Origin of the sequence: Vibrio sp. G-C-1 (assembly GCF_021728015.1) — a bacterium.
GTDB lineage: Bacteria > Pseudomonadota > Gammaproteobacteria > Enterobacterales > Vibrionaceae > Vibrio > Vibrio splendidus.
Genome location: NZ_JAKKCR010000005.1, coordinates 143,348 through 258,690, shown reverse-complemented (window position 1 = coordinate 258,690; position 115,343 = coordinate 143,348). Strand labels below are relative to the sequence as shown.

Sequence of the window (115,343 nt, the reverse complement as noted above, 5' to 3'; positions counted from 1 at the left end):
ACCTTGATGCCCAGGTTGAACCAACTCTCGGTTCATGTCCCACTTAAGGTAAGTGATGTTGTATCGAGTCAAAAGCGCATTGAGGCGTTCATACAAATAGTTAAAACACGCTTCATTTTGTAGGTCTAACACGTACTGCCAACGGCCAGATGGTTGATGATACCCTTGTAAACCAAGCACCCAATCAGGGTGGTTACGGTATAGGTTTGAGTCTTGGCTGACCATCTCAGGTTCAACCCACAACCCGAACTCCATACCCTGTTGATTAACATGTTCAATCACAGGTTCTAAGCCATTTGGGTATTTCACTTCATCCAAATACCAGTCGCCCAGTGCCGTGCGTTCACCATCACGCCCCACAAACCAACCATCATCAATAATGAAACGTTCAACACCCATTACGCCCGCTTCCGTTGCCATCTTCATGATGTAGTCAGGCTTGTGATCAAAATAGATCCCTTCCCATGTATTCAAGTGAACGGGACGAGGTTTATCGGTTGGAAATTGAATAATGTTGTCGCGAACAAATTGCTGAAAACGCTGAGCAATACCGTTCAAGCCAGAATTGCTGTAACAGCCATAGAGCCAAGGTGTCTGATAAGTAGCCTCTGGTTCTAGAATCGATTCACCCGCTAGCAATAACTCTCCCGCTTGAACAAAGCGGCGGCCATCACTACGAACATCCGCGCGCATTTGGTGGTTACCGCTCCAGCCCAAATGAAATCCCCACACCAAGCCATGTTGCTCTGAGAACCCTTGAGTCCCTGTAAACATCCCCGGAAAATTCTCGTGAGATGTGCGACCGCGACGGTTCTCTTGCATGAAACCGCCGTGTTCAAAACGCTGACGTTGCGTTTGAAATTCATGACACCAACGGCCATGGAACGTCATAAGCTCGTTAGCATGATTCGGTAACGGCAGCGTTGAAGACAGCTTATTCAGGTAGTATTTATTGCTGCCTTTATTGGTGACGGTTACACGCTTTTGGACGACGTCAGATTCGAAATCCAGTTTGATCTCAACCTTAAGCTCCAGTAGAGCAACCTTGTCTTCAAGGAAAAAACACGCCTCTTGATCTTGAGCATCGTAACGAACGGTCTTAAAGACAGGAGCCCAATCACGCCCTTCTCTGTGACCTTCAATGCCTGGAGCGTTAAAGTGTCCACTGCCTAACTCAGGGCAAAGAGAAAGTGGCACATCCACATCAAGTCGAGCTTGAGAAATCGGTCTTTCTGTCGAAAGCAGAAGATCTTCATCAATACTTGCGATCTTTGCCCCCCAATGCAAAACCTCTGGAACACGCCCTGATTTAATGATCAAACTATGGTTTTTACTCTTTAAGTGAATAAATTCGTTCATTACTAATCTCTATTGTTTTCGTAAACATAATATAGAAATAATAGTGAACCCATCACGCCAGATTAGTATCCAAAATCCACAAAATCGTGATGTAAATTGGCTTTAATATTCGAAAAATTTGCACAAGATCGACTGTTTCCGGAAACATTTTTAATGTTTTAAAAGACATTTATTTGAGAGTGAGCAGAGTTTAGTTTGGTAAATTTCGGTAGGCTTATTTCACTCTAAAATATTCGATGAGCAGAGCGATGAGTATCACCTTCAAAGACGTAGCAAAACTGGCAGGGGTATCTACCCAGACAGTATCTCGAGTAACCAATGGCTCACAAGACGTCGCGGAATCCACCCGCAACAAGGTTAACGCCGCCATAAAGCAACTGGGTTATGTACCCAATAAAGGTGCTCAAATGCTCAGTCGAGCCAAGTCCACCAGCGTTGGTTTAGTCACGCTCGATATGGCACTGCATGGCGCAGCAATGATCGCCAATGGCGTGCGAATGCAGGCTCATGATATGGGTTATGGCGTCGCTTTCTCTGTTGTTTCCGAGCCTAATCTCGCGAACACCCGTGAGGCTATTCGTGAACTGATGGCTCAACAGGTCGACAGCATTATTCTGAATGTGCCTTTAGAGAGTGCCGATGCAGAATGGTTAGTGGAACAATATCAGCACCTCAACCTAATCTTCATTGATGTCCCCTCTAACAGCCAAGTGAACTATGTTTGCGGTGATCATGCGGAAGGAGCAAAACTGGCGGCTCAACATCTACTTGAGAGCGGACGAACGGACTTCCTGTTAATCACTGGTCCGAACGAATCCAGCGCCTCAAAGATTCGCCATCAAAGTTGGTTAGCCGCGTTATCAGATGCAGAGAGTAAGGTGCAGTATCAATATCAAGGAAACTGGCAAGCAGAAAGTGGTTATCTTGGCGTTCGAGAAGCTGTCGCTAAACAAGCCGTATTTGATGCCGTGTTAGTGGCGAGTGATCAGATGGCATTAGGGGTTTTACGCGCGCTGCAAGAACTGCAGATACCTGTCCCTGATAAAGTTGCTGTCGTCGGCTTTGATGGCATCGAGGACAGTGCATTTTTTAATCCACCACTGACCACCATCAAACAGGACTTCACCACGATTGGCCGACAAGCAGTGGTACTTGCAGAGAAGCTCAACGCCAACTCACAAGATGCTTTACTGCAGCACCATATCGAAACGGCATTACTCCCAAGAGAAAGCAGCCAACCGAAGGTGACGGCTCACTATGAAAAACAAGAGATCGAGCAACTGCTAAAAAGGATTCAGACCCTTTTGCCAGAATCGACATAAAAGAAAAAGCGCTAGGGGGAGCTAGCGCTTCAAGACCAACTAAGTCCGTTTAGCCTGGTAGTTTTTTAAGCTATATCATGAGGATATAACCAATTTTTTTACTTAGGTAAATCAAAAAGCCTATTCTTTACGACTGCTTTGAGTCGTAAATTAAGTATAGTCTGGTTGTGAAAAATGGAAGGATTTATTTCGTTTATTTTTACCCCTGACACAAGGTTGAAAAGTAGAAAACCAGCTCAAATGAACTAACCTTTAAGCATGATAGGAAATCGTGATGAAGGGTTATATGGATTCAGAGGCGACCACCGACAAACCCGCACCTCAAAAAGAACAATCAAACTTGTTATCGTCTTTACTTCATGAATTCAGAAGAAACAAACTGATTCTGTATTATGTTGCATTTACGACACCGTTAACGTTAGTTGTTAATTATTTCGTGCCTCATGAAGTTCGATACAACATATATACCTACTTAGAGATCTTAGCCACTGTCTGTTACGTCACCTTTATTTTATGGGCGACATACTACTACTGCCATTTGTTGTTCAATCGAGAAAAAAGACCCACCAAACAGTTCATCAAGAAAATCAAAACTCTGTTGTTTCCAGTATCAAAGCCGATCTACTTTATTTTATTGATGCTCGTCTTAAACATCTCATTCTCTAGCTATACCTTCTTAAAATCAGTCATTCCTTATCTCAATCCATATTTTCTAGATCTCGATTTTTACCATTTAGATAAATGGTTGCACTTTGGCATTTCACCTTGGGAAATCACCCACTTTTTTTTACCGAATTCAATAGCTTCACTCGCCATCAACATCTTGTACAACTTGTGGTTTTTTATCATGTGGGGAATGCTGCTTTATTTTGTCATTTACCGTAAAGATGACCAACTTCGCAACCAGTTTTTACTCACATTCTTAAGTTCGTGGTTTATCATTGGGAACATAATGGCGACCCTTCTGTCATCAGCCGGCCCTGTTTTTATTAGTCACTTCAATGACCAAGATTTGTATCTTCCTTTGATGCAAAGATTAAACATGCAGAGCGCAGAACTCACTGAACGTGGCTTTATGTCTTTGTGGGCACTCAGTACTCAAGATGCGCTTTGGGCAAGCTACGTTGGAGGTATTGGAGATATTGGGACTGGCATCTCAGCCATGCCTAGCATGCATGTAACCATATCTGTTCTGATTGCGATGACATCATTCAAATTGAATAAGAAACTCGGTTACATAGCGTGGATTTACGCCTTTTTTATTCAGGTTGGTTCGGTGCATTTGGCATGGCATTACGCTGTTGACGGTTATGTCGGCGCACTAATGGTCGTTTTTCTTTGGCACTTGATAGGTTACATGCTTAGAAGATAGGCTAGATACTCAAAAGAAACCCACAATCAATCACTCAACAGCAATGACAATCTCAACCGCATGGGAGATCACTTTTCTCAAGTGAGTATTCTTGTCGTCTAATTGCTTTCCCTTACGATAAACAAGCTGTATATCAAAATCAGGGACGTCTATTGGCGGAGTGACAGCTATCAGTGAACTGTCTACATTAGGGGCGTTTCTAGCGACTAACTTCGGCACAATACACAATAGCTTTCTGCCACTGATCAATCGCTTTACCGTTAAGAAGTTGCTCGATGCGATTGCCACTTTTCTGGTGTAGCCTAACTCAGCCAATTTAGTATCAACTGCGGTTTTTAGGGCGCCATTAGGCGATACTAAGGCGTGCTCCACAGAGACAAACGATTGTAATGACATAGGCAACTCAACATCCAAAACGGATTCATCAAGCAAGCAGACATGTTGCTCAGTATAGAGAAGTTCTGTGCCATACAATTTAGGCACTTCACCAAAACTGCCTATCGCAATATCTAGCTTAGCCTCTTCAAATACCTGCTGATAATTGGTTCGATTAACGTTGAAAAACGCGACTTGAGAGCTTGGCGAAACTTGCTTAATAAAGTCAAAGATCATTGGGCCAAACATCTGTTCAGCGTAATCGGTCAGCCCTATTTTCCAGCTGCCTCTATAACTATCAACTTCAAACCTTTTGGACAACAGAACTTCAGATTGAATAGTATTAAGCAACGCATCGACGGTGCTTGATAATTCAATGGCTCGGTCGGTCGCTTCCATCTTGCTACCGACCCGCTCAAACAAAGGGTCATCAAACAGCTTTCTCAGTCTTTGTAAGCTATGACTCATCGCAGATTGGCTGACATAACAACGCTCAGCAGCCTTACTCACGCTATTCGTCTTATACAAAGCCTGCAGTGCAATCAATAAGTTAAGGTCAATTCCTTTCCAGTTAAAATCAGCCACAAATCAATCCCATTTCATTCATAATTATAATTAAAACAATTAATTTGAATCATAGTTCAACTCCACCTAAATTACGCTAAACATTTATCTGGAATCGATCATGCTTTCAATTTTTAAAACCTTTTTCTGGCTTGGCTGGATTAGCTTCGGTGGACCAGCGGCACACATTGGCTACTTCCGTAAAACCTTTGTTGAGAAACTGAATTGGTTATCCGACGAAGAGTACGGGCAAATTGTCGCCCTCAGTCAATTTCTGCCGGGTCCAGGCTCAAGTCAGGTTGGCTTCGCGGTTGGTTACAAAAAAGGTGGCTTAACCGGTGCGATTGCCGCATTTGTAGGCTTCACCTCCCCTTCTGTCATCCTAATGTTGATATTGGCCTTAGTGAGCAATCAGTTGTTGGAAGCACCGCTTTTCATTTCAATCATCCACGGACTTAAGCTACTCGCGGTCGTGGTTGTGGCTGACGCCACTTTCGGCATGTACAAAAACTTTTGCCAATCAAAGATAGCAACAGCACTGTGTGTGATAACCGCGATTGTTCTGCTTTTAATTCCTGGGATCTGGCCTCAGGTATTAGTTCTATTGTTTGCTGCTATGGTTGGCAGTAAGTTCTTAACCTCACACGAATTGAAAACAGTACCTTCGACGCACAAGATATCGTTAACACCACTCGTGATTTTCGTTGCTTTACTGGTTGGTCTGCCTCTATTCAGTGCTTACTCTCAAGGCATTGAAGTATTTGGCTTGTTCTACCAAGCAGGCAGCTTGGTATTCGGTGGCGGTCACGTGGTTCTTCCGTTGTTACAGAATGGCATTGGTGACCAACTGTCTCAAGATGCCTTCCTAACAGGCTATGCCGCAGCGCAAGCCGTACCGGGCCCGATGTTTACGTTAGCCACTTACCTAGGTTATGTATTAATGCCATCAGCACCGATCACAGGGGCACTGCTCGCAACGATTGCGGTGTTCTTACCGGGCTTCTTGCTGCTACTGGGTGTATTGAAGAACTGGCAGGCAATTGCGAGTAAACCTTTGGTGGCTGGTGCTCTTACCGGTGTGAATGCAGCAGTTGTTGGTCTATTACTTGCGGCTCTATATCAACCGATCTTCACAAGTGCAGTGAGTAGCGGCATAGACTTCGCTCTGATCATTGTTGGCGTGTGGTTATTGAAAGCAATGAAGATGCCGATTGTAGGGTTAGTTGGTACCTTTATCGCAGCTGGTGCGATGCTTAACTATTTATAATTAAGTACTTAGATACCCAACTTTAGATACAAAACTGAGTTACAAATATTAGCCCCTGATAAGGACACTCATCAGGGGCTAATTCATTTTCGTTGTTTACCATAAGAAGAATAACTCTTCATAGAACAACACTATATTGGTGTGCTTGCCTTCATTTCTCTCACCTCGGCTAACGCTCGATTTAGGTTTTCATTGGCGATTTTGTAATACGAAGGTTTTTTGTCGATGGCTTGTTGCAGGTAAGGAATCGCTTCATCAGGTCGACCTTGAATAATTAGAAAGTAACCAACATTATTCAGAGCTTCCGGCGCATCCATATGACGCATAAACACATTTATTGCTTTTTTTACATCACCTGATGCCAAATAAATGAGAGCAAGGTTGTTCTGAGCCTTCTCATTATTAGGTTCGATCTCTAAAGCCGAACGAGTGTATTGATACGCTTCTTTGTAGTTGCCGTACATATAATGGGAATAACCCATATTCAGTAGAGCTTTCACTGAAGTTTTATCGATAGTGAGCGACTTTTTAAAATACTCTTGGGCTATCTGATGTTTGCCTTCTACATCTTCCAAGACTCCGATTCCCATGTAAGCCAAAGCAGGAGACATACTGTCAACCTTCAAGCCTGCCACTTCACTTTGACTTAACGCTTGGTAGTTTTTAATCGTTTCGCTGCTTTTTAAACGAACTTGGTCGGCATTGATCGCTTTAAAGAAGTAGCTTCGACCTTCATCTGTACGGCGTTGTTTGGTATATAAAACACCTAACTGCTCTAATACTTCAGTATGCGCAGGGTTAAAATCTAATGCCGCCAAATACGCTTTTTCAGCGAGTGCGTAATTGCCTCTCGAGGAGTGAATTCGACCTATCGTAAATAGCGTTTTATCGTGAAACTCTTGCTCAGGAAAAGACAGAGATCGGATGTACTCATAGAGAGCTAAATCGATGTTGTTGTCTCTAAGTGCGACATCACCACGCATGATTGCTTCTTTTTCGCTGACGGGTGGATCGTCACTGGTTAAGGTGTCAATTGGCTTACCCGAATACAATTCTGCATCAAACTGATTAGTTGGCTCATCAGAAGAGGCGCACCCGAGAATCAATAGCGGTAGTAAAAGTAAAACCATTCTGTTCATTCGCATCATAAACTCGCTCCTGGAGATGTCAGTGCATCCATTACAATCATCATTCCGGGCCCAAGAGCAACGATAAAGAAGCAAGGCCAAATGAACAACAACATGGGAAATAGCATTTTGGTAGGGATTTTTGCTGCAATTTCTTCCGCAGCTTGTTGGCGTTTGTCTCGAAAATCTTCGGTATAGTCACGTAAGGTTTGAGCTAAACTCCCCCCCATTCTTGAAGCATGCGAGAGCAAAGAAACAAGCCCTTCCAACTCACGAAGCCCAGTTCGTTCAACGAGTTGACTCAAAGCATCTGGCATCGTGACACCCGCTTGAATTTTAGCAAACACAGTATCTAGCTCATCGGCAAGTTCGGGTTGTGAAATGTATAACTCGTTAGCGACACGCCCTAGTGCGGCATTAAAACCAAGACCTGATTCTGTACATACCACCAAAAGGTCTAAAGCATCAGGGACACCGTTTCTGATTTTTCTCTGTCTTTCTTTTTGCATTTTACTCAATACAAAATTGGGGAAGAATGTCCCGACAAAAATACATGTCACAATCAGCAAGTTGTTGTAACTATCACCTATGTCTAAATAAAACACTGTGAATGCACAAACAAACCCTATTAATGTTGAAAGTACTTTAAAGGCGTAAAATACTGAAAGTGCGCTCTTTTCATGATATCCAGCATGCATTAATTTTTCTGAATACGTTTCGTTATCTTTTTTGTTCCCTCGCCCAATAAATGGCGTCAGCGACTCCAAAGTGTTGGTAAAGTCATAAGGTTTGCGACTACCAGTATGATTCCCTCCGGAAATCTGTTTTAACTTTTTATCCAACGGGGAGCGAGTACCGACAAAAAGAAACCCTAAAGTAAGAGTAAGTAGCATAGTGGTCAGCAAAATCATCCCGTAAAGCAGGGTCTGGCTAGTGATACCGAACTCAGAGAGTGTTTGTTTCCATACTTCTAAATCAAAGAATTCCATAATCTATATCTCGATATTTATTATTTTTCTTATCCACAATGCCCCAATCGCCAACAAAATCACGCCCACACTGACCATAGATATTCCTCTAGGATCGCTGTACAAAGGCTCTATGTATTCAGGGTTTACGAATTTAAGACCGAAAAATAGGGCAAACGGAGAAAGCGTCAGTATCCAAGCAGAAAGTCGACTCTCAGCTGAAAGGGTTTTGATTTTTCTTTCTAGCTTAAAGCGCGCTCTTAATACCTCAGATACTTTTTGCAGATTCTCAGAGAGGTTGCCCCCCGTTTCTTTCTGCAACATGACCGCACTTGAAAAAGCCAACATAGAAACCGTCGGTACTCTTTCTGTCATTTGTAAGATGGCGAGCCGTAAATCATAACCATAGTTCAATAAGTTATAGGTGTTCTTAAACTCAACCCCAATAGGCTCTGGCATCTCTTCGCCAACCTCATTAAAAGACTGAACTAATGGCTGACCCGCTTGTAAGGCTCTTCTTATGATGTCCAAGGCGTCTGGTAACTGCTCCTCAAACCTTGCCATTCTGTAGGTCACTCTGTTTTGAACAAACAGATAAGCAACAACCCAAACAAAGACGAAAGAGGCAACACAAATGAACCAAACTTGATTGAGCACCAGAGCAACCAAAGCCAATAGGATTCCGCCCAAGAATACGATCAGCAAAAAGCGGCTTAATGTGATTTTGAGGCCTGCTAATTCCAACATGCGCTTTAAGTCGGCAAAAAAAGGAACAACAATTAATTTACGGTCAAAGGGAGAAAGTTCCTTGTTGTAATGGTCTTTTAAGAGCGACAAACTCTCTTCATCAATATTTCTTTGTGTCTCTTTTAAACGACGAGATAGCTCTTTGTGCTTAGCTTTTTTCCCGGCAGCTGGCAATAACAAAGCTTGCGAAATAAACAATACCGCAACAAACAATAGGGCCAACGATACAGTTACACTATCCATGATCGGCTCCTCAGCTATGTGACTCGGTAAAGATCTCATAAGGCAAATCAAGACCACGTTTAACTAGTTGATCATGAGACTGAGGAACAACACCGGTTGCGGTGTAATAACCTAAGATATTGCCATGCTCATCGATACCTTGACGCTGGAAGTGGAAGATCTCAGACATAGTGATGACCTCTCCTTCCATCCCGTTGATCTCTTGGATACTGACCATGCGACGCTTACCGTCTTCTTGTCTTTCCATTTGAACCACCAAATGAATAGCAGAAGCAATCTGCGATCTTAGATTTTTCGTTGAAATATTCCATCCCGCCATCGAGAACATATTCTCAACTCGGCTTAGTGCGTCACGAGGTGTATTCGCGTGAATCGTGGCAAGTGAACCATCATGGCCCGTGTTCATCGCCGCTAACATATCAACAGCTTCGCTACCACGCACCTCCCCGACAACAATACGGTCAGGTCGCATACGCAAGGTGTTTTTTACTAGCTCTCGCTGACTGATTTCACCTTTACCCTCAAGGTTTGCAGGGCGTGTTTCTAAACGAATCACGTGTGGCTGTTGCAGTTGTAACTCTGCGGAATCTTCTATGGTAATAATCCGTTTATCTCTAGGAATAAACCCAGAAAAAATATTCAGCGTCGTCGTCTTCCCTGAGCCTGTACCACCAGAAATAAGGATATTAAGCTCACCTTTTACGGCAGCTTCAATGAACTTTGCCATTTGTGGAGAGGCTGACTTGTATTCCAGCAGATTATCCATGGTTAGGCTGTCTACAGAAAAACGTCGTATAGAAACGGAAGGGCCATCTAAGGCCAAAGGGGGAATAATGGCATTCACTCGTGAACCATCAACTAATCGAGCATCTACCATTGGCGACGCTTCATCAATCCGGCGTCCAACCTGACTAACGATACGATCAATAATGTTTCTTAAGTGACGATCATCTAAAAACGTATACGGTGTTTTTTCTAATTTGCCTCGGCGTTCGACATAAACACTTTTAGGTCCGTTGACCAAAATATCGGACACCGTTTTATCGGCGAGCAATGGTTCAAGTGGGCCAAGGCCAAATACTTCATCTTCAATTTGCTTGATGACTCGCTTACGCCCCTCGGCACTTAATGCGTGGCTTTGGTCATCCGCCATTAACTGAACGATCGCTTCATGAAGGTCTACTTTGGCGCGCTCTTTATCTAAGCTAGAAAGTAGCCCTAAATCTAATGTTTCGAGTAACTGCTTATGAAAGTAGTGTTTAATCGACAATTCTTGCTCTAAGACTTTTTTCGCCTCATTCATCGACTTTTCTTGCTCTTCACTCGCCTCTAAACTCTTAGCTTCATGGGATACGTTAGCGACTTTCTGAATGAGGGGCGATACAACGCCGTCTTCCTCTAGGGAAAACTGTTCTACTTTCTTTTCAAACTCCGGATTAATATTTTTTCGTTTAAAGAACATAACGATCCCTCATATATGCTGTAACAAACGTGTTATGAAAATATTTTTTTAAGCCAACCTTTCTCTTCTTGTTCTGGCGGAGAAAGGATATGAGACAAATCAATAATCGACCGTGTAATTGAGCTCTTTTTCTTCGATTCAACCAACGGCAAACCTAAATTAGCGCTCTCAAGAGCCACCTTAAAATCATTAGGCATTAAATGGATGTCATGCTTTCCAACGGTTTGTTCTATATCTGTTAGCTTAATTGTTTGTCGCTTTTCATAACGATTCACAATGATCTCGATTGAGTCCTGCTGCAACCCGTACTCAAACTTGAGCGTTCGAATTAATCGATTACTATTTTTAACCGAAACTAAGGTTTGTTGAGCCACAAGTAACACCTTAGTCGCAGGGGAGATAGCCGATGCGAAGATATGATCCAACCCTCGAGAAAAGTCGATAATAATGTAGCGATAGAAGCGACGTAATACGGGCAGTAACTTCCCGATTTTCTGAGCATGTTCATAATCATCTGCGTTATTTTCATGCTTGAAACTTAAAACGTGTAACCCTGATGAGTGCTTATTCACCAAGCTACTCAAAGACATCTCATCCAAATCATTTGAGCTATCGATGGCATCCGAAATACTGTAGGTCGGCGTGATATTCAAATATTCAGGAATAACACCAAACTGGAGGTCAATATCGAGCAACAGCACCTCATTCGGGTGATAACTTGCTATTTCTACGGCGGTATTAAGCGCTAAGGTCGTCGCCCCCATACCCCCTTTAGTGTTGATAAATAAGAACACTTCTCCGTAGCTAGAGTTTTCGATTTTCTCTGCCGCTGTTTTCTTTAGTAAGGGGAGAAGACCAGAAATAGATATATCGTGAGACAGAAAATCCGAAGCACCGAGTCTTAGCGCTATTTTTAATGACCCATTGTCACTTTCATCACCAAACACAACCAAAGATAAATCATGCTCTTCTAACTGAAGATTGTAGCTTTGCAAATCCACCATTTTCTGAGCCCAGCCACCGCTTGCTTCAACAAAGATTAAATCTGGGGCATCAATATTCTTCACATACTCTTCAGTCATACCTAACAAAGAAAAAGACTCAATATGCACGTTTCGACAACGTTTCAATTGCTGTCTCATATGAGCGTGAAAATTCTCATTGTTATAAATCAGCCATACATTCAAGTTAGTTTTAAGGCGAATCGCATCGTCTTCATTAGGTAAAATATCAATTGCTTCGCCCATATTCCCACCTGTCTTCATTGTGGACATCTTGTCCTAATATCATCAAGCCTTAACGGTAAACACTAAGTTCATTACGATGATGGCTAACCTATTCACGACGCTTCCTATTCAATCTCGCACCACTGTTCAAAAAATCTAATTTGCCCTAATGAGATCGTCTAAACAGTACTTGTAACTCGATGCATCTGTACCTAATCATTTGCGCTAATTAAAACTATTTAAAACCTGGCTGCTACTTCCGGAAAGTTCTTCGTCACCTTTACCCACATACTTATCGTAACCAGCTTGCATGCGCTCTCCGGTACCATCAGGCAAAACCTGTAAGTTCTCCTGTGTCGCATTAGGGTTGTACGTTTGTTCCATCTTTAACGTGGCCACAGATTGCCCTAGTGGTGCATCATTGGCACAACCGACGAGTACAACTATGAGAAAGGCCATCATTGTTCTAATCATATCTATCTCCTTATAAATCATGACCAAATGAACCTTCACTGCCACCATCAGTTGGCGCGATTCCTTTGTCTGAACTTGTCTTGCTGCTGTCTTCAGAATCAGAAGGCTCCGCAATGTATGCGCTTCTACCTAACAAGTAATATTCCAGATCATTCGGATCCACAAAGGCATCAGTTGGCAGTGTGACTTTACTTCGGTCCACCGGTTTAGCGAGCCTCGGTGTAACGAGAATGACAAGCTCGGTTTCACCCGATATGTATTCTTGGCTATTGAAAAGCTGACCTAAAATCGGTACATCACCAATCCCCGGCATTTTGTTACTGACATCTCGTACATTCTCACTCAACAACCCTGCAATACCGATAGTTTGGCCATCAGCAAGCTCAAGCGTAGAAGATGCACTTCGACGTGTGATTGGTGGGATAAAATAAGTCGCATTCGTCGAACCAGGATCGATAGTCAATGAACTGCTGTTAGCTATCTCACTCACATCAACCGCTAGGTTAAGATTGATTTTTTTATCGCTGAGTACGGTAGGTATGAATTTCAACCCGACACCGTATTCCTTGTACTCAATGGTAATTCCATCATCGTCGGGAACAGGAATAGGAAATTCACCACCCGCTAGGAACTCAGCTTTTGAGCCACTCAATGCGGTTAAGTTTGGCTCAGCTAATACCTTAGCCACACCATTTTGCTTCGCGACATCAAGAGCAAAAGTAAACAAGGTATTACTATCGATGAAAGAACCTAGAATCCCGTAATCAGTAGAGGTTGGAATATCAAAAATTGGCGTTGCACCCAATACACCAGCAGGGACTGATGAAGCGCCCCACGAAAAGTTAGAACCACTGGTTTGGAAGAAATGGAAGTTAGCATCGAACTTTCTCACTAAGCTTCGCTGAACCTCGGCTACCGTCACTTCAAGCATAACTTGTTGTGCGCCACCAATAGACATCAAGTTGATCACACCCGTTGCGGCAGCTTGCTCACTACCACTCTCTTTAGCATCATCCGCCGCTTGTCCTGCCGCATAAGTTTCGGCAATTCGCATCGCAACATTCATTTTTTGTTGATTACTGATTTGCCCACTTAACAGCAAACGGTTTTGCGCACTATGAACCTCAATCGTCTCATCAGGAAGAAACTCGTATAGCTTTGACTTTAAGCTATTAAGATCATGAGTAACCTCGATGTTAATCGACTCAATCAACTGACCTCGCGAATCCCAAGCCATCAAATTTGTCGCCCCTAATTTTTTACCAATTAAGAACAACTCATTAGATTTCAAAATCACAATATCTAAGACTTCAGGATCACCAAGAGAAACCTTCGCCGCTTTACCCGACAGCACCACATGCGTAGATTTGTGATGTGGAACCGTGACCGTTTTTCCTGTCTGTAGTGCAGCAACACTGGCTGCCGAAAAACAAATCAGGCTAAAAACACACGCTAATAATATTTTCATATCTCACCTCAATCCTTGACGCGCACACTAGATGTTTCTGTACCTTTGATAATGGTGACACTTGGTCTAGGCACATATCGACGAACCACTTTTTTCTCTACTTCATGTGGGTTTCTCAAGGTCAGCTGAATACTACCTTTGCTTTTAGCCGTGAGGAGTTTCTCTGCCTCTTTTGGCGTCATCTCAAGTGTTACCGCACGAACGATAATCGGACTGTTTTCTTTCGTTTTAGCCGTTTGGTCGACGGCCAATACCTTAATGTCTTTCAATACCGTTTGAGTCGCTGCAGAATTTTTTCCGTAAGAAACAGTATTGAGAATATCAACCTTATTCCCCGGTAATAAGAAACCGGCCACACCAATAACATCATCAACACGTATAGTTACCGCACGTTTATTTTCAGGAATAAGAGCAGCAAGTGTTGACCCTTCTCCTGGTACAGTAAAACGTAACTTGTGAAGCACCTCTCCGGCATAAATGGTATTGGCAACTACTTTTCCAATAAGCTCCGCTTCATCCGAATAGTTGTTTTCATTGATCCAATCGACTTCCATCAACTTAGTTGTTAAATATTGCTCTTCAATTATGGTTCCAGCTTCAATTTCTTGAGATGCCACTACAACCGGATGACGCTCAACTTGCTCGACTTCAATCGTCGGTTGAACTTGGTTGTCCATCCATTGTTTAGCGAAAAATACAGCGGCTAAACCGAATACTACGGACAGTAAAAATAATAGGAAAACCTGACTCTTATTCATTATTCTCTTCCTCGTGTCCATCAGAGGTAAAATAGACTTTCCATGCCATGGCTAGAATGTCGAATGTGATAACGGGTGGGAGTTGCTCAAACGAAAGAATGTCTTTGCTAATACCAACAAGGTCTTTCGGTAAACAAGGGAAAAGCGGTACTTTGTGCAGCGTATGCATTTGAGACAAACGCTCAAAGAACCCATCTTGCAGTTCTATCTCTTTATCAACTGTTACGCTCACCCACAGCGCTTCATAATCTTGCTGATTCAGAGGCTTAAATTCTATTTTGTAGCCCAAACGACGCAGAAAGGCAGGGTCACTGATCTTTTCAGGATTCAAATTGGTAGAAAATGCGAGGGTTAAAACGAATGGCATGGTGATCTGTTGCCCATTCGGTAATGACAGGTGATCAAAGAAGTACTCCATTGGGACGATCCAGCGGTTGAGTAAAGCATCCACAGGCATGGGTTGGCGTCCGAGATCATCAATAACAAAAATGCCGTTATTAGCCATCATTTGTAAAGGTGCTAACCAAACGCGATTATGCTCAGAGTGATTCACCTCAAGCATGTCCATGGTTAATTCTCCGCCCACTTGGATATTAGGTCGTTCACAATTGAGCCATCGCTTATCGTATTGATCTCGGAGAGAAACGGTCTGCTCACTACCATTACGATCTAAGGGGGTATGATGTTGCGCTGAGAAAACCTTAATAACATTCCCTAACGCGTAAACGGCATAAGGGATAAAAACTGAAGTATGAAGCGCGTTCACGATACGAGACGCGACAAAAGTTTTACCTGTACCAGCGTGCCCATATAACAACAGCGCCCTACCCGAGTTTATTGCCGGCCCTAACACCGAGATCATTTTTTGTACGCCGTAAACATCACTCAATGCGGCTTCCACATCAGGACGAGTAACAAGCTCCGCCCTTAAATCTTGTTGCTCTACAATTTCAGTATATTGTTTGAGAGAAACAGGAACTGGACCTAAATAAGCATCTCGTTTGAATGCAAGGTCGGCTTCTTCTAAGCCTTTCTCTGACAAGGAATAACGGACGTGACTATGAGAAGACGATTCCAAAGACAAAGCAGAAGTAGGCTGAAATACTTCGATAAGAGATTTATTTCTGAGAGTGGCTAGTCCATTTTCGATGACATGTGTAACAACACATAAATAGTTAGACAAATCTAACACATCAGATTTAGGGTAAGCTGATAGGTGCTTGAGCAATAGGTTCTCAACAACAACCTCAGGAACACCAAGCATTTCGATGGAAGTCGGTACCACAGGAGCTGATATTTGAGGCTTTAAATTGCTCGGGGAAGGTATCCCTCTCATATCCATATGTCCTCTCCAACACATCGACTAGTGATTTAGTTTGATCTATGTAAAATAACTGTACATCGCTAAACCTATTACAACTGAAGGAGCAAATGGCATGGTTACTTTATTTGAGTAACGAGAATGTACAACAGGTTCACCTTTAATATCAGGAGATATCCCGCTAACTAACATTAGTTTTTCTTCAAAGTATCGTCTAACTGTTATCTCACTATTATTGGCTCGATTATAAAGTAAATATAATGTTCCAATTATTCCGGCAGCGATGAGTATGTAATAAGACACATCAAGTAATGAGCCCCACCCAATATACAACCCAATAACACCCAATAATTTCACATCCCCTGCAGACATGGCCCTCAGAAAATACAAAATCAAACCTGAACAGAAAAGAACTACAGCACCTATCAATGAAGCAACTAATGCATCTAAAGAAAACCCACTATTTAACACTGATAAAAAGTACAAAAATAAAAACAAAATCAGTATCTTATTTGGTATACGATGTTTCTCAACATCGTATACCGAAACAATAATAAGCAATGCCCAAAACAATAAAGATTCACTTATCATTAATTTAGATACCCGCCACAATAGAAAGAAACTTACTGATTAGAGCCGTCGCTATGCCAGAAAATATTAACCAAGCGAGAATGACAAGTGAAGCAGCTCCAATAACATACTCGACCGTAGTCAACCCTTTCTGATACCCCACCCTTTTAAGGTTCATTACTGTTAGCTCTTATGAAGTACTAATTTGGTCAACAATAGTACTTAGTTTCGTTGATAGCGCTGTACCAATCCCAGTAAATATTGTGGTTAGCCCAAGAACAAGCATGGCTGCGCCAATAACATATTCAATAACCGTAAGACCTTCTTCATCATTCATGAATTCTTTACAATTTTTCAAAAACTTACTCATGAGAATCTCTCCTTGATTTACATTACAGGTTTATTTACCTGTAAACTAAATCTAGAGCTGAACAATATTTTTGGTTAGGATTTTCTTGCCATTTACTTGCACTTTTTTGTTGTACTTCTAATCTATTTAATAAATGCCATTTTGATATGTATTTCTTACTGTTTATTTTGATATGATACAGGTTCAATACCTATGGAAATAATAACACCACTACTTTCTGATATAGATAGCGATTTCAATTCAGTTATTACCAATAAAATTCGTCATTACTTTCCTATTGAGAATTATAAACAGGATATATCTATAATCAGTAACTTAGATGTAAGATTAGTATTCTATATATTGAATCGAACGGATGAACTTCAACTACTTACAATGGCACTATCTATTTGCGAAAACCTGAACAAGCGAATAGTCATTATTTGTGCAGGTAAGATACCTAATATCGTTCGAAATCATAAGAATATATTCTTTATAATAGAAACGAGCAGTAATCATCTGACCAGTAAGTTCGAAGAACTGCAGCGTAAAACGCAACATATCTTCGAGCCTCACTTTGATCTCGACCGAGATACGAATAACAATAATCAGCTACCTGCAAAGTTGTTTACCTCTGAAGTCGTTAACTTTGTTATGGACAACATTAACAAGGAGATAAGAGAAACGGAGATCGCTGAAAAGTGCCACTGTTCAACAACCTACTTTTCTAAGAAGTTTCATCTACACTTTGGGGTAAGCTTTAGAGATTTTGTATGCGATAAACGAATCCTATTAGCCAAAAAGTTGATCGAAGCCGATACCGAATCAAAAATCGCTGTTATTTCTTATCAATGTGGATACAAGGATGTGTCGTATTTTTCAAGAATCTTTAAGAAAAGGACCGGAGTAACACCCGCAAGCTACAGACGTGCCTGCACGGATAACAGAAAACGCTAATTTTACTCCCTAAAAGAAAAAATCATGGTACATTTAACATGATTTTAACAAAAATAACTTAGCGAAAAACATGGAGTTAGACAATGATTCAGCCTAACGAGTTTAGCCAAGAAAAAGCAACAGCTCTCCCTACACCCAATGACATGATTTTAAAATGGGCAGAAGAACGCCCAGATGAAGTCTATTTAAAACAAATAATTAACCGCCAATTTGTTGAGTTCACTTATAAAGAAGTGGCCGACAAAGCACTAAAACTGGCGTCAGCATTAGAAGGACTCGGAGCCCAACCCGGCGATCGAGTCGCTCTCGTTTCAAAAAACTGTGCAGAGTGGTTTATCTGTGATCTTGCCATGATGTTAGGAGATTTTGTCAGCGTCCCAATCTTTCCAACAGCGGGGGCAGACACCATTCAATACTGTATTGAACACAGTGAAAGTAAAATCGTAATTGCAGGTAAGCTTGATGATCCTGCTGCGACTCAAAAAGTAATCGATGATAATCCGAGCTTAGTTAGTATCTCGTTACCCTACGATACTGCGGCGAAGTGCCAACATACATTTGAGCAGCTCATCGAGACACATGAACCATCAACCAAACGACCTCAACATCACGATGATAAGCTGATGTCGCTTGTGTATACGTCTGGCACCTCTGGGCTGCCAAAAGGCGCAATGCTCACGTACGGTGCCTTTACATGGTCAGTTCAAAGGTTAATTGATCACATTGGTATCCAACCTGGTGACCGTCTGTTTTCTTATCTGCCGCTTGCCCATATCACCGAACGAGTGTACATCTTTGGTTCTTCCGTAATGGGCGGAGTAGTCACAGCTTTCCCTGAATCTTTAGACACGTTTATTGACGATGTGAAAATGCACCGTCCAACCTTGTTTATTTCAGTTCCTCGCTTATGGACTCTATTCCAACAACGAATTCAGGATAAGCTGCCACAGAAAAAACTGAACTTCTTACTTAAAATTCCGTTCGTGAATAACATCATTAAGAAGAAACTGGCTGATGGTCTGGGCTTAGACCAAGCTCGTGTTCTTGGTTGTGGATCAGCGCCTGTATCACCGGCTTTACTCGCATGGTATGAAAGCGTTGGTTTACACATTACCGAAGCTTGGGGGATGACAGAGTCTTTCGCCTACAGCACGATTAACCACCCGTTTAGAGCAGACAAAATTGGTACCGTGGGTAATGCAGGTCCGGGCATCGAACTCAAAATTGCAGAAGACGAAGAAATTTTAGTTCGAAGCAAAGGCATGTTCTCTGGTTATTACAAAAATGACATTGCGACTCAAGAGTCTTTTGACTCAGAGGGTTGGCTACATACGGGTGATATTGGTGATATTGACAGCGAAGGTTACTTAACGATTCGTGGGCGTAAGAAAGACACCTTTAAAACCGCTAAAGGTAAGTTTGTTGCTCCCGTTCCAATCGAGAACAAACTCTTTGAATACAGCCGTGTAGAAATGATGTGTTTGATAGGCTTAGGCTTGCCAGGACCTATCCTGCTTGTTGTACCCCATGACTTCCCTAATTTTGATAGAGCACGTTACGAAAGAACAAGTAAACGAGTCATTGAAAAAATGAACGAACAACTTGCCTCGCACGAGAAGATCAAAGGCGTATTAATGATTAAGAAACCGTGGAGTATTGAGAATGGCGTGTTAACACCAACGCTTAAGATCAAACGACATATCCTTGAGCAAAAATATCACGAAGTCGGTCATAACTGGCCGAAAGATAAATTGGTGGTTTGGGAAGAGTAACAAACTACAAAATATACATAGCATTGAGAGGGAGCTTTTAGCTCCCTCTTTTATTTTGCTCAACCCTCGATTGAGCGTCCCTCAGTTTCAATATATAAAAGTGACAAACCAGAAAAACGTTACAAGGTTAAACGAATAATCACATCCAACATCTTATCGAAACAAGGGCCTAATGCCTCTTCATCGATGGCATGGCAATACACACCTTCGAGTTGAGCAGGGTCATAGTCTGCACTTAAGTCTGGGTCATCCAAAAGCGCACTAGAATTTGCCATTCGTAACAATAAGTCTTCTCCAAACTCACTATCAGGTCCGGTTGCCGATGTTAATGATGAACCTAAACCTAAGGTAAAGACGTAAATGTTTTCTCCTCTTGCAGCCTCAGCAATGTCTTCCACTAAATTACGAGCAACCCTATTCACCCGAGTATATAAGTCACTGGCAGAGTGACTATCTGGATCATACTGTGACACTGGACGTACTGAATGTGTCGGATTTAAAATGTTAAACTCGGTGGCACTTGAATCATGAGTGGTATAGTAATCAGGCATCTCGCTAATATGATCATCAATATCACGGCCCTCATAACCGCCACTTAAAGTCGTTGCAATCGAATCATGCCTCCAAAGCCCTCGGGGCGTACCACTGCTACCATCACTCGATCGAATAGCTCCCGTGTGCGAATCACCGTCCTCAAAATCAAACGTTGTCGCAAAGGTGTTGGGCGCTCCATCCGTGAAGAACACGATCACTTTCAAGTTAGCGGGATCAGTAACCGTTCTAAGCTCATTTAAAGCTCGATAGATCCCTTCTGATGCATTGGTATATTGTGCATTAGACGTACTACCAAAATTAAAACTGTCTATCTCCGATTTAATGGTACTTCGACTATGGCCGCGAGTCGCATTGAACCCCACCGGAACCTCGGCTCCGAAAGCAAATTTAACCAATGAAACCCGATCAAATCCTTCGTGAAAGTTTTCAACGAATGACTTAGACCTGTCGATGACGTCTTGTGTCACGTCACCTATGCTACCGAGCCTCAAAGAAGTGGTGTTATCAATCACTAACACTAAATCTACGGGGCGACGAATAGATTGCGCAGACACTCCAGGATTGAATGTATCTAACCCAATCAAGGGTAAAAAGAGCGTGGGTACTTGTGCCGTTGCTGAAATATCAATCGAGATATTGCCAAATGAATCATATGAGAAGTTGACCGCACCCAAGCTAGGTGTCGCCGAATAAAAATCAGCTGGAATATTCGCTGCAAAATATTTTTGTGCAGCTGCTCGTCCTGCATCTTCACCATTGGCGACCGCTCTTGCAGCCGCAATACTAGCCGCGTCGACCGCCGCAAATAATTTCGACTTAACAATATAAGCTCGTCCAGCATCAACAGAAAGCCCGACAACTAAGAGAATAAAAGGCAGTGCGATAACTGACATTAAAGCCACTAGCCCTCGACTGTAACGATATTTGATTGGGGTTCTCTTATCCATATTGATCTCCCTTACATATATGTTGTGTCGCTCAGAATATATTCTTCATCAAAAACTCGACTAAAAATAGGCGAATAGTCATAGAATACTTCTACGCTGTACACAATCTCCCCATCATCCAGCGCAACCGCTAGATTGTTAACCAGAGGAGGGTTATCTGCATCCACATCAGAACACTCTCCATCACTTGTCCAGTTACTGCAACTCGACCAAATAGCACTATTTTTACTTAGCCCGTGTTGGTTCCATCGGTATTGGCTTTTAATGTACGGAGAAGCATCCTCTTGACCAACCACCTCGGTAATGTAAATGACCCCGTCTTGTGTCAAATCCAATGTTCCCGATGTCGTTGCTATAATGTCCATCACTTCTTGCGGGGTATCAGTATTACTCCGAGAAATAATGTTTCCACCTTCTCGACTTATACTGATAATAATGTGGTTGGCTTGAATGAGGTGCGTGATATCGACGGCCGCAACAATAAGCAGCATAAACAAAGGTGCTATTAACGTCATTTCGATTGCCGCAAACCCTTTCTCAGCGGCTTTTTTTATCTTAAAAAGAAACATCCTGTCCTCCCTAAAACGCTTCGTTTTTCATTGCCGCGCTAACGGTAAATTTAAACTTCCCGTCATCGAGCAAAACATACATATAGGGATTTACAGATGGCCACTCGCAATCAAGATGAATAGAAATAATGTCCCCTGAACCACCAAACCCGGTGACAGCGTTGCCGTAAACATCTTCAACACGTATGTTTTGGACATCCATCACTTTGTCGAGCAAGCCGCTCGACGATTGAGAAATTTTTTCTAAGATTGCCGCTTCGCGATCACTCGATGCATCAGGATCCAGATCAGAACGGCCAGTAATCGCATATCTTGCACCCTCTCTTGCCGAATGTTGCATGGTCAATTTAACAAACCCGTATATACCAAGATCAACAACCGTTAAAAAAAGCGCAAAAAATAGACTCACCACGATCGTAAACTCGATAATAGCGATGCCTTTTATTTTAGATTTAAAGCCGTTTCGATAACGGCTACGCTCCGAACCTCTTGAAATAGATTTCATACAGCCCCCACCCTCTCGTCTTTCTATTCCCTCTATCTGCCCAATAGAAAACCCAAGGAGATATAGAAAGACTCAACACTAAAGATATAGAATTGATAAACGAGTTGTTCAAGTTTTATACACGCAGGGAATTTTAAGTAGTACAACAGAAGGGTGAATCAGACTGAAAGTTAATTAAGTCTTTTATTTTTCTAAAGTTAAATAAATTAAAAATCCAAAAGTACAGTAGAATTCGAACCTTTATTTATTTATCATTCAAATAACTGGTTGTTTTATATCTATTAGAAAAATAAATGAAATATAGAATACGACGTTTATTTCTATATAAATTAGAGTTAAAGTCTCAAAAATAAGACAGAATAATTTCAAAGTAAGCATTTAGTTTAATAATAAATGGAATTATAAAAATACTCGACAATTAATGAGTAAAGTCTGATTGAGCTAAACCAATACAGATGAAAATTATGACTGAGATAAAGCCAGCGAGACCCGACTTCACGTTATTGACTACATAAGTCAGAATTATAAGTATTTCGTATAATCAGAAGCATCGTTGTTCTCATATTCTAACCCTATGTCTTCCTTCACTCGTCGGCTCAGTTGTTCTGTACATAAAACCTGATTCTGTTTCGCCTTAACTTCACCTACTTTTATCTTCTTATTTTTAAATAACTTAGTACCATAAAATCTCGTCCTACTGATCAATGCTTCCATAATTACTCTCTTGTATTTGTCATCGTTCTGTCGTTATTATGAAAACAACCTGTTCGATAAGCGAACAACCATTCCTAACAAGAACTATAAGAAGAAGTTATGGACAATAGACTGCGCCACCTTTCCGGACTCCGTTATTTCGAAGTCGCAGCTCGCTTGAGTAGCTACAGCAAGGCAGCAGAAGAGCTCTTTGTTAGTCAAGCTGCTGTCAGCCAAAAGATCCGCCAGTTAGAAGAACAATTGGAGTGCAAGCTGTTCATTAGGAAAGGGCGTGAAATGGCATTGACTCAAGAGGGGCGAACTCTATTCCAGCATGTGACAGATGGATTTAAACAGCTTGTTGTCGGATTGAATAAGATCCAGTCTGAACCCTTACAAGGCGTTATCGTGGTTCGAAGCCCTCCCTCTTTTGCATCGCGTTGGTTGCTGCCGAGGCTTTGGAAATTCTCAGTCAAGCACCCTGAGATTCCAATCAAGATCCTCACAGGGTGTGACACACCAAATTTGAAGCATGGTGAAATTGATGTGGCTATTCTGCAGGGCGAAGATCTATGCGTTGAAGAAGGCTTGAGTCTTGAGATGCTAATCAACGAACCCATCTATCCTTTTTGTTCACCTGAACTGGCCAACTCTTTGAAGTTCACGTCACCAGAACAATTACTCAAATGTTGGTTAATTCAATTTAATAGCGGATGCTTCCCTTGGGAAGAGTGGTTCAAACAAGCCAACATATCCACTCAAGGCAAAGCGATGCAGTGGATGAAAGTAGGTACCTTTGATATGGGGTTAACGACTGTCATGGCTGGACATGGGGTCTGCCTTGCTACGGATAGCTTGGCTGGTGATTTTATCGAACGCGGTCTACTCGTTAAGCCATTCAATATTGGGATGACGCCCGGTGTTCAGGTCAACCTATGCTTTGATCCTAGCTCTCCAAGAAAAGAGCGAGTGACAGCGTTTACTCATTGGTTACATGAAGAAGTAAACGAGGTATTGGAGAACTAGCTCTGCCTATCAGCTCCTGAAATAAACAGTTCCCCAATAACTAAATACAGAATAGCAACGTAACTCTTCCATACCGACAAAGCTATGTTGGGTAAAAACTGCATTGAGTAAAAGCTACGTTGCCCTGACTCACTCCCAAAACGATTTCTTCAGTTCTTTATCGACTTGATTCTGCGTAATACCAACATCTTCAAGTAAATGATCTGACAGTTCAGCTAGGTGCTTTCTCGTTCTACGGTTCTGAAGATACAGTCTAAATTTAGAATAGAATTTCTTAACTGATAACGATGGTAAGAATGATTGGTTAGTCCTTGATGTCGCTGTTATCGTGTTCATAGCCTTTCTCCTGTTGATCTTTCGCTTTGTTATGGTCAATAATCGACCAACAGAGCAACATCGACAAACGATAGATACTGACATTCAGTTAAGGAAAACTAATGTGAGAGAACGAACCCCACCATTTCAAGGGATCTATTACTTTTACACGGCGGCAGAAACAGGCAGTTTTAAGCTCGCTGCACAAAAGCTATTTGTCACGGCTGCAGCAGTCAGCCAACAAATTCGCCAACTTGAAGAATGGCTAGGCGCAGACTTGTTTATTCGCCAGCACCGAAAAATAGTACTCACTCACGAAGGTGAAGTACTTTACCTGCAAGCGAAGAAAGGCTTTGCCCACATTCAAGATGGTGTGAGGCGAATTAACCAAGACCCAAACCCTACTCAACTTTCTATTTCAACCGTGCCATCATTTGCCCAACACTGGTTGGTGCCTAGAATTGGCGACTTTCGCGATCGCCACCCTGACCTATCCATGCTGATTGAGCCGACCAACAAGCTCGTGACGTTTGAAGATTCTAATGTCGATGTCTGCGTTCGGTATGGTCACGGTAACTACCCAAATATCGAGTCTCGTTGGTTAATGGACGAGGTGGTTTACCCAGTTTGTCACCCGATTTATCAAGAGAAGCATGGGATCCATGACATTGACGATCTGCATAAAGCTGAATTGATTGAAGATCGATGGCCAGATATGGATTGGAATCTATGGCTAGACATTGTTGGAGCGAAGGCAGGACGCTCATCATTGCAATTTGATGGCTCGCATTTTGTTTTAGAAGGTGCATTATCCGTACAAGGCGTTGCTCTTGTGAAGCACAGTTTGGTGTATCGGTATTTGCAGGAAAAGAAACTCGTTCGAATCGGTAACTTAGCACTCAAGCCTAAATACAATTACTTCTTATGTGCCCCCGCAGGCTACTTTCATCGAGAAAAGATAAAGCGTTTTGAGGCTTGGATGCAAAATCAGGTTCGGCTGTTTGGGAATAGAGGTCGAGAAGAGTTAACTATTATCGATACAGATTACCAACTTAAATGGTCTGATAATTCATAAAGCGAAACTGATATACTGAGCTCAAATAAATGGCGAGAACATCTCATGACACAAGACAATAATCCACTTCACGGTATCACTCTACAGAAGCTACTGACTGAATTGGTTGAACATTACGGTTGGGAAGAGTTGAGTTATATGGTGAATATCAACTGCTTTAAAAAAGATCCAAGCATTAAATCTAGCTTAAAGTTTTTGCGTAAAACAGACTGGGCTCGTACAAAGGTAGAGCAGATTTACATCCAACTAAAAACTAGCTAGCTCCCACCTTTAACAAACGCACCATTTACGGTACTAAAGTATGACCCATTGGTGCGCATTTCATTTCATTTAGTTATATATCATTAAAAATCAACACCTTAAAAAAATACCACATCCATTACATTGAATAATGCTCAATCAATACTAATATTGTTTAACCAGAGACCGTGGGATAACTCCCCATTAACCTACCGATTATTAAAGATTTTGTGTATGAGTAAATAGAGAGGTCAATCATGGAAGTTGATTCTGAACTAGCGTTAGACATTCATGTCCTTACCCGAAATAATTCATACTATCGGGTGATAAAAGACCTACTTTCGGTATCTATTCCTAGTGCGCAAATAACTCATTCCCAATGCTTTATGCAAGTACCGAAACTCGAACCTGAAACGGTTGTTTTGTTTGATATTCAAACAATGCCATGTCCCAAAAGATACGGATTTATCCTACATGAACGAAACGAATTTTGGTTAGCTGTCAATGTGAATGACAGTACCTCTACAGTATGGCTAGAGAAAGGCTTTTCGGGGCAAGTAGGTCAGCACTTTGAGTTTATATCGAAAGCAATTTTATCTGTTTATCAAGAAGATATATGGTTCCCAAGGTCAGTGTTAAATAAACTGGTTTCTTCCTACCAAAGTAATGAACCTAACTATGAATCAGCTTGCGAGAATATAATTAATTACAAAGAGTTAACTAAAAAAGAAAGGGATACTTGCACATTGATGCTAAAGGGGCTTTCAAACTCTCAGATAGCATCTCAGCAACACGTAAGTATCAATACAGTGAAAACTCACTCATCAAACTTACTTCGTAAATTAAACTTACGATCGAGATATGAACTTCTTGCTCAGGTAAAACGTTTTAACTAGGTGTCAAAATAATTAAATCACAAGAAATATGAAAACTCATTCTAAACTCACCCTATGTAAGCGATATTTTTCACTCTATGTGATGAGGTTTGGCACTTTGTTCCCTCGTAACCTTTAAAGGTGATGCACGGGTATGCATCTTAAATCAACGAGGGATTGAGTTATGAAAAAGTTACTTCTTGCTACTGCTGTAGCAGCCGCTTCACTTTCTTTTGGCGCTTCTGCGGTTCAATTTAACAATGCGGTGGACTTTACGACACTGAGTAAAACGGACCAAAAAACGATTCGAATCGAAGGGCGAGTTCCGAAACGCTGTCTATTACGAATAGGCAAAAAAGACGTGAAGAATAACGTTCTACGCAAAGCGAACAAAGTACACGAGGATTCATGGTCAAATGGATTCAACAATAAAGAAGTATTAGTGGGTAACTTACGTGCATGGTGTAATTACGGTACTGATTTGGAATTTTCAGTAACGGCTTACCAGCTAAACGGTGTAACCAAGCACAATATGAGTGAGAAAATTGACTACCAAGTGAAAATTGGTTCAGAATCGGTCGCGGATACCGCAAGCGACCACGGCTTGGAAATGACGGCGTCGCCAATACCATCATTGGGCGAACACTTGGTGAACAGCATCAACAAACATCCAATTTATGTTCAACCTGAAGATTCAGGCTTTGCACGAGCAGGTAAATACAAAGGTAAAATTAAAGTGAGTCTTGCTGCGGCAGGTCCAGCAAGCTAAAAGCCGATGACACTTTAAGGATGATGTCTTTTAGACAAATAAAACTTGGCTCGGTTATCGAGCCAAGTTTATTTTATGGAGAAATATCAATGACTAGGATTATAACTCTTCTATTTTCTTTATTTTTCAGCTCAGCCCTTTTCGCGTACGAAGTCAGTCCAATCTATCTAGAACTCGATGATGTTGGTCGAAATGCACAAGGCTTGTACAAAGTGACTAATGTGGAAGAAGAACCAATCCTTCTAGAAGTAAATGTCTACCAAACTGATTTTTCTACTGGCGAAGAAATTTTAACACCAACGGAAGATGAGTTTCTCGTCCTCCCACCTCAAGCTAAAATTGACGGACTAAAGTCTCAGACTTTCCGCGTACGTTACATGCCAACAGGGCCAATAAAACAAACTGTCACTTACCGTATCGTCTTTTCACAAATTGAACTAGAAAATCAAATAGAGGAAGATGAGGACAGTTCTATTTCCATGTTGCTAGAGTTTGCAACTTTGGTTTTTGTCTCTCCCACATCCAGTAAATCGATTCCAACCACGACAGTTCAAAACAGCCAGGTCGCTATCCGCAACGATGGCAAACGAGTACTGAATATGAATGGTATGGAGTTTAGCTTCTCTGGTGGCAAAGCAAACAAAACAGTTGATTGGGAAGTATTAAGTAAAAAGACAAGCGCTTATTTAATGCCAGGAACGACCGTCAAGTACACTTTACCAAGTGAATTAGGGCAGCCAAAGAAAGTTTCTGTTAAAACAATCGATTAACGAGACTCTCGTGAAGAATCTCATTTTATGCCTCACATTAGTCACAGCCATACAAACCGCGTTTGCGCAAAGTTGGTTATTCCCATTTCCCCTAACTTGGGGTGAGAACACTATAGGTGAAGTGAATGCGTATTCTGATGGTATGACTGTTGGCTCTATTAACGTGGAACAGCTTGCTCAGTCAACTCAAAAGCTGATCAACCCTGAGACACTGACAGCGTTACGAAATTTATCCGAAGAATACATTACGATCAAACAACTGAACCATATGGGCATCAGTGCAACCTTCAACTCTTCCGATCAAAATATTAATTTAGTCATTGATGAAAAGGCTGCAGCTGAGTTCTTGCTGTCGTTTGGTAGCAAGTATGAACCGGCTAAATATTCAGAAAGCACTTTTTGGACAATACAGAATACACTGAATGCTAGTACGGACTACTCCTTATTCAGCGACTCTAATACAGAGGACACGCAAACTTGGCTTGGTGAGTGGTTATTAAAAGCCAATATTGGTGGCGTTCGAGGCGCCAATCTTGACATTTCCGGTTTTGTTAGCGGTGGTAACGATATCAACTCTGATGTGTATCGTGGCGAAGCTCGTCTTTTCTTTGATGAACCTAATACCCCTTTTCGACTAACCTTTGGTGATGTAACCCAAGCAAGTGCTGGACACCTTCCTAGTACACCTCTCGGAGGCATTGCTTTTGAACGTTTGTATCAAGACTTACAACCTACCCGAAATATCCAAAATGGAGGAACTCAACCACTGGTATTGAATGAGAGCGCTGATGTCGAAGTCTATATTAACGACGTTTTTCTCACTGAAATTCGCTTACCCCCGGGGCGATATACACTTGACGACTTGCCTCTCGTTTCTGGTACCAATGACGTTCGATTGGATATAAGTTATCAATCAGGTAGGACCGATACCATCGTTTATAGCCAGTTCTTTAACTCACGTTTGTTACGTGAAGGCATTTCTGATTTTGGCTTCTACTCTGGTTTAACGTCGACGATTGAAGATAACAACTTTAAGTATGACGACGAGCAATGGGTAACTTCTGGCTATTACGACTATGGTGTCAGCGATACCTTAACAATTGGCGGAAACGCTCTGTATCACCCCGAAGGGCAACAAGTCGGCATAATTGCAACAATTGGTTCTGATTGGGGGAACTTGGGGGTTCGAGCCTCTGCACAAAACAACAAGCCCAGTAATGATACAGGTAGTATCTACAGCTTAGATTACTCCCACCAATTATGGGGAACAGACAGTTACGGCTCCCCAAACTTTCGTCTTGGAAGTGAGTATCAAGATAATTATTTTGCATTGCCTTGGCAGATTACGGATGCAAATACTGGGCTCCGCGTCTTTTCAAACTACGTTTTCAGTATTACGGATAACCTTAGTTTAATCCTGAGTGGTGACTATCGTGACTTTGAAGAGTCAGAGGTGCAATGGCAGGCTTCTACGGAAATTGCTTGGCAATTTTACAATCTAGCACTTTCTGCAGGTGTAGAAAAAGAAGAGAACCCAAATGAAAACATTGACGAAACTCGGTTTACTTTTTCTGCAGATTGGGATTGGAACTCTGACAATGGAGAATACAATGCAAATATATCCTACTCCAATGAACCAGATACCTATCGAGCTCAATTTCAACGCCCTTCAGAGGACTATACGGGCAGTTACGGCTATGCGGTGACAGCAGAAGGCGATACTGATTCTCAAGCTTACTCAGTCGAAGGTAATTATGTGGCAAACCGTTTTATCACAGATGCTAAGGTCTCTCACCTAGCATTTGATAACTCAGCAAGTTACCAAACCGCTTCTTTACGAGCAAGTACAGCGCTTACGTTGGCTGACGGTAACTTAGCTTGGTCACGACCTCTCAATGGACCAGTGGCAATTATTGCCGTCCATGACTCGTTAGATGCTGATGTAGAAATAAATGCGGTTGCAGACGATCCTGCAGAATCGATATCTACCTATACTGTCAGTAATGCCGTTCAGTTGTCTGGAGGCCACCAACTGTCCACTGTCTACATTGATGCGCCAGATGCACCTATAGGGTATGACTTTGGCGACCACGAGTACAACATTACGCCAGGAACACAAACGGGCCATCTAATAAAAATCGGTTCTGCAGCATCGAAAACCATCATAGGTAAGATTGAGATCGGGCAAAACAAACCATTAAAACTCATCCAAGGTCAGTTGGTTGGACAACAGAAAACGTATGAATTTTTTACTAATCGATCAGGCAGGTTCGTTGTGGAAGGCGTTGCGCCGGGTAACTACACCATCGTCATAGATGGTTTTATCCCAACAAAATTAAACGTCCCAGAAATCAATGATAACCTGATTTACTTACCAACTTTACTCATTAAAGAGGGATAAACCATGAAACACTTACTTAAGCTCTCAGTGTTCGGTTTAGCCATGTTATCTCAACCACTTTGGGCCGAATGCAATGGCAAATGGACACTAAACGTCGACAGAAGCAATATTGAATTTAAGCGAGATTTGGGCGCTTATATTCCTGCTTATCTAGAGTTGTCACGTGATATTCAGAGCTGTCGATTCCCGATGGCCCTAGTATCGATCAACAATAAACAATCTAGCTACTTAAGTTCAATCGGAACGAATTTGCCCCTGACAATTCTGGACAAAAACTTTCGTCAATTGAGTCACTTTCCTAGCAAGGGCTTTCAACTACCTCTGGATAATAGCCAAAGGACGAAGTTTTGGATAAAAGTTCCAGAGGCTAAAGTAGCTGCGTCAGGTAACTACACCGGACTTCTTGAAGCCTCTATTTCCCTAAATAGAAAACGAGAGACAAAAAATGCCAAAGTGAAACTCAACGTCCCTGCGTTTGTAGCTTTCAACTCCGTTCCTAATGCACCAAACCTTCAACGCTCAGGTAGCTCAGGTTATCGCTTCCAGCTTGGTGATCTTGAATCTAACCGCACCTATCGCTCCAATTTTGATCTTCTTTCAAACTCGAATGTAAGGTTAGTCGTAAAGCAGAAATATGGTGAATTAAAGCAGAAGTCGGAACCCAATATCTCGATCCCATATACGTTGCGATTTAATAACGCCTTGGTAAAGCAGAAGTCAATTTTTACCTTCTCAAACAATGATGAAACCAAACGTTGGGGGGTTCCCCTTGAAGTAATGCTAGGTAACATCGACTTCGCGAGAGCTGGCAAATATCAAGATACGATAACAGTTGAAGTTAAAGCTATGCCATAGATACACGTGATGAAGAAACCTACGGTTTAGTCAGTGGACAAAGGAAAACACCTCCAAACTGTAACGAACATCGTATATGGCTTTATCACTATCCTACGAAAAGGAACTGATGCATTTCCAGTAACTTTAAGCGTTTAGATATAAACACTTAAGATATGAGAACAACATTGGTTAAGTTGATACAAAAAGCCCCGCAAGCTTTCACTTGCGGGGCTTTTTTAGTTAATTTAGAAAAGAGCTAATTACTTACCAGCTGCTTTTTCTGCTTTAACTTTAGCGATTACTTCTTCTGCCACGTTAGTTGGACATGGAGAGTACTGTGCGAATTCCATAGAGAATTGGCCACGGCCTGAAGTAATTGTACGTAGGTGACCGATGTAACCAAACATTTCTGAAAGTGGTACGTCAGCTTTAATACGAACGCCAGTTACGCCAGCTTGTTGATCTTTGATCATGCCACGACGACGGTTAAGGTCACCGATAACATCACCAACGTGATCTTCTGGAGTAAATACGTCAACGTTCATGATTGGCTCAAGAAGTTGCGCGCCAGCTTTAGGCATAGATTGACGGAATGCACCTTTCGCTGCGATTTCAAATGCGATTGCAGATGAATCGACTGCGTGGAAACCACCATCGTAAAGTTCAACTTCAACGTCTAGCGTAGGGAAGCCAGCTAATACGCCGTTTTCCATCATGCCAGCAAAGCCTTTCTCAACAGCAGGCCAGAATTCTTTAGGTACGTTACCGCCAACAACTTTTGAAGAGAACGTAAAGCCAGAACCAGGTTCGCCAGGCTTGATACGGTAATCGATCTTACCGAATTGACCAGAACCACCAGACTGTTTCTTATGCGTGTAGCTATCTTCAATTGCTTGAGTGATAGTTTCACGGTAAGCAACTTGAGGAGCACCAACTGTTAGGTCAACGCCGTAAGTACGCTTAAGGATATCTACCTTGATGTCTAGGTGAAGCTCACCCATACCTTTCAGGATAGTTTCGCCAGTTTCTTCGTCAGTTTCAACTTGGAAAGATGGATCTTCTGCAACCATTTTACCGATAGCGATACCCATTTTCTCAGAACCGCCTTTATCTTTTGGAGATACAGCGATAGAGATTACTGGAGTTGGGAATACCATTGGCTCAAGCGTTACTTGATCTTTAGGATCACATAGAGTGTGACCTGTTTGCACGTTCTTCATACCAACGATCGCAATGATGTCACCAGCTTGTGCGCTAGTTAGTTCGTTACGGTCATCAGCTTGCATCTCAACCATACGGCCAACACGCTCAGTTTTACCTGTGAATGAGTTAAGAATCGTGTCGCCTTTGTTCAATTTACCAGAGTAAATACGAACGAAAGTTAGAGCACCGAAACGGTCATCCATGATTTTGAATGCAAGAGCTTTAAACGTTTCTTCAGTAGAAACGATAGCGTGGTTGCCAGTTTCTTCGCCGTTCTCGTCCATTAGAGGTTGAGGATCAACTTCAGTTGGAGAAGGTAGGTAATCTACAACAGCGTCAAGAATGATTTGAACACCCTTGTTCTTGAATGCAGAACCGCAGTAAGTTGGGAAGAACGCTAGGTCACGAGTACCTTTACGGATACAACGCTTGATGTCTTCAATAGAAGGCTCTTCACCTTCCATGTAAGCTTCAAGTAGGTCATCGTCTTGCTCTACAGCAGTTTCGATTAGCTCTTCACGGTATTGCTCAACGTCATCAACCATGTCCGCAGGAACATCTTTGATTTCGAAGTTTTCAGGAAGACCAGTGTCATCCCAAACGTATGCTTTACGGCTTAGAAGGTCTACAACACCCACGAATTCATCTTCGCGGCCAATTGGTAGAACCATAACTAGAGGAGTTGCGCCTAGAACGTTTTTAACTTGGTCAACAACGTTGTAGAAATCTGCACCCATACGGTCTAGTTTGTTAACGAAGATCAGACGAGATACTTCTGATTCGTTAGCGTAGCGCCAGTTAGTTTCTGATTGTGGTTCAACACCACCAGAACCACAGAATACACCGATACCGCCATCAAGTACTTTAAGAGAACGGTATACTTCAACTGTGAAGTCAACGTGTCCAGGAGTATCGATAACGTTTAGACGGTGACCGTTCCAGAAACAGCTTACAGCTGCTGATTGGATAGTAATTCCGCGCTCAGCTTCCTGTTCCATGAAGTCAGTAGTTGATTCGCCATCATGTACTTCACCAGTCTTGTGGATCTGACCAGTTAGCTTAAGGATACGCTCAGTGGTAGTTGTTTTACCCGCATCAACGTGCGCGAAAATACCAATGTTTCTGTATTTCGATAAATCTGCCATTGTCTTACTCTGTTAATAGGATATAAAATGCGCGCAGAGTATATCACAATCTGTGAGGACTGATAGCTTTGCATGCATTTGGGACTAAAAAACTTTGCCTTTTCGTAACAAAAACGAAAAGGCAATCTGTAGAAACAATCTAAATGATTGTTAGGTTTAGTGCTAACTCAAGACGCAATTAACGTTCAAGTTAGACTGATTTTCTGCTGTATAGAGTAGCTGAAGTGAGCTCAATTACAACTCATCAAAAGCATTAATTGCCTCTGATAATTTTTTGACCCCATGGATCTGCATTCCAGGAATGCCGCCCTTAGGCATGTTCGCAGCAGGCACTATCGCTCTCTTGAAACCATGCTTAAACGCCTCATTTAAGCGCTCTTGCCCGCTCGGTACTGGACGAATCTCACCCGCGAGGCCTACTTCCCCAAATACCACCACATCTTTTGGCAAGGCACGGTCTCTGAAACTCGAAAGTAAAGCGATCACTAATGCAAGATCGGCACTGGTTTCGGTTACTTTAACACCACCAACAACATTCACAAACACATCTTGGTCGGCCATTTGTAAGCCACCATGTTTATGCAGCACGGCTAATAACAGTGAAAGCCTATTTTGCTCTAGACCAACAGCAACACGACGTGGATTAGCGAGCTGGGAATAGTCCACCAGCGCTTGGATTTCAACAAGAAGCGGACGTGTCCCTTCCCACACAACCATGACCGAACTGCCCGAGGTTTCTTCTTCGCCGCGAGACAAGAAAATAGCCGATGGGTTGCTGACTTCTTTCAGGCCTTGGCCTGTCATTGCAAACACACCTAACTCATTGACCGCACCAAAACGGTTCTTGTGACTGCGCAGCGTTCTAAAGCGGCTATCGGTTCCGCCATCTAACAGCACGGAACAGTCAATAATGTGTTCCAGTACTTTTGGCCCCGCTAATGTGCCGTCTTTAGTTACGTGTCCCACCAAGAACACCGCAACGTTGTTCTGTTTCGCATAGCGCGTTAATGCTGTTGCCGATTCGCGCACCTGCGCCACACTGCCCGGAGACGATTGAACATCAGCGACATGCATAACTTGGATTGAGTCGATAACCATGATCTTAGGTTGCTCTTTTTCGGCAATCTGACAGATCTTATCAACATTGGTTTCAGAGAGCATTTTGAGATGTTCTTTCGGTAAACCGAGTCGAGAGGCTCGCATCGCGACTTGTTGCAGTGATTCTTCACCTGTGACATAAAGTGTTGGCAACTGAGAAGAGAGCTGACACATGGTCTGCAATAACAGCGTTGATTTACCGGCACCAGGGTTACCACCAATCAGAATTGCAGCGCCAGGTACGACACCACCACCGAGCACGCGGTCGAGTTCTTTGAAACCACTGCTAAAGCGAGGGACTTCTTGCAGGTTAATTTCCGATAATGTCTGAACGCTCGATTCTGTTGCCCCACCTGCGTAACCACCACTGAGTCGTTCATTACGCGCAACTTGAGGTGAAGCAGCTAACCTAACTTCGGTAATCGTGTTCCAAGCACCACATGCATTGCACTGCCCCTGCCAACGTGGAAAGTCAGCACCACAGTCATTACACACATAAGCTCGTTTTGCCTTTGCCATAAAACCTCAATAATTTACTCAGTTACACAATGATGTTGTCAATTTGTGACTTATTTGACCGTACGGGTGAAAATAAAAGTTGCAGTCATACCACTTATACTTAAAGATCGATTTAAACTAGTCGATAACATAAACGTACCGTCCATTCTAACAAGAAAAGTATGCAGCAATCTGAAATTCTATCTGTAGCAGAGCGACTCATCCCAGCCTACCACGCTGAGGATTTCGACTTCCTTCTTTCTCAAATGACAGAAGGTGAATCCCCGTCTCTGAAATTGCTCGTTAAAATGGAACTGAATCGTATCATGGCTCCGTGCACAAAGAGCATTGATTTACGCGGACGTATTGACACTGAATGTCGTCAATTTACGTTAGATGGTCGTAAACACTGGCTTGATGATATTGCTTTGAACGCGTATCAACGTGGTACTAAAAAGTTTAAAGGCTATACAGAGGGCGCGTGGGAGTTAGTGATGACTCCGCGAACTCAGCCACTTCGTAATATCGTTAAAACCTCGTCTCAACATAATCAAGATCTCACTAACGCTAATAGCCCGTATGAAGCGGAAGCCATTAACCTCGGTTACGACTTAAAGCGTCAAGAAAACAGACTCAAGATTAGCTCACAGGTTGAGATCACCACATCTAAAGGCCAAAGCCTACATGGTGTGACGGTTGATATCTCCCCGTCGGGTGCAAAATTCAAGGTACCGAGCGCCTTTAAGTACAACCTCGGTGAGATCATCAGCGTTAAGTTCACAGAGCTTATCGAAAAATCGCAAGAAAACGATGTTTACCAAGCGGTCGAATTCCGCGTTCTAGGCATTGATGAGTCTTACGAGAATAACGCCGTCAAATTCTTAAGAACCATCAAAGTAAGCAACAACAATATTGTAGCCCGCTTGCTTGATGAGTCTTTGAATAGCTCAAGCAAGAAAACCAGCCATGAGAATCAAGATAGAATCATTCGAACTCGTACTCGAGGTATCGAACACACCTATCTCAAACACACCTGTAATCTTCCTCTTTTCTTTAGCGGCAGTGAGCTAAAGCTTGCTCTACTTACGGATAACAACCATCCGCTGTGGCAATACTGGCACGATGAACGAAACCAACAAGCATTGGGTACCCTGTTCAACGAACAACGAATGAACTTGCTGGCTAAACCTGGCGTAAAGGGAACCAGTAACGTTATTTACTCGTTTACTCATGAGCATCAAGACAAGACCTTGTTCTACTCAATGATGCTTCCTGAAGCCTCTCGTGAGCAAAGACAGTTGTTCTGGCACATCGGTGGTAAACGTAAAAGCTGGAAGGCGTTCAAGTTCTCGGTGTTCGAACTTTCAGACACCGAGCGACAAGCCTTAGCCAAGCACTCGGATACGTTAGCTCAAAGCTCAGCACAACTGACGCATTGTGGAATCTTGCAAGAGATTGGCGATCACGAAAGTGCGGCTGACTATCTATTGAGTGAAAAACCGCGCATTCCAAGCAGTGAACTGAACCGCTTCCGTCATCCGCGTTCTGTAGTGGGGAATATTCAAAGTATCTACTTCGACTCTCAAACTCGTCGCAAAGAACCGAGGTATCAATTTAAGTCACCGTTACAGCTCACCTCACAAGATGGCGCCGCGGCTAACGGACATACCTTAGATATCTCAAAACGTGGACTCAGCATTGCTCTTGAGCATCCGATGGTACTCAAGATTAATGACCCGGTATTAGTAAACTTCAATGAACTGCAGCTCTACGACAAAAACCTGCCATTAAGCACCGTGCCTTACCACGTGATTCGAGTCAGCCCGAATGGTCGCAACGTGCAGTTGGTTATCGCCGAGAACACGAAGACAATGCGTACTATCGCCTTTCTCAATGGGCTTATCGATCAAAACCAAAGCAAGTTGATTAAGAAGAAAGAGATACTGCCAACACACTCTCTGCTCGAGTCTCTACACAACATTTTGTTGAGCAAGATGGTCAGCAACCCAATATTCATTGATAAACCGGGCTCAACACTGCGTTGTAAGATCATTGGCGTAAACTTCCCGCTGAATAAACACTTAGCACTGCTCGCTAAGCTTGGCCACAACCAAAAGTTCTCACTCGAACCTATTTTCAAAGGGCACTCTAACTCGCTGTTGGCTGAACCACTGAAAAGAATTGAAGGTGCTGAGCCTAAACACCATGATGTCTATATTGCTGCGGTTAAGTTTGGCGACAAGATCCAATCCGTACACACGAAGTTGGTCAAAGACTTCGCCTCGGCAAAGGAACGCATCTTATTCATCAAGAAAGCTCAGCATTTAGGTGACGTGTATGTACTACGAGTCACTACTGCACCTATTTTTAATCCGCTAACGAGTTTATTCCAGTCTGATTTAGAAGAGCTCTCACGTATCAGCATGCACCAAGCTAAGAAGCTAGAGAATGAGGTCACGGCTTTTATTGGTTATGGTGAGATAGAAGATATTACCGATGAAGTGTTGATTCGATTGGAGCTGACACGCTAACTCAGTTCATCCATATTCCAGAGACACAAATAGAAAAAGCAGGCTGATAGCCTGCTTTTTTTGTATCCGTTATACCGCCCTAAATATGACTAAGGCTTCGCTTGCCAGCTGATTTTTTGCTGCTTAGCTAACACACCCGACAAGATGCAAAGTACCCCGCCTAAGCCGGCATAACGCACAGCAGTTTGAGCTTGTTGCTCTACTTTTGGTTTCGCATGGTAGGCGATGCCTAAACCTGCAGAACCCATCATAACCAAGTCATTAGCACCATCACCAACGGCAACAGTGTTATGCAGTTCCAATTCGTACTCTTCAGCCAACTCTACCAAGATATCCGCTTTAGTCTGCGCCGAAACAACATCGCCTAAGACTTCACCCGTCAATTTACCATTAATGATTTCAAGCGTGTTTGACTGAGCGTGGTCAAGATCAAGCGTATCTTTCAGATAGTCAGAGAAGTAAGTAAAGCCACCTGAAGCAATTGCCGTCTTCCAACCAAGCTTATTCAGAGTATTCACTAGCTCAACCAAGTCTGGCATGAATGGCAATGATTGACGCACTTGCTCCAAAATAGATTCATCCGCACCTTTCAGTGCGCCTACTCGTTGACGTAGGCTCTGTTCAAAGTCGAGCTCACCTTGCATTGCTCGCTCTGTGATTTCAGAGACTAATTCCCCCACTCCAGCTAGCTTTGCAATCTCATCGATACATTCAATTTGAATCGCTGTGGAATCCATATCCATTACAATCAAACCTGGCTTAGATAGGTCTGGGACCTCGCTAAGGCAAGCATAATCAAGCTTTAAGGCCTGTAGGATTTCTTCGTGCGCTGGTGTTAGGTTGCCTGACATCAAAGCCACTTCATAATGCCCTACCTTCCACGTATCAAGAATGGTGTTGTAAGTGCCTGTGAAAAAATCGATGTCATCGAATGATTGTGGTGATAGATACTCACCGAATACAATCCAGTTGGCTTTGGCTTTAGCGAGTTGAGAAGCGAAACGAGTCTCGGGGAGTCGAGTTAATAATGTCGTATGCCTTTTAATCGGCAGATATTTCTGAGCGTCCATGTGTATGATTCCTAATTAACTATGCTAAACGTTAACCTATTGCAATTTGAAAACGCAAGTCTCAATATGTCTTAATCATAACATTTGTTTATTTCAGGCTTCGTGAAACATGAATGAATCATTGTTCTCAATACGTAACGCTTTACGAATGCTAGCCCTCATTTTGTTGGCTACTATGTTCGTTGTAACGATTAAAAATACAGTCGTGATCAGTAAAGGTAACGAGAAGATCCAAGCAAAGCAGCTAGAAACGCTGACTAAGTTGCTTATCTCTCAGGCATCACTTTCTGCCAGTAAAGCGATCACACAACAAGACCAAGAGCGACTGCTTGATCTCACCAATCAACTGTCTCAGGATCGCTTGGTATTCGATACCACGATATACGATGCAGAGGGGATTCGACTGGCTTCGAGTGAAAAAGCACTCTCAGTACGCGAAGTTCTAGGCTTAGACACGCCACTTTCAACAGCAAGTATCGGCAGACAGCAATTAGTTGAACCTATCTACTCTCCAGAGAAAGCGATCATTGGATTCATTCGTGTGACCTTTGAAACGGGTAAGATGACTGCGATTTCTGATCACCATTATCGTAAAAGTGATCGCTACATGATCGGCATGGTGTTGATGGGGTTTGTCAGTGGCGTGCTGTTTGTCATGCTCATTCGTAGAAGAAAAACCAAGTCTGGTGAGAACTTGCTGCTTAAGAATGCAAACTCATAAGCTTTGTTATAAGGTCTTGGGTCTTGGGTCTTGGGTCTTGGGTCTTGGAATCACGGAATAAAAACCTCGGATTAGGCAAGATGAATTATTTCGATTGAAATCACATAGCCTTCAGAATCCAAGAAATAGCGCTCAGTAATACATAATTACCAATAAAAAGCCCCGACGCTCAGGCAGCGACGGGGCTTTTTGTTATCTGTTAATTTGGCTAGCTATATTTATTCGAGAGCTAGAAACAACTTAAACCACAAAGTAACTCTTACTCTTGATCACCAAGAAGCACAGAGTCTAGTGCGATAACCATCATGTCATTGAAGGTCGTTTGACGCTCATCTGATGTGGTTTGCTCACCAGTTTTGATGTGATCAGAAACAGTACAAATAGTCAGAGCTTTTGCGCCGTATTCAGCACACACACCATAAATACCTGCCGCTTCCATCTCGACGCCAACAATGCCGTATTTGTCCATCACTTCGAACATCTCTGGATCTGGCGTGTAGAACAACTCCGCCGAGAACAGGTTACCCACTTTTACGTCTACACCACGCGCTTTTGCTGCATCTTCTGCCGCACGCACCATTTTGTAATCTGCGATAGCCGCGAAGTCATGACCTTTAAAGCGAATACGGTTCACTTTTGAGTCAGTACACGCGCCCATGCCAATCACCACATCACGCACTTTGATATCTTCACTCACTGCACCACAACTGCCGACACGAATGATCTTTTTTACACCAAAGTCTTTGATCAGCTCAGTCGCGTAAATAGAACAAGATGGAATGCCCATACCGTGCCCCATCACCGAAACCTTACGACCTTTGTAAGTACCCGTGTAACCAAACATATTACGAACATCACACACCTGAACCACTTCTTCTAAGAAGGTTTCAGCGATGTATTTAGCGCGTAGCGGATCGCCTGGCATTAGAACTACGTCAGCGAAATCACCCATTTCAGCATTAATATGTGGAGTAGCCATTGAAAATATCCTTAATCTCAAAACAAAAAAGAAGAGAGAGGTTTCCCTCTCTCTTAGTTAACCATTACAGAAAGCTTGTACCGTATCCCATTGGCGATGTGCCAAAGTATGACGCTAAGCTTTGACCGATATCAGCGAAGGTATCACGACGGCCTAGAGAGCCTGCTGGAACCTTGTTACCGTAAACAATCACAGGGATATGTTCACGAGTATGGTCTGAACCCGGCCATGTTGGGTCACAACCGTGGTCTGCTGTTAGGATAAGCACGTCATCTTCTTTCATCATATCGATGATTTCATTGATGCGGCCATCGAAGTACTCTAGCGCAGCTGCGTAACCTGCAACATCACGACGGTGGCCGTATGCTGAGTCGAAATCAACGAAGTTAGTGAACACGATAGTGTTGTCGCCCGCTTCAGTGATCGCTTCTTTGGTTGCTTCAAATAGCGCTGGAATACCTGTTGCTTTGGTTTTCTGAGTGATACCACAACCTGCGTAGATATCAGAGATCTTACCGATTGAGTGAACGTTGCCGCCCTTCTCATCAACCAGCTTCTGAAGTACCGTCGCCGCTGGTGGCTCAACAGAAAGGTCACGACGGTTACCAGTACGTTCGAATTGACCTTTACCTGCGCCAATAAACGGACGAGCGATAACACGACCAATGTTGTAGTCAGCTAGCTCTTCACGAGCAATCTGACAAAGATCTAATAGGTTTTGTAGGCCGAATGTCTCTTCATGACATGCGATCTGGAAAACAGAGTCTGCAGAAGTGTAGAAGATTGGCAGGCCAGTCTTCATGTGTTCTTCACCTAGGTTATCCAGGATTTCTGTACCCGATGAGTGGCAGTTACCTAAGAAGTCAGACAGACCAGCACGCTCAAGGATTCGATCAGTCAGTTCTTTTGGAAAGCTGTTCTCTTTGTCGGTGAAGTAGCCCCAGTCAAACAATACCGGCACACCTGCGATTTCCCAGTGACCTGATGGCGTGTCTTTACCAGAAGACAGCTCAGCCGCGTGACCGTAAGCGCCAATGATCTCAGCGTCTACGTCCATACCAGGAGCAAAACGACCTGTAGACTCTTTGTGAGCCATCGCTAAACCTAGCTTAGACAGGTTTGGCAGCGTTAGTGGACCTTTACGATCCGCGTTGTCTGCAAGGCCTTGATCACAATGGTCAGCAATGTGACCCATTGTATCCGAACCTACATCGCCGAATGTGTCAGCATCCGCTGTTTCACCGATACCGAATGAATCTAAAACTAAAATAAATGCTCTTTTCATTTTCTTCACCAACTTATTGCTCTTTGCACCAGAACTCTGTTTATCGGTATACACGAGGTATACCGATATCTGTTATTTACACGTCTTCAGAACGAATCTGACGGTAAACATCTGGCGTTGCTGTATATTCTCCGCCCACAGTGATTGCATTTTGTAATGCCGTCGCAGCTTCTTGCCACTGTTGTTCATTGCGAGCATGAATCATTGCTAATGGTTTATCATCGCTTGCTACTTCGCCAAGGCGAATGAAGCTATCAAAACCGACTGCGTAATCAATGCTGTCTGTTGCTACGCGGCGACCACCGCCCATACCAACGACAGCCATACCAATTGCACGCGTATCCATCGCTGATACTACACCGCTTTCGAGTGCGTACACTGGTTTAACAATTTCTGCTTTTTCTAGGTAGTTATCGTAGTTCGTTACGAAATCTACTGGACCACCAAGGCCCGCTACCATCTTACCGAAGCACTCTGCTGCTTTACCGTTATCCAGTACTGCCATCAGTTTTTCACGCGCTTCATCTGAATCTTTTACTAGGTTACCCAGCACCAACATTTCCGCACACGACGCTAGCGTGATTTCCAACAAACGTGGATTACGGTATTCGCCTGTTAGGAATTGAACCGCTTCACGGACTTCAACTGCGTTACCCGCTGAAGAAGCCAGAACTTGGTTCATGTCCGTTAGGATTGCTGTTGTTTTAGTTCCTGCACCGTTTGCTACTGCAACGATAGATTTTGCTAACTCTTCAGATGCTTCATACGTTGGCATGAATGCGCCTGAACCGACTTTTACGTCCATTACTAGAGAATCAAGACCAGCGGCCAGTTTCTTAGATAGGATTGAAGCGGTGATCAGTGAGATGTTGTCTACTGTTGCTGTGATATCACGAGTTGCGTAAACACGCTTGTCAGCAGGAGCTAGATCGCCGGTTTGACCGATGATCGCCACGCCAGCTTCTTTGGTTACGGCACCAAACACATCGTTGGTTGGTGTAATGTTGTAACCAGGGATAGATTCTAGCTTGTCTAGCGTACCGCCAGTGTGGCCTAAACCACGACCAGAGATCATTGGAACGAAACCGCCACATGCTGCCACCATAGGGCCAAGCATCAGAGAAGTTACGTCGCCAACACCACCAGTGGAGTGTTTATCAACGATTGGGCCATCAAAGTTCATGTGGCTCCAGTCAATCACCATGCCTGAATCACGCATTGCACATGTTAGTGCGATACGTTCTGGCATCGTCATTTCATTAAAAAAGATAGCCATTGCGAATGCGGCAATTTGGCCTTCAGAAACCGTGTTTTTAGCGACACCTTGGATGAAAAAGTTAATTTCTTCTGTGGTCAGTACTTCGTTATCACGTTTTCTGCGAATAATTTCTTGAGGTAGATACATTAGTGCCTCCCAAACTCTAGTGAGTATGGTGTGTAGGGAAAGAGGTAATATGGAGTGACTTAACGTCACTCCATCAAACAGACTTAATTGTTATATACCCGAATGGGTAAATTAGTATGCTGCTGGATCAGCAGTTTCGTCTGTCACTTCTAATGTATTAAGAAGGTTAGTCAGTAGGCTTGAAGCACCAAAACGGTAGTGCATGTTGTCTGCCCATTCAGCGCCTAGTAGCTCATCAGCCATTGCTAGGTAAGCTTGAGCATCTTCAGCTGTACGTACGCCACCAGCTGGTTTGAAACCAACAGTTTTAGCCACGCCCATGTCACGAATAACTTCAAGCATCATGCGCGCGAACTCAGGAGTCGCGTTTACTGGCACTTTACCTGTTGAAGTTTTGATGAAGTCTGCACCCGCTTCGATACAGATCTGAGAAGCTTTCTTGATAAGTGCTTCTTCTTTTAGCTCACCAGTTTCGATGATCACTTTAAGCGTGATGTCACCACAAGCGGCTTTACATTGCTTAACTAGCTCAAAGCCAACTTCTTCGTTGCCAGCAATAAGAGCACGGTATGGGAATACTACGTCAACTTCGTCTGCGCCGTACGCTACCGCTGCTTTCGTTTCTGCAACAGCAATTTCGATGTCGTCATTACCATGAGGGAAGTTAGTTACAGTCGCGATGCGTACTTCTGGAGTACCTTGCTCACGCAACGCCTTCTTAGCGGCTGGGATGAAGCGAGGGTAAATACAGATTGCAGCGGTGTTACCAACTGCAGTCTTCGCGTCATGACAAAGCGCCACTACTTTTTCAGTAGTATCGTCATCATTTAGCGTCGTTAGGTCCATAAGTTTAAGTGCACGTAGAGCTGCTGCTTTTAAATCGCTCATTTCTATCTCCGATCAATATATTCAAATAGTTAACTACTTCGCCACCCATCCAGTATAGATGGATATTTTAGTAATGCTCAGTAGTCACAAATGAACGGACTTGGTTCCCTGAAGACTTGATAACTTTCGCTATCAATTGCAATCCTTGTCACCGCACAGTACCAGTTTGGTCTATGGCACAACAAATCAGTCATGTTGTGTCTAACATCTATAGCGTATCGCTAAGTTTGGCTTAATCCCAGAAGAATAACCTTTAGATAAATCCAAGCAGTTACTTTCTTGCCAACAAGAGACATCCTGTCCCTTAAGCTTATACATTATAGGTATCCATCAATAAATTGTAGTGCTCCTTAGAACGCAAACGGTTTGTATCTCAAAAAAACATTCTAGACCCATTTTCGACTCCAAGCATTCACTCATGCTAATGCTCAAAATCACTAGGCCCAAAAACAAAAAAGCCCCGCAGCAATTTCTTGCTACGGGGCGATATTATTATGGCGTCTATATATCGATTTCTAACTGATTAGAAAGACAGGAAGAAGCCAGCAATTGTTGCTGCCATCAGGTTAGATAGAGTACCAGCTACAACCGCTTTAACACCCATACGTGCGATGTCGTGGCGACGGCTTGGTGCAATACCACCTAGACCACCTAGAAGAATCGCAATTGAAGAAAGGTTTGCGAAACCACATAGAGCGAACGAGATAATTGCTTGAGTCTTAACAGACATTACTTGGCCAGTCGCTTCAACGATTTGAGCGTTCTCACCGATGTATGGTACGAAGTTTAGGTATGCAACGAATTCGTTAACAACTGTCTTCTGACCAATGAAAGAACCAGCGATAGTTGCTTCTTCCCATGGAACACCAATGATGAATGCTAGCGGTGCGAAGATCCAACCTAGAAGAAGTTCTAGAGTTAGGTTTTCCATACCGAACCAACCACCGATGCCACCTAGGATACCGTTGATAAGAGCGATTAGACCGATGAATGCTAGTAGCATTGCACCAACGTTAAGTGCTAGTTGTAGACCAACTGACGCACCGCCAGCAGCTGCATCGATAACGTTAGCAGGCTTGTCGTCGCCACCGTCGATGTCTGAACCTAGGTTCTCGTCAACTTCATCAGTTTCAGGCTTGATGATTTTAGCGAAGAGTAGACCACCAGGTGCTGCCATGAATGACGCTGCAACTAGGTACTCTAGAGGTACACCCATAGATGCGTAACCTGCTAGTACACCACCAGCTACAGAAGCCAAACCACCACACATTACTGCGAATAGTTCGGAGTTAGTCATTTTAGGAACAAAAGGACGAACAACTAGAGGTGCTTCTGTTTGACCAACGAAAATGTTTGCTGCTGCAGACATAGACTCGGCGCGAGAAGTACCTAGAGCTTTCTGAAGACCACCACCAAGAACTTTGATTACAATTTGCATTACACCAATGTAGTAAAGTACAGAGATAAGTGCAGAGAAGAAAATCAGAGTTGGTAGTACTTGGAAAGCAAAGATGAAACCGATACCGTCAACTGAGAAGTTAACTAGGCTACCGAATAGGAAACCAGTACCGTCTTTACCGTAGTCGATCACGTTTGCTACACCAGCAGAGAAACCTGCAAGTAGATCACGACCCCAAGGGATGTAAAGTACGAATGCACCAAGTGCGAATTGGATAGCGAAAGCGCCACCCACTGTTCTTAGATTAATAGCTTTGCGGTTGTCGGATAGTAGTACTGCGATTGCAATCAGTGCAACCATTCCGACGAGGCTCATAAACAGGCTCATAGTTTATGACTTCCTTATTAGTTATTTATTGGCGTGTTACAAAATGGGGCTATAAAGCGGAGGCAATTATACTCATGCGACCACTAATAAAGTAATGCCGTCCTCACACTTTCGTACAAGATTCATGTACCATTCACACGCAAATGTGAACCAAATCACAAGCTCAGTGCAATTTACGCAAACGATAAACAAAAACCTTCGATTTTATTCACATATACCGAATGCACGATGGCTATTTTGCCAAATTTGCGCTGCAACCGATTGCTTTGGCTCTTTTCTAAGCAAAAATAGTTCATTTAAAATCGTAACTAAATATTTGGAATGATTAACATTTCCTTGGTTTCCATACATGGGCATGTCCGGAGCATCCGTTTCCAATACCAAGCATTCAAGAGGCAGTTTTGCGATGGTTGTGCGTGTTTTTTGTGCTCTTGGGTAAGTAATCGTTCCACCGACACCAATATAGAAACCGAGCTTGGTCCACGCCAAAGCTTGCTGTTCACTCCCTGAAAAACCGTGAATCACCCCGCCAAAAGTGAACTTGTGCTGCTTTAATAATTCAATGAGTCGGTTATAAGACTTCCTCTCATGGATGATCAAAGGCAGCTCAAATGCCTTCGCTAGCTCCATTTGTTGGATGAAAAAGCGTTCTTGTTTCTCCCGCTCGACATCGACAAAAAAGTCGAGACCACACTCTCCTATCGCAACGCATTGACCGGTTCTTGATGAGAGTAATTGGCGAAGCTCTGAGAATTGCTCGTCATTGGCTTGCTCTAAAAAGTAAGGGTGGAAACCTAAGGCGTAGTAAACATTAGGGTAAGATTTGGCGATTTTATCGAGCTTCGACCAGTTACTTTGGCCAATAGAAGGAATAAGAATCTTCTCGACTTGAGCTTGTTTCGCTTCTTTAAGATAGCTATCAATACTTTGATCCGGTGTGTAACCTTGCTCAAAAGCCTCAAAATCCGCATGGCAATGAGTATCAAACAGCGGAAAGTCACTTATTTTCTGTGTCATCTTCCCTACTCTCTGTTTGTTTCCCTTGGGGATCACGACGATAAGCAACACAACTGCGCTTGTTCTCAGGCGTTAAACCAAGCTCTTCACACCACTTGTCGTATTTCTTAACCCAAGCTTTAACCCAACCCAAAATACTCATGCTCAAACCTCAGTATTCATCCTCAAACAGCACGTATTAAAAAACGCCTACTGCAGAACAATAGACGTTTTTGTTTAACTCGAATAGAGCGCGGAGAAATTAGTGCTCGCGCGTCGCTCGGAACTGAACGTCAGGGAAACGCTCAGAAGCTAGGTTCAAGTTCACCATTGTAGGTGCGATGTAAGACAGGTTATCACCACCATCTAACGCTAGGTTAGCTTGGTTCTTACGTTTGAACTCTTCTAGTTTCTTCACGTCATCACATTCAACCCAGCGAGCGGTTGCAACGTTAACACCTTCGTAGATAGCTTCTACGTTGTATTCCGCTTTCAAGCGCGCTACAACTACGTCAAACTGAAGTACACCAACCGCACCAACGATCAAATCGTTGTTCTGCATAGGACGGAATACTTGTACTGCGCCCTCTTCAGAAAGCTGAACCAAACCTTTTAGAAGTTGCTTCTGCTTTAGTGGATCGCGTAGACGAATACGACGGAATAGCTCAGGCGCGAAGTTTGGAATACCAGCGAACTTCAAGCTTTCGCCTTGAGTAAAGGTATCACCAATCTGGATTGTGCCATGGTTATGCAAGCCAATGATGTCACCAGCATACGCTTTTTCAGCTCGCGCACGGTCGCCCGCCATGAAAGTTACCGCATCCGAAATACTTACGTTCTTGCCAGTACGAACATGATTCATCTTCATACCTTGGTTGTAAGTACCCGAAACGATACGCATGAATGCGATACGGTCACGGTGCTTTGGATCCATGTTTGCTTGGATCTTAAAGACGAAGCCAGAGAACTTCTCTTCTGTCGCTTCAACATCACGCTCGTTAGCTTGACGAGTTTGAGGACCCGGAGCCCACTTAGTCAAACCATCTAGCATGTGGTCAACACCAAAGTTACCCAATGCTGTACCAAAGTAAACAGGCGTTAGTTCACCAGCAAGGAACAAATCGAGATCAAACTCAGGACATGCGCCAATAACCAATTCAAGCTCTTCACGAACACTGCTCGCCAGATCTTCGCCAACAGCTTCGTCTAGTTCAGGGTTATCTAAACCTTTAATGATGCGAACTTCTTGGATCTCATGGCCGTGGCCAGATTCGTACAAGATCGTTTCATCACGATGAATGTGATAAACACCTTTAAACTCTTTACCACAACCGATTGGCCATGAGATTGGAGCACAAGCCATACCTAGCTCGCTTTCCACTTCATCAAGCACTTCCATTGGGTCACGAACGTCACGGTCAAGTTTGTTCATAAACGTTACGATTGGAGTATCACGTAGACGCGTTACTTCCATCAGTTTACGAGTACGATCCTCGACACCTTTCGCAGCATCGATAACCATCAAACAAGAGTCAACCGCTGTTAGTGTACGGTACGTATCTTCCGAGAAATCTTCGTGTCCTGGAGTATCGAGTAGGTTTACTAGGCAATCATTATATGGGAATTGCATTACCGACGTGGTTACCGAAATACCACGTTCTTTTTCCATCTCCATCCAGTCAGATTTAGCGTGCTGGTTAGAGCCACGACCTTTTACGGTACCCGCTTTTTGAATTGCGTTTCCGAATAAAAGAACTTTTTCAGTAATCGTGGTTTTACCCGCATCCGGGTGAGAGATAATTGCAAACGTTCTACGTTTGCTCACTTCTTGTTGGAAAGACATAGTCGCCCTTTGCTGATCTAAAGCGTAAAAAGGGCAAGTAGATAATACTTGCCCTTGAATTCTGTGTGCGGATTATACAGAAAGCGAGTCACTTTCTAAAGGGTCAGTTTACACCCTATTTTGTGGCTAATTCTGTGGTTAGTTATCTAGTCGGCTAAAAGACGTAACACGCCCTAACTAAACGACATAAAAAGATAGCTCATAATGATCGCATCTTCGTTGCCTTGCTTGGTTGGGTAATAGTTACGACGACGGTCAACTTCATTAAAGCCAGCCTTCTCGTAAAGATTAAACGCATTCACATTACTTTCGCGAACTTCCAGCCAAGCACTCTCAGCGTCAGCTTGTTCACACATATCGAGAAAGTGCTCAACCAAAGCTTTGCCGTAACCTTTACCTTGCTGCTTAGGGTCAACCGCTATCGTCAGCAAAGTCACTTCACCGACAATGTTCTGAGCATAGAAATAGCCGACAACCTTTCCATCGACTTCTAAAACACGGTGGCTGCCTCCACGGCTATTAAGATCACGAATCATGTTTTCAGACCAAGGATGAGAATGCGCGGTCTGCTCAATTTGCCAAATTGCGTCTAGGTGTTGTTCTGAAGTGGGTAAAAGTTGATTAGTCATAAGCACAAATTTGTTGCCATAAGTCGCGGCGATGTTGGTTATTACCGTTAATGTCAGACAGTAATGGAGATTGAAGTGTTTTTGCCTTCAGTTCATGAGCAGATTCGCAACCAGCAAACCATACCCATTCAACCGAACCTAAATCCACAGCAGACAAGTATTGTGGTTGAAGGTGTAAAGCCTGAGATAAGTCGAGCTTGATACTTTTAAGTACGCGTTCAAACATCACAGCGAGATCTTCCTGAGGTTTTTCAGGCGAAACCAGTAGCAACTTACAGTCGCTCGATAGTGGAATCAATTCAGATTCGTAGCCAACCAAACGCTCTGGGTGACTAAGCTCCCATTGGCTGATGCCCATCTCTTGCAGGTATTGTGCGTGTGTTTGTGACATATCTAGCGGTGTAACCTTAGGTTTGTTGGTATTGCTCTTCTTAGAGCGAACTGAAAAGGAGCTCATTGGGGCTGATACTAACAAAAAATAAAGGAGCATCAAGCTCCTTTATTTAGACTAAATCAGTTTGTATCGGATTACGTGGTAAATCAGCTTATAAGTCGTTGAACTCTGGGCTGTAAGCAATCTCACCAGAATGCCCAGCAAACACACCCTCTACCAACTCAATCGCTTGGAAAGCACCTTCAGGTACATCCCAAACACAACTCAGGCCAAACTCGCTCGCAGCCTTAAAACCAAAGCGGCCGTAGTAAGCAGGATCACCAAGCACAACACAGGCTGGGTAACCGAAATCTACCAATGTAGAAAATGCGTCTTCAACCAGTGATTTGGCAATACCTTGATTGCGGTACTCTTCTTTCACTGCGAGAGGCGCAAGTCCCTGCCAGTTATGATCGTCACCATGGAGAGTAATAGGGCTAAACATCAGGTGACCAACCACCTCGCCCTCATCAGAACAAGCCACCAGCGATAGCGTTAAATGGCTATTCTCACGCAAGCTCATAACCAAATTAGCTTCTGCATCTGTTTCAAAAACAGATTTCAATAAACGATCAATGACAAGTATATCTGCCGGTGCTTCAGTTCGAATAAGCATTCATTACCTCACTTTGTGTATCTGGGGATTGTACTCCCTTCTGCACAAAATCAGCTAATTGATTTAACAAAGTTTTCATAGGAGTCGGCAATACGTCTAAATCTACGCTATCCATCAAGTTTTTGACTTCTAAACCAAGCTCTGTATCGCCCTCAATAGACAGTCTACGTTGAAAGAAAAGCGTATCTGGGTCTTCTTTACGCCCGGCAATCAGCACAAGATCGTTAAGGTTTCCGCTAAAGCTTACATCTTCAACAACCTCGTTATCAGCTACAACTAGTTGCTCATTTTGATAGCTAATACACCAACTTAACCCCATATCTTTTATTGAGACTTTAAGCCACTTGTCTTCTAAGAATTCAAAGTCACCGTCCTCTAAAGCTTCCTTAAAGACATTCTTAAGCGCCTCCAATAAGGCTCTTTTTTGTACTGTTTTAGGCAATAACTGGACTGGAGATCGCAAAATTGATGCGGCATTTTGAACTAGTTGAGTGCGAATCTTGTTTATCACGTGACTTATCCGTAACTTTGTCAATAATATGGAATGCATCATAGATGATGTTGAAATCTCAGTTACTGTTATGTATCAAATTAACTTCGGTTTGATACTCGACCTTTAATATCCTGAAAATCACAGTTATAGTAACTCAGGTCATGAGAATTACAGCGGATCGCTGCACTCACAGGTAAATATCGATAGCCACACAAAAAGTAATAAATATTTATCGATAGTGAATATTCAAGCTCTTGGAGAATTGGTAGTACTTTGATGCCTCCCCAGCAACTACAACATTGGTTTACCCAGCTAACAGCAAACAGTCCGTTCTTTTTTGCGGTACTTGACGCCCAACATAACTATTTTATGGTTAATGAGCGTTACTGCGATATTGCTGGTTTGAGTAAAACCGAGCTTGCTGGCATGAATGACCGCCAAACATTAGGTGAGCAATTCTACCAACACCTTAAGCCTTACTATGAGCGTGCATTCAATGGTGAAACGATTGAGGCCGAAGTCACGCTCAACGAAACTGACCTCGATACCAGCCTTCATTTCAGCCTATCTCCGCTGACGAATGGCAACAAAACCGACTACATTGTCTTTCATGCCTTCGACACATCAGAAAACCAAGTACTTGCCCGTTCTTTAGAAGAATCCGAAGCGAAATTCCACAAGCTATCTCACCTACTCCCTGACGGATTACTGTTAGTTGAAAGTGACTACATCTTGTCATCAAACCCAGCAGCAGCACGCTTGCTCGGCTTTAACTCCACCACCGAGTTAATTGGCGAAGAGTTGGGACGATTATTCATCGATGAACAAACCAAAACAGTCTTCAATAATAACCTCAGTTCTATTATTTCTGAGTCTGGTTTGGTTTGTTTAACGGGTGCCCGATGCGGCTTTGAACGTAAGGTTCAACTCAACATCGACTCCACCACTATTCTTGGAAGTAACACTCAGCTTGTGCTTATCCAAGATGCACAAGAGACCACAAAGCAGTATACGCCTGCAAACAGTGAAGATGCCTACATCGATGCACTGACCAAGCTCTACAACCGAGTTGGGTTTACCAAACGTCTTGAGCAGTTCATTCAAAACGATACGCCAGTTGTGATGCTCTACTTAGATATTGATAACTTTAAGAATATCAATGATTCACTCGGTCATCACATTGGCGATAAAGTGATTAAAGAGGTTGCTTCACGCCTAAAACGTTTACTACCTCGTCAGGCCGTTATTGGTCATTTAGGCGGGGATGAGTTTGGTATTATCCTGCCAGAACCTGAACATCAGCGAACGCCTGAAATGCTCGCTGAAAAGATCATTTCCCTGATCAATCAACCCTTCGATCTTCACCACTTTAGTAAGCGCTTAGCCTGCTCGATTGGCAGCGTGAGCTTTCCTCAAGATGGCACAGACGCACGTATCCTGCTGCAAAACGCCGATACCGCGATGTATGAAGCCAAAGATCGTGGACGTAACCGCCTGATCAAGTTCAACGAACAGATGAACAAAGAAGCGCGTATGCGATTGTGGTTGGAGATAGAGCTACAAAAAGCACTGCAACAGAATGGACTTGAGGTTTGGTATCAACCTAAGGTCAACGCGCGTGATTTCACCATCAACGGTGCAGAAGCGTTAGTGCGCTGGAAGCACCCAGTAGAAGGCTACATCAGCCCTGCCGCATTTATCCCTGTAGCGGAACGAGCTGGCCTTATTGAACAACTTGGCCGAGTGGTGATGCGTGAAGTATTTGCCACGGTTAAGCGCTGGAAGATGCAAGGTATCTTGCCAGGTAGAGTGGCTATCAACTTGTCTCCAGAGCAATTTGGTAACCCGAAACTGATTGATTACGTTGAAAAGTTACTTCGTTCAACAGAGCTTGACCCTAGTGCTATTACGTTTGAGCTGACAGAAAGCGCGGTGATGAGTGATAGTGAACACACACTTCAAATGCTTAACGCTATAAAGAAACTCGGCTTTGCTTTATCTATCGATGATTTTGGTACGGGCTACTCTTCTCTGTCTTATTTGGCTCGCTTCCCAATTGATGAGCTTAAGATTGACCGTGCTTTCATTTCTGATATCGATACGCTACCAAAGCAAATCACTGTGATTGAAAACATCATCAACCTAGGTAAATCTCTCGATTTAACTGTAGTGGCAGAAGGCGTCGAAACCAGTGAACAAGCGACCCTGCTTTCTAACCTCAACTGCAGTTCAATTCAAGGCTTCCACTTCTATCGCCCACAACCGAAACAAGACGTCGAAGAGCTGTTTGCCCAAAATCGTCGCCATAAGAACTAGTACACGATTCAACTATCCCCCAGTCAAAAGCCACACCAAAGCACAAAAGCCTTACTAGTCAGTACCCCAAACGGAGTAAAAGCAGATTTATCCATCTAAACCTGCCTTACATCAATTCCGTCATTCATAATTCTTCATAAAATACTCGCTTCAATTTCATTCTACTGGTAGTGAGCAAATGGAACTCTTATGCCCAGCGGGTAACTTACCTGCTTTGAAAACCGCTATTGATTGTGGTGCGGATGCTGTCTATATCGGATTCAAAGACGATACCAATGCCCGACACTTTGCAGGCCTTAACTTTGCGGGTAAAAAGCTCGATCGTGCTGTGCAGTATGTGCATGACCGGAACAAGAAAATTCACGTTGCCTTAAATACTTTTGCTCACCCAAATGGCTTCGAACGCTGGACAAATGCCGTAGACAACGCCGCAGCACTAGGTGTTGATGCGCTGATCATTGCTGATATCGCAGTGCTTGAGTACGCAGCAAACAAATATCCAGAACTAGAATTGCATCTATCGGTTCAAGCTTCTGCGACCAATGCGGCTGCAATCGACTTCTACCACAAGAACTTCAATGTAAAGCGTGTGGTATTGCCTCGCGTATTGTCGATTCATCAGGTCAAACAGCTTTCTCGTAACATCACCTCTGACGTTGACCTTGAAGTATTCGCTTTTGGTAGCTTGTGCATCATGGCAGAAGGTCGTTGTTACCTCTCTTCATATATGACCGGCGAATCACCCAATACCGTTGGTGCTTGCTCTCCAGCAAAATACGTTCGCTGGCAAGAAACAGAAACAGGCCTAGAGTCACGCTTGAATGAGATTCTTATCGACAAGTACGTAGCTGGCGAAAACGCGGGCTACCCAACGCTGTGTAAAGGCCGCTTTGAAGCAGAGATCGATGGTGAGCGTAAACGCTATCACGCACTTGAAGAGCCAACCAGCCTCAACACGCTGTCTATGCTTCCTGAGCTATTTGCTGCCAACGTTGCCTCAGTGAAAATTGAAGGTCGCCAACGTAGCCCTGCTTATGTCGAGCAAGTGACTCGTACTTGGCGCGCAGCTATCGACCGCTACTTAGCGAACCCAGAACAATACCAAGTGGAACAAGCTTGGAATGCGACACTGGCGAATGTATCTGAAGGTACACAAACCACGCTTGGTGCTTATCACCGTAAATGGCAATAGAGCCAAATGGAGAACTCAATGAAATACGCATTAGGCCCTCTTCTTTATTTTTGGCCAAAACAAGACGTTGAAAGCTTCTATGAACAAGCGAAATCAAGCTCTGCTGATATCATCTATCTAGGTGAAGCCGTGTGTTCAAAGCGTCGTGAGATGAAAGCAAAACACTGGATGGATATTGCCAAAGAGCTGTCGGCTTCAGGTAAGCAAGTCGTACTTTCCACCATGGCATTGCTAGAAGCACCAAGCGAAGTCAACATCATGAAGAAGTACATTGATAACGGTGACTTTGCGATTGAAGCCAACGACGTCTCTGCGATTCAATTAGCAAGCGAAAGCAAAGTGCCTTTTGTGGTTGGCCCGGCGGTTAACACCTACAACGCACGTACTCTGAACCTGTTCTTGAAACAAGGTATGACGCGTTGGTGTATGCCTGTTGAGCTTTCTCGCGAATGGCTAAGCAACGTAATGACACAGTGCGAAGAGCTTAATATCCGTAATAAGTTCGAAGTAGAAGTATTTAGCCACGGCTACCTACCGCTTGCTTACTCAGCACGATGCTTTACCGCTCGCGCAGAAAACAAAGCCAAAGACGATTGCGAAACCTGCTGCATCAAATACCCTACCGGCCTACAGGTCGATAGCCAAGAAGGCCAGTCAGTCTTTAACCTTAACGGTATTCAAACTCAATCCGGTTACTGCTACAACCTAGTCAATGATCTACCGAGCATGCATGACTTGGTTGATGTGGTTCGTTTAAGCCCATTGGGCATCGATACCTTCTCTGAAATCAATAACTTCAGAGCGAACGAACAAGGTCAAAACCCAAAGACCATTGAAAGCCGCCAATGCAACGGTTATTGGCATCAGCTTGCGGGTTTAGACGTTAAGAACATCTAGTACCTCGAATTGAACTAGCCAGCAACAGATACAAAAAAGGTCTAGCAACCGCTAGACCTTTTTTTATTTAGCTCAAGAAAATCGACCTATGCTGTCACTGTTTCTAGCGGCGCATCGTCGAGCTTCTTTACGTCTTTATAGAGCATAATCATAACCACTACGCTTAGCGCGATGTTAGACAGTGGATAGGCAATCCAAATCCCCGGCACACCGTACAATTTAGGCATGATGTACAAGAAAGGTAATTGGATAAGCATATTGCCTATCGTCACAAACATCGCTTTACTGCCTTTGTTCACCGCCTGATAGTAAGCACCCGCTACCACCAAGAAGCCATCAAGCGCCAGTGCAAACATGTGCAGTCGGATACCCAACACTGTGTACTCAACTAGCTGAGGTTCATCCGAACTAAACACAGAAACGAACTCACGTGGGAATGCGTTCAGCAGCAATACAAACACGACACCGATCAATACTGAACTCACCATCGCAATCTTAAGTAACTTACGAATATTGGCTTGATTACGCGCACCATGGTTGTAGCTCACTAATGGCTGCATGCCGTTGGCGATACCTTCCGCTGTGAGATAATAAACCGTCACTATGTAGCCCAAAATAGCGTAAGCACCAATCATCAGCTGGTCGCCATATTGAGAGAACAAGGCATTGTGCAGCGCCACCATCATCGAACCATAAGCGTACATAAAGAAGCTCGATGTACCAATGGCGAAGATTTCAGGAATCACCGAGAACTTCAGTCTCAGTTCATTCCAACGTAAGCGTAAGTTTGCTCGACGTGAGAAAAAGTAAGCCAACCCCAAACCCGTTACTACAAACTGAGCAATTGCGGTTGCCAATGCAGCACCCTTCAACTCCCAACCAAGCTGCGCGATAAATAGGTAATCCAATACAATGTTAATCACCGCACCGACAATCATCAGTATGGTGGCCAAGTTAGGACTGTCATCGTTACGCAGTAAAAACGGCATCGCGATAGAGCCTAAAGTGAAGACACTAGCACCAATCAGAATGTGTAAGTATTGCAGGCCTAGTTCATACACTCGCCCTTCAGCACCCTGCCAAAGCAAGAAGTTATCGGCAAACAGAAACAACAATCCAGAAACAATGGGGGTTATCGCCAACAACAATGTTAGACCGGTTGCTAAGATCTGCTTAGCGCCTTTGGTGTCTTTTTCTCCTTGGCGGATCGAGACAAGCGCACCCGTCCCCACTCCCACGAGCATACCAATACCGAGGATCGACCCAATAACAGGCCACGCGACGTTAATGCCCGCAAGCCCATCGGCCCCTACATAACGGCCAATGAAAATACCATCCACCACTTGGTAAAGGCCATTAACTAACATGGCCGCTACCGTAGGAATTGTGTATCGCCAGAATTGACGACTAATTGAGTTACTCATTTCTTACTCTACTTTCTTCAGTGAGTCGCATATCAATGGGATATGACTCGTAAAACTAGTTAACAAGGCTAACTAAATATCTAAATTATTTATTTCAAAGCCTTGTTTAATAATAGGTTCAGCTGGTGGGATTCTTGCTCAGACAAGCGACTTTCCAGTATCTGTGCCATGACCTGATAGATTTTACTTTCTTCTTCCAAACCGACTTCAGCCTTTTGGGTCAAAATCACCAGCTTTGATCTCGCATCTTCAAGAGACGCTTTGCGCTCAACTAAACCTTTTCTTTCTAGCCTTTGAACCATAGTCGTCGCAGAAGGTTTTGTCACCTGCATCTCAATAGCGAGGTCTGTTAGTCGAATAGGCTCTAACGATGCTTGAATGACCTTCAAATAATCGTACTCATTGAAGCTCAACTGGCAGATAGGATCTTCATTAACTTGAGTTCGCCATATCTTAGAAGCAAAGCGTTCAATTTTTTCTAGATTTTGGTCCAGCATAGATTTCCAACCACAGAATTTACATTTAGTTAGCAAGGCTAACTATTTTAATCTTGTTTAAATAAAATGCAATCAAAAACGAGCCCCCCCCTCCTTGTTTATAAAAAGGAGCATAAAAAAGGAGCATAAAAAAACCGCTGACAGGCAGCGGCTTTTCGGAATCAAAGTGTATCGCTTACTTAGCGTTAGCTTCTTCTTCGGCCTCAGCCAATTTAACTTGCGCTAAATGCTCGGCTTTAAGCGTGGTGAAGATACGGCTTAACTCTAAGAAAGAGTAACGGTGTTCTACGTATTCATACACGTTAAAAGAAACCGCTAACTTGTACAAAGAGATCGCATTCGCGTAATCACCATTCATGTGGTGACGCTTAGCAAGGTAGAAGTACGTTTCAGTCAGACGTTGAGCTAGGAGCGTATTGTCACGAGTCCCGGTTAGAATAGCTTTGAATGCCTGCTCTTCGGTAATATCGTCAAGCATGATGGCAACTAATACCCAGCCCCACTGCTCATCACGACTCTCGTAACGCTTTTGCAAATCAAGCTTTGCTTGTTCTGGTGTGAGTTCATGCTGAATGATGTAAAGCCACAGAGCGCGGAACGGATCGCTAGGATCATCGGCGTAGTGCTTCATCATCTCTTCATTGGCTAAGTCATAGCGCTCGCCATAGTAGAGTGCGATAGAGCGATTTCGTTCTGCATATGAGTTTGCAGGATCAAGCTCTAACGTAGAATCAAAAGATTCATAAGCGGCATCAAACTCCCCTACCTGCGTAAAGTAAACACCCAAAAGGTTGAAGATATCAGGTTGAGCGGGGTTCAATGAAAGAGACTGATTGAAATCAAGACGCGCTAAATCACGCAGGCCAACGCTGTCGTAGTAATTACCACGCTCGAACAACATTTTAGCTCGAACTTCATCGTTCAAGTCTGGGCGCTGTAATAACTGACTAAGGCGCGCTATTTGCACTTCTTGCTGAACACTTGGTTGAAGCGGTACAGCCATTGGTGGATAAACCCAACGTGAGGTGTTATCTGATGTTGTCGCACAACCAGTTAGTACAAGCAGTAAACACATACTCGCGGTTTGAAACCATTTCACAAATAATTACTCCTGTTATGACCGCAATAAAAAAGGGGAGCGATATGCTCCCCTTTATAACATGCTTTTTTACCAATGGGTTAGAAATCACTAAAAAGCGATAGTCCCATTAATAGGCTAAGAATTACTCAGCAGCAGGTGCTTCGCCTTCAGCTGGCGTTTCAACTGCTTCTTTCATGCTTAGACGTACACGGCCTTGACGGTCAATTTCAAGAACCTTAACTGGTACTTCTTGACCTTCAGTTAGGTAGTCAGACACTTTCTCAACACGCTTGTCAGCGATTTGAGAGATGTGTACTAGACCATCTTTACCTGGAAGGATAGTAACGAATGCACCGAAGTCAGCTAGACGAGCAACTTTACCTTGGTAAATGCGGCCAACTTCAACTTCAGCAGTGATTTCTTCGATACGACGGATAGCTTCTTGAGCAGCTGCGCCTTCAGTAGCAGCAATCTTGATTGTGCCATCGTCTTCGATTTCGATTGTAGTACCTGTTTCTTCACAAAGAGCACGGATAACTGCGCCGCCTTTACCGATAACATCTTTGATCTTATCAGAGCTGATTTTCATTGTGTGGATACGTGGAGCGAATTCAGAGATATCTTCACGAGCACCAGAGATAGCTTCATCCATTACAGAAAGGATGTGCTTACGTGCACCTTGCGCTTGGTTAAGAGCAATTTGCATGATCTCTTTAGTGATACCTTCGATCTTGATGTCCATTTGAAGTGCAGTGATACCAGCGTTAGTACCTGCTACTTTAAAGTCCATGTCACCTAGGTGATCTTCGTCGCCAAGGATGTCAGAAAGAACAACGAAATCGTCGCCTTCTTTAACAAGACCCATTGCGATACCCGCAACAGAAGCTTTGATTGGAACACCAGCATCCATAAGTGCTAGAGATGTACCACATACAGAAGCCATTGAAGAAGAACCGTTAGATTCTGTGATTTCCGATACAACACGAACTGTGTATGGGAATTCGTCAACAGAAGGCATTACTGCTTGGATACCACGTTTAGCAAGCTTACCGTGACCAATTTCACGACGCTTAGGAGAACCAACGAAACCAGTTTCACCTACACAGTATGGAGGGAAGTTGTAGTGTAGAAGGAAGTTATCTTTCTTCTCACCCATTAGGCTGTCGATGATTTGAGCATCACGTTGTGTACCAAGCGTTGCAGTAACAAGTGCTTGAGTTTCACCACGAGTGAATAGAGAAGAACCGTGTGTACGTGGAAGAACACCAGTACGTACGTCTAGCGCACGAACCATGTCTTTTTCACGGCCATCGATACGTGGGTTGCCAGCAATGATGCGGCTACGTACTACGTTTTTCTCTAGAGAACCAAGCATGCCACGGATTTCGCGCTCATCTAGGTTTTCGTCTTGTGCAATTAGAGCTTCAACAGTGTCGCTCTTGATTGCGCCAACTTGCTCGTAACGCGCCATTTTCTCAGTGATCTGGTACGCGTCAGATAGACGTGTTTCAGCTTGCTCAGCAACTTTAGCTTTAAGCTCAGTGTTAACTGCTGGCGCTTCCCAGTTCCAAGATGGAGTTGCAACTTCAGCAGCAAACTCGTTGATTGCTTTGATTACAACTTGTTGTTGGTCGTGACCGTAAACAACAGCTGAAAGCATTTCTTCTTCAGATAGGTTATCTGCTTCAGATTCAACCATAAGTACTGCGCCTTCTGTACCAGACACAACTAGGTCTAGTTTAGAGTTTTCAAGCTCAGTATTTGATGGGTTAAGAACAAGTTCGCCGTCGATGTGACCAACACGTGCAGCACCGATAGGACCATTGAATGGTGCACCAGAGATAGCAAGCGCAGCAGACGTTGCGATCATAGTGATCATGTCTGGGTTTACGTCAGGGTTGATAGAAACAACCGTAGCGATAACTTGAACTTCGTTTTTAAACGCACTTGGGAAAAGTGGACGAATTGGACGGTCAATCAGACGAGCTGTTAGCGTTTCGCCTTCAGAAGGACGACCTTCACGCTTGAAGAAACCACCAGGGATTTTACCCGCAGCGTATGTACGCTCTTGGTAGTTAACTGTTAGAGGGAAGAAATCTTGGCCTGCAACAGCTTCTTTCTTAGCAACAACAGAAACGAATACTGATGTATCGTCCATAGTCGCCATTACAGCAGCAGTAGCTTGACGTGCCATTACGCCCGTTTCTAGAGTAACGGTGTGGTTACCGTACTGGAACGATTTTACAACTGGTTTTTCAAACATTGTATATCCTTAGCTCTAAAGTCATGACTTTAGATTAAGTGAAGATTGACTCAAGATATTACCAATCGCGACTAGTGAAAAGAGACTTGGGAATGATGCTTCTTTGTATGAGTTCATACGCCGAATTAAGACCAAATCCGCCTTTGAATAGTCGCGACCTATTGGCCGACATCTGTGACTGTAACGTCTTGAGAGGTTGATTGCCCAGCGTTGAAAACGCATAGGCGGGCGTAGTATAAACTATTTTTATTAGGAGAGATATTTCCTATCAGAAAAAGCCAGATGATATTCTGAGCATCCGGCCAAACATTTTCTTACGGGTACAAAAAAGGAGCATAAATGCTCCTTTTCTTCAAACTGTCTTTGCAGACATCGCTATTAGCGACGTAGGCCTAGACGCTTGATTAGATCTTGGTAACGAGTAAGGTTTTTGCCTTTCAAGTAATCAAGAAGCTTACGACGGCTAGAAACCATACGTAATAGACCACGACGGCTGTGGTGATCGTGTTTGTGCGCTTTGAAGTGACCTTGTAGGTGGTTGATAGAAGCAGTAAGTAGTGCTACTTGTACTTCTGGTGAACCTGTGTCGCCTTCAGATTGTGCGTATTCTGCAACGATTGCTGCTTTAGTTTCTGCATTCAGAGACATAAATCTCTCCTGATAAGAGTAAGTTTATATTTGTAGCAGCCAATCTCTGATTCAGCCGCTACGCGAGCCGAGGATTATAGGGAAGTTTACGAGTTGGTGCAATAACAATCGAACTCATGAAAAACGAAAAAAGCGAACCATTAAAATTAAGGGCTCGCTTTCTATATTATTGATTCGCTTTTCCAGGCTAAGCGCCAATACGTAACTAGGTTTCAGCGTTATGCTTGTGGCTCTTCATCTCTGAAAACAACCAAACGCTTAGGTGCAACTCGGCCATCTTCAGCAATTTGAGCAACGCCAACAAACAGCTTCTCTTCACCGCTTGTCATACGAACGATACCTTCAGCAGGAGCGCCTGCGACTTGAACGGGCATACCGTGCTGAACAAGATCAGTCAGTTCCGCATTCAAGTTAACTTCAGGTAAGTCTTCTACAGCGGTGTCCATTGGCATTAACAATGGATCAAGCAACTCTTTAGGAGCAATCTCTTGCGCTTGTGCTTGCTCTAGAATTTCGTTCAGCTGCTCTAACGTAACCATACGTTCATACGGATACTTTGCAACACCAGTGCGACGAAGCATTGTCACGTGAGCACCACAACCTAGCATTTCACCAAGATCGTCGGTAATTGTGCGGATGTAAGTCCCTTTAGAACAATGCACTTCCATCTCAACTTCATCGCCTTCAAAGCGAAGTAGCTCAATAGAATACACAGTGATCTTGCGAGACTCACGAGGAACCTCGATACCTGCACGTGCGTATTCATACAAAGGCTTACCTTGATACTTCAATGCTGAGAACATTGATGGAATCTGGTCGGTTTCACCCTTGAAGCTTGCAATGCAGCGTTCAAGTTGATCTTGAGTCACGTTGATTTCACGCGTTTCAACCACTTCACCATCAGAATCTGAGGTGTTGGTACGCTCACCAAGCTTCGCGACAACAACGTAGCGCTTATCAGAATCTAGAAGAAACTGAGAGAACTTCGTTGCTTCACCAAGACAAATTGGCAGCATGCCAGTCGCAAGAGGATCCAGAGCACCGGTGTGCCCTGCCTTCTCTGCAAAGTAAATACGCTTTACTTTTTGCAGTGCATCATTAGATGAAATGCCTGTTGGCTTATCTAACAGAATTACCCCATTTATAGGGCGACCTTTACGACGGCGAGCCATTACTCTTCATCCTTAGACTGAGTTTCGTCAGCGCGGCCAGATTCTTCTTGCTTACGCTTGTCATCGTTCAGTACTTCACTTACTAGGTTAGACATACGCATGCCTTCTACCAATGTGTTGTCGTAAGTAAAACGAACTTCAGGTGTTAGACGGTGACGAATACGCTTGCCAAGAGCCATACGAACTGGCACTTCATGCTCTTTAAGAGCAGCAAGACATGATTCAGGTGTTTGCTCACCGATACATAGGAAAGTCACGAACACTTTTGCGTATGCAAGGTCACGAGACACTTCTACATCTGAAATAGTTACCATACCAATGCGTGAGTCACGAACTTCACGTTGGAGGATAAGTGCGAGCTCTTTTTGAAGCTGCTGAGACACACGTTGTGTGCGGCTAAATTCTTTTGACATTTTCTTTTCTCACTTAGAAAGATGGGGGGCTTGGTAATTACCAGCCCCCCATGGTGTATTCAACAACCGATTACTTATTACCTTTACAGGTAATGTTAGTAACCTTAGTCAATATGTCGAGTCGTACTGACTGGTTAGTCTAGAGTACGTTTAACTTCAACAATTTCGAATACTTCGATCTGGTCACCAACGCGAACGTCGTTGTAGTTCTTAACGCCGATACCACACTCGTAACCATTTTTAACTTCTTGAACGTCATCTTTAAAGCGACGAAGTGACTCTAGTTCACCTTCGTAGATAACAACGTTTTCGCGAAGTACGCGGATTGGGCTGCTACGCTTAATCGTACCTTCAGTAACGATACAACCAGCGATTGCACCAAGTTTAGGCGACTTAAATACGTCACGAACTTGAGCAAGACCAATGATCTCTTGACGGAATTCAGGAGCAAGCATACCGCCCATCGCCTGTTTCACTTCGTCGATCAGTTGGTAAATGATTGAGTAGTAACGTAGATCTAGGTTTTCATTCTGAACAGTACCACGCGCAGTTGCGTCAGCACGAACGTTGAAACCAAGGATGATAGCGTTAGAAGCAGCTGCAAGAGTTGCATCAGTTTCCGTAATACCACCAACACCAGAACCTACGATGTTAACTTTAACTTCGTCAGTTGACAGTTTCAGTAGAGAGTCAGCAATTGCTTCTACAGAACCTTGAACGTCAGCTTTAAGTACAACGTTAAGTTCAGCAACTTCACCAGCCGTCATATTCGCGAACATGTTCTCTAGTTTCGCTTTTTGTTGGCGAGCTAGTTTAACATCACGGAATTTACCTTGACGGTAGTTCGCAACTTCACGCGCTTTACGCTCATCACGTACAACCGTTGCTTCATCACCTGAAGCAGGAACGCCAGAAAGACCTAGAATTTCTACAGGGATAGATGGACCTGCAGTTTCGATGTCTTTACCGTTTTCATCGCGCATTGCACGAACACGGCCGTACTCTTGACCACAAAGAACGATATCGCCTTTGTTAAGAGTACCAGACTGTACTAGTACTGTTGCAACTGGACCGCGGCCTTTATCAAGACGAGATTCAACAACAACACCAGATGCCATGCCTTCTTTAACCGCTGTAAGCTCAAGAACTTCAGACTGAAGAAGGATAGCTTCTAGAAGACCATCGATGTTTGTACCCTGTTTTGCAGAGATGTGAACGAAGATGTTCTCACCGCCCCATTCTTCAGGGATAACGTCGTATTGAGCTAGCTCATTCTTAACGTTGTCTGGGTTTGCACCCTCTTTGTCGATCTTGTTCACAGCAACAATCAGAGGAACGCCTGCCGCTTTCGCGTGCTGGATTGCTTCGATTGTTTGTGGCATTACGCCATCATCAGCGGCAACAACAAGTACAACGATATCTGTCGCTTGAGCACCACGAGCACGCATAGCTGTAAACGCCGCGTGTCCAGGAGTATCAAGGAACGTGATCATGCCGTTGTCAGTATCTACGTGGTAAGCACCAATGTGCTGTGTGATACCGCCAGCTTCGCCAGACGCAACGTGTGCTTTACGAATGTAATCAAGTGTAGAAGTTTTACCGTGGTCAACGTGACCCATGATAGTAACAACAGGAGCACGACCTTCTGCGACAGCATCGCTATCACGGTCAGCTAGCACTGCTTCTTCTAGTTCGTTTTCTTTACGTAGGATAACCTTGTGACCCATTTCTTCAGCAACAAGTTGTGCTGTTTCTTGGTCGATCACTTGGTTGATAGTCGCCATAGCGCCCATCTTCATCATTACTTTGATAACTTCAGTTGCTTTAACTGACATTTTGCTAGCCAGTTCAGAAACAACGATAGTTTCGCCAATAGCAACATCAGATTTAGCAACAGTTGCTGACTTATCAAAGCCTTGCTGCATTGAAGTTGGTTTAGCAAGCTTACCTTTACCGCCACGACCACGTTGGTTACGACCACCACGGTTGTTGCCAGGTTGAGCTGCTGGAGCAGGTTTCTTCTTGCGACGACGAGGAGCTTTCTCATCTTTTTTATCAGCCGCATCTTCTGCTTCACGAGCATAAGTAGAAGTAGTCACATGGTAATCCGCAGATTTCTCTTGCTCTTTCTTCTTCTTCTCTTCTTCAGACCAACGTTCTTGGTTCTCTTCTGCTAACTTACGAGCTTCCTCAACAAGCTTAGCTGCTTCAGCTTCGGCTTTACGAGTTGCTTCTTGCTCTTGACGAGTTTTAAGTTCATCCGCTTCTTTTTTCGCTTGTGCGTTAGCGTCTGCATTTTTTGAATTCATGTCTTTTTTAGCCTTTTCAGCTTGTGCGCGTTGAGCCTTCTCTTCAGAATCACGTTTTGCATCCGCTTCACGTGTTACTTTTTCTTCGGCTTCGCGCTGTGCTTTCTCTGCAGCATCACGTTTCGCTTGCTCTTCAGCATCGCGTTGTGCTTTCTCTTCCACTTCACGATTAGCTACTTCCTCAGCTTCACGTTTCGCTTCATCTTCAATAGTGCTGCGCTTCACGTAAGTACGCTTTTTACGTACCTCTACTTGAACATCCTTACTCTTACCGCCTCCAGCAGCAACACTTAGCGTGCTGCGGGTCTTGCGTTGAAGAGTTAAACGAGTCGGTTCTGTTTCGCCAGAAGTATCGCCATGCTCCTTTTTAAGGTGCGTTAGCAATGTTTGCTTCTCTGAATCAGTCACTTGATCCGACCCTGCTTTCTTCATTCCTGCATCAGCAAGTTGTTCAATTAAGCGGTCAACTGGCGTACCAATCTCTTCACTCAGTGCTTTAACTGTTAATTGTGTCATACCGCTTTCTCTCCTTGCTGAATTATTCTTCGTCGCCGAACCAACAGATGTTACGCGCAGCCATAATCAGCTCGCCTGCTCGCTCTGCAGTTAGGTCTTCGATGCCTTCTAGTTCATCAACGCCTTGGTCAGCTAGGTCTTCCAATGTCGCAACGCCTTTTGCTGCTAGCTTGTAAGCCATTTCACGCTCAAGACCTTCAAGTGCAAGTAAGTCTTCAGCTGGCTCAACACCGTCGAAAGTCTCTTCTTTCGCTAGCGCTAGAGTAGTCAGTGCGTCTTTCGCGCGGTTACGTAGTTCTTCAACGATACCTTCGTCTAGACCGTCGACTTCAAGAAGCTCGTTCACAGGAACGTATGCCACTTCTTCAAGTGTAGAGAAGCCTTCTTCAACAAGCATTTGAGCAAAGTCTTCTTCAATGTCTAGGTGCTTCATGAAGTTTTCAATAGAAGCAACTGCTTCTTCTTGGTGCTTCTTCTCTAGATCAGCAACAGTCATTACATTCAGTTCCCAACCCGTTAGTTGAGAAGCTAGACGTACGTTTTGACCGCTACGGCCAATCGCTTGTGCCAGGTTATCGGCTTCAACAGCGATATCCATAGAGTGTGCATCTTCATCAACGATGATTGAAGCAACATCAGCAGGCGCCATTGCGTTAATAACGAACTGAGCTGGGTTATCGTCCCAAAGAACGATATCGATACGCTCACCGCCAAGATCATTAGAAACAGCTTGTACACGTGCACCACGCATACCAACACACGCACCAACAGGGTCAATACGTTTGTCGTTTGTTTTCACGGCGATTTTAGCACGAGAACCAGCGTCACGTGCAGCACCTTTAAGTTCAATTAGCTCTTCACCAATCTCAGGCACTTCAACGCGGAATAGTTCAGCTAGCATTTCTGGCTTCGAACGAGTAACGAAAAGCTGGAAACCACGAGCTTCTGGTTTAACTGCGTAAAGAAGACCACGAACACGGTCACCTGGACGGAAGTTTTCACGAGGAAGTTGGTCGTCGCGAAGGATTACCGCTTCAGCGTTGTTACCGAGGTCTAGAATAACTGTGTCACGGTTAACTTTCTTAACTGCGCCAGTTACGAGCTCGCCTTCGTTGTCAATAAACTGTTCAACGATTTGAGCACGTTCTGCTTCACGTACTTTCTGTACGATAACTTGCTTAGCCGTTTGAGTCGTAATACGGTCAAACGTTACTGATTCGATATCATCTTCAATGAAACCGCCAAGTTCGATCTCTGGATCATCGTACTTTGCAGCTTCAATAGAGATTTCTTTTGTTGGGAATTCAACTTCCTCAACAGCTTCCCAACGGCGGAAAGTTTCGAAATTACCCGTTTTACGGTCAATTTCTACACGAACTTCAATTTCTAATTCGCTTTTCTTTTTTGTTGCCGTTGCAAGCGCGATTTCAAGCGCTTCAAAAATACGCTCACGAGGAACTGCTTTCTCATTTGAAACAGCTTCTACTACCGCCAAAATTTCTTTGTTCATTAATCTAGCCTCTTAAGCTCTTCTCTCTAGGAGAACTAAAATTTAGGGATCAGGTTAGCTTTCGCAATATTGCTCAGGACGAATTCTTCTTCTTGTCCTTCAACCAATACTTTCACTGTCTCGCCTTCGATAGATTGGATATCACCTTTCCATTTACGACGGTTGCCGACAGCCATTTTCAAAACGATGCTTACCTCGTGACCAATAAATTGTTGGTAATGCTCTGCTTTGAACAGTGGTCTCTCTAAACCTGGTGAAGACACTTCAAGGTTATAAGCCACTGAAATTGGATCTTCAACGTCCATTACGGCACTTACTTGGTGACTAACCTCAGAGCAATCATCTACATTGATACCATTTGGTGAATCGATGTAAATACGTAGCGTTGAGTGCTCACCAGCACGAATAAATTCTAATCCAACTAACTCATAACCTGATGCTGCTACTGGAGCGTCAAGCATTTCAGTAAGTTGTCTCTCTAAACCAGTCATTTAACCACTCCAGAAACAAAAAAAGGGCTCAAAGCCCAATTTAAATTCCAAGCAAACATTATCATCTAAAGGCATTTACAAATGCTTAGATAACAAAAAACCCCGTATAAGCCGGGGTTTTTGTTGCTGGACCCTTATATGTTAAGTGTCATCACATTCGATATCACACTTAACTCACAGTGAGGTTCACACTGTGCAAACTTGCTACCAATACAAGCTATATAATAGCATTGAAATTGGTTGCGGGAGCCGGATTTGAACCGACGACCTTCGGGTTATGAGCCCGACGAGCTACCAAACTGCTCCATCCCGCGTCCGACTTGTGAGCATTATACGCCCAACAAGATGTTTTACAAGTTTGTAAACATGGTGCCGAGAGAGGGACTCGAACCCTCACACCCTAAGGCACTAGCACCTCATGCTAGCGTGTCTACCAATTTCACCATCTCGGCATCAAATCTTTGCAGCTTATTGTGGAATTTCGTCGCCTTGCGTCGGAACTTCACTCACTGCATCTTCAGCTTGCTGAATTACCTGACCTTGAGTCGGGTCAATCCATTGTGACTCAGTTTTATGTGTAGACATATTACCAAGCACTAAGCTAAGGATAAAAAATGTAGTTGCAAAAACTGCAGTCATTCGGGTAAGAAAATTTCCTGAGCCACCAGCACCAAACACAGTGTTTGAAGCGCCAGCACCGAAAGAGGCTCCCATATCTGCGCCTTTACCTTGTTGAATCAACACTAGGCCAATTACACCAAGCGCTGCCAACAGGTAAATCACAAGTAGAACTGTAAACATTTTTCCACCTATGTTCCTAATTGTTGAGCCAGCGCCGTTCAAAAAACTATTTTCAAGAACAAGGCTAGCGACCTCCTAACTGAAGGCCGAGCAATACTAGCGAATGCGACGATGGCTGACAAGGGGAATTTGCTAAAAAATAAGCCTTTACCAAGCGAATGGTTAAAAAAAGGTCAAAAGCGACACAAAACTCATTTACGTCTCTTTTGACCGTTATATCTCTTAACCGTTATATCTTTTGACCGTGATATAACTCAATCACTTCTAATCACAGGCGCTATTCGTTTCGCTGGTTAAGTAAAAGGTTAAATTAGCAGTTTGCTTTTACTGCATCAGCGATCTTAAGCGCTGAAGATTGAACAAGCTCAGCATCTTCGCCTTCAACCATGACACGCAGTAGTGGCTCGGTACCAGACTTGCGTAATAGCACACGACCTTTCTCGCCAAGCTCTGCTTCTACTTCAACAACCGCTGCTTTTACCGCTTCGGCTTCTAGTGGGTTTGAATCTCCGCTGAAACGAACGTTTTCTAGAACTTGAGGGTATAACGTCATGCCCTGAGACAGCTCATTCAGTGTCATTTCGCTATCAACAACTGAAGCCAACACTTGCAGAGCAGCAACGATAGCATCACCCGTCGTCACTTTATCCAATAGGATAACGTGACCCGAATTTTCTGCCCCGATCTTCCAGCCTTTAGCAAGAAGTTGCTCCATGACGTAACGGTCACCAACAGCAGCACGTACAAATGGAATACCTAATTGCTTAAGGCCATTTTCCATACCAAGGTTGGTCATTAGTGTACCAACAACGCCACCTTTCAACTCACCGCGACGCAGTGCATCACGAGCAATGATGTAAGCAATTTGGTCACCATCAACTTTGTTGCCTAGCTCGTCAACCATGATGATACGGTCACCGTCACCATCAAAGCCTAGGCCTAACGCTGCTTGTTCTTCAAGTACTTTAGCTTGCAGAGCACGCACATCTGTCGCACCCACTTCGTGGTTGATGTTAGTACCATTTGGCTCAACACCCATTGCAATCACTTCAGCGCCCAACTCTTTAAATACCGCTGGCGCAATGTGGTAAGTCGCACCATGTGCGCAATCCACCACAATTTTCATGCCCGCTAACGTCATTTTGTGTGGGAATGTACTTTTACAAAATTCAATATAACGGCCAGCTGCATCATTTAAGCGTACAGCTTTACCCAATGCAGAAGATTCCACGCACTCGATATCTTTATCTAGTTCAGCTTCGATAGCCAACTCAATGTCATCCGACAATTTAGTGCCTTCAGAAGAGAAGAACTTAATGCCGTTGTCATAGAAAGGGTTATGCGATGCAGAGATAACGATACCAGCTTCAGCACGGAAAGTTTGTGTTAAGTAAGCAACAGCAGGTGTTGGCATTGGGCCAGTAAACGTAGCCTGAAGACCCGCAGCAGCAAGGCCAGCTTCTAACGCAGACTCAAGCATATAGCCAGAGATACGAGTATCTTTACCAATGATCACTTTCTTGGTGCCCTGCTTCGCAAGAACACGACCTGCAGCCCAGCCAAGCTTCAGAACAAAATCAGGTGTAATCGGGTATTGGCCAACTTTGCCACGTACACCATCTGTGCCGAAGTAACGTCTTTTATCAGACATATTGATTTTCCTTAATTATTATTAGTGATTGTTATTCATCACTTCGATTATCTTCATCGCTTCCAATGTATCTTCAACATCGTGAACGCGAATAATTTGTGCGCCTTTCATTGCAGCGATAGTCGCGCAAGTGACACTGGCTACCATGCAATCTGCTGGGGCCTTGTCCAGTAGCTTAAAGATCATCGATTTTCTCGACATCCCAGCTAAAACTGGCAACCCAAGCGTATGAAATTTTTCAAGGTGCGCTAATAGGTGGTAATTGTGTTCAATGGTTTTACCAAAACCAAAACCAGGGTCCAGAATCAGCTGTTCTTTTGAGATTCCTACAGCCTCACAAGCTTCCACTCTTTCTTGTAAGAATGCTTCAACATCCATTAGAACATCGTCGTAAACTGGGCTAGCTTGCATGGTTCTTGGTTGGCCTTTCATGTGCATCAGGCAAACAGGAACATTAGCCTCAGCGGCCGCTTGTAGGGCACCTGGTTCTTGTAAAGCGCGTACATCATTGATCAAATCAGCACCCGCTTCAACAGCTTGGCGCATCACTTCGGCTTTGCTGGTATCAATAGAAATCCAAACATCAAACTTGGCACGAATCGCTTTAATTGCAGGAATAACTCGAGCGAGCTCTTCCTCTAAGGAAACGTCCGGAGCTCCAGGGCGAGTCGATTCACCACCAATATCAATAATGCTAACGCCGGCTTGAATCATTCGTTCAGCTTGCAGCAATGCATTGTCTAATGAGTTGAATCTTCCGCCATCAGAGAAAGAATCAGGCGTGACATTGAGGATACCCATTACATGTGGGCGATCTAAAACGAGCGTTTTATTATTTGCTTTTAATATCATGAAAGGCAGGTCTTAAAGAGTAAAAAACACTTTAGGCTATAAACAGAAAAACCCTGAGCGTACTCAGGGTTTTAATTTATAGCTTAGCGATTAAGAATCTTTGTTTTGAGTATCATCTGATTCAGATTTAACTTCTTCAACTTTCGACTCTTCAGCTTCTGGTTCGGCTTTAGCTTGTTCTTCAGATTTAACTTCAGCTTCAGGCTTGGCTTCTTCCTTTTCAGGTTCTGCTTTTACTTGCTCCCCCCAACCAGCAGGCTCACGGATCTCGGTTTTACGATCCATCAAATCATCAATTTGACCCGCATCAATCGTTTCATACTTCATTAATGCATCTTTCATTGAGTGCATTAAATCCATATTGTCTTCGAGTATTTGTTTCGCTCGAGCGTAATTACGATCAATTAGGATACGAATCTCTTCATCGATAAGTCGAGTGGTTTCATCCGAGACGTGTTTCGCTTTGCTCATTCCGCGGCCTAAGAAAACTTCACCTTCTTCTTCTGCATAAAGAAGAGGGCCTAGTTTTTCAGAGAAGCCCCATTGAGTCACCATCTTACGAGCAATATCAGTGGCACGCTCAATATCGTTTGATGCACCTGTCGATACCTTGTCTGAACCGTAAATCAATTCCTCAGCAAGACGACCACCGTATAGGCTAGAAATCATCGATTCTAGGTGTTGACGGTTCATACTTACACGATCTTGTTCTGGTAAATACATAGTAACACCAAGCGCTCGACCACGAGGGATGATAGATACTTTGTACACTGGATCGTGCTCAGGCACTAAACGACCAACAATTGCATGACCAGCTTCATGGTAAGCCGTCGATTCTTTCGTTTCTTCAGTCAGAACCATTGAACGGCGCTCAGCACCCATCATGATTTTGTCTTTCGCTAATTCAAACTCAACCATCGATACATTGCGTTTGTTACCGCGAGCAGCGAATAGAGCCGCTTCGTTCACAAGGTTCGCAAGGTCTGCACCAGAGAAACCGGGTGTACCGCGAGCAATCAGAGATGGTTCAACATCGCCTGATAGTGGAACCTTACGCATGTGTACTTTAAGAATCTGTTCACGACCACGTACATCTGGTAGACCAACCACCACTTGACGGTCAAAACGGCCTGGACGAAGCAATGCTGGGTCAAGTACGTCTGGACGGTTAGTCGCAGCGATAACGATAATACCTTCGTTACCTTCGAAACCATCCATCTCAACCAGCATTTGGTTTAGTGTTTGTTCACGCTCATCGTGACCACCACCAACACCAGCGCCACGCTGACGACCAACAGCATCGATTTCATCGATAAAGATAATACAAGGCGCTGCTTTCTTCGCTTGTTCGAACATGTCACGCACACGAGATGCACCGACACCAACAAACATTTCAACGAAGTCAGAACCTGAGATAGTAAAGAATGGTACTTTCGCTTCACCAGCAATTGCTTTTGCAAGCAATGTCTTACCAGTACCAGGAGGACCGACCAACAGGATACCTGTCGGGATCTTACCACCCAGTTTTTGGAAACGACTTGGGTCACGAAGATAATCAACAAGCTCTTTCACGTCTTCTTTTGCTTCGTCACAACCAGCAACATCAGCAAACATCGTTTTGATTTGTTCTTCGCTCATCATTCGAGCTTTGCTCTTACCAAAAGACATCGCGCCTTTACCGCCGCCGCCGCCTTGCATTTGACGCATGAAGAAAATCCACACACCAATCAGTAAGATCATTGGGAACCATGAGATGAAGATAGTGCCAAGCAGGCTCTGCTCTTCAGGTGGTGTACCCTGAACTTTTACGTTTTGATTAATTAAGTCATCAAGTAGCTTTTGATCATAAACAGGCATGTAAGTTACATACTTAGAGCCACCACCACGACGTGTGAAAGTGATCTCGCTGTTATTGAACTGTGCATCTTGAATCTGGCCTTGGCCAACTTCCTGTACAAATGTGGTGTAATCTACTGCTCTGCCGTTACTTTCCCCAGGGCCGAAGCTCTGGAATACCGACATCAACACTACCGCGATAACAAGCCACAGAATTAAATTTTTTGCCATGTCACTCAAGGTGTAAGCCTCTCGATAACTAATTGTAATTAAAGGTAGGGTACTACAGTTTGTAACCTGTAGCCATGTTGTTAACTCTCACTCTTGGAAGAGAATCGTTAACCTTTGTAACCAGTTGCTACGATAAACACTTCACGAGAGCGAGCTCGAGAAGAGTCGGGTTTTCTCACTTTGACTGTTTTAAACATCTCACGGACGTCCTTAACATATTGGTCAAACCCTTCGCCTTGGAATACTTTTACAACAAAACTACCATTGGTAGCTAGAACTTGTCGACACATATCCAAAGCTAATTCAACTAAATACATAGCTCTCGGCTGATCCACAGAATTGTTGCCTGCTATATTAGGTGCCATATCAGACATCACTACATCAACCATGTTTGGTTGTATACGTTCCAACAAAGCATCTAGCACAGCTTCTTCGCGGAAATCGCCTTGTAAAAAGCTCACTCCAGCAATCGGATCCATAGGTAGCAAGTCACAAGCAATGATTTGACCGTTGTCTCCGATAATCTTAGCAGCATATTGAGACCAACCGCCAGGGGCTGCGCCCAAATCCACAATGGTCATCCCAGGAGTCAGCAATTTATCTTTCGTTTGAATCTCTTCCATTTTGAAATAAGCACGCGAACGATAGCCTCTTTTTCTTGCTTCATTTGCATACTTGTCGTCGAAGTGTTCCTTCAACCAACGGCCTGAACTGGCCGAGTGTTTCTGTTTGCTCATTGGATACCTAAACTGGAGGAAAGTACTAATTGCTGAATAAATTATAGTCTTCAGCTTTAGATGGCGTTAAAATAGGTTTTTTCAACCCTAATACTAAATAAAATTGGCCGCGTAATGAACCTAAGTACCAAACAAAAGCAGCATCTAAAGGGCCTAGCTCACAGTTTAAAACCTGTCGTGCTAATGGGCGCAAATGGACTTACTGAAGCTGTTCTAGCGGAAATCGAATTGGCTCTAGACCACCACGAACTGATCAAGATTAAAGTTGCATCAGAAGACCGTGAGACTAAGCAACTGATTATCGATGCAATTGTACGTGAATCTAAAGCTGAGAAAGTACAGACTATCGGTAAAGTTCTAGTACTGTTCCGTCAGTCAGAAGCACGTAAAATCGAGATTCCACGCAAATAAGCTAGTTTGACATCAAGCTAGCTCCACAATAAGAAAGCCACCGTGCTTATCTTTTAGTGTAGCGTGAGAAACGAAAAAGGTCGCATTAGCGACCTTTTTACTTATTAGAACCAAAGTAAATTCAATTAGATGTATTCTACTTTGTCGATTTCGAAATCTTTATCGCCGCCAGGTGTAGAGATTATAACCTCGTCACCTTCCATCTTACCAATAAGGCCACGAGCGATCGGTGATTTCACCGAAATGCGGCCAGTTTTGATTTCAGCTTCATCTTCAGAAACGATTTGGTAACGGAACTCTTCATCAGTATCTACGTCAATCAAAGTAACCGTAGTACCAAAGATAACCTTGCCTGTGTTATCCATTTGAGTTACGTCGATGATCTGAGCTAGCGATAGCTTGTATTCGATATCTCGAATTTGAGCTTCACAGATACCCTGCTCTTCACGAGCGGCGTGATATTCAGCGTTCTCTTTCAAGTCACCGAGTTCACGTGCTTCACCAATAGCTGCTGAAATAATAGGGCGTAGCTTAAGTAGGCGATCTAATTCGTCACGTAGCTTCTGAGCGCCACGTACTGTCATTGGAACCTTTTCCATTTTTTACCTCTATGCCAAAGCTTTCTTTGGCCAACATAAATCCACCCAACATAGTTATTGGGTGATAGAAACAAAACGATTTGGCTTAGTGTAAACAAACTTGATGGCTAAATCACCTTTATTCCACTTTGCGTTATAAAAGCTTTATCTAAGTCTAAATTACAGACATCACAAAAATGAATAGTAACCCACCCATCAATAAGTCAGCGATCAAATACCTAAAAAAAACAAAAACAAACCAAATAAACACAGATCACACTTTTATAAAAAATAAGTAAAAACAACAAGTTAAACAATAGCAAATATAATAAAACAGTGTTCATAATTTTTATTGATATCATTTTACTAACTGACTATGGAACTTTAGGGGTAAAAAGTACCTCATGAATTGCTCTGGCAAGTTTCACGCTTTTGTTCTAAGCATGATTATGAAGCTTGATTAATACGAGCAATACACAAAAAGGATTCAAATCCTTAATAAATACCTTTATGGACAGTAATTAGGAATTAATAACATGAACAAGACTATGATCGCGCTTGCTGTATCTGCTGCAGCTCTTGCTACTGGCGCTAACGCGGCAGAACTATACAACCAAGACGGTAACTCTGTTGAAATGGGCGGCCGAGCTGAAGCTCGTCTATCTATGAAAGATGGTAAAGCTGAAGATAAAACACGCATCCGTCTTAACTTCCTAGGTAAAGTAGAAATCCAAGACGGCCTATACGGTGTTGGTTTTTACGAAGGCGAATTCACAACTGCTGAAGACGGCGGCTCTACTGATAACAACGACGGTGACATCACAAACCGTTACACGTACGCCGGTCTAGGTGGTACATTCGGTGAAGTAACTTACGGTAAAAACGAAGGTGCTTTAGGCGTAATCACTGACTTCACAGATATCATGGCTTACCACGGTAATTCTGCTGCAGACAAACTAGCAGTAGCTGATCGTTCAGACAACATGATTTCTTACAAAGGTCAATTCCAAGACCTCAACCTTAAAGCTAGCTACCGTTTCGCAGATCGCGAAGACTCAACTCTAAATGGTTCTGGTTACACAGATAACGGTCAAGACGGCTACTCTCTTTCTGGTATCTACGCTATTGGCGATACTGGCGCAAAAGTAGGTGCTGGTTACGCAGATCAAGATAAGAACAATGAATACATGCTTTCTGGTTCTTACACTATGGGTGACCTATACTTCGCTGGTGTATTCACTGACGGTGAAAAAGATTTTGACCGCCAGTACAACTCTTCAAACGCTTCGAGCATTGGTAGCAAGTTCACAGGTGTTCAAGACTACACTGGTTACGAGCTAGCAGCAGCTTATACTCTTGGTCAGACTGTATTATCTACAACATACAACAACGCTGAGACAGGTAGCGACACATCTGCAGACAACATCGCAATTGACGCTACTTACTACTTCAAACCTAACTTCCGTGGCTACGTTTCATACAACTTCAACCTACTTGATGCTAATGATACTCTAGGTACAAGCACTGTTGGTAAGAAAGGCGCTGAAGACGAAGTTGCTCTAGGTATGCGTTACGACTTCTAATTCTGATTATCTAATTGATTAATTAGTTAATTGAGAATCAAAACGCCCGCTATCTAGCGGGCGTTTTTTATATCTGTATACTGAAAACATCAGCCATCCAAGAAATCTTCTATGCGCCTTCTATCCACACTACTTGTATGTAGTTTTTCCATTAGCGCTTTCTCAGTTAACGCTTTCGCTTACCCCCCTCTAGATAAATTGCCTGATGGCAGTAGCACAAGTGTAATTTTGGAATCCCTGAGAGGCGATTCAAACAAAATGAATTCCAACAGTGATGGCTTCTACCCGCCCGCCAGTACTTTAAAGCTGGTGACAGCTTTAGCGGCTAAGTTGGAGTTAGGGGATGACTTTCACTACACGACCAGCATTGCCCGTTCTGGGAATGACTCAATCATTTCATTTAGTGGCGACCCGACCCTACAACGAGAACAGCTTAAAAGCCTTTTGGCTCAATACGCAAAATCTCAATCCAGAACCATCAAGGGCAACTTATACCTAGATAACTCGACTTTTACGGGCTATCAGCGAGCGGTGGGTTGGCCTTGGGACATTCTAGGGGTTTGTTACAGCGCGCCTTCGAGTGCGATGACCTTAGACAGCAACTGCGCACAAGCCTCTATTTATACAAAAGATAACGGCAGCACTCGTGTCTATATTCCCGCTCACTATCCGATAGACGTGACAACCACCGCAGCCACCGTAACTCGATCAGGGCAGAAGGCGACACAATGCGACTTAGAGCTCATTACCACTCCAGACAACGCTTACAAGCTCTCTGGTTGCTTAGTAGAGCGTAAGAAGCCACTACCACTCAAGTTTGCGATTCAAAACCCCGAGCTTTATACCTATCAAGTCGTGACATCGCTTCTTGAAGAGCTGAAAATCCAAGTTAAAGGCGATGTGATTATTGGTAAAAAAACAAAAGCAAACAAAACCACGTTAGTCGCAAGCCATCATTCTGAAAAGCTTCCCGAACTGCTCGATACCATGCTGAAGAAATCAGACAATCTAATAGCAGACAACCTAACCAAAACACTGGGTGCAACGTTTTATGTCCAACCGGGCAGCTTCAATAATGGCACCGAGGCGATAAAACAGATATTACTGACCAAGGCCAACATTGACCTAAGCAAAGCACAGCTCGTCGATGGCTCAGGGTTATCCAGGAATAATCGAATGAGGTCACAGACCATGGCTCAAGTGCTTCGTTATATCTGGGAAAACGATCAACAGCTCAACCTAGTTGGGGCAATGCCAACTTCGGGCACTGATGGGACGCTTAAATACCGTCAAAGCATGAGAAAGGCACCAATCCAAGGTAATATTATTGCGAAAAGTGGGTCTTTGTACGGTAGCTACAACATGGCAGGTTTTGGTTTAGACAAAGCGGGCAATCCAAACTCTCTGTTTGTACAGTTTGTCCGAGATTACTTCCCGGAAGAGCAAGATTCAGAAAAACCTGTAGAAGCACCAATCACCCAGTTTGAACGAGCTTTCTACAAAGATGTGGTCGAGTTCAGTCAAATACAGAGTCAATCTCAATAGCGGCTTACTTGTAAAGTGCTGTTAATTAAACAATAAAAAATCGCGCTGAAGATCGTATGATCTTCAGCGCCATTTTTCTTTCTAAGATATTTTTCTTCGAAAGTGTTTTTTTTTCCAGAATATTTATTTAAGGGCGTTAAGCAATGCCCAAGAATGAATTCACTACCGTGAAGTAAATCCACATCCCCGAAATATCGACTACTGAAGCCAAGACAGGGCTCACCAGCACCGCAGGATCTAACTTGAATAACCGAGCAACAATCGGCAATCCAGCGCCAAGCACGGTTGATATTGTCACTTGAATAAACAGAGCGACAGCAATCGCGTAAGCAATCATATTAATGTCGTAACCCCCCGTTGATTGGTTGTCACTGAACAGTAAGATGCGGCCTATCATCACCAAGGCAATCGCAAGCGCCAAGCAGATGGCAACTCTAAGTTCTTTCCATAAAACGTTCGCCCATTGGCGCTTCTTCAACTCGCCTGTGGCTAAGGCCCGAATGACCAAAGTCGCAGCTTGTGTTCCTGTATTGCCACCCGCAGCAGCGATCACCGGCATATAGATCGCCAGAAGTACTAGCTGACTAAGAATGTCTTCATACTGAGCAATGATAAGCCCAGAGACAATCCCCAACAGCGCTAAGGCAATAATCCAACCGATACGTTGCCTAACGTGGCTAAGCACTCCAGTTGAAAGGTAACCTTGTTGAGGCTCAACCTCTGAGTAGATCAGCCCTAGTTGGTGAGCTAGATGTCGAGAGCGCTTCTCAAAGCCCTGCTCTTCTAGCTCACTAAGTAAAGTCTGAATAATACTGAGAGAGCATTGCCCAAGTACTAACACCGCATCTTCAAGTGGCATTCGGTTTAAAAGGTTAATTTGTTGCTCACGCCCATACTGTTGAAAGGCATTCGATACAGCTTGGATGTCTTGCTCTGTGTACAAAGCTTCGATAGATAAAAAAGTGTTGTTCATTACCGTCATGGCGAATCTCCCGATTGGCAAAGGTAACGACCATCAAAACAAATAGCATAAGTTTATAGATTTATAGATTTATAGATTTATAGATTTATGCGCACCAAGAGCTGAAAGCTACTGGTGTGTCTACTTGTTAGAATCTAGTGTGTGGAAAAGAATGAGGGGGAAAAACAAAGATACCCTACCCGAACGGCAGGACAATAGATCAATACCGAGACGGGTTATTCTTCTCCATTCAAACTAGGAGGATGGTCGGTATTGTTCATAAAAATCTCCAGAATTACTGTCAATATGACAGCGCGCATAGTGTAGCAATAGCCGTTCAAAAACTTCGTCAAATTCCTGTCAATAATTAGGGGCAATAAAAAAGGCATCCGTAGATGCCTTTTCGTTAAATCATTGAGATTCAATATTACTTGATAGTAATACGAGCAAACTTACGCTTACCTACTTGGTAAACTGCAGTACCTACTTCAGGTACGAATTTGCTGTCTTCAACCTTCTCGCCTTCAAGCTTAGCAGCACCTTGCTTGATCATACGCATCGCATCAGAAGTAGAGTTTACAAGACCTGCTTCTTTCAGAACGTTCGCAATTGGCAGACCAGCTTCGAATTCAAATTCAGGCATTTCATCAGGAACTTGGTTCTTAGCAAAGCGGTTAACGAACTCTTGCTCAGCGGCTTCAGCATCTGCTTCACTGTGGAAACGCGCAATGATCTCTTTCGCTAGAAGTACTTTAACGTCACGAGGGTTTTTGCCCGCCTCAACGCCCGCTTTCAGTTCCGCAACTTCTTCAAGTGGACGGAAAGACAGTAGCTCGTAGTAGCTCCACATTAGATCGTCAGAGATAGACATGATCTTACCAAACATCTCGCTTGGTGCTTCGCTAATACCGATGTAGTTGTGCGCAGACTTAGACATCTTCTTAACGCCGTCTAGACCAACAAGTAATGGCATCATCAGTACCGCTTGTGGTTTTTGACCTGCTGCTTTTTGCAGTTCACGACCCATTAGAAGGTTAAACTTCTGGTCAGTACCACCAAGCTCAACATCACTCTCTAGTGCAACAGAGTCGTGACCTTGCAGAAGTGGGTACATGAATTCGTGGATTGCGATCGGTTGACCACCAGCGTAACGCTTTTTAAAGTCATCACGCTCAAGCATACGAGCAACAGTTTGGTTAGAAGCAAGACGAATCATGCCTTCAGCGCCAAGCTCAGATAACCACTCAGAGTTGAAACGAATTTGCGTTTTCGCAGGATCTAGAATCTTGAATACTTGCTCTTTGTAAGTTTCAGCATTCTTCAATACGTCTTCACGGCTTAGCGGTGGACGCGTTGAGTTCTTACCTGATGGATCACCAACCATTGCAGTGAAATCACCAATAAGGAATGTCACTTCATGACCAAGCTCTTGGAAAGCACGAAGCTTGTTAAAGATAACCGTATGGCCTAGGTGGATATCTGGAGCAGTTGGATCGGCACCCAGCTTAATGCGTAAAGGACGACCTTCTTTTAATTTAGCAATCAGTTCGTCTTCTGGAATCAGTTCTTCTACGCCACGTTTGATCTCGGCTAGTGCAGCTTCAATACTCGCCATTCTTGTTCACTCCCACAGATTTGGCAAAAATATAATAATTAGACATCTTACTTGAATAGCGATGTATTTTGAAACCAGTTACACTATTCCGTCGTCGATTTTCATAATATTTACAGAACGAACCGGAACATGTTGTCTATTTTTGCACGCCTTCCTATTTTGCACCGGGCTTTTATCGCATTTTTTAGTGCCGTAATTTTCGTCGCGATTTTCTTACTCCCCGATGTCAGCAGTTTACGTGACGATACGGGCGCTTTAGTGGTGGGGAAACATTACCCACTAACTATCAATGCATCCGCACTTGTTAGCTCAAGTGACGCGCCGCCGACGGCTGTGCTCAATTGGGAGAAATACACTGTTCGTTCTGGCGAAAGCACCTCTGTTTTATTTGAACGCATTGGTCTCTCATACCGCTTGCTGATCACGCTACTCAATACCAATAACGATATTAAGAAGCAGCTGTCTAACCTAAGACCTGGCGATGTATTGCAATTCGGTTTTGACGAAAACAACGACCTTATTCAGTTAAAAAGACAACTTAGTGCGTTTGAAAGCTTCAAGATCACTAAGTCTGGCGATTCGTTTACCTCTAGCATCGACAAGAAAGAAGTTGCCTACCAATACAATTACGCTGAAGCCAACATTACCTCTAACTTCTGGAATGCAGGCGTTAGCGCAGGTTTAACCGCCAACCAAATCATGGAACTGGCGGGCATCTTTGGCTGGGATATCGACTTTGCATTGGATATTCGTAAGAACGACAGCTTCAAAATCTTATACCAAGAGAAAGTGGTTGAAGGTGAGGTGGTTGGTCGCGGTAAGATCATGGCAGCTGTATTCAAAAACCAAGGCGATTCATTTACCGCGGTATTGGATGATAAGAGCGGCAACTACTTCGATGAAAATGGTCGAGCAATGAAGAAAGCGTTCTTGCGCTCACCAATTGATTTTCGTCGCGTAACATCGAACTTTAATCCTACCAGGAGACACCCAGTAACCGGTAAGGTTCGAGCTCACCGCGGTACTGACTACGCAGCTCCTGTTGGCACGCCTATCTGGGCAGCCGGTGACGGTATTGTTCAGAAGTCTGGTTACAACCAATTTAATGGTAACTACGTGTTTATCCGCCACAGCAACACCTACATCACCAAGTACCTGCACATGAAGCGACGTATGGTGAAAACAGGTCAGCGCGTAAAACAAGGCCAAACCATTGGTACTTTGGGCGGTACAGGCCGTGTGACTGGCCCGCACTTACATTATGAATTCTTGGTTAATGGCGTACATAAAAATGCGCGTACCGTGAAATTACCGCAATCTAAGTCGTTAACAGGTAAAGCAAAAGCAACATTTATTGCGAACTCAGAAATTCGATTGAGTAACCTAGAGCGATACGGCCAGTTACTAGCAACTAATTAGGTGACTAGCGACTAATTAGATTAATAGCCATCTAAACCAACGAAAAGAGCGCCCACCAAGGCGCTCTTTTCATTTCCGTCGAACTAGTATTTATCGTTCATCGTCGTTGCTTTGGATCATATCAGGCTTCTTATCTCGCCCTAACATCAACAGACAAGGTGTCAGGACCAAGGTTAGTACCGTTGCAAAGGCCAAACCTCCCGCAATTGCCGTCGCGAGTTGAGACCACCATTGAGTGCTCGGCGCGCCGAATTCTATCTTTTGATTAATCAAATCGATGTTCATTTCTAACACCATCGGCATCAAGCCTAAAATGGTGGTAACCGTAGTCAGCATTACTGGTCTTAAACGTTGAACACCGGTTCTTAGAATCGCATCTCGCTTATCCAAGCCTCTTTTGATTAGCTGGTTATAGGTATCGATCAGCACGATGTTGTTATTCACCACTATTCCTGCCAGTGCAATCACCCCAATACCAGACATCACGATGCCAAACGGGCGCTGGAAGATTAGCAAACCAACAAATACACCAACGGTCGAAAACAACACCGCACTAAGAATCAAAAACGCTTGATAGAAACTATTGAACTGAGTAATCAAAATCAAAGCCATCACTGCCAATGCAACTAAGAAAGCACTTTGTAAGAAGGCTGACGAGTTTTCTTGTTCTTCATTTTGACCACGGATACGAAACTCGACACTACTTGGTAAACCTAACTCACTTAACGCTTGCTCAATCTTTGGCAGTTCGAGTGCAAGGTTATAACCCTCTTCCATATCCGCCATGATGTTCACGACACGCTTACCATCAAGACGCTTTATCGTGTCCTGCTTATGGTCTGGCACTATCTGAGCAAAGTTAGTGATCGGCACCAAGCCTGCTGGTGTTTTAACTCTTAGTTGGTCAAAGCGCCCAATATCTCTTTTATCGCTTGGATAGCGCACCAAGATATCGACCTCTTCTGAAGAATCATCTGGGAGGTAATCGCCAATCTTTAGCCCGTTAGTGACGAATTGAACCGTATTACCCACCAAGGTCGCATCAGCCGAAAAACGCGCAGCATCATCTCGGCGAATATCCACTTTCCAATCGATGCCATCTTTACTCGCGGTATCACTTATATTGGTCAGCGCCTGATTGCCATCCGCCCAGTTCCTTACAATTTTTGCAGCCTGATTCAGCTGCTCAGGAGTTTTGGCCGACAGCTCAATCACTAAGTCATTCTCAACCGGAGGCCCTGCATCTGGAAACTTATATTCAATCTCGACCCCTGCGTATTGATCGGTGTGCACCTTTAATTCTTCAATGATCGCCTTAACACTGCGACGGTATTGCCAATCAACTGGGGTAATCGAGATCAAACCAATCTGATCGTCACCGCCCGTTCGAGTGTAAACGGTATCGAACTCATCATGATTAAGCATCATCAACTCAATATCACGCATGATGACATCTTTCTCTTGGATAGACAGATCACCATGAGAGCGAACTTTGACGTTAAAGAATGGCGGATCAACTTCTGGGAAGAACTCTGCACCTAGACCCGCTTTGGAATAAGTAAAACCCACCGTAACCGCAAGTAATATCGCACTGAAAAGAATCTTAAAGGGATGCTTAATCGCAATCGACAACGTGTGGTAGTACGCTTTGGTTAAGCCTGTCGCTTGTGAAAAATCACCATTATGCAGCGCCACCATTCGCGATTGGCTTTTGGGCGATACATATTGAGGTTTACCAATCAAACCACCGAGTACAGGCACAAACAACAACGCCATAATCAATGAAGCGGTTAAGGTTGCAATCAACGTTAATGGCAAGAACTTCATGAATTCGCCCGTTACATCCGGCCAAAACAGCAATGGAGCAAATGCAGCCAAGGTTGTAGCCGTTGATGCCGTTATTGGCCACGCCATCCGTTTCGCCGCATCTCGGTAAGCGGCTTTACGCCCTTCACCTTCTTGCATTCGCCTGTCGGCAAACTCGGTCACCACAATTGCGCCATCGACCAACATACCAACCGCCATGATCAACGAGAACAGCACCACGATGTTGACGGTTAGACCAAACACAGACAACACCAACAACCCCGTGAGGAACGATCCAGGAATTGAAATTCCAACCAATAGCGCGGTTCGAACACCAAGAATGGCGATGATCACGATCACTACCAGAATGATGGCGGATAATATATTGTTTTGAAGATCGTTGAGCATGATCTTCACATCTTTAGATTCATCCCAAGTGTATTTGACCAATAGGTTATTTGGCCATTCAGCTTGCTGCTGAGCACCAGCCATTACCGCTTTGACTAGCTCGACGGTTTCAATGATGTTTTCACCCGCACGTTTCTTGATATCCAAGACAACCGCGGATTTGCCATCTAAACGGGCAAAGCTTTCAGGATCTCGAAACGCTCGGCGAACCGTAGCCACATCGCCAAAGGTTACTACCTGTTTACCATCCACTTTGATTGGCAACTCAAGTACGTCTTTTAAGGAGTTAAACACAGAAGGGACTTTGACAGAAAAACGCCCGTAGCCGGTATCAACAAAGCCTGCCGCCACCACTCGGTTATTCAAAGCAATCAGATTATAGATGTCCGCTTGATCTAGGCTGTAACTCTCCATCAATAATGGATCAACGATGATTTCCACGATGTCATCGCGATCGCCTGCAATGTCGACTTCAAGGATCTGACGATAGCTTTCGAGTTTATCTCCGAGCTCTCGAGCGATTTGTACTATGGTGCGCTCGGGCACGGTACCAAACAGAACCACTGACAACACAGGCTGCTCAGAAGCGAGGGTAACTTCATTTACAGTCGGCTCATCGCTATCTTCTGGCAATTTGGGCTTAGCCAGATCAACAGCGTCACGAACATCAGCCATCGCTTTAGTAAGATCGACGCCAACATTAAACTCTAACACCACAGAGGCGTGCCCTTCTGCTGCGGTTGCTGTCATCTCTTTTACGCCTTCGATTGACCTAAGCTCTTGCTCAATAGGTCGAACCAATAAACGTTCTGCATCCGTTGGCGAGATCCCTTGGTGCCCGACCGAAACATAGATAATTGGGATGGTAATGTCTGGGCTCGATTCCTTAGGTATCGTGATATAGGTGACGACACCGGCTACAAGGATTAACGCTAAAAGGGAGAGCATTGTTCGAGCACGAGACAAGGCTGCATCAATAATTGAATACATCGGCTATCTCCTACTCAGCAATTACATTAGAGAGTTCAGCGCCTTGCTCAACAGCAATCACCGAATCACCATCACGAACAAACCCTTGGCCTACTGTGATGATATCGACGCGTTGTCCAAGTCCTGTGAGCCAAACTCCATCTTGCTCTGCCTTTATTAGCTGAATGCCTACAAATTTCACGGTTGGTGAGTCATCGACTAAAACCAAAGTTTTGACCCCAAGGTTACCAGCCTCATCTAGTGCCAACATGGCTGGTGTCACTTTGATAGCGTCTCTCGTTTCTAGATTGAGGGTTACTTCGGCACTGACACCGGCAGGTAACAGGCCATCGGAGTTATCGATTTCAATCTCTATTGGGAAGGTATTGGTAGCAGCAGAAGAGATACGAGAAACATAGCGTAAGCGGCCTTCCGCTTCTTCTCGCCCTAACAAGCGAACCAAAGCAGATTGATTGACTAGCAAATACTGGATATGACGCTCACTGACATCGGCCTCAATAACCAAAGGATCGAGGTCAATCACGCCCGCGACCGGATCGCCAACACCAACGAAATCACCGAGCTCCACCATCAAATCTTGAACCACACCCGAAAAAGGCGAAGTAATCACAGTATTCTTTAAAGCCAATTCCGCATTGCGCTTCATGGCCTTTGCTTCCGTTAATGAAGCCTCAGCGGTGGTATAAGCTATCTCGCCTTGCAGCCCTCTTTTCTTCAAAGATTGCGCCGCTTTGAATTCTTTCTGCTTCAAGCGATATAAAGCCGAAGCTCGCTCTAATTGAATCTCTAAATCACCTTTATCTATCTGGGCAATGGCTTGTCCAAATTTAACCGCATCGCCCTTCACAACGTTCAATCTAACAACCTTGCCCGCCACTTCTGCCCCCAAACGAGCATGCCTATCAGGCGCCGTTCGACCATAAAGATCAATCGTTTTAAAGGTCGGTGATGAAGTAAATGTTTGAAAGGAAACCTTAGCCAACGGAATTTCTGTCGCTTTTTTTTCAGGTGACTCTTCCGCTTGCCCTACGCCTAAACCAAGCCAGATCGACAACAACACGACTAGAGTCAGAGAAACCAGCCACGGCTGCTTCAATTTCTGAAAAAGTGGTGAGTTAGAAAATAGAGTGGGCATAACAAATCCTTTTGTCCGATGTTATTAAGGCGCGCTAATTAGCTTAACACTGTCATATGCAACATCCTGATGCACAGCGGTAACCTTAACAGACCCACACCCAACGAAGTTGGACTCTATCGACAGTTTAAAAAATATGGCGTTTACTATAAGTCAGATGGATGAAATAAAGATTACACATTCCCAACCTAAATACCTATTGATATGTATGGCTAGAACAGGTCGAATTACTGTCTGTTTTATATGATGTATTTCTTAAAAAAAAACGCCGAGCATGAGCTCAGCGTTTAAAATATTTCTAATGTAGCTCTCAGTTCAAGCTACCTTTCAGTTCACGTTAGACGCTAAATGATGCACCACAACCACATGTTGTTGTCGCGTTCGGGTTGTTCACAAAGAAGCGTGCGCCTTCTAGGCCTTCAGTGTAATCAACCATGCCACCCATTAAGTACTGTAGGCTCATTGGGTCAACAACCAGCGTAACACCGCTGTTTACAATAGTAGTGTCGCCATCATTTACTTTTTCATCAAATGTGAAGCCGTATTGGAAACCACTACAACCGCCACCTGTAATGTATACACGCAGTTTTAGTTCTGGGTTTTCTTCTTCAGCAATTAGCGTTTGTACGCGTGTAGCTGCTGCATCAGAAAAAGACAATGGGATATTTACTTCGCTCACGACAACCTCTCTTACCTGTGTCAAAAACAACATGATACAAATCTAATTCGAGACCATAGTTGTTGAGTATTTTCTTATATTCTGGTGATTATCTAATACCTGACTGAAACGTTCAAGTATTCACCACAGGATCGTTCCTTTTACTGCCGTAAACTCGCCTATATCTGACAATTAAAACGTGTAACCACACAAAACAACCAGATTCGGGGGATTATATCGGCGAAAGCATTCCTAGTTGGATTCTGGATAGGTACAATGCGTGCCAATTGGTCCTACAGTCAAAAGAGGATATATCAATGACCAAATCAGCAGAACTGTATCAAAAGGCACAGCAAACTATTCCAGGTGGCGTTAACTCTCCAGTGCGCGCTTTTAACGGTGTAGGTGGTTCTCCAATCTTCGTTGATAGAGCTGACGGCCCACTTCTTTTTGATGCTGATGGGAAAGCATATATCGATTACGTTGGCTCTTGGGGCCCAATGATCCTTGGTCACAACCACGCAGTTATCCGTGAAGCTGTCATTGATGCAGCGCAACGCGGCCTTAGCTTCGGTGCTCCAACCGAAACTGAAATCAAAATGGCTGAACTTGTCTCTGAGATGGTTCCATCAATGGAACAGCTGCGTATGGTGAGCTCAGGTACAGAAGCAACAATGAGTGCGATTCGTCTTGCTCGTGGCTTTACTGGTCGTGACAAAATTCTTAAGTTTGAAGGCTGTTACCACGGTCACGCAGACAGCCTACTGGTAAAAGCAGGTTCTGGCGCACTGACTTTAGGTCAACCAAGCTCTCCTGGTGTACCTGCTGATTTTGCGAAACTAACGCTAACAGCAACCTTCAACAATCTAGATTCAGTACGTGAAATCTTCGCAGCAAACAAAGGCGAGATCGCTTGTATCATCGTTGAGCCTGTAGCGGGTAACATGAACTGCATCCCCCCAGTAGAAGGCTTCCACGAAGGTCTACGTGAAATCTGTGACCAAGAAGGTGCGTTGCTAATCTTTGATGAAGTAATGACAGGTTTCCGCGTTGCTGAAGGTTGTGCTCAGGCTTACTACAACATCAAGCCAGACCTAACGTGTCTTGGTAAAGTGATTGGCGGCGGAATGCCTGTGGGTGCTTTCGGCGGTCGTAAAGATGTGATGCAGTACATCGCGCCAACGGGCCCTGTTTACCAAGCGGGTACGCTTTCAGGTAACCCTGTAGCTATGGCAGCTGGCTACGCGTGTTTGAACCTTCTAAGAGAAGAAGGCAACGAAAAGCGTCTAGCATCAAAAACTAAGCAACTAGCTAATGGCTTCAAGCAACTTGCAGACAAGCACGGCATTCCAATGCTAGTCCACCAAGTTGGCGGTATGTTTGGTTTCTTCTTCACAGATCAAGAAACAGTAACCTGCTACGAAGATGTAACTAAGTGTGATGTCGAACGCTTCAAGCGCTTCTTCCATCTAATGTTAGATCACGGTGTTTACCTTGCACCGTCGGCATTCGAAGCAAGCTTTACTTCTCTTGCTCATGGTTCAAAAGAACTGGATGCAACACTAGAAGCTGCTGATCGCTCTCTTGCGATCATTGCTGCTGAAAGCAAATAGTCGAAAGCACTTTATAAGTCGCTAACCGATTGAATTTAGGGCTGCATTAGATGCAGCCCTTTTTAATACATCACGCTCGCTAACCACAAATATAACAGCTTACTTACCCTTCGATTAAGGCTAAAACTGAACTGAAAACGCCTAACGTTCCCAGAAAAGAAAAACCAACAACATCAAGGTACCAAGGAACATTCTGAACCAAGGGATCTCTTTTTTTGTTTGCTGTTCTTCATCTTGGCATTTCTTATCTTTATTACAGCATCCCATTATCAAAACTCCTCATTGCTAACTCTCTGTTTTGCAGCCATTATAAACTCAGAACGCAAATATAGAGACCATTAACGTGTCAGAAAAACTCAAAATCAATACCAGCCACTGGGTGATCATCATTGCCCTACTTGCGGCGGCTTATGCTTGTTACTTGCTTATAGAGCCGTACGTCAACTCAATCGTGATGGCCTTTATCATTTCACTATTGATGTTCCCAATCCATGAGTGGCTTGAAAAAAAGCTCCCGAATAAAGAAAACATCGTCTCTCTGTTGTCTTGTGTGATTCTGACTTTCATTATTGTTATCCCTTTATTGGCAGTATTCGCAGCAATTGTTCAGCAAGGTTCTCTGTTCTCTCAGAACACCTACCAATGGGTGACCCACGGCGGTATTCAGACTTTATTTGCACACCCATTAGTGGTCAAAGCGCTGTCATTTGTGAATAACTACTTGCCTTTCGACAACATTGAGCCTCAAGCCATCGCACAGAAAGTCGGTGAATTTGCGACCAGCTTTGGCTCAAAACTGGTTGGTATCAGTGCAAAAATCCTTGGTGATGCGACCAATTTCTTGATGGATTTCTTCTTGATGCTGTTTGTTCTGTTCTTCTTATTAAGAGATCACGACAAAATCATCAGCGTTGTTCGTCATATTTTGCCTTTATCTCGTAGCCAAGAAGACAAATTGCTAACCGAGATTGAGCAAGTATCGAAATCAGCTGTAATGGGTTCATTCTTAACCGCAATAGCGCAAGGTTTTGCGGGCGGGTTAGGTATGTGGATTGCCGGTTTCCCAGGCCTATTCTGGGGCACCATGATGGGCTTTGCCTCTTTCATCCCAGTTGTGGGTACCGCATTAATCTGGATCCCAGCAGCAACTTACTTGTTCCTAACTGGTGATACCACATGGGCGATTTTCCTAACGGTTTACTGTGTAGCGATTGTTGGTTCTATTGATAACCTGCTTCGTCCGCTGCTGATGCAAGGCAGTGCAGGCATGAATACCCTGATGATCTTCTTCTCACTGTTAGGTGGTATTCAACTGTTCGGCTTAATTGGTCTTATCTACGGCCCGCTAATCTTTGCGATTACCATTGTCCTATTCAACATCTACGATGAAGAGTTTAAAGACTTTTTAAACCAGCAAGACAAGAGTTAATCAACTGTTCGACAACTTGGTTGCCGAACGAGTATTAAACACTTCAAGCTTTGGGCGGATTATGCGAAAATCCGCCCTCATTTTTTGCTAACGATTCAATAGAGTGTCCTATGTCAGCTTATATTGCCCCAAGCCAGATTGCTCAACGTCAACTCGCCTACTTTGAAGGCAAACATGTTTTAGTTGCAGGTGAGGCAGAAGACTTATTCCCTGTTGAATTAGCGAAACATTGTGAATCAGTCACCGTGTTTACCTCTAATTACAGCTACTACCGTCAATTAGAAGGCTGCAACACCATCCAACGTTTTTATGGTGCGGAGTTTACCGAAGAAACCAAAGCCGACTTAGTGATGCTGTACTGGCCAAAGGCTAAAGCAGAAGCGGAATTTCTGTTGGCGATGTTATTTGCCAAGCTAGGTAAAGATACCGAGATTGTCGTAGTTGGCGAGAATCGTTCTGGTGTTAAAAGTATCGAGAAGATGTTCGCTCCTTACGGTAAAGTCGTGAAATACGATTCGGCGCGCCGTTGCTCTTTCTACTGGGGTCAATGCTTCGAGCAACCACAAGCCTTCAATCTGCAAGACTGGTTTAAAACCTATACGGTTAACATTGATGAGCAGTCACTGACTGTAAAAAGCCTTCCAGGTGTGTTTAGTCACGGCCAATTTGATGTAGGTAGCCAACTGCTACTTGATACTCTACCAAAGCTGAAAGGTAAGGTACTGGATTTCGGTTGTGGTGCAGGTGTATTAGGCGCGGTAATGGCATCTCGTCACCCTGATATCGAGCTAGAAATGTGCGACATCAGTGCATTTGCCGTGGCATCAAGCCAAGCTACGTTAGAAGCGAACGGTTTAACGGGAAATGTCTTCGCCTCAGATGTCTATTCCGACACATCAAAAGACTACCAATTCATCATCAGTAACCCACCATTCCATTCTGGTTTGGATACAAGCTACAGCGCAACTGAGACCTTACTTGCTCAGGCTCCTAAGCATTTGAAGCGTTCTGGCGAGATGATTATTGTTGCGAACAGTTTCTTAAAATACGTTCCAATTATTGAACAAGCGTTTGGAAAATGCGCGACTCTAAATAAGACCACTAAATTCGCGATCTACCACGCAAACAAATAGCCTATCTAGCACAGCGCAGGGTCATTATCTGCGCTGTCTGTTCATATTTTTGTCAAAACTCTATAAAAATGAGCTTTTGCACACGCTTTAAATACCACTTACTTGTCAAAGTAAAAAAACTCGTTAATTTCGTTAAATTGGAACCCGTTAATTCTATTCTCTGTACTTGTTTTCAGCCCTTTTAGCAGTACATCAAAGGAAAGTAGTACCCAATTTATGTTTAGATTCTATCGTAAGCAGAAGTTTAAGCGCCTTCAAAATACCCTAATGCTGGCATTTCTTGTCCTCAGTATTACCCCAGTGACACTTATCGCGATATTTTTCCTCCAGTCGCACAGTCAGGATCTTCAGGAACAAAGTACTTCGCACCTTGTTTCGGTCCGTGATACTAAGCAACAGCAAATTGTCGATTACCTACAAGCTCAAGAGTCCCAAGTCATGGGCTTTGTTCGCTCAGAACTTGCCAATGCCAGTGGCGGGCGATTCTATGGTTTAATTAATGCGTTCCAACGCTTAGGGTTAGATATTGATGAAGCGCGCAGTAATGCGCAGCAGCGTTACATTCAAGGCTCTGGCGATCAAATCAAGACATCGATTCTTCCAGAATCTAGTAGCTTTATTGGCAGCGAACGTTATCGACTGCTTCACAAGCGCTACCATAACTCATATCAAGAATTGCTTAAGCGTTCAGACTTTGATGACATTCTATTAGTCGACATTAACGGTAACGTCGCTTACTCAATCTTTAAGCGTGATGATTACGGCACTAACTTGCTAACAGGTAAGTACAAAGATTCAAACCTAGGCGTTACCTTTCAACGCTTAGCAAAAGACGTAAAAGACAAACGTAAATCCAACGAGGACTATACACCGGTTATCGTTTCTGACTTTAAAGATGAGAACGGTAAGCAGACGGCTTGGTTAGGTGCGCCTATTGTTCAACAAGGCTACCTACACAGTTACGCTATGTTTAGGCTGCCAATCAATGGGATTACTAAGCTGATTGCGGATCTCAACAAGAGTTCAAATATTCAAACACTGCTTGTGGGTGATGATCACCTGCCACGCAGCCTCGCCCATTCGCAAGAGTCGATTAATTTAAGCTTAGACGTTGTCGATAAAGCATTAGCTGGCGAAACGGCCGTAGGTACGTTCAACAACACTCAAGATCAAGCGATCATCGCAGCATATACCCCAATTGAGCTGAAATACGCAACATGGGCTCTTGTCGTAGAGCTGCCAGAAAAAGAGGCGTTTGCCCGTATTCATCAGTTAGAAAAGATCTTCGTGATAGTGATGCTCACAGCGATCATTCTTGTGTTTGTCGCATCGCATTATCTGTCCAATTTCATCACTTCCCCTCTCCTCAAACTGACGTGGGCTGCCGAGAAAGTCTCTGCTGGTGATCTTGATGAAACCATGATCAATACCGAACGCAAAGATGAAATAGGCCGACTGGCGGTTAGCTTCGAAAGAATGCAGCGATCGATCCGTGAAAAAATGCAGCTCATCAAGAGCCAAAACGGTGAGCTTGAGGACAACCTTAAGACCATTCAAAAGCAAAATGAAGAGTTGCAACTGGCGAACAAACTTAAAGATGAATTCTTAGCCACCACCTCACATGAATTGAGAACGCCATTGCATGGCATGGTTGGTATCGCTGAAGCGCTAATATCTGGTGCTAACGGCCCTATTCCAGCCAACCAGAAGTACCAATTGGATATCATCATCAATAGTGGTCAGAGGTTGGCTACACTGGTTGATGACCTGCTTGATTATCACAAGATGCGCTATGGCAGCTTGGATATTAAGAAGTCTGCTGTTGATTTATCTGCAGCCACCAGCTTAGTACTTGAGTTATCTCATCACCTGTTAGGTAACAAGCCAATCCGCATCATTAACCAAGTGCCAAGCGATTTAGGTCTCGTTTCATCGGATCCTCAACGACTTGAGCAAGTGATGTATAACTTGGTTGGCAATGCTATCAAGTACACATCAGAAGGTAAGATTGTTATCTCAGCAAGCGTCATCGACGACAACATTCGAGTACAAGTTGTTGATACCGGTCAAGGTATACCTGCTGAATATCTTGAACACATCTTTGAGCCATTGATTCAAGCTGGCCAAGACGCAAGTAACTATCGCCAAGGTGCCGGCCTTGGGTTATCCATCAGTCGTCAGTTAATCGAGTTGATGGGTGGTTCGCTGTATGTAAGTAGCCAGCCGATGCTTGGCACTACATTCAGCTTCACATTACCTTTAGCTACCCAAGAAGAACTGGATAGCTACAGTGAGTCAGGGAGCTACTCACACTTCCAAGCGCCGGATTTAATTGATAACACTCAGCAAGAAAACAGCGCTATCAGTGAAAACCCAGATGGCCCGTTATTGGTTATCGCCGATGATGAGCCGGTGAACCTGCGCGTATTAGACAGCTTCTTGAAGCTAGAAGGTTATCGAGTTCGCACCGCCTGTGACGGCCCTGAGACCATTGAACTGATTGAAAAAGAGAAACCAGAGTTACTTCTGCTCGACATCATGATGCCAGGTATGAGCGGCTATCAGGTTTGTGAAGCACTGCGTAAGCAATACGATCATGCACAATTGCCAATCATCATGCTAACGGCACTCAACCAAGCGGAAGACCGTGTTCGCGGTTTCGAAGCGGGTGCCAACGATTACTTGTCTAAACCGTTCAACAAACAAGAACTGGCGGCGCGAATTACGGCTCACTTATCAGCAAGCAAAGCTGAGCAAAGGCGTCTTGAGAATGATCAATTGCAACTAGAGCTTAAACACAGGGCCATGGTTGAAGCTAACCTGCTAGAAACTCAAGGGCGCTTGCTAGAACAGCTAGAATCAGCCCCTGAGGCCATCATCTGTATTCGTGATGACCAACGTATTCGCTTCGCCAACGAAGCGGCTGCTAAGCTGTTTAGACGTGGACAAGAACAACTCAAGCGCTCAATGGCCGACGAGATCATCGCGCCTAAATACCTGAAGGTGGAACAAGCTCACTACTGTGGTGATATTGATATCTATATAGACGACACACGTCAGCGCATTCCAAGTGACATCCTTAAGCTACCTGAAGGCTCAGGGCTCGACACCATGTATATCTTCAATGTCGGTGGTGGCGTTAACTCAAACCGAGTCAATAACCTTGAAACAGCGGTTGAGGCACTTTCAAGCTACGCCTTTGAAGGTGACAAAGATAAGCTTCAACAACTGAAAGAGCTTGGCGGTGAATTTACTCGCCTTGCTGATAAGGCAACCGGTGAGGGTAAAAACAAGCAAGAGCTGATGCGTGAAGTGCTAGTCGATGTCATGACCAATGCCATTATCTACTGGGAGTCTGTTACTGGGGAGACCAAGTTTGCTTTCGCAGAAAAGAGTGGCTTATGGCGAGTCTACTTAGACCGCAGTACCCTACAAACTAGAACGCTAGACAAATACCTACGAGTAGAAACTCTACCGAAAACACCTCGCTGGCGAACGGTACTGAGCTCTATCGAATTCATACTTGAGCACTGTAAAGAACAAACACCAGAAAGAACTCATATCGAGATGCTAAGGGATAAACTACAGAAACTACTGACCAGCTAACCCTGAAGTAAGATCACGATACTGTAAATAATGGAGCCCACTTAGCGTGGGCTTTTTTGTACGCCTAACAATCACAAAAAGTAGAATCCCAACGCTTGCAACGCACTTTTTTTACGTCTTTAAACAAGGAGAAATTCACGCCAATTACGCACGGTGCGTGCTCGTAACCGTCAGTACTTTTCGTTCTATTCTCAATCATATCTGACCGTTATCTTACTCTTTGTTGCAGTTTGAGAAGCGAGTCACAACAGAACGGCAGATTTAATTTTCTAGGGAAATTTAACGTAAAAGCGGCAAGTGACCAAGATCTACAATTACAAAACCCTAGCCTAAAGCTTTATAATAAAAAGCCCAGGTAGTTAGTGACCACTTACACCCGGCCGATACAGCAAAACCAAATGCGAGTCACATCACCTTAACAATTGCGCACAAAAAACCACCAAAGCACCCCATTTTGACGTTAATGACGTGGGATTGCTTGTTTTTAACGTTTTTGACGGGAAACGAGTTTGATTAATTCATCGATAAGGTGTTTTCTTACTCCTGCCAAAGGCCTACAGGCCACTCTTACCACTTCTCAGAATCAACGATGAATCTGGAGCAATGAAGAAGAGGTAGGCCTTTAACTAGAGTGTGTATCTACTAAACAATTTAGCGACAGATAACATTCAATCCATTAGTGAAATGAAAGCAAATAGTAAGGAACAGCTATGCTTGCCAATATAAAAAAAACAGCAATAGCAACAGCAATTATTGCAACTGCTACAACAGGTTTTGCATCAGTAGCAACAGCTGCAGAACGCAGTGAGTTGACTATTCACCCGAAAGAGTACACTACATTCGTACGTAACTTTAACCCGTACCTTGGTGCTACCAACCTACATACTACAACCGACTTCCTTTATGAGCCGCTAGTAGTATTTAACGAAATGCACGGTAACACTCCTGTGTTCCGTCTAGCTGAAAACTTCACAATGTCAGATGATCTGATGAGCGTAGTTTTCGACATTCGTAAGGGTGTTAAATGGTCTGACGGAGAAACTTTCTCTGCTGATGATGTTGTTTTTTCTTTCAACCTTGTAAAAGAGAAGCCAGAGCTTGACCAATCTGGTATCAACTCTTGGGTAACTTCTGTAGAAAAACTGAACGACTACCAAGTTAAGTTCAGCCTAACAGAAGCAAACTCAAACGTACCTTATGAGATTGCTAAAGTACCTGTAGTGCCTAAGCACATTTGGAAAGACGTGAAAGATCCATCAACGTTTACCAATGAGAACCCAGTAGGTTCTGGTCCATTTACAGAAATCGATACGTTTACAGCTCAGCTATACATCCAATGTGCTAACCCGAACTACTGGGATGCAGACAACCTAGATGTTGACTGTCTACGAGTTCCACAAATTGCGAACAACGACCAGTTCCTAGGTAAAGTTGTAAACAGTGAAATGGACTGGACGTCTTCTTTCGTTCCAGATATCGATCGTACATACGCTGCAGCTAGCCCTAAACACCACTACTGGTACCCGCCAGCAGGTACACAGGCATTCATCGTTAACTTCAAGCACCCTGATGCTGCAAAGCATGAAGCATTGAGCAACGTTGAATTCCGTCGTGCTTTCTCTATGGCTCTTGACCGTCAAACTATCATCGATATCGCATTCTACGGTGGCGGTACTGTGAACGATTTCGCATCGGGTCTTGGCTACGCATTTGAAGCTTGGTCTGATGAAAAAACTCACGACAAGTACAAGGGCTTCAACACTTACAACGCTGAAGGCGCGAAGAAGCTTCTTGCTGACGCTGGCTTCAAAGATGTAAACAAAGATGGTTTTGTTGACACTCCATCAGGCAAGTCTTTCGAACTAATGATTCAATCGCCAAACGGCTGGACTGACTTCAACAACACAGTTCAACTAGCGGTAGAACAGCTAAACGAAATCGGTATTAAAGCGAAAGCTCGTACACCTGACTTCTCTGTTTACAACCAGGCAATGCTTGAAGGTACATACGACGTAGCATACACAAACTACTTCCACGGTGCGGATCCATACACGTACTGGAACAGTGCTTACAACTCATCACTTCAATCTGGTGATGGTATGCCTCGTTTCGCGATGCACTTCTACCAAAACGACAAGCTAGATGGACTTCTAAACAGCTTCTACAAAACAGCTGACAAGAACGAGCAGCTAGATATTGCACACGGTATCCAGCAAATCATCGCTGCAGACCAAGTGACAATCCCAGTGATGTCTGGTGCTTACATGTACCAATACAACACGACTCGCTTCACTGGTTGGTGGAACGAAGAAAATCCAAAAGGCCGTCCAAACATTTGGGCTGGTATTCCAGAGCGTCTACTTCATGTACTGGACCTAAAACCAGTTAAATAAGTAATCGTTCAATCTTTGCGGCGTAACTTCTTACGCCGCTTATAAAAATCCCCACACTATCAATTGAAAGTATGGCGCTAGTCGTCAGGGGATTTTTCGTTCCAAATTTCGCTAGGAGCGACCTGAATCCAGAAACAGGGAAACAATCTGGGTGAGTAAGGTGTGAGTTATGGGTTATTTTTTAAGACGTTTGTCATTTTATTTTGTCGCGCTATTAGTTGCAGCGACGTTAAACTTTATTATTCCAAGAGCAATGCCTGGTGACCCAGTTACCATGATGTTTGCGAACGCTTCTGTTCAAGTTACTCCTGAGCGTATTGCGGCAATGAAAGAACTATTAGGCTTCGTTGATGGCGGCTTACTGGTTCAATACGGCGCATACATGAAGAACATTCTAAGCTGGGAGCTTGGTACATCAATTCAATTCTACCCACTTTCAGTAAATACACTGTTAGGTGGCGCATTCGGTTGGTCGCTATTCTTAGCAGGCACTGCCGTTATTCTTTCTTTCTCGATTGGCTCAATCCTAGGTATTTTTGCAGCGTGGAAACGTGGCAGTAAATACGATGCCTTTGTTACTCCAGGGATGCTTATTCTACAAGCCGTTCCTCAAGTTGTTATTGCCATGCTTGCGCTATTTACCTTCGCAATTGGTTTGAAGTGGTTCCCAACTGGCTACGCCTATACCGCTGGTACGATACCTGACTGGACAAGTTGGGCATTCATCAAAGACGTTGCTTACCACGCTTTCTTGCCTCTGGTATGTGCTTCGGTTGTTCAAATTGGTGGCTTCCTAGTAAACATGCGTAACAACATGATCAACCTACTCGCAGAAGACTACATCACCATGGCGAAAGGCAAAGGCCTTAGCGAAAACCGAGTGGTATTCAATTACGCAGCTCGTAACGCGATGCTGCCAAGTGTGACGGCACTTTCGATGTCTCTAGGTATGGCAATCGGCGGTCAGTTAATTATCGAAATCATCTTTAACTACCCAGGTCTTGGTAGCGTACTTTTCAACGCAATTAACGCTCGTGACTACCAAGTATTGCAAGGCCAACTGCTTATCATGACGCTATTCATGCTGTTCTTTAACCTTGTTGCAGACATGCTTTACGTTGTTCTTGACCCTCGTCTTCGTAAGGGTGGTAAATAATCATGAAAGATATTCTAAAACTCATTTGGCGCAATCCGATGGCCCTAACCGGTGTCATCATCCTAAGTATTTTTATTCTTGGTGCTATTGCGGCTCCGTTGATCACCAAACATGTACCAGACAAGCGTACAGGTAACCCACACGAGTACCCTGGCTTCGTCGTTAAGTCTGCACAAACGAACCCTGACGGCTGGGTTGCTCAAAACCTAGCAGACGACCGTCGCACACTTATCATGTCTAAGAAGGCAGACCATGTATTGGGGACAACTCGTATGGGCCGTGACGTTTGGTCACAAGTGGTATACGGCGCACGTGTATCTCTGGCTGTAGGTTTTGGTGCGGGCCTTACCGTATGTTTACTCGCAACGGTTATCGGTGTTTCCGCGGGCTACTTTGGCGGCCGTGTCGATGACATTTTGACAGCCGCAATGAACATCATGCTGGTTATTCCTCAATACCCATTACTGTTCGTAGTTGCAGCCTTTATCGGTGAGGCAGGGCCACTCACCATAACCTTAGTTATCGGCTTTATGTCCTGGGCTTGGGGCGCGCGTGTTGTTCGTTCCCAAACGTTAGCACTGCGTGAAAAAGAGTTTGTAAAAGCCGCTGAAGTTTTGGGTGAATCTTCATTCCGTATCATCTTCGTAGAGATTCTTCCAAACCTTATCTCTATCGTTGGCGCGAGCTTCATCGGTTCGGTGATGTACGCAATCATGATGGAAGCTACGATTTCGTTCCTAGGTCTTGGTGACCCGAACACAATCAGCTGGGGCATCATGCTTTACAACGTTCAAACCTCTTCATCAATGCTGATTGGCGCTTGGTGGGAACTGTTGGCTCCTTGTATCGCATTAACACTACTTGTAACTGGCCTTGCTCTACTTAACTTCGCGGTCGATGAAATTGCCAACCCGCAACTGCGTTCTCACAAAGGCATGAAGCGTTGGAAAAAACTAGCGGCTCAAGATAAAGAAGAACGTGAACCAGAACTACCACCACAAAATGCACTTTGGAGCGGAGATAAATAATCATGTCTGAACCACTAATTTCAATCCGTAACTTATGCGTGGATTACATCACAGAGTCTGGCGATGTTCGCGCGTGTAATAACGTAAGTTTTGACATCGCTCCGGGTGAAGTATTCGGCTTAGCTGGTGAATCTGGCTGTGGTAAATCAACCGTTGCTTTCTCTCTCATGCGTCTTCATAAGCCACCCGCTTACATCAGTGGCGGTGAAGTCATCTTCAATGGTGAGAACATCCTTGAATACAGTGACGAACGTATGCAAGCGTTCCGCTGGAGCGAGATGTCGATGGTATTCCAGAGTGCGATGAACGCACTCAACCCTGTACTTCCAATGGAAGAGCAGTTCTGTGATGTGATTATGCATCACACCAACATGACTCGTGAACAAGCTAAGCAACGTGCTGAAGGTCTACTTGAAATTGTCGATATTCACCCAAGCAGATTGAGTGACTACCCTCACCAATTCTCTGGCGGCATGCGTCAACGCTTAGTTATTGCTATCGCTTTAGCATTGAATCCAAAGCTGATCATTATGGATGAGCCAACGACCGCGCTTGATGTGGTTGTTCAACGCGAAATCCTACAAAAGATCTATGCACTAAAAGAAGAGTTTGGTTTCTCAATTCTGTTCATCACCCATGACTTGTCATTGATGGTCGAGTTCTCTGACCGTATCGGCATCATGTACTCCGGTGAACTTATCGAGGTCGCGAACTCTCAAGATATTCTAGAAAACCCTTACCACCCTTACACCAAAGGGCTGGGTAGTTCTTTCCCTCCACTAACAGGGCCAAAGACAAAACTAGCGGGTATTCCGGGCAACCCTCTGAACCTCTTAGAGATTCCTGAAGGGTGTCGTTTCCAAGCTCGATGTGACCGTGTACATGAAGCTTGTACTAAGGTGCCAACCAAGCTGCGCTCTATCGACCCGGGACACTTGTCTAACTGCCACCTGTACGGTGACCCAATAGTACAAAGGAAGCTATAGCTTGCACGCTGACTCAGCGTGGATAACGAATAAGGCGGCTCGACCGTCGAAAAGCAAGCAAAGCGAACAAGGATTCTGGAGACAATTATGAGCAAAGATTTCGGTCAATTATTGGTAGAAGGCAAGAATGTCGTAAAAGACTTCCCAATAAGCAGTACCACCATTCAAACCCCAATGATGCGTGCGATTAACGACGTGTCATTCAAGATGTATAAAAGCCGTGGCCTAGCGGTGGTTGGTGAGTCAGGTTCAGGCAAATCAACAACAGCAAAAATGATCGCAAAAATGTACGCGCCTTCGGGCGGTACGATCGAATACAAAGGTCGCGATATCCAAGAGATCTCAAGCAGAAAAGATCTCATGCACTACCGTGAAGGTGTGCAGATGGTATGGCAAGACCCGTTTGGTTCACTGAACCCAACACACAATATCTTCCACCACATCGCTCGCCCTTTGTTGATCCACAAAAAAGTATCTCCGGGCAACAAGAAAGAGTTACAGGAACGTGTATACGATCTTCTAGAGCAAGTGGGGTTAGTACCACCGCAAGCGACGGCAGAAAAGTACCCTCACCAACTCTCAGGTGGCCAGCGTCAACGTGTCAACCTTGCACGTAACATCGCGGTAGGTGCGGAAGTTGTTCTCGCAGATGAGCCAACCTCAATGCTTGATGTATCGATTCGTGCTGGTGTCTTGAACCTAATGGAAGAGATGAAGTTTGAAAAGCAAATGTCTCTACTTTACATCACTCACGACATCGCAACTGCTCGTTACATCGCTGAAGACCTTTCCGTAATGTACGTTGGACACATGGTGGAATGGGGCGATACCGATGACGTGATTGCTAACCCTCAACACCCTTACACTCAGCTATTGGTTTCGGCAGTTCCAGATCCTAAGAAATCGATCCACGACCAACTAGCAGGTAACAAAGGGGAGATCCCACTTTGGACACCAGTATCAGCAGGTTGCCCATTTGCAGGCCGTTGTACTCACGCGATGGACAAGTGTAAAGAACAGCTGCCAGGAGTTACACAGTTAGCTGATAACCACTTTGTACGTTGTTACCTACACGAAAGCTAAGCAATAAAGTCCAAGTTAGGGTCTGCGGACCCTAACTATTTATATCCAAAACATTCAAGTACCTAGCCAATAGAAACTAGGACTGTCGGAGAGTATTGATGCTGTTATTGACCAACCATATTGGCTATGAGTCCACAGGCCCAAAGCAAGCTATCTTACAAACAAAGAAAGCTCGTCTATCGAGCACTACGGCTTTACTCGTCTGTGCAGACAATCATATGACTGTCGGAAGCTTTGATGTGGTTAAACAAGGCCGCGTAGCAAATTGGCATCAAGGGCAATTCTTCACTATCGATTTCAGTTCAGTTACTGAATCTGGTCGCTACTACCTACGTTTTGACAACCTGCGTTCAGAAGTATTTGAGATTGGTAGCAACCTATTAATGAACCACACATTCTCTGATGTGCTTCATTACTTTAAGTCACAACGCTGTGGCGGTATTTTCGACAAAAAAGATCGACAAGCACAAATTCTAGGTACCGACAGATACGTCGATGTCCACGGAGGATGGTATGACGCATCAGGAGATGTCAGTAAGTATTTTAGCCACCTGTCTTATGGTAACTACCTAAACCCACAACAAATTCCAATGGTCGTTTGGAACATGCTAAAAAGTGTACGCTTGACTAGCCATAACCCAGACTTCCCAAAATTCTCCATGACTCGTCTAACGGAAGAGGCTCTGTTCGGTGCCGACTTCTTAGTGCGTATGCAAGACGCCGACGGATACTTCTATATGACGGTATTCGACAAATGGAGCAAAGATATCAATCAGCGCGACATCTGCGCTTATGCGACTCAAGAAGGCCATAAATCAACAGACTTACAAGCTGGCTACCGACAAGGTGCAGGCGTCGCTATTGCAGCACTGGCTGCTGCATCTGAGCTTGAAACCTCTGGCAGTTACTCGAGCCACACCTACCTTGAAACGGCTGTTAAGGGTTACTGGCACCTAAAAGAGTACAACCTCCAGTACCTAAACGATGGCGAAGAGAACATCATCGATGAGTATTGTGCCCTGCTCGCAGCCAATGAGCTGTATCGCGTAACTCAAGACCAGCAATACCTAACAGAAGCAAGAACTTGGGCGACTCGTTTAATCTCTCGCCAACAGTCAGATAATTCATTTGAGCACTTCTGGTCTGCAAATTCTGATGGCTCTCGCCCATACTTTCATGCAGCAGAAGCTGGCCTTCCGGTGATTGCGCTATGCGAATACATCGACAACGAAACCAATGCTGAATTAAAAGAACAGGCTCGCACAGCTGTTGAGCAAGCTTGCCAGTTCGAAATCAACATTACCGACAAAGTCACCAACCCATTCGGCTACCCAAGACAGTACGTTAAATCTGTCGATGGTGATAAACGTGATGCCTTCTTCGTCGCTCAACAGAATGAGACAGGTTACTGGTGGCAAGGCGAAAATGCTCGCCTTGGTTCAATCGCAACCATGGCTTACCTAGTTCAACCGCACATTAAAGATAATGACCTTCAACAGCGTCTAATCCAGCTTTCACAAAACAGCCTTGATTGGATTTTAGGATTGAATCCTTACCACATGTGCATGCTCGATGGTCACGGTCATAACAACCCAGACTATCTACCACAGCTTGGTTTCTTCAATGCGAAAGGCGGGATCTGCAACGGCATCACGGCTGGTTTCGAAGACGAACAAGACATCGCATTCAATCCATCAGCTCAAAAAGACGACATGCTTCAAAACTGGCGCTGGGGTGAGCAATGGCTCCCTCACGGCGCTTGGTTCCTATTGGCAACGGCTTCACAATTCAACTTCCTAGCACAAAGTAAGGAGCAATAATCATGACTCTTTACTACGTAGGTATTGATGGAGGCGGTACATCTTGTCGAGCTCGAATTCGCGATGACCAAGGCAAGCTGGTTGGTGAAGCAAAGAGTGGCAGTGCCAACATTCTATTGGGTGTTGATGTTGCGATGAACTCTATCGTTGATGCCATTACCCAAGCTGCTCAGCAAGGACAACTCGACTCAAACCATTTCTCAAACATGCATGTAGGGTTAGCACTGGCTGGTGCAGAGCAAAAGTCGGCATGGCTCGACTTCATGGCACAGACACACCCTTTCGCAAGCATGACACTAAATACCGACGCTTACGGCGCTTGCATTGGTGCTCACAATGGCCAAGACGGTGCAATCATGATCGGTGGCACCGGTTCATGTGGTATCTACCTGAACAACGGCGAGCAACATGTGGTTGGCGGTCGTGAATTCCCAATTTCGGACCAAGGCGGAGGCGCAGTGATGGGCCTTCGTTTAATTCAGCAAGTTCTACTCGCTGAAGATGGCATTCGCAACAAAACCGCGCTGACCAAACACGTTATGAATCATTTCAATAATGATGTTGATGCGATCGTGGCGTGGTCAAAAGGCGCGATTCCAAAAGATTACGGTCAATTTTCTCCAGTTATTTTTCAACTGGCAAATGAAGGCGATGAACTGGCTATCGAGATGCTCAAGCAAACTGCAGCTGATATCGAAATGTTTGTCTTAGCACTGCATCGAAAAGGCGCTGACAAGGTGTGCTTAATGGGAAGTATCGCTGAACGCATTCACAACTGGCTATCGCCACCAGTACAACAATGGATCGTTAAACCTCAATTCGACGCTATCGAAGGCGCGTTGATGTTTGCCGGGAAATCACAACACAACTTGTATCAACAGGCTTAGCAGGAAGTTATATGAATTATCGCATCGACTTAGCTGTTCTTTCTGAACAAAAAAATAACTGCCGATTCGGCCTTACGGTACATAACTTAAGTGACCTCGACGTACAAGATTGGTCACTGCATTTTGCCTTTGACCGATTCATCCTTCCTGAGAGTTTATCGCAAGGTGAATTGACTCAAGTAGGAAGCTTTTGCTCGTTCAAACCAAATTCGCCAGTGTTAAAGGCCAATAACCATTTCTACCTTGAATTCAGTATTCAAAGCGCACCATTCCGCTTCTATTCTGATGGCTTGAATGATGCCTTTATCCAGTCACATCATGATGGGGAAACATCGGTACTCCCTGTCGCGATATCACCTATTGTACTGGCTTCGCCATACCGTGAACGCAATCAAATACCTGAAGTTAACGCTGCTGAGATTGCATTAATCCCTCAGCCAAATCAGATCGAATTTCAGCAAGGTAGTTTCGCGCTAAGTAACTTCGCGCTAAATAACGACTGCAGAATTGAGGTTCAATCTCATCTTGCTGATAAGGCAGTCTCTTGGTTTCAGCAAGAATTGCTCTCGACCTTTGAGTTGTCTCTTTCGAATGCGCTTTCCACTGAACAGTCAAGAGACGAAAGCGGCAAAATTCTCTTTCGCAGCAATCCGACGTTAGATGAAGCCGAATACAAGCTGACCATCACTGCACAACAGATTATTGCTGAATCAGGCAGCCAGTCTGGCTTCACACACGCCGTGGCAAGCTTGATTCAATTGGTTCGACAACTGGATGCCGAGAGCTTTTCTATACCATGTTGCAAAATCGCCGATCAACCTCGCTTTAAGTACCGAGGCATGATGTTGGATTGCGCTCGTCACTTCCACTCGGTAGAGCAAGTGAAACGTTTAATCAACCAATTGGCGCAGTACAAATTCAACGTTTTTCACTGGCACCTAACCGATGATGAAGGCTGGAGAATTGAGATCAAGAGCCTGCCTCAGCTAACAGAAATTGGCGCTTGGCGTGGTCCTGATCATGCATTAGAACCGCAATACACCCACATTGCTGACAACTATGGCGGCTTCTACACACAACAACAGATTCGAGAAGTCATTGAATATGCAGAGCAACGCAGCATCACGGTGATCCCAGAGATCGATATCCCGGGACACTGTCGCGCCGCAATCAAATCACTGCCAGACATGCTAGTTGAGCAAGCAGACACCACACAATACAAGAGCATTCAGCACTACAACGACAACGTGCTAAACCCAGGTTTACCAGGCACTTACCAATTTCTAGATGCAGTTATTGAAGAGGTCGCAGAGCTGTTCCCTAGCGAATTAATTCACATGGGTGCAGACGAAGTGCCACCGGGAGTGTGGACCAACAGCCCTGCTGCTCAAGCTTTGATGAAAGAGCATCAATATCAAGACAGCAAAGACTTACAAGGCCACCTATTCCGTTATGCCGAGAACAAACTCAAGCAACTTGGCAAGCGCATGGTGGGCTGGGAAGAAGCGCAACACGGCGACAAAGTCAGTAAAGAGACCATCATCTACTCGTGGCTCAGTGAAGAAGCTGCAGTGAATTGCGCTCGCCAAGGCTTTGATGTGGTGCTGCAACCGGCACAATTTACCTATCTCGACATGACCCAAGATTATGCACCGGAAGAACCGGGCGTAGATTGGGCTGCCGTTATCCCATTAGAACAAGCTTATACCTACGAAGCGCTTGCTGAGATATCCGACACCGACCCAATTCGTAAGCGGATCCGCGGAATTCAGTGTGCTCTATGGTGTGAGATCGTCACCAACCAAAAGCGTATGGATTACATGGTATTCCCAAGAATTAGCGCTTTAGCTGAAGGATGTTGGACACATAAAAACAACCGAAACTGGCTAGATTACCTATCTCGCCTAAAGGGCCACCTGCCATTACTCGACAGACTCAATGTTGATTATCGCAACCCTTGGAAAGCTCAATAAAACAAAATCAAAGCGACACTCATATCGAGTGGATACTGACTCAAATTAAGTTGCTGACTCAAATTAAGGTGCTCAGTCAGATAAGACTCAGTATCACTATTTAAAAATTAGCTGCATAGATGCAGTTTGTTAAAAAGGAAATGACAATGAAATACGGCTATTTCGATAACGACAATCGCGAATACGTCATCACTCGCCCTGATGTACCAGCACCTTGGACCAATTACCTAGGTACTGAAAAGTTTTGTACCGTAATTTCGCACAATGCGGGCGGTTACTCGTTCTACAATTCTCCGGAATACAACCGTGTTACTAAGTTCCGTCCAAACGGCACATTCGACCGTCCAGGACACTATGTTTACCTGCGTGATGATGAGACAGGTGATTACTGGTCTATCTCTTGGCAGCCAGTGGCAAAGAGCCTAGATGAAGCGAACTACGAAGTTCGTCACGGCCTGTCATACTCAAAATTCAAATGTGAATACAGTGGTATTACAGCAACCAAAACGTTATTCGTACCTAAAGGTGAAGATGCAGAAGTTTGGGACGTTGTATTAAAGAACAACACTGACAAGCCACGTACTATCAGCACTTTCTCGTTTGTTGAGTTCTCTTTCAGCCACATCCAATCTGATAACCAGAACCATCAGATGTCTCTGTACTCTGCAGGCACGTCTTACCAAGAAGGTGTTCTGGAGTACGACCTGTACTACAACACTAACGACTTTGAAGGCTTCTACTACCTAGCTTCAACTTTCTCACCAGACAGCTACGATGGCCAACGTGACAACTTCCTAGGCATGTACCGTGATGAAGCAAATCCAATTGCGGTTGAAAACGGTAAGTGTTCTAACAGCGCTCAAACCTGTTACAACCACTGTGGTTCTCTGCACAAGCAATTTACGATTCAACCGGGTGAAGAAGTCCGCTTTGCGTATGTACTCGGTATCGGTAAAGGCAACGGTGAACGCCTACGTGAGAAGTACCAAGATACAGCAAACGTCGATGCGGCTTTCCAAGGTATCAAAGATCACTGGGATGAACGCTGCAACAAGTTCCAAGTTAAGTCTCCAAACGAAGGCTTAGACACCATGATCAACACGTGGACGCTTTACCAAGCGGAAACCTGTGTGGTTTGGTCGCGCTTTGCATCCTTCATTGAAGTCGGTGGCCGTACTGGCCTTGGTTACCGTGATACGGCGCAAGACGCGATCTCAGTACCTCATGCCAACCCACAAATGACCAAGAAGCGCATTATCGATCTGCTTCGTGGCCAAGTGAAAGCGGGCTACGGTCTACACTTGTTCGATCCTGATTGGTTCGATCCAGAGAAAGCTGACGTTGAGCCTTCAAAATCACCAACGGTTGTTCCAACGCCTTCAGACGACGACAAGATCCACGGCATTGACGATACCTGTTCTGATGATCACTTGTGGATCGTACCAACCATCATCAAGTACGTGATGGAAACGGGTGAACACGGTTTCTTTGACGAAGTGATTCCATACGCAGATGGTGGCGAAGCAACGGTTTACGAGCACATGAAAGCGGCGCTGAATTTCTCTGCAGAATACGTAGGGCAAACCGGTATCTGTAAAGGTCTTCGTGCTGACTGGAATGACTGTTTGAACCTAGGTGGCGGTGAATCTTCAATGGTTTCATTCCTACACTTCTGGGCGCTACAAGAATTCTTAGACCTAGCTAAGTTCCGTAATAACGATGCTGACGTTACTAAATACACTGAAATGGCAGCTAACGTTCGCGAAGCGTGTGAAACACACCTTTGGGATGACGAGGGTGGCTGGTACATCCGTGGTCTGACTAAAAATGGCGACAAGATCGGTACCGCTCAACAAGCTGAAGGTCGTGTGCACCTTGAGTCAAACACGCTAGCGGTTCTATCTGGCGCGGTATCTCAAGAGCGTGGCGAGAAAGCGATGGACGCTGTCGATGAGAACCTTTTCTCTGAATATGGCCTGCACCTAAACTCTCCTTCATTCGCAACACCAAACGACGATATCGGTTTCGTAACTCGCGTTTACCAAGGCGTTAAAGAGAATGGTGCAATCTTCTCTCACCCGAATCCATGGGCTTGGGTAGCAGAAGCGAAGCTAGGTCGTGGTGACCGTGCTATGAAGTTCTACGACGCACTTAACCCGTACAACCAAAACGACATGATTGAAACGCGTTACGCAGAACCATACTCGTACGTGCAGTTCATCATGGGTAAAGATCACCAAGACCATGGTCGTGCAAACCACCCTTGGTTAACAGGTACCTCTGGTTGGGCTTACTTCGCGGTAACCAACTTCATTCTTGGTGTTCGTACAGGCTTTGAAGGCTTAACAGTTGATCCATGTATCCCGACTGATTGGCCAGAGTTCGAGGTTACTCGTCAATGGCGTGGCGCGACTTACAACATCACAGTGCAGAACCCGAATGCAGTAAGCAAAGGCGTTGCCTCTATCACTATCAATGATGAGTCAGTTGAAGGCGCAATCCCGGTACAAGCAGAAGGCAGCGTGAACGAAGTTATCGTTGTACTCGGCTAATCACTTAATTTGATGAACAGCTCCTATCTCAAGTCTTTACTGGCTTGAGATAGTGAGACTAAAAGGATTTTCTAATGATTAAATTTGGTACTGGCGGCTGGCGCGCGTTTATTGGTGAAGAGTTCACTAGAGAAAACGTCCGCTTAGTGGCACAAGCACTCTCTAACATCATCAATAATGAAGATGCAGCGAAAAACGGCTTCGTTATCGGCTATGACCGCCGCTTCCTTTCAGATAAAGCCGCGAGCTGGTTTGCTGAAGTATTGGCAGCCAACAACATCAAAGTGAGCTTTATCGACAAGTTCGTTCCGACTCCTATCGTGATGTTCCAAGCGAAAGAGATGGGGTGTGTCTACTCAGCCTGTATTACCGCTTCTCACAACCCTGCTGATTACAACGGAATCAAGGTTTTCATTGAAGGTGGCCGTGATGCTGATGAGATCATCACAGAGAAGATTGAACAGCAAATCGCAACACTGACCAACGAAGACGTTATCCGAGTCGATTTTGAACAAGCATTAAACGACAAAGAAATCGAGATCATCAACCCAATGAACGCCTTTGTTGACTCGATTATCAACGCTATTGATATCGAATCGATTAAGAAAGCGAACCTACGTGTACTGATTGACCCAATGTTTGGCGTGGCGAAAAACGCACTGCAAACCGTGTTAATCAGCGCTCGCTGTGATGTCGACGTGATCAACGATGGTAAGAACCCAGATTTCGGTGGTCTCATGCCATCTCCTAATGCAGCTACGCTGTATCGCTTGAAGCATTTGGTAGCAGCAGAAGGCTATGACATTGGTATTGGTACCGATGGCGACGCCGACCGTTTAGGCATCATCGATGAGAAAGGTCACTTCATTCACCCTAACGAAGTGTTACTGCTTCTTTACTACTACTTATTGGAATACAAAGGCTGGAAAGGCTCTGTCGTGCGTAACATCGCCACCACACATCTGCTCGACAAAGTAGCGGCAGATCATGGTGAGAAGAGCTTTGAGGTTCCTGTAGGCTTTAAGCATATCAGCTCTCAAATGGAAGCCGATGATTCACTAATTGGCGGTGAAAGCTCGGGCGGTTTAACCATTCGAGGTCACATCAAAGGTAAGGATGGCGTGTTCGCATCGAGCTTACTGGTTGAGATGATCAGTGTGACAGGCAAGAAGCTGTCTGAGCTGCTTGATGAGATTTACTCTAAGTATGGCTATGCGTATACGGCGGAAGGCGATTGCAAGTTTAAACCTTCAGAGAAGGAAGCGCTCTACACCAAGATCTACGTCGAAAAACAACTGCCTGAATTTGAATACGAAATTGAAAAAGTCAGCTATGAAGATGGTGCCAAGGTGTACTTCAAGAATGGCGGCTGGGTGATTGCTCGTTTCTCAGGAACTGAGCCATTGCTACGAATCTTCGCAGAAATGGAAGATAAAGACACTGCAGAACATGTTCTTCAAAAAGTGAAAGACTTCCTCTCTCTATAGGCTTATAGAGCGCAGCAGTCTTGTATGGGACTTAACAAATCACTGCCTTGTTAACCCTTATAGATGAAGAGCTTTTGCCCAGTACTTTCGATTAAAGTGCTGGGCTTTTTTATGGTTTATCGAGAATTAGCGGTACTATGAGTTGTACCTAATTAGAACGCCAATACGCCTTTGGTATCCACTTTTACGTTAACCGGCATACCAACTTCAAGCGCTTCTGACGAGGTTGCCAATAACTTTTGACCATGTGCTTCAATAACATAACGACAGTGATCGCCCATAAATTGCTGCTCTAGTACTGAAATAGCACTGTCTTGTTCGTAACTAGCTTGGATATGCTGTGGTCTTAAAAGAAGCTCACACGCACTGCCAAATTCAATCTCCGTTTGTGGTTTAGCTTCAACCACACCCAAGCTGGTTTCAAACTCCAGCTCTGAAATACGCTGTGCATTGAGGTAACTGCCGCCGCCCAAAAAGTCTGCAACGAACTTACTCGATGGATGGAAATAAAGCTCCGATGCCGAACCATACTGTTCAATCACACCATGGTTCATTACTGCCATCTTATCTGCAAACGCGAACGCCTCTTCACGACTGTGAGTCACAAAAATAGCTGTCACACCCTGCTTCTTAAATATTTTACGAATCTGAGAAATCAACTCATGGCGAACCTGAGTATCGATATTTGAGAAAGGTTCATCCAATAACAATAAATCTGGCTTGTATGCTAAAGAACGAGCAATCGCTACGCGCTGCTGTTGACCACCAGAAAGTTGATGTGGGTATCGGTCACCGAATTCATCTAAATGAACCAGCTCCAACATCTCTTGGACTTTATCTTTCTTTTGCTGATCAGAGAGATCTTTAAGGCCAAAACCAACATTCTGGTTTACCGTCAGGTGCGGAAACAGGGCGTAATCTTGGAAAATCATACCGATGTTTCGTTGCTCTGGTGGCAACCAATTATCACCATCATCAATGGTTTGACAGTTCAAGCTCATGATTCCGCTACTTAATGGAAGCAGCCCTGCAACCGCCTTAAGCAAAGTTGTTTTTCCGCAGCCACTGGCACCAAGAAGACAAACAATTTCACCATGCTCAACTTCTAACGAGAGCGATTCCAAGATGGTTTGCGACTCATATTTACAAGTCAGATCTTTAATTGATAATGCACAACTCATTAGTGTTTCTGCTCCAAAGAACGGTTAACGATGATCAGAGGAATTAAACCCACCAACACCAATAATACAGCAGGCATTGCCGCCAACTCTAGGTGCTCATCTGAGGCATAGTTATAAACATAGGTCGCCAATGTTTCGAAGTTAAAAGGACGTAACAGCAAAGCTGCATTTAGCTCTTTCATTGATTCGATAAACACCAGTAAACCTGCGATCAACGCGCCGCGTTTAATCAAAGGCAAATGGACGCGACGTAACATCTGGTTGGTATTACAACCCATGGTTTTAGAAGCCATATCCAATGAAGGAGATACTTTACTCAAGCTACTTTCGATACTGCCGATCGCCACTGCAGAAAAACGCACGACCATTGCAAAGATAAGCGCAAACATGGAACCAGAGAAGATCAAACCAGGTCGTCCCCACTCCATCACTTTAGCGATGTCATTGACCAAGTGATCCATAAACAACACAGGTACCATCACGCCAATCGCTAACACCGTGCCAGGAACGGCATAGCCCATCGAAGCAATACGCATGTAAGCCTGATTTTTCTTACTTGGGCTAACACGCTGATTAAAATTCACAATCATCGCAATGATAACGCCAATAATCGCCGCGACTACTGACACATAAAGGCTGTTAACCGCATACTCTCTGAATTCAGGCGTCCAGCTTTGCGCAAAGTATTTGTAGGCATAGATCATCAACTGACCGAGAGGAAACAAGAATGCAACGCACACTAATCCCCAACACCAGAACAGTGCCAACCATTTTTTCCAACCGGACAAGTCGTAGCGAAAGTCTTCACGACTGCTAAATTGATTCTGGAACAGTTTCTGTTTACGACGGCTATAGCGCTCTGAACTCAACAGTAGGATCACGATAACCAGCATAATTGCCGATATTTTCGCTGCAGCCGTTAAACTTGAGTAACCTAACCAGGTATCGTAAACCGCTGTCGTTAAAGTGTTGACTGCAAAGTAACTCACGGTACCAAAGTCACCGATGGTTTCCATTGCGACAAGCGATAGACCTACCGCCATAGAAGGACGAACAAGCGGTAAAGAGATACGACGAAAGCTTTCCCAAGGTGAGCATTTTAGCAACCGAGCGGATTGCAATAAGGAGACGTTTTGCTCCATAAATGCCGCGCGGCACAACAAGTAAACATACGGGTAAAGAACGAGGGACAGAACAATAATGGCACCCGATAACGTTCTAATATCCGGGAACCAATACTCACCGGGTCCCCACTCAGTCAGATCTCGCAGTAGCACTTGAACAGGGCCTGCAAAGTCGAACCAATCGGTAAAGATATACCCGACAATATAGCCTGGCATAGCTAATGGCAGTACCAGTGCCCACTGTAAAACACGCTCACCCGGCACACGGCACATTGCCATAATCCAAGCAGACGGAATACCAAAAACTAAAGACAGGAACATGGTTCCTATGACTAAAACCACCGTATTGTAAGCATAGGTGGGCATCACTGTGGACATCAGATGGGAAAATAGCTCATCTGTTTCTCCAACAGCCGTCGTAAAAATCGCTAAGATCGGTAAAACCAGCAATACTGCAATAATGCCGCTACTGGTGTTCCATAAATAATTCTTTTCTTTCATCGCCTAACTACAACGAGGCTTAATGAAACACAAATGCATTTGCAAATACATCTCATATCCTTTTAATGGTGGGGTTATTTATACCCATATACTGTAACGACTTCAAGGTGAGATGCTAATAACTCAAGGGATCAACGACGAGCTTTGTATCAAAAAGTGATTTTCCAAAAACAAACAACCCCAAGTGACCGAAAATGGCGACTTGAGGTTGTCATTTTACTTGGGCCGAAGCCTACAGTAATAAATTAAAGATCGAACTTAACTTCATCTAATAACTTGATTGCTGCTGCGTGGTGGTCAGCGATCTGGTCTAGAGAAATTGTATCAGCTTTGAATTCACCCCATGAAGCAACAAGCTCAGAAGGTTTAACGTCTGCTTTCACTGGGTATTCGTAGTTCACTTCTGCGTACATGCTTTGCGCTGTGTTACCAGATAGGAATTCCATTAGCTTAACGGCATTCTCTTCGTTTGGAGAGTATTTAGCCATTGCCATACCAGAGATATTCACGTGAGTACCTGTTGTCTCTTGGTTAGGGAAGTTAATGTAAACAGCATCAGCCCAAGCTTTTTGCTCTTTATCGTTAACCATCTTACCTAGGTAGTAGCTGTTGCCAAGAGCAACATCACATAGACCTTCTTTAATCGCTTTAACTTGTGCGCGATCGTTGCCTTGAGGCTTACGTGCTAGGTTTGCTTTTACGCCTTCTAGCCACTCTTTCGTTTCAGCTTCACCTTTGTGAGCGATCATCGAAGATACTAGAGAAACATTGTATGGGTGCTTACCGCTACGAGTACAGATTTTGCCTTTAAATTCAGGCTTAGTTAGATCTTCGTAAGTGAACTCTTCACCTAGACGACCAACACGGTCACGTGAAGAATAAACGCTACGTGTACGAGTTGTTAGAGCAAACCACTCGTTAGCAGTATCTTGGTACTGAGCAGGGATGTTCTTTTCAAGTACATCACTTTCAACAGACTGAACTAGACCTTGTTTAGTTAGTTCAGATAAACGGCTGATATCGACAGTTAATACAACGTCAGCTGGGCTGTATTCACCCTCTTGAGCTAACTTCTCTGCTAAACCTTTTTTAGCAAACTTAACGTTTACTTTAATGCCAGTCTCTTTCGTGAATTCCTTGAACATAGGCTCAACTAGGAAAGGTTGACGGTAAGAGTATACGTTCACTTCTTCCGCAGCCATTGCTGTCGGGGCAATCACACTACACGCTAGAGCTGAAAGTGTTAGCAGTTTTTTCATTGTAAAATCCTTTATATCGAAATGATAATCTATATCAGTTGCGTTATTATATTCATCAGTAACATAATTACAATGATGTCCGACAAAAAATTCGTCTACTCAGCACCATCAAGCTCGCACTTTTGTAACAATGTATTTCAGGGGATATTCATGTCATCTCCTATTCAAAATACTCGCTCACTCTCTCTTGAGAGATCATTGTTGCTTAGACATAGATAACAAGAAACCCCATAACCAATGGTTATGGGGTTTCTTAGACTAGCTTACTCTTTGTCTACATTAAGCTTTATTCTTTGATTACTTTACTGATACAAATTCAGGGTAAGCGCCAACACCACAATCGTGCATGTCCATACCTTCTAGTTCTTCATCTTCGGTTACACGGATACCAATTGTTGCTTTAAGCACTGCCCATACCGCTAGGCTAGCTCCGAATACCCATGCAAAGATTACTGCTGCACCCAATAGTTGAGCACCAAACGTTGCATCCGCGTTGCTTAGAGGCACAGCCATTAGACCGAAGAAGCCACATACACCGTGAACTGAGATAGCACCCACTGGATCATCAATCTTCACTTTATCTAGAGCAATGATGCTGAATACAACCAAGGCACCAGATACCGAACCAATCGCTACAGAAAATAAAGGTGATGGTGATAGAGGGTCCGCAGTGATTGCGACTAGGCCAGCTAACGCACCGTTAAGAATCATTGTTAAGTCTGCTTTACCCCAAGTTGTTTTACATACTAGTAATGCTGCGATTGCGCCTGCTGCTGCTGCTGCGTTGGTGTTAAGGAAGATCTGACCAACCGCTGTCGCGTTTTCAAAGTCTGAAACCATTAGCTGAGAACCGCCGTTGAAGCCGAACCAACCGAACCATAAGATGAACGTACCTAATGTTGCCAACGGCATGTTTGAACCAGGGATTGGGTAGATTTCACCATTTTTACCGTATTTACCTCGACGAGCACCGAGTAACAATACGCCAGCAAGCGCAGCCGAAGCACCAGCCATATGCACGATACCTGAACCTGCGAAATCACTGAAGCCTGCTTCTGATAGGAAGCCACCACCCCAAGTCCAGTAACCTTCCATTGGGTAGATAAACGCTGTTAGAACCACAGAGAAGATAAGGAATGACCAAAGCTTCATACGCTCAGCCACTGCGCCCGAAACGACCGACATTGCCGTTGCAACGAACACAACTTGGAAGAAGAAGTCAGATTCTAGTGAATGGTCTGCGCCTTCACCTTGAGTACCAATTAAAGTACCGAATGAAGGTAACCAAC

Annotated in this window: 95 protein-coding genes and 2 tRNA genes (2 of these 97 running past the window's edge); 36 read left to right on the top strand and 61 right to left on the bottom strand. The window is 44.0% G+C overall.

The annotated features are described in order from the left end of the window. Positions 1-1,359 carry the 5' portion of an alpha-galactosidase gene (locus L3V36_RS10150; protein WP_208775232.1) on the bottom strand. 744 nt of this gene lie to the left of the window's left edge, so only the first 1,359 of its 2,103 coding nucleotides appear in the window; its start codon is at positions 1,357-1,359; the stop codon falls past the left edge of the window. Between the two features lie 248 nt (positions 1,360-1,607). On the opposite strand from L3V36_RS10150, the gene L3V36_RS10145 reads away from it, so the two are divergent. Together L3V36_RS10145 and L3V36_RS10140 are read left to right on the top strand one after the other, a co-directional pair. Beyond that, positions 1,608-2,681, top strand: a complete 1,074-nt coding sequence (locus L3V36_RS10145) for a LacI family DNA-binding transcriptional regulator (protein WP_065606112.1) — start codon at positions 1,608-1,610, stop codon at positions 2,679-2,681. A 274-nt stretch (positions 2,682-2,955) separates the two neighbouring features. After that, complete coding sequence (locus tag L3V36_RS10140) at positions 2,956-4,053, top strand: phosphatase PAP2 family protein (RefSeq protein ID WP_208775225.1); 1,098 nt, start codon at positions 2,956-2,958, stop codon at positions 4,051-4,053. 30 nt (positions 4,054-4,083) lie between these two features. Here the strand turns inward: L3V36_RS10140 and L3V36_RS10135 are convergent, their stop codons facing one another. Beyond that, positions 4,084-5,013 carry a LysR family transcriptional regulator gene (locus L3V36_RS10135; RefSeq protein WP_017088847.1) on the bottom strand — a complete coding sequence of 310 codons (930 nt, stop codon included), beginning with the start codon at positions 5,011-5,013 and terminating at the stop codon, positions 4,084-4,086. 100 nt (positions 5,014-5,113) lie between these two features. On the opposite strand from L3V36_RS10135, the gene chrA reads away from it, so the two are divergent. Continuing rightward, positions 5,114-6,259 carry a chromate efflux transporter gene (gene chrA, locus L3V36_RS10130; protein WP_102450338.1) on the top strand — a complete coding sequence of 382 codons (1,146 nt, stop codon included), beginning with the start codon at positions 5,114-5,116 and terminating at the stop codon, positions 6,257-6,259. 131 nt (positions 6,260-6,390) lie between these two features. Here chrA and L3V36_RS10125 read toward each other — a convergent pair whose 3' ends face one another. From L3V36_RS10125 to L3V36_RS10075, 11 genes are all read right to left on the bottom strand, one after another. Beyond that, positions 6,391-7,407 (bottom strand): tetratricopeptide repeat protein, encoded by a 1,017-nt coding sequence (locus L3V36_RS10125; protein WP_102299783.1) that lies wholly within the window; start codon positions 7,405-7,407, stop codon positions 6,391-6,393. After that, positions 7,404-8,375 carry a type II secretion system F family protein gene (locus L3V36_RS10120; protein ID WP_017095491.1) on the bottom strand — a complete coding sequence of 324 codons (972 nt, stop codon included), beginning with the start codon at positions 8,373-8,375 and terminating at the stop codon, positions 7,404-7,406. The genes L3V36_RS10125 and L3V36_RS10120 overlap by 4 nt, the downstream gene beginning before the upstream one ends. A 3-nt stretch (positions 8,376-8,378) precedes the next feature. After that, positions 8,379-9,344: a type II secretion system F family protein gene (locus L3V36_RS10115; RefSeq protein WP_017095490.1), complete on the bottom strand. Its 966-nt coding sequence runs from the start codon at positions 9,342-9,344 to the stop codon at positions 8,379-8,381. A gap of 10 nt (positions 9,345-9,354) precedes the next feature. Beyond that, the gene (locus L3V36_RS10110) at positions 9,355-10,806 is read right to left on the bottom strand and encodes a CpaF family protein (protein WP_017095489.1); all 1,452 of its coding nucleotides are present in this window, start codon (positions 10,804-10,806) and stop codon (positions 9,355-9,357) included. A 32-nt stretch (positions 10,807-10,838) separates the two neighbouring features. Beyond that, entirely contained in the window at positions 10,839-12,053 is a 1,215-nt protein-coding gene (locus L3V36_RS10105; protein WP_017095488.1) for an AAA family ATPase, read from the bottom strand. Between the two features lie 204 nt (positions 12,054-12,257). Then, entirely contained in the window at positions 12,258-12,527 is a 270-nt protein-coding gene (locus L3V36_RS10100; protein WP_065682810.1) for a hypothetical protein, read from the bottom strand. After that, the gene (locus L3V36_RS10095; protein WP_017095486.1) at positions 12,517-13,974 is read right to left on the bottom strand and encodes a type II and III secretion system protein family protein; all 1,458 of its coding nucleotides are present in this window, start codon (positions 13,972-13,974) and stop codon (positions 12,517-12,519) included. The genes L3V36_RS10100 and L3V36_RS10095 overlap by 11 nt, the downstream gene beginning before the upstream one ends. Positions 13,975-13,982: 8 nt before the next feature. Further along, positions 13,983-14,732, bottom strand: coding sequence for a Flp pilus assembly protein CpaB (gene cpaB / locus L3V36_RS10090; RefSeq protein ID WP_017088253.1), 750 nt, complete (start codon positions 14,730-14,732; stop codon positions 13,983-13,985). Further along, on the bottom strand, positions 14,725-16,074 hold the full coding sequence (locus L3V36_RS10085) for an ATPase AAA (RefSeq protein WP_017095485.1): 1,350 nt from the start codon (positions 16,072-16,074) through the stop codon (positions 14,725-14,727). Before L3V36_RS10085 ends, cpaB begins: the two co-directional genes overlap by 8 nt. A 39-nt stretch (positions 16,075-16,113) precedes the next feature. Beyond that, on the bottom strand, positions 16,114-16,644 hold the full coding sequence (locus L3V36_RS10080) for a prepilin peptidase (RefSeq protein ID WP_102450341.1): 531 nt from the start codon (positions 16,642-16,644) through the stop codon (positions 16,114-16,116). 169 nt (positions 16,645-16,813) lie between these two features. Continuing rightward, positions 16,814-16,993, bottom strand: a complete 180-nt coding sequence (locus tag L3V36_RS10075) for a fimbrial protein (protein WP_017088257.1) — start codon at positions 16,991-16,993, stop codon at positions 16,814-16,816. 192 nt (positions 16,994-17,185) lie between these two features. Between L3V36_RS10075 and L3V36_RS10070 the strand changes: the two genes are divergently transcribed. Together L3V36_RS10070 and L3V36_RS10065 are read left to right on the top strand one after the other, a co-directional pair. Further along, positions 17,186-17,929, top strand: a complete 744-nt coding sequence (locus L3V36_RS10070) for an AraC family transcriptional regulator (protein ID WP_102490586.1) — start codon at positions 17,186-17,188, stop codon at positions 17,927-17,929. A gap of 83 nt (positions 17,930-18,012) precedes the next feature. Beyond that, entirely contained in the window at positions 18,013-19,701 is a 1,689-nt protein-coding gene (locus L3V36_RS10065) for an AMP-binding protein (RefSeq protein ID WP_208775223.1), read from the top strand. 119 nt (positions 19,702-19,820) lie between these two features. Here the strand turns inward: L3V36_RS10065 and L3V36_RS10060 are convergent, their stop codons facing one another. The 4 genes from L3V36_RS10060 to L3V36_RS23935 all read right to left on the bottom strand — a co-directional run bounded on the left by L3V36_RS10060 (position 19,821) and on the right by L3V36_RS23935 (position 22,991). Beyond that, on the bottom strand, positions 19,821-21,203 hold the full coding sequence (locus L3V36_RS10060) for a VWA domain-containing protein (protein ID WP_017088216.1): 1,383 nt from the start codon (positions 21,201-21,203) through the stop codon (positions 19,821-19,823). A gap of 11 nt (positions 21,204-21,214) precedes the next feature. Beyond that, positions 21,215-21,772, bottom strand: a complete 558-nt coding sequence (locus L3V36_RS10055; RefSeq protein ID WP_102511174.1) for a TadE family protein — start codon at positions 21,770-21,772, stop codon at positions 21,215-21,217. Between the two features lie 10 nt (positions 21,773-21,782). Next, entirely contained in the window at positions 21,783-22,277 is a 495-nt protein-coding gene (locus tag L3V36_RS10050; protein WP_102511173.1) for a TadE family protein, read from the bottom strand. Positions 22,278-22,799: 522 nt separating this feature from the next. Continuing rightward, positions 22,800-22,991: a hypothetical protein gene (locus L3V36_RS23935; RefSeq protein ID WP_346656344.1), complete on the bottom strand. Its 192-nt coding sequence runs from the start codon at positions 22,989-22,991 to the stop codon at positions 22,800-22,802. A gap of 99 nt (positions 22,992-23,090) precedes the next feature. Here L3V36_RS23935 and L3V36_RS10045 point away from each other — a divergent pair, with 99 nt between their 5' ends. Beyond that, positions 23,091-23,996 carry a LysR substrate-binding domain-containing protein gene (locus L3V36_RS10045; protein WP_208775222.1) on the top strand — a complete coding sequence of 302 codons (906 nt, stop codon included), beginning with the start codon at positions 23,091-23,093 and terminating at the stop codon, positions 23,994-23,996. Positions 23,997-24,125: 129 nt separating this feature from the next. Here L3V36_RS10045 and L3V36_RS10040 read toward each other — a convergent pair whose 3' ends face one another. Further along, positions 24,126-24,332 carry a DUF1127 domain-containing protein gene (locus tag L3V36_RS10040; RefSeq protein ID WP_061022452.1) on the bottom strand — a complete coding sequence of 69 codons (207 nt, stop codon included), beginning with the start codon at positions 24,330-24,332 and terminating at the stop codon, positions 24,126-24,128. A gap of 103 nt (positions 24,333-24,435) precedes the next feature. On the opposite strand from L3V36_RS10040, the gene L3V36_RS10035 reads away from it, so the two are divergent. The 7 genes from L3V36_RS10035 to L3V36_RS10005 all read left to right on the top strand — a co-directional run bounded on the left by L3V36_RS10035 (position 24,436) and on the right by L3V36_RS10005 (position 31,296). After that, a complete protein-coding gene (locus tag L3V36_RS10035) occupies positions 24,436-25,386 on the top strand; it encodes a LysR substrate-binding domain-containing protein (protein WP_017090137.1) in 951 nt (316 codons plus the stop codon). Between the two features lie 45 nt (positions 25,387-25,431). After that, positions 25,432-25,647 (top strand): VF530 family protein, encoded by a 216-nt coding sequence (locus tag L3V36_RS10030; protein ID WP_102319916.1) that lies wholly within the window; start codon positions 25,432-25,434, stop codon positions 25,645-25,647. Between the two features lie 236 nt (positions 25,648-25,883). Then, positions 25,884-26,522 (top strand): response regulator transcription factor, encoded by a 639-nt coding sequence (locus L3V36_RS10025; protein ID WP_017095476.1) that lies wholly within the window; start codon positions 25,884-25,886, stop codon positions 26,520-26,522. Between the two features lie 163 nt (positions 26,523-26,685). After that, positions 26,686-27,270, top strand: a complete 585-nt coding sequence (locus L3V36_RS10020) for a hypothetical protein (protein WP_010436221.1) — start codon at positions 26,686-26,688, stop codon at positions 27,268-27,270. An 89-nt stretch (positions 27,271-27,359) separates the two neighbouring features. Continuing rightward, positions 27,360-28,040: a fimbria/pilus periplasmic chaperone gene (locus tag L3V36_RS10015; protein WP_010436219.1), complete on the top strand. Its 681-nt coding sequence runs from the start codon at positions 27,360-27,362 to the stop codon at positions 28,038-28,040. A 10-nt stretch (positions 28,041-28,050) separates the two neighbouring features. Continuing rightward, positions 28,051-30,441: a fimbria/pilus outer membrane usher protein gene (locus L3V36_RS10010; RefSeq protein ID WP_102448409.1), complete on the top strand. Its 2,391-nt coding sequence runs from the start codon at positions 28,051-28,053 to the stop codon at positions 30,439-30,441. Positions 30,442-30,444: 3 nt separating this feature from the next. Then, positions 30,445-31,296, top strand: a complete 852-nt coding sequence (locus L3V36_RS10005) for a hypothetical protein (protein ID WP_017095474.1) — start codon at positions 30,445-30,447, stop codon at positions 31,294-31,296. A 242-nt stretch (positions 31,297-31,538) separates the two neighbouring features. On the opposite strand, the gene fusA is transcribed toward L3V36_RS10005, so the two are convergent. Together fusA and radA are read right to left on the bottom strand one after the other, a co-directional pair. Continuing rightward, positions 31,539-33,626: an elongation factor G gene (gene fusA, locus L3V36_RS10000; protein ID WP_017095473.1), complete on the bottom strand. Its 2,088-nt coding sequence runs from the start codon at positions 33,624-33,626 to the stop codon at positions 31,539-31,541. 234 nt (positions 33,627-33,860) lie between these two features. Then, a complete protein-coding gene (gene radA / locus L3V36_RS09995; protein ID WP_017090138.1) occupies positions 33,861-35,243 on the bottom strand; it encodes a DNA repair protein RadA in 1,383 nt (460 codons plus the stop codon). Positions 35,244-35,404: 161 nt separating this feature from the next. Between radA and L3V36_RS09990 the strand changes: the two genes are divergently transcribed. Beyond that, positions 35,405-37,753: a PilZ domain-containing protein gene (locus L3V36_RS09990; RefSeq protein ID WP_004734471.1), complete on the top strand. Its 2,349-nt coding sequence runs from the start codon at positions 35,405-35,407 to the stop codon at positions 37,751-37,753. An 89-nt stretch (positions 37,754-37,842) separates the two neighbouring features. Here the strand turns inward: L3V36_RS09990 and serB are convergent, their stop codons facing one another. Then, positions 37,843-38,823, bottom strand: coding sequence for a phosphoserine phosphatase (gene serB / locus L3V36_RS09985; RefSeq protein WP_004734472.1), 981 nt, complete (start codon positions 38,821-38,823; stop codon positions 37,843-37,845). Positions 38,824-38,932: 109 nt separating this feature from the next. Between serB and L3V36_RS09980 the strand changes: the two genes are divergently transcribed. Beyond that, the gene (locus tag L3V36_RS09980; RefSeq protein ID WP_017080011.1) at positions 38,933-39,544 is read left to right on the top strand and encodes a YtjB family periplasmic protein; all 612 of its coding nucleotides are present in this window, start codon (positions 38,933-38,935) and stop codon (positions 39,542-39,544) included. Between the two features lie 259 nt (positions 39,545-39,803). Here the strand turns inward: L3V36_RS09980 and deoD are convergent, their stop codons facing one another. The 12 genes from deoD to L3V36_RS09920 form a co-directional block, all read right to left on the bottom strand. After that, positions 39,804-40,523, bottom strand: coding sequence for a purine-nucleoside phosphorylase (gene deoD / locus L3V36_RS09975; RefSeq protein WP_004734474.1), 720 nt, complete (start codon positions 40,521-40,523; stop codon positions 39,804-39,806). 64 nt (positions 40,524-40,587) lie between these two features. Next, positions 40,588-41,808 (bottom strand): phosphopentomutase, encoded by a 1,221-nt coding sequence (locus L3V36_RS09970; RefSeq protein WP_004734475.1) that lies wholly within the window; start codon positions 41,806-41,808, stop codon positions 40,588-40,590. A 76-nt stretch (positions 41,809-41,884) separates the two neighbouring features. Then, positions 41,885-43,213: a thymidine phosphorylase gene (gene deoA, locus L3V36_RS09965; RefSeq protein ID WP_102448408.1), complete on the bottom strand. Its 1,329-nt coding sequence runs from the start codon at positions 43,211-43,213 to the stop codon at positions 41,885-41,887. A 111-nt stretch (positions 43,214-43,324) separates the two neighbouring features. Continuing rightward, a complete protein-coding gene (gene deoC, locus L3V36_RS09960; protein WP_017080007.1) occupies positions 43,325-44,101 on the bottom strand; it encodes a deoxyribose-phosphate aldolase in 777 nt (258 codons plus the stop codon). A gap of 523 nt (positions 44,102-44,624) precedes the next feature. Next, entirely contained in the window at positions 44,625-45,887 is a 1,263-nt protein-coding gene (locus tag L3V36_RS09955) for a NupC/NupG family nucleoside CNT transporter (RefSeq protein WP_017080006.1), read from the bottom strand. A gap of 204 nt (positions 45,888-46,091) precedes the next feature. Beyond that, entirely contained in the window at positions 46,092-46,904 is an 813-nt protein-coding gene (locus L3V36_RS09950) for a TatD family hydrolase (RefSeq protein WP_198594811.1), read from the bottom strand. Continuing rightward, positions 46,885-47,040, bottom strand: coding sequence for a DUF5363 family protein (locus tag L3V36_RS09945; RefSeq protein ID WP_157936335.1), 156 nt, complete (start codon positions 47,038-47,040; stop codon positions 46,885-46,887). Before L3V36_RS09945 ends, L3V36_RS09950 begins: the two co-directional genes overlap by 20 nt. Positions 47,041-47,145: 105 nt before the next feature. Further along, the gene (gene prfC / locus L3V36_RS09940) at positions 47,146-48,726 is read right to left on the bottom strand and encodes a peptide chain release factor 3 (RefSeq protein ID WP_004734481.1); all 1,581 of its coding nucleotides are present in this window, start codon (positions 48,724-48,726) and stop codon (positions 47,146-47,148) included. 173 nt (positions 48,727-48,899) lie between these two features. Next, complete coding sequence (gene rimI, locus L3V36_RS09935) at positions 48,900-49,355, bottom strand: ribosomal protein S18-alanine N-acetyltransferase (protein WP_029222735.1); 456 nt, start codon at positions 49,353-49,355, stop codon at positions 48,900-48,902. Continuing rightward, positions 49,348-49,746 carry a DNA polymerase III subunit psi gene (locus L3V36_RS09930; protein ID WP_102455962.1) on the bottom strand — a complete coding sequence of 133 codons (399 nt, stop codon included), beginning with the start codon at positions 49,744-49,746 and terminating at the stop codon, positions 49,348-49,350. The genes rimI and L3V36_RS09930 overlap by 8 nt, the downstream gene beginning before the upstream one ends. A 154-nt stretch (positions 49,747-49,900) precedes the next feature. After that, positions 49,901-50,404 (bottom strand): N-acetyltransferase, encoded by a 504-nt coding sequence (locus L3V36_RS09925; RefSeq protein WP_004734484.1) that lies wholly within the window; start codon positions 50,402-50,404, stop codon positions 49,901-49,903. Continuing rightward, positions 50,388-50,957, bottom strand: a complete 570-nt coding sequence (locus tag L3V36_RS09920; RefSeq protein ID WP_017080003.1) for an SCP2 domain-containing protein — start codon at positions 50,955-50,957, stop codon at positions 50,388-50,390. Before L3V36_RS09920 ends, L3V36_RS09925 begins: the two co-directional genes overlap by 17 nt. Before the next feature lie 216 nt (positions 50,958-51,173). On the opposite strand from L3V36_RS09920, the gene L3V36_RS09915 reads away from it, so the two are divergent. The 3 genes from L3V36_RS09915 (at position 51,174) to L3V36_RS09905 (ending at position 55,302) form a co-directional block, all read left to right on the top strand. Then, positions 51,174-53,213, top strand: coding sequence for a bifunctional diguanylate cyclase/phosphodiesterase (locus L3V36_RS09915; protein WP_017084241.1), 2,040 nt, complete (start codon positions 51,174-51,176; stop codon positions 53,211-53,213). A 178-nt stretch (positions 53,214-53,391) separates the two neighbouring features. Next, positions 53,392-54,405 carry a peptidase U32 family protein gene (locus tag L3V36_RS09910; RefSeq protein WP_004734487.1) on the top strand — a complete coding sequence of 338 codons (1,014 nt, stop codon included), beginning with the start codon at positions 53,392-53,394 and terminating at the stop codon, positions 54,403-54,405. Positions 54,406-54,423: 18 nt separating this feature from the next. Beyond that, positions 54,424-55,302 carry a U32 family peptidase gene (locus L3V36_RS09905; RefSeq protein ID WP_004734488.1) on the top strand — a complete coding sequence of 293 codons (879 nt, stop codon included), beginning with the start codon at positions 54,424-54,426 and terminating at the stop codon, positions 55,300-55,302. 86 nt (positions 55,303-55,388) lie between these two features. Here the strand turns inward: L3V36_RS09905 and L3V36_RS09900 are convergent, their stop codons facing one another. The 17 genes from L3V36_RS09900 to rlmE all read right to left on the bottom strand — a co-directional run bounded on the left by L3V36_RS09900 (position 55,389) and on the right by rlmE (position 73,734). Beyond that, positions 55,389-56,726 (bottom strand): MATE family efflux transporter, encoded by a 1,338-nt coding sequence (locus tag L3V36_RS09900; protein ID WP_208775220.1) that lies wholly within the window; start codon positions 56,724-56,726, stop codon positions 55,389-55,391. A gap of 89 nt (positions 56,727-56,815) precedes the next feature. Continuing rightward, positions 56,816-57,223 carry a MarR family transcriptional regulator gene (locus L3V36_RS09895; protein WP_004734490.1) on the bottom strand — a complete coding sequence of 136 codons (408 nt, stop codon included), beginning with the start codon at positions 57,221-57,223 and terminating at the stop codon, positions 56,816-56,818. 175 nt (positions 57,224-57,398) lie between these two features. Further along, the gene (gene nlpI / locus L3V36_RS09890) at positions 57,399-58,322 is read right to left on the bottom strand and encodes a lipoprotein NlpI (RefSeq protein WP_004734491.1); all 924 of its coding nucleotides are present in this window, start codon (positions 58,320-58,322) and stop codon (positions 57,399-57,401) included. Between the two features lie 124 nt (positions 58,323-58,446). Further along, the gene (gene pnp, locus L3V36_RS09885; protein ID WP_004734492.1) at positions 58,447-60,567 is read right to left on the bottom strand and encodes a polyribonucleotide nucleotidyltransferase; all 2,121 of its coding nucleotides are present in this window, start codon (positions 60,565-60,567) and stop codon (positions 58,447-58,449) included. 378 nt (positions 60,568-60,945) lie between these two features. Beyond that, a complete protein-coding gene (gene rpsO / locus L3V36_RS09880) occupies positions 60,946-61,215 on the bottom strand; it encodes a 30S ribosomal protein S15 (RefSeq protein WP_004734493.1) in 270 nt (89 codons plus the stop codon). Positions 61,216-61,433: 218 nt separating this feature from the next. Then, complete coding sequence (gene truB, locus L3V36_RS09875; protein ID WP_102448405.1) at positions 61,434-62,387, bottom strand: tRNA pseudouridine(55) synthase TruB; 954 nt, start codon at positions 62,385-62,387, stop codon at positions 61,434-61,436. Continuing rightward, positions 62,387-62,800, bottom strand: a complete 414-nt coding sequence (rbfA, locus tag L3V36_RS09870; protein ID WP_102448404.1) for a 30S ribosome-binding factor RbfA — start codon at positions 62,798-62,800, stop codon at positions 62,387-62,389. Before rbfA ends, truB begins: the two co-directional genes overlap by 1 nt. Positions 62,801-62,934: 134 nt before the next feature. Continuing rightward, positions 62,935-65,625: a translation initiation factor IF-2 gene (gene infB, locus L3V36_RS09865; RefSeq protein WP_004734497.1), complete on the bottom strand. Its 2,691-nt coding sequence runs from the start codon at positions 65,623-65,625 to the stop codon at positions 62,935-62,937. A gap of 22 nt (positions 65,626-65,647) precedes the next feature. Then, the gene (nusA, locus tag L3V36_RS09860; protein WP_004734499.1) at positions 65,648-67,135 is read right to left on the bottom strand and encodes a transcription termination factor NusA; all 1,488 of its coding nucleotides are present in this window, start codon (positions 67,133-67,135) and stop codon (positions 65,648-65,650) included. 35 nt (positions 67,136-67,170) lie between these two features. Continuing rightward, positions 67,171-67,626, bottom strand: a complete 456-nt coding sequence (gene rimP, locus L3V36_RS09855; RefSeq protein WP_004734501.1) for a ribosome maturation factor RimP — start codon at positions 67,624-67,626, stop codon at positions 67,171-67,173. 237 nt (positions 67,627-67,863) lie between these two features. Then, positions 67,864-67,940: transfer RNA gene (locus L3V36_RS09850), tRNA-Met, on the bottom strand. Positions 67,941-67,993: 53 nt separating this feature from the next. Then, positions 67,994-68,078 (bottom strand) — tRNA-Leu (locus tag L3V36_RS09845). Positions 68,079-68,094: 16 nt separating this feature from the next. Continuing rightward, a complete protein-coding gene (gene secG / locus L3V36_RS09840; protein WP_004734504.1) occupies positions 68,095-68,427 on the bottom strand; it encodes a preprotein translocase subunit SecG in 333 nt (110 codons plus the stop codon). Between the two features lie 310 nt (positions 68,428-68,737). Further along, the gene (gene glmM, locus L3V36_RS09835; protein ID WP_017084246.1) at positions 68,738-70,078 is read right to left on the bottom strand and encodes a phosphoglucosamine mutase; all 1,341 of its coding nucleotides are present in this window, start codon (positions 70,076-70,078) and stop codon (positions 68,738-68,740) included. A gap of 21 nt (positions 70,079-70,099) precedes the next feature. Continuing rightward, entirely contained in the window at positions 70,100-70,930 is an 831-nt protein-coding gene (gene folP / locus L3V36_RS09830; RefSeq protein WP_102448403.1) for a dihydropteroate synthase, read from the bottom strand. A 90-nt stretch (positions 70,931-71,020) separates the two neighbouring features. Then, the gene (gene ftsH / locus L3V36_RS09825; RefSeq protein WP_029222733.1) at positions 71,021-72,997 is read right to left on the bottom strand and encodes an ATP-dependent zinc metalloprotease FtsH; all 1,977 of its coding nucleotides are present in this window, start codon (positions 72,995-72,997) and stop codon (positions 71,021-71,023) included. Between the two features lie 107 nt (positions 72,998-73,104). Further along, a complete protein-coding gene (gene rlmE, locus L3V36_RS09820) occupies positions 73,105-73,734 on the bottom strand; it encodes a 23S rRNA (uridine(2552)-2'-O)-methyltransferase RlmE (protein ID WP_004734508.1) in 630 nt (209 codons plus the stop codon). A 114-nt stretch (positions 73,735-73,848) separates the two neighbouring features. On the opposite strand from rlmE, the gene yhbY reads away from it, so the two are divergent. Beyond that, entirely contained in the window at positions 73,849-74,145 is a 297-nt protein-coding gene (gene yhbY, locus L3V36_RS09815) for a ribosome assembly RNA-binding protein YhbY (RefSeq protein ID WP_004734509.1), read from the top strand. A 125-nt stretch (positions 74,146-74,270) separates the two neighbouring features. On the opposite strand, the gene greA is transcribed toward yhbY, so the two are convergent. After that, positions 74,271-74,744 (bottom strand): transcription elongation factor GreA, encoded by a 474-nt coding sequence (greA, locus tag L3V36_RS09810; protein ID WP_017079993.1) that lies wholly within the window; start codon positions 74,742-74,744, stop codon positions 74,271-74,273. A 515-nt stretch (positions 74,745-75,259) separates the two neighbouring features. On the opposite strand from greA, the gene L3V36_RS09805 reads away from it, so the two are divergent. After that, the gene (locus L3V36_RS09805) at positions 75,260-76,306 is read left to right on the top strand and encodes a porin (RefSeq protein ID WP_017087428.1); all 1,047 of its coding nucleotides are present in this window, start codon (positions 75,260-75,262) and stop codon (positions 76,304-76,306) included. A 111-nt stretch (positions 76,307-76,417) separates the two neighbouring features. Next, complete coding sequence (gene dacB, locus L3V36_RS09800) at positions 76,418-77,851, top strand: serine-type D-Ala-D-Ala carboxypeptidase (RefSeq protein ID WP_102448401.1); 1,434 nt, start codon at positions 76,418-76,420, stop codon at positions 77,849-77,851. Positions 77,852-77,987: 136 nt separating this feature from the next. Here dacB and L3V36_RS09795 read toward each other — a convergent pair whose 3' ends face one another. Continuing rightward, entirely contained in the window at positions 77,988-78,833 is an 846-nt protein-coding gene (locus L3V36_RS09795; protein ID WP_029222732.1) for a magnesium transporter, read from the bottom strand. A gap of 406 nt (positions 78,834-79,239) precedes the next feature. Next, positions 79,240-80,427 (bottom strand): tyrosine--tRNA ligase, encoded by a 1,188-nt coding sequence (gene tyrS, locus L3V36_RS09790; RefSeq protein WP_102448399.1) that lies wholly within the window; start codon positions 80,425-80,427, stop codon positions 79,240-79,242. Positions 80,428-80,556: 129 nt separating this feature from the next. On the opposite strand from tyrS, the gene L3V36_RS09785 reads away from it, so the two are divergent. Beyond that, positions 80,557-81,846 carry a peptidoglycan DD-metalloendopeptidase family protein gene (locus tag L3V36_RS09785; protein WP_017084252.1) on the top strand — a complete coding sequence of 430 codons (1,290 nt, stop codon included), beginning with the start codon at positions 80,557-80,559 and terminating at the stop codon, positions 81,844-81,846. A gap of 90 nt (positions 81,847-81,936) precedes the next feature. Here L3V36_RS09785 and L3V36_RS09780 read toward each other — a convergent pair whose 3' ends face one another. The 3 genes from L3V36_RS09780 to erpA all read right to left on the bottom strand — a co-directional run bounded on the left by L3V36_RS09780 (position 81,937) and on the right by erpA (position 86,864). Next, positions 81,937-85,050, bottom strand: a complete 3,114-nt coding sequence (locus L3V36_RS09780) for an efflux RND transporter permease subunit (RefSeq protein ID WP_102448398.1) — start codon at positions 85,048-85,050, stop codon at positions 81,937-81,939. Positions 85,051-85,060: 10 nt separating this feature from the next. Next, entirely contained in the window at positions 85,061-86,185 is a 1,125-nt protein-coding gene (locus L3V36_RS09775) for an efflux RND transporter periplasmic adaptor subunit (RefSeq protein ID WP_102448397.1), read from the bottom strand. Positions 86,186-86,522: 337 nt separating this feature from the next. Beyond that, a complete protein-coding gene (erpA, locus tag L3V36_RS09770; RefSeq protein ID WP_004734539.1) occupies positions 86,523-86,864 on the bottom strand; it encodes an iron-sulfur cluster insertion protein ErpA in 342 nt (113 codons plus the stop codon). Between the two features lie 296 nt (positions 86,865-87,160). Between erpA and hemL the strand changes: the two genes are divergently transcribed. Continuing rightward, positions 87,161-88,456 (top strand): glutamate-1-semialdehyde 2,1-aminomutase, encoded by a 1,296-nt coding sequence (gene hemL, locus L3V36_RS09765; protein ID WP_017084255.1) that lies wholly within the window; start codon positions 87,161-87,163, stop codon positions 88,454-88,456. A 141-nt stretch (positions 88,457-88,597) separates the two neighbouring features. Here hemL and L3V36_RS23870 read toward each other — a convergent pair whose 3' ends face one another. Further along, a complete protein-coding gene (locus L3V36_RS23870; RefSeq protein WP_004734537.1) occupies positions 88,598-88,723 on the bottom strand; it encodes a hypothetical protein in 126 nt (41 codons plus the stop codon). Positions 88,724-88,799: 76 nt separating this feature from the next. Here L3V36_RS23870 and L3V36_RS09760 point away from each other — a divergent pair, with 76 nt between their 5' ends. The 13 genes from L3V36_RS09760 to L3V36_RS09700 all read left to right on the top strand — a co-directional run bounded on the left by L3V36_RS09760 (position 88,800) and on the right by L3V36_RS09700 (position 109,989). Further along, complete coding sequence (locus L3V36_RS09760) at positions 88,800-89,885, top strand: AI-2E family transporter (protein WP_004734536.1); 1,086 nt, start codon at positions 88,800-88,802, stop codon at positions 89,883-89,885. 110 nt (positions 89,886-89,995) lie between these two features. Further along, positions 89,996-91,018: a 16S rRNA (guanine(1207)-N(2))-methyltransferase RsmC gene (rsmC, locus tag L3V36_RS09755; RefSeq protein ID WP_017088379.1), complete on the top strand. Its 1,023-nt coding sequence runs from the start codon at positions 89,996-89,998 to the stop codon at positions 91,016-91,018. Between the two features lie 216 nt (positions 91,019-91,234). Beyond that, positions 91,235-94,624, top strand: a complete 3,390-nt coding sequence (locus L3V36_RS09750) for a response regulator (protein ID WP_004734534.1) — start codon at positions 91,235-91,237, stop codon at positions 94,622-94,624. Between the two features lie 710 nt (positions 94,625-95,334). Next, positions 95,335-97,017 (top strand): ABC transporter substrate-binding protein, encoded by a 1,683-nt coding sequence (locus tag L3V36_RS09745; RefSeq protein WP_004734533.1) that lies wholly within the window; start codon positions 95,335-95,337, stop codon positions 97,015-97,017. Between the two features lie 169 nt (positions 97,018-97,186). Continuing rightward, a complete protein-coding gene (locus tag L3V36_RS09740; protein WP_004734532.1) occupies positions 97,187-98,173 on the top strand; it encodes an ABC transporter permease in 987 nt (328 codons plus the stop codon). 2 nt (positions 98,174-98,175) lie between these two features. Further along, positions 98,176-99,201 (top strand): ABC transporter permease, encoded by a 1,026-nt coding sequence (locus L3V36_RS09735; protein ID WP_004734531.1) that lies wholly within the window; start codon positions 98,176-98,178, stop codon positions 99,199-99,201. 2 nt (positions 99,202-99,203) lie between these two features. After that, the gene (locus L3V36_RS09730) at positions 99,204-100,187 is read left to right on the top strand and encodes an ABC transporter ATP-binding protein (RefSeq protein WP_004734530.1); all 984 of its coding nucleotides are present in this window, start codon (positions 99,204-99,206) and stop codon (positions 100,185-100,187) included. A gap of 87 nt (positions 100,188-100,274) precedes the next feature. After that, entirely contained in the window at positions 100,275-101,270 is a 996-nt protein-coding gene (locus L3V36_RS09725; RefSeq protein WP_017080764.1) for an ABC transporter ATP-binding protein, read from the top strand. 98 nt (positions 101,271-101,368) lie between these two features. Next, complete coding sequence (locus L3V36_RS09720; RefSeq protein ID WP_208775168.1) at positions 101,369-103,090, top strand: glycoside hydrolase family 9 protein; 1,722 nt, start codon at positions 101,369-101,371, stop codon at positions 103,088-103,090. Between the two features lie 2 nt (positions 103,091-103,092). Continuing rightward, positions 103,093-103,977 carry an N-acetylglucosamine kinase gene (locus L3V36_RS09715; RefSeq protein WP_208775166.1) on the top strand — a complete coding sequence of 295 codons (885 nt, stop codon included), beginning with the start codon at positions 103,093-103,095 and terminating at the stop codon, positions 103,975-103,977. An 11-nt stretch (positions 103,978-103,988) separates the two neighbouring features. Continuing rightward, entirely contained in the window at positions 103,989-105,950 is a 1,962-nt protein-coding gene (locus L3V36_RS09710; protein WP_208775165.1) for a family 20 glycosylhydrolase, read from the top strand. Positions 105,951-106,096: 146 nt separating this feature from the next. Then, positions 106,097-108,502: a N,N'-diacetylchitobiose phosphorylase gene (locus tag L3V36_RS09705; protein ID WP_208775163.1), complete on the top strand. Its 2,406-nt coding sequence runs from the start codon at positions 106,097-106,099 to the stop codon at positions 108,500-108,502. Between the two features lie 74 nt (positions 108,503-108,576). After that, positions 108,577-109,989 carry a phosphoglucomutase/phosphomannomutase family protein gene (locus tag L3V36_RS09700; RefSeq protein WP_208775161.1) on the top strand — a complete coding sequence of 471 codons (1,413 nt, stop codon included), beginning with the start codon at positions 108,577-108,579 and terminating at the stop codon, positions 109,987-109,989. Between the two features lie 152 nt (positions 109,990-110,141). Here the strand turns inward: L3V36_RS09700 and L3V36_RS09695 are convergent, their stop codons facing one another. From L3V36_RS09695 to L3V36_RS09680, 4 genes are all read right to left on the bottom strand, one after another. Next, positions 110,142-111,170, bottom strand: coding sequence for an ABC transporter ATP-binding protein (locus tag L3V36_RS09695; RefSeq protein ID WP_108121755.1), 1,029 nt, complete (start codon positions 111,168-111,170; stop codon positions 110,142-110,144). Further along, entirely contained in the window at positions 111,170-112,795 is a 1,626-nt protein-coding gene (locus tag L3V36_RS09690) for an iron ABC transporter permease (protein ID WP_108208110.1), read from the bottom strand. Before L3V36_RS09690 ends, L3V36_RS09695 begins: the two co-directional genes overlap by 1 nt. Before the next feature lie 245 nt (positions 112,796-113,040). After that, positions 113,041-114,054 (bottom strand): Fe(3+) ABC transporter substrate-binding protein, encoded by a 1,014-nt coding sequence (locus tag L3V36_RS09685; RefSeq protein WP_017084266.1) that lies wholly within the window; start codon positions 114,052-114,054, stop codon positions 113,041-113,043. 297 nt (positions 114,055-114,351) lie between these two features. Next, a protein-coding gene (locus L3V36_RS09680; protein WP_017088370.1) for an ammonium transporter crosses the window boundary here: on the bottom strand, positions 114,352-115,343 show its 3' portion. The gene runs 238 nt beyond the window's last position; 992 of the gene's 1,230 nt are visible here — the last part of the coding sequence; the start codon falls outside the window, past its right edge; the stop codon is at positions 114,352-114,354.

Excerpts from the sequence above, each read along its gene's own strand:
- L3V36_RS23870 (WP_004734537.1), bottom strand. The coding sequence starts at position 88,723 with ATGGGATGCTGTAATAAAGATAAGAAATGCCAAGATGAAGAACAGCAA.
- L3V36_RS09705 (WP_208775163.1), top strand. The coding sequence starts at position 106,097 with ATGAAATACGGCTATTTCGATAACGACAATCGCGAATACGTCATCACT.
- L3V36_RS09930 (WP_102455962.1), bottom strand. The coding sequence starts at position 49,746 with ATGTCACAAACACACGCACAATACCTGCAAGAGATGGGCATCAGCCAA.
- L3V36_RS10060 (WP_017088216.1), bottom strand. The coding sequence starts at position 21,203 with ATGGATAAGAGAACCCCAATCAAATATCGTTACAGTCGAGGGCTAGTG.
- L3V36_RS09745 (WP_004734533.1), top strand. The coding sequence starts at position 95,335 with ATGCTTGCCAATATAAAAAAAACAGCAATAGCAACAGCAATTATTGCA.
- L3V36_RS09900 (WP_208775220.1), bottom strand. The coding sequence starts at position 56,726 with ATGAGTAACTCAATTAGTCGTCAATTCTGGCGATACACAATTCCTACG.
- L3V36_RS10140 (WP_208775225.1), top strand. The coding sequence starts at position 2,956 with ATGAAGGGTTATATGGATTCAGAGGCGACCACCGACAAACCCGCACCT.
- L3V36_RS10020 (WP_010436221.1), top strand. The coding sequence starts at position 26,686 with ATGAAAAAGTTACTTCTTGCTACTGCTGTAGCAGCCGCTTCACTTTCT.
- fusA (WP_017095473.1), bottom strand. The coding sequence starts at position 33,626 with ATGGCAGATTTATCGAAATACAGAAACATTGGTATTTTCGCGCACGTT.
- ftsH (WP_029222733.1), bottom strand. The coding sequence starts at position 72,997 with ATGGCAAAAAATTTAATTCTGTGGCTTGTTATCGCGGTAGTGTTGATG.
- L3V36_RS10105 (WP_017095488.1), bottom strand. The coding sequence starts at position 12,053 with ATGGGCGAAGCAATTGATATTTTACCTAATGAAGACGATGCGATTCGC.
- L3V36_RS09710 (WP_208775165.1), top strand. The coding sequence starts at position 103,989 with ATGAATTATCGCATCGACTTAGCTGTTCTTTCTGAACAAAAAAATAAC.
- L3V36_RS09695 (WP_108121755.1), bottom strand. The coding sequence starts at position 111,170 with ATGAGTTGTGCATTATCAATTAAAGATCTGACTTGTAAATATGAGTCG.
- L3V36_RS09685 (WP_017084266.1), bottom strand. The coding sequence starts at position 114,054 with ATGAAAAAACTGCTAACACTTTCAGCTCTAGCGTGTAGTGTGATTGCC.
- L3V36_RS09950 (WP_198594811.1), bottom strand. The coding sequence starts at position 46,904 with ATGACACAGAAAATAAGTGACTTTCCGCTGTTTGATACTCATTGCCAT.
- prfC (WP_004734481.1), bottom strand. The coding sequence starts at position 48,726 with ATGTCTTTCCAACAAGAAGTGAGCAAACGTAGAACGTTTGCAATTATC.
- L3V36_RS09970 (WP_004734475.1), bottom strand. The coding sequence starts at position 41,808 with ATGAAAAGAGCATTTATTTTAGTTTTAGATTCATTCGGTATCGGTGAA.
- L3V36_RS09715 (WP_208775166.1), top strand. The coding sequence starts at position 103,093 with ATGACTCTTTACTACGTAGGTATTGATGGAGGCGGTACATCTTGTCGA.
- nusA (WP_004734499.1), bottom strand. The coding sequence starts at position 67,135 with ATGAACAAAGAAATTTTGGCGGTAGTAGAAGCTGTTTCAAATGAGAAA.
- L3V36_RS10030 (WP_102319916.1), top strand. The coding sequence starts at position 25,432 with ATGACACAAGACAATAATCCACTTCACGGTATCACTCTACAGAAGCTA.
- truB (WP_102448405.1), bottom strand. The coding sequence starts at position 62,387 with ATGGCTCGCCGTCGTAAAGGTCGCCCTATAAATGGGGTAATTCTGTTA.
- L3V36_RS10080 (WP_102450341.1), bottom strand. The coding sequence starts at position 16,644 with ATGATAAGTGAATCTTTATTGTTTTGGGCATTGCTTATTATTGTTTCG.
- L3V36_RS10115 (WP_017095490.1), bottom strand. The coding sequence starts at position 9,344 with ATGGATAGTGTAACTGTATCGTTGGCCCTATTGTTTGTTGCGGTATTG.
- L3V36_RS09720 (WP_208775168.1), top strand. The coding sequence starts at position 101,369 with ATGCTGTTATTGACCAACCATATTGGCTATGAGTCCACAGGCCCAAAG.
- tyrS (WP_102448399.1), bottom strand. The coding sequence starts at position 80,427 with ATGGCGAGTATTGAAGCTGCACTAGCCGAGATCAAACGTGGCGTAGAA.
- L3V36_RS09955 (WP_017080006.1), bottom strand. The coding sequence starts at position 45,887 with ATGAGCCTGTTTATGAGCCTCGTCGGAATGGTTGCACTGATTGCAATC.
- L3V36_RS09920 (WP_017080003.1), bottom strand. The coding sequence starts at position 50,957 with ATGATGCATTCCATATTATTGACAAAGTTACGGATAAGTCACGTGATA.
- L3V36_RS10145 (WP_065606112.1), top strand. The coding sequence starts at position 1,608 with ATGAGTATCACCTTCAAAGACGTAGCAAAACTGGCAGGGGTATCTACC.
- L3V36_RS09905 (WP_004734488.1), top strand. The coding sequence starts at position 54,424 with ATGAAATACGCATTAGGCCCTCTTCTTTATTTTTGGCCAAAACAAGAC.
- L3V36_RS23935 (WP_346656344.1), bottom strand. The coding sequence starts at position 22,991 with ATGGAAGCATTGATCAGTAGGACGAGATTTTATGGTACTAAGTTATTT.
- L3V36_RS10005 (WP_017095474.1), top strand. The coding sequence starts at position 30,445 with ATGAAACACTTACTTAAGCTCTCAGTGTTCGGTTTAGCCATGTTATCT.
- L3V36_RS09925 (WP_004734484.1), bottom strand. The coding sequence starts at position 50,404 with ATGCTTATTCGAACTGAAGCACCGGCAGATATACTTGTCATTGATCGT.
- deoD (WP_004734474.1), bottom strand. The coding sequence starts at position 40,523 with ATGGCTACTCCACATATTAATGCTGAAATGGGTGATTTCGCTGACGTA.
- L3V36_RS10050 (WP_102511173.1), bottom strand. The coding sequence starts at position 22,277 with ATGAAATCTATTTCAAGAGGTTCGGAGCGTAGCCGTTATCGAAACGGC.
- rbfA (WP_102448404.1), bottom strand. The coding sequence starts at position 62,800 with ATGTCAAAAGAATTTAGCCGCACACAACGTGTGTCTCAGCAGCTTCAA.
- rimP (WP_004734501.1), bottom strand. The coding sequence starts at position 67,626 with ATGACTGGTTTAGAGAGACAACTTACTGAAATGCTTGACGCTCCAGTA.
- radA (WP_017090138.1), bottom strand. The coding sequence starts at position 35,243 with ATGGCAAAGGCAAAACGAGCTTATGTGTGTAATGACTGTGGTGCTGAC.
- L3V36_RS09690 (WP_108208110.1), bottom strand. The coding sequence starts at position 112,795 with ATGAAAGAAAAGAATTATTTATGGAACACCAGTAGCGGCATTATTGCA.
- yhbY (WP_004734509.1), top strand. The coding sequence starts at position 73,849 with ATGAACCTAAGTACCAAACAAAAGCAGCATCTAAAGGGCCTAGCTCAC.
- L3V36_RS10045 (WP_208775222.1), top strand. The coding sequence starts at position 23,091 with ATGGACAATAGACTGCGCCACCTTTCCGGACTCCGTTATTTCGAAGTC.
- L3V36_RS09980 (WP_017080011.1), top strand. The coding sequence starts at position 38,933 with ATGAATGAATCATTGTTCTCAATACGTAACGCTTTACGAATGCTAGCC.
- deoC (WP_017080007.1), bottom strand. The coding sequence starts at position 44,101 with ATGAGCGATTTAAAAGCAGCAGCTCTACGTGCACTTAAACTTATGGAC.
- hemL (WP_017084255.1), top strand. The coding sequence starts at position 87,161 with ATGACCAAATCAGCAGAACTGTATCAAAAGGCACAGCAAACTATTCCA.
- L3V36_RS09785 (WP_017084252.1), top strand. The coding sequence starts at position 80,557 with ATGTTGTCTATTTTTGCACGCCTTCCTATTTTGCACCGGGCTTTTATC.
- L3V36_RS10025 (WP_017095476.1), top strand. The coding sequence starts at position 25,884 with ATGGAAGTTGATTCTGAACTAGCGTTAGACATTCATGTCCTTACCCGA.
- greA (WP_017079993.1), bottom strand. The coding sequence starts at position 74,744 with ATGGAAAAGGTTCCAATGACAGTACGTGGCGCTCAGAAGCTACGTGAC.
- L3V36_RS09740 (WP_004734532.1), top strand. The coding sequence starts at position 97,187 with ATGGGTTATTTTTTAAGACGTTTGTCATTTTATTTTGTCGCGCTATTA.
- L3V36_RS10100 (WP_065682810.1), bottom strand. The coding sequence starts at position 12,527 with ATGATTTATAAGGAGATAGATATGATTAGAACAATGATGGCCTTTCTC.
- L3V36_RS09750 (WP_004734534.1), top strand. The coding sequence starts at position 91,235 with ATGTTTAGATTCTATCGTAAGCAGAAGTTTAAGCGCCTTCAAAATACC.
- L3V36_RS10065 (WP_208775223.1), top strand. The coding sequence starts at position 18,013 with ATGATTCAGCCTAACGAGTTTAGCCAAGAAAAAGCAACAGCTCTCCCT.
- L3V36_RS09780 (WP_102448398.1), bottom strand. The coding sequence starts at position 85,050 with ATGTATTCAATTATTGATGCAGCCTTGTCTCGTGCTCGAACAATGCTC.
- L3V36_RS10055 (WP_102511174.1), bottom strand. The coding sequence starts at position 21,772 with ATGTTTCTTTTTAAGATAAAAAAAGCCGCTGAGAAAGGGTTTGCGGCA.
- L3V36_RS10110 (WP_017095489.1), bottom strand. The coding sequence starts at position 10,806 with ATGTTCTTTAAACGAAAAAATATTAATCCGGAGTTTGAAAAGAAAGTA.
- L3V36_RS10040 (WP_061022452.1), bottom strand. The coding sequence starts at position 24,332 with ATGAACACGATAACAGCGACATCAAGGACTAACCAATCATTCTTACCA.
- chrA (WP_102450338.1), top strand. The coding sequence starts at position 5,114 with ATGCTTTCAATTTTTAAAACCTTTTTCTGGCTTGGCTGGATTAGCTTC.
- rsmC (WP_017088379.1), top strand. The coding sequence starts at position 89,996 with ATGTCAGCTTATATTGCCCCAAGCCAGATTGCTCAACGTCAACTCGCC.
- L3V36_RS10120 (WP_017095491.1), bottom strand. The coding sequence starts at position 8,375 with ATGGAATTCTTTGATTTAGAAGTATGGAAACAAACACTCTCTGAGTTC.
- cpaB (WP_017088253.1), bottom strand. The coding sequence starts at position 14,732 with ATGAATAAGAGTCAGGTTTTCCTATTATTTTTACTGTCCGTAGTATTC.
- rimI (WP_029222735.1), bottom strand. The coding sequence starts at position 49,355 with ATGACTAATCAACTTTTACCCACTTCAGAACAACACCTAGACGCAATT.
- glmM (WP_017084246.1), bottom strand. The coding sequence starts at position 70,078 with ATGTCTGATAAAAGACGTTACTTCGGCACAGATGGTGTACGTGGCAAA.
- L3V36_RS09895 (WP_004734490.1), bottom strand. The coding sequence starts at position 57,223 with ATGCTGGACCAAAATCTAGAAAAAATTGAACGCTTTGCTTCTAAGATA.
- rlmE (WP_004734508.1), bottom strand. The coding sequence starts at position 73,734 with ATGAGCAAACAGAAACACTCGGCCAGTTCAGGCCGTTGGTTGAAGGAA.
- secG (WP_004734504.1), bottom strand. The coding sequence starts at position 68,427 with ATGTTTACAGTTCTACTTGTGATTTACCTGTTGGCAGCGCTTGGTGTA.
- L3V36_RS10070 (WP_102490586.1), top strand. The coding sequence starts at position 17,186 with ATGGAAATAATAACACCACTACTTTCTGATATAGATAGCGATTTCAAT.
- deoA (WP_102448408.1), bottom strand. The coding sequence starts at position 43,213 with ATGTATCTACCTCAAGAAATTATTCGCAGAAAACGTGATAACGAAGTA.
- L3V36_RS10075 (WP_017088257.1), bottom strand. The coding sequence starts at position 16,993 with ATGAGTAAGTTTTTGAAAAATTGTAAAGAATTCATGAATGATGAAGAA.
- L3V36_RS09725 (WP_017080764.1), top strand. The coding sequence starts at position 100,275 with ATGAGCAAAGATTTCGGTCAATTATTGGTAGAAGGCAAGAATGTCGTA.
- L3V36_RS09910 (WP_004734487.1), top strand. The coding sequence starts at position 53,392 with ATGGAACTCTTATGCCCAGCGGGTAACTTACCTGCTTTGAAAACCGCT.
- folP (WP_102448403.1), bottom strand. The coding sequence starts at position 70,930 with ATGATATTAAAAGCAAATAATAAAACGCTCGTTTTAGATCGCCCACAT.
- L3V36_RS10125 (WP_102299783.1), bottom strand. The coding sequence starts at position 7,407 with ATGATGCGAATGAACAGAATGGTTTTACTTTTACTACCGCTATTGATT.
- L3V36_RS09730 (WP_004734530.1), top strand. The coding sequence starts at position 99,204 with ATGTCTGAACCACTAATTTCAATCCGTAACTTATGCGTGGATTACATC.
- L3V36_RS10015 (WP_010436219.1), top strand. The coding sequence starts at position 27,360 with ATGACTAGGATTATAACTCTTCTATTTTCTTTATTTTTCAGCTCAGCC.
- L3V36_RS09915 (WP_017084241.1), top strand. The coding sequence starts at position 51,174 with ATGCCTCCCCAGCAACTACAACATTGGTTTACCCAGCTAACAGCAAAC.
- dacB (WP_102448401.1), top strand. The coding sequence starts at position 76,418 with ATGCGCCTTCTATCCACACTACTTGTATGTAGTTTTTCCATTAGCGCT.
- infB (WP_004734497.1), bottom strand. The coding sequence starts at position 65,625 with ATGACACAATTAACAGTTAAAGCACTGAGTGAAGAGATTGGTACGCCA.
- pnp (WP_004734492.1), bottom strand. The coding sequence starts at position 60,567 with ATGTTTGAAAAACCAGTTGTAAAATCGTTCCAGTACGGTAACCACACC.
- L3V36_RS09805 (WP_017087428.1), top strand. The coding sequence starts at position 75,260 with ATGAACAAGACTATGATCGCGCTTGCTGTATCTGCTGCAGCTCTTGCT.
- L3V36_RS10085 (WP_017095485.1), bottom strand. The coding sequence starts at position 16,074 with ATGGATATGAGAGGGATACCTTCCCCGAGCAATTTAAAGCCTCAAATA.
- L3V36_RS09775 (WP_102448397.1), bottom strand. The coding sequence starts at position 86,185 with ATGCCCACTCTATTTTCTAACTCACCACTTTTTCAGAAATTGAAGCAG.
- L3V36_RS10095 (WP_017095486.1), bottom strand. The coding sequence starts at position 13,974 with ATGAAAATATTATTAGCGTGTGTTTTTAGCCTGATTTGTTTTTCGGCA.
- rpsO (WP_004734493.1), bottom strand. The coding sequence starts at position 61,215 with ATGTCTCTGAATGCAGAAACTAAAGCAGCAATCGTTGCAGAATACGCA.
- L3V36_RS09795 (WP_029222732.1), bottom strand. The coding sequence starts at position 78,833 with ATGACGGTAATGAACAACACTTTTTTATCTATCGAAGCTTTGTACACA.
- L3V36_RS09990 (WP_004734471.1), top strand. The coding sequence starts at position 35,405 with ATGCAGCAATCTGAAATTCTATCTGTAGCAGAGCGACTCATCCCAGCC.
- L3V36_RS09735 (WP_004734531.1), top strand. The coding sequence starts at position 98,176 with ATGAAAGATATTCTAAAACTCATTTGGCGCAATCCGATGGCCCTAACC.
- serB (WP_004734472.1), bottom strand. The coding sequence starts at position 38,823 with ATGGACGCTCAGAAATATCTGCCGATTAAAAGGCATACGACATTATTA.
- L3V36_RS09700 (WP_208775161.1), top strand. The coding sequence starts at position 108,577 with ATGATTAAATTTGGTACTGGCGGCTGGCGCGCGTTTATTGGTGAAGAG.